The 109001-nt window shown below is 59.9% G+C and carries 96 protein-coding genes, 1 tRNA gene and 1 pseudogene (1 of these 98 running past the window's edge); 51 read left to right on the top strand and 47 right to left on the bottom strand.

The window, feature by feature from the left end; translation table 11 throughout:
• Window positions 1-345: 345 nt before the first annotated feature.
• Complete coding sequence (gene tyrS, locus AC0Z8Z_RS21590; RefSeq protein ID WP_485620446.1) at window positions 346-1545, bottom strand: tyrosine--tRNA ligase; 1200 nt, start codon at window positions 1543-1545, stop codon at window positions 346-348.
• Window positions 1546-1755: 210 nt separating this feature from the next.
• Here tyrS and AC0Z8Z_RS21585 point away from each other — a divergent pair, with 210 nt between their 5' ends.
• Window positions 1756-3189 (top strand): peptidoglycan DD-metalloendopeptidase family protein, encoded by a 1434-nt coding sequence (locus AC0Z8Z_RS21585; protein ID WP_485620445.1) that lies wholly within the window; start codon window positions 1756-1758, stop codon window positions 3187-3189.
• Window positions 3190-3192: 3 nt separating this feature from the next.
• The gene (locus AC0Z8Z_RS21580; protein ID WP_122536595.1) at window positions 3193-4284 is read left to right on the top strand and encodes an anhydro-N-acetylmuramic acid kinase; all 1092 of its coding nucleotides are present in this window, start codon (window positions 3193-3195) and stop codon (window positions 4282-4284) included.
• 63 nt (window positions 4285-4347) lie between these two features.
• Here the strand turns inward: AC0Z8Z_RS21580 and erpA are convergent, their stop codons facing one another.
• The gene (gene erpA / locus AC0Z8Z_RS21575) at window positions 4348-4698 is read right to left on the bottom strand and encodes an iron-sulfur cluster insertion protein ErpA (protein ID WP_485620444.1); all 351 of its coding nucleotides are present in this window, start codon (window positions 4696-4698) and stop codon (window positions 4348-4350) included.
• A 206-nt stretch (window positions 4699-4904) separates the two neighbouring features.
• Window positions 4905-5939: an N-acetyl-gamma-glutamyl-phosphate reductase gene (argC, locus tag AC0Z8Z_RS21570; protein WP_122536593.1), complete on the bottom strand. Its 1035-nt coding sequence runs from the start codon at window positions 5937-5939 to the stop codon at window positions 4905-4907.
• Window positions 5940-6072: 133 nt separating this feature from the next.
• Between argC and hemJ the strand changes: the two genes are divergently transcribed.
• The 5 genes from hemJ to coq7 all read left to right on the top strand — a co-directional run bounded on the left by hemJ (window position 6073) and on the right by coq7 (window position 9497).
• Window positions 6073-6498, top strand: a complete 426-nt coding sequence (gene hemJ, locus AC0Z8Z_RS21565; protein WP_122536592.1) for a protoporphyrinogen oxidase HemJ — start codon at window positions 6073-6075, stop codon at window positions 6496-6498.
• 44 nt (window positions 6499-6542) lie between these two features.
• On the top strand, window positions 6543-7457 hold the full coding sequence (locus AC0Z8Z_RS21560; protein WP_485620443.1) for a DUF805 domain-containing protein: 915 nt from the start codon (window positions 6543-6545) through the stop codon (window positions 7455-7457).
• A 55-nt stretch (window positions 7458-7512) separates the two neighbouring features.
• Window positions 7513-8298: an SDR family NAD(P)-dependent oxidoreductase gene (locus tag AC0Z8Z_RS21555; protein WP_205486503.1), complete on the top strand. Its 786-nt coding sequence runs from the start codon at window positions 7513-7515 to the stop codon at window positions 8296-8298.
• 86 nt (window positions 8299-8384) lie between these two features.
• Window positions 8385-8723 carry a histidine triad nucleotide-binding protein gene (locus AC0Z8Z_RS21550; RefSeq protein WP_065991361.1) on the top strand — a complete coding sequence of 113 codons (339 nt, stop codon included), beginning with the start codon at window positions 8385-8387 and terminating at the stop codon, window positions 8721-8723.
• Window positions 8724-8849: 126 nt separating this feature from the next.
• The gene (gene coq7, locus AC0Z8Z_RS21545; protein WP_122624544.1) at window positions 8850-9497 is read left to right on the top strand and encodes a 2-polyprenyl-3-methyl-6-methoxy-1,4-benzoquinone monooxygenase; all 648 of its coding nucleotides are present in this window, start codon (window positions 8850-8852) and stop codon (window positions 9495-9497) included.
• Window positions 9498-9599: 102 nt separating this feature from the next.
• Here coq7 and speD read toward each other — a convergent pair whose 3' ends face one another.
• Together speD and AC0Z8Z_RS21535 are read right to left on the bottom strand one after the other, a co-directional pair.
• On the bottom strand, window positions 9600-10394 hold the full coding sequence (speD, locus tag AC0Z8Z_RS21540) for an adenosylmethionine decarboxylase (protein WP_037019204.1): 795 nt from the start codon (window positions 10392-10394) through the stop codon (window positions 9600-9602).
• Window positions 10395-10629: 235 nt separating this feature from the next.
• Entirely contained in the window at window positions 10630-11052 is a 423-nt protein-coding gene (locus tag AC0Z8Z_RS21535; RefSeq protein WP_485620442.1) for an OsmC family protein, read from the bottom strand.
• A 206-nt stretch (window positions 11053-11258) separates the two neighbouring features.
• On the opposite strand from AC0Z8Z_RS21535, the gene crp reads away from it, so the two are divergent.
• Window positions 11259-11903, top strand: a complete 645-nt coding sequence (crp, locus tag AC0Z8Z_RS21530) for a cAMP-activated global transcriptional regulator CRP (protein ID WP_172609884.1) — start codon at window positions 11259-11261, stop codon at window positions 11901-11903.
• Between the two features lie 26 nt (window positions 11904-11929).
• On the opposite strand, the gene AC0Z8Z_RS21525 is transcribed toward crp, so the two are convergent.
• The 4 genes from AC0Z8Z_RS21525 to AC0Z8Z_RS21510 are packed head-to-tail and all read right to left on the bottom strand — an operon-like array spanning window position 11930 to window position 15173.
• A complete protein-coding gene (locus AC0Z8Z_RS21525) occupies window positions 11930-12625 on the bottom strand; it encodes a lipoate--protein ligase family protein (RefSeq protein ID WP_485620441.1) in 696 nt (231 codons plus the stop codon).
• Window positions 12626-12674: 49 nt separating this feature from the next.
• Window positions 12675-13511: an indole-3-glycerol phosphate synthase TrpC gene (gene trpC, locus AC0Z8Z_RS21520; RefSeq protein WP_485620440.1), complete on the bottom strand. Its 837-nt coding sequence runs from the start codon at window positions 13509-13511 to the stop codon at window positions 12675-12677.
• On the bottom strand, window positions 13508-14557 hold the full coding sequence (gene trpD / locus AC0Z8Z_RS21515; RefSeq protein ID WP_485620451.1) for an anthranilate phosphoribosyltransferase: 1050 nt from the start codon (window positions 14555-14557) through the stop codon (window positions 13508-13510). The genes trpC and trpD overlap by 4 nt, the downstream gene beginning before the upstream one ends.
• Before the next feature lie 16 nt (window positions 14558-14573).
• A complete protein-coding gene (locus AC0Z8Z_RS21510; protein ID WP_074887043.1) occupies window positions 14574-15173 on the bottom strand; it encodes an aminodeoxychorismate/anthranilate synthase component II in 600 nt (199 codons plus the stop codon).
• Window positions 15174-15644: 471 nt separating this feature from the next.
• Here AC0Z8Z_RS21510 and estP point away from each other — a divergent pair, with 471 nt between their 5' ends.
• A complete protein-coding gene (gene estP / locus AC0Z8Z_RS21505) occupies window positions 15645-17585 on the top strand; it encodes an esterase EstP (protein ID WP_485620439.1) in 1941 nt (646 codons plus the stop codon).
• 84 nt (window positions 17586-17669) lie between these two features.
• On the opposite strand, the gene trpE is transcribed toward estP, so the two are convergent.
• The 4 genes from trpE to AC0Z8Z_RS21485 all read right to left on the bottom strand — a co-directional run bounded on the left by trpE (window position 17670) and on the right by AC0Z8Z_RS21485 (window position 21910).
• Window positions 17670-19151, bottom strand: a complete 1482-nt coding sequence (gene trpE, locus AC0Z8Z_RS21500) for an anthranilate synthase component I (RefSeq protein WP_485620438.1) — start codon at window positions 19149-19151, stop codon at window positions 17670-17672.
• 68 nt (window positions 19152-19219) lie between these two features.
• Window positions 19220-20002 carry a phosphoglycolate phosphatase gene (locus AC0Z8Z_RS21495; protein ID WP_485620450.1) on the bottom strand — a complete coding sequence of 261 codons (783 nt, stop codon included), beginning with the start codon at window positions 20000-20002 and terminating at the stop codon, window positions 19220-19222.
• 47 nt (window positions 20003-20049) lie between these two features.
• Entirely contained in the window at window positions 20050-20721 is a 672-nt protein-coding gene (gene rpe / locus AC0Z8Z_RS21490; protein WP_485620437.1) for a ribulose-phosphate 3-epimerase, read from the bottom strand.
• A gap of 196 nt (window positions 20722-20917) precedes the next feature.
• A complete protein-coding gene (locus AC0Z8Z_RS21485; protein ID WP_485620436.1) occupies window positions 20918-21910 on the bottom strand; it encodes a hypothetical protein in 993 nt (330 codons plus the stop codon).
• Between the two features lie 313 nt (window positions 21911-22223).
• Here AC0Z8Z_RS21485 and AC0Z8Z_RS21480 point away from each other — a divergent pair, with 313 nt between their 5' ends.
• On the top strand, window positions 22224-23723 hold the full coding sequence (locus AC0Z8Z_RS21480; protein WP_122624534.1) for a helix-turn-helix transcriptional regulator: 1500 nt from the start codon (window positions 22224-22226) through the stop codon (window positions 23721-23723).
• A 137-nt stretch (window positions 23724-23860) separates the two neighbouring features.
• Complete coding sequence (locus AC0Z8Z_RS21475) at window positions 23861-24157, top strand: CsbD family protein (RefSeq protein ID WP_485620435.1); 297 nt, start codon at window positions 23861-23863, stop codon at window positions 24155-24157.
• On the opposite strand, the gene AC0Z8Z_RS21470 is transcribed toward AC0Z8Z_RS21475, so the two are convergent.
• From AC0Z8Z_RS21470 to AC0Z8Z_RS21440, 7 genes are all read right to left on the bottom strand, one after another.
• The gene (locus tag AC0Z8Z_RS21470) at window positions 24158-25306 is read right to left on the bottom strand and encodes an iron-containing alcohol dehydrogenase (protein ID WP_485620434.1); all 1149 of its coding nucleotides are present in this window, start codon (window positions 25304-25306) and stop codon (window positions 24158-24160) included.
• A gap of 367 nt (window positions 25307-25673) precedes the next feature.
• On the bottom strand, window positions 25674-26498 hold the full coding sequence (locus tag AC0Z8Z_RS21465) for an ABC transporter permease (protein WP_065991348.1): 825 nt from the start codon (window positions 26496-26498) through the stop codon (window positions 25674-25676).
• A gap of 11 nt (window positions 26499-26509) precedes the next feature.
• Window positions 26510-27757 carry an ABC transporter permease gene (locus AC0Z8Z_RS21460; RefSeq protein ID WP_485620433.1) on the bottom strand — a complete coding sequence of 416 codons (1248 nt, stop codon included), beginning with the start codon at window positions 27755-27757 and terminating at the stop codon, window positions 26510-26512.
• A gap of 111 nt (window positions 27758-27868) precedes the next feature.
• Entirely contained in the window at window positions 27869-28900 is a 1032-nt protein-coding gene (locus AC0Z8Z_RS21455; protein ID WP_485620432.1) for an ABC transporter substrate-binding protein, read from the bottom strand.
• Between the two features lie 90 nt (window positions 28901-28990).
• Entirely contained in the window at window positions 28991-30115 is a 1125-nt protein-coding gene (locus AC0Z8Z_RS21450) for an ABC transporter ATP-binding protein (RefSeq protein ID WP_485620431.1), read from the bottom strand.
• Window positions 30116-30406: 291 nt separating this feature from the next.
• Entirely contained in the window at window positions 30407-31036 is a 630-nt protein-coding gene (locus AC0Z8Z_RS21445; RefSeq protein ID WP_122536572.1) for a response regulator, read from the bottom strand.
• Window positions 31033-33039, bottom strand: coding sequence for a PAS domain-containing sensor histidine kinase (locus tag AC0Z8Z_RS21440; RefSeq protein WP_485620430.1), 2007 nt, complete (start codon window positions 33037-33039; stop codon window positions 31033-31035). Before AC0Z8Z_RS21440 ends, AC0Z8Z_RS21445 begins: the two co-directional genes overlap by 4 nt.
• Window positions 33040-33241: 202 nt before the next feature.
• Between AC0Z8Z_RS21440 and AC0Z8Z_RS21435 the strand changes: the two genes are divergently transcribed.
• Window positions 33242-34225, top strand: coding sequence for an alpha/beta hydrolase family protein (locus AC0Z8Z_RS21435; RefSeq protein WP_485620429.1), 984 nt, complete (start codon window positions 33242-33244; stop codon window positions 34223-34225).
• A 56-nt stretch (window positions 34226-34281) separates the two neighbouring features.
• On the opposite strand, the gene AC0Z8Z_RS21430 is transcribed toward AC0Z8Z_RS21435, so the two are convergent.
• Genes AC0Z8Z_RS21430 through AC0Z8Z_RS21420 form a run of 3 tightly spaced genes read right to left on the bottom strand, consistent with a single transcriptional unit; the run spans window position 34282 to window position 36825 of the window.
• Window positions 34282-35055, bottom strand: a complete 774-nt coding sequence (locus tag AC0Z8Z_RS21430) for a DnaJ domain-containing protein (RefSeq protein ID WP_485620428.1) — start codon at window positions 35053-35055, stop codon at window positions 34282-34284.
• Complete coding sequence (gene murU / locus AC0Z8Z_RS21425) at window positions 35056-35724, bottom strand: N-acetylmuramate alpha-1-phosphate uridylyltransferase MurU (RefSeq protein ID WP_485620427.1); 669 nt, start codon at window positions 35722-35724, stop codon at window positions 35056-35058. It abuts the gene before it with no gap.
• Between the two features lie 57 nt (window positions 35725-35781).
• Window positions 35782-36825: an aminoglycoside phosphotransferase family protein gene (locus AC0Z8Z_RS21420; protein ID WP_485620426.1), complete on the bottom strand. Its 1044-nt coding sequence runs from the start codon at window positions 36823-36825 to the stop codon at window positions 35782-35784.
• Window positions 36826-36954: 129 nt separating this feature from the next.
• Between AC0Z8Z_RS21420 and AC0Z8Z_RS21415 the strand changes: the two genes are divergently transcribed.
• The 11 genes from AC0Z8Z_RS21415 to AC0Z8Z_RS21365 all read left to right on the top strand — a co-directional run bounded on the left by AC0Z8Z_RS21415 (window position 36955) and on the right by AC0Z8Z_RS21365 (window position 51026).
• Window positions 36955-39738 (top strand): LPS-assembly protein LptD, encoded by a 2784-nt coding sequence (locus AC0Z8Z_RS21415; protein WP_485620425.1) that lies wholly within the window; start codon window positions 36955-36957, stop codon window positions 39736-39738.
• On the top strand, window positions 39719-41041 hold the full coding sequence (locus AC0Z8Z_RS21410) for a peptidylprolyl isomerase (RefSeq protein ID WP_163023110.1): 1323 nt from the start codon (window positions 39719-39721) through the stop codon (window positions 41039-41041). The genes AC0Z8Z_RS21415 and AC0Z8Z_RS21410 overlap by 20 nt, the downstream gene beginning before the upstream one ends.
• Window positions 41038-42027, top strand: a complete 990-nt coding sequence (gene pdxA, locus AC0Z8Z_RS21405; RefSeq protein ID WP_485620424.1) for a 4-hydroxythreonine-4-phosphate dehydrogenase PdxA — start codon at window positions 41038-41040, stop codon at window positions 42025-42027. The genes AC0Z8Z_RS21410 and pdxA overlap by 4 nt, the downstream gene beginning before the upstream one ends.
• The gene (rsmA, locus tag AC0Z8Z_RS21400) at window positions 42024-42830 is read left to right on the top strand and encodes a 16S rRNA (adenine(1518)-N(6)/adenine(1519)-N(6))-dimethyltransferase RsmA (RefSeq protein ID WP_122536564.1); all 807 of its coding nucleotides are present in this window, start codon (window positions 42024-42026) and stop codon (window positions 42828-42830) included. Before pdxA ends, rsmA begins: the two co-directional genes overlap by 4 nt.
• Window positions 42831-42947: 117 nt before the next feature.
• Window positions 42948-43328, top strand: a complete 381-nt coding sequence (gene apaG, locus AC0Z8Z_RS21395; protein WP_172609904.1) for a Co2+/Mg2+ efflux protein ApaG — start codon at window positions 42948-42950, stop codon at window positions 43326-43328.
• Complete coding sequence (locus AC0Z8Z_RS21390) at window positions 43328-44209, top strand: symmetrical bis(5'-nucleosyl)-tetraphosphatase (RefSeq protein WP_485620423.1); 882 nt, start codon at window positions 43328-43330, stop codon at window positions 44207-44209. The genes apaG and AC0Z8Z_RS21390 overlap by 1 nt, the downstream gene beginning before the upstream one ends.
• A 54-nt stretch (window positions 44210-44263) precedes the next feature.
• Window positions 44264-44584, top strand: coding sequence for a thiosulfate sulfurtransferase GlpE (gene glpE / locus AC0Z8Z_RS21385; RefSeq protein WP_485620422.1), 321 nt, complete (start codon window positions 44264-44266; stop codon window positions 44582-44584).
• Between the two features lie 287 nt (window positions 44585-44871).
• Window positions 44872-46794, top strand: coding sequence for a PrkA family serine protein kinase (locus tag AC0Z8Z_RS21380; RefSeq protein WP_122536560.1), 1923 nt, complete (start codon window positions 44872-44874; stop codon window positions 46792-46794).
• A gap of 101 nt (window positions 46795-46895) precedes the next feature.
• Window positions 46896-48167, top strand: a complete 1272-nt coding sequence (locus tag AC0Z8Z_RS21375; RefSeq protein WP_074886967.1) for a YeaH/YhbH family protein — start codon at window positions 46896-46898, stop codon at window positions 48165-48167.
• Window positions 48164-49726: a SpoVR family protein gene (locus tag AC0Z8Z_RS21370; protein WP_108121120.1), complete on the top strand. Its 1563-nt coding sequence runs from the start codon at window positions 48164-48166 to the stop codon at window positions 49724-49726. Before AC0Z8Z_RS21375 ends, AC0Z8Z_RS21370 begins: the two co-directional genes overlap by 4 nt.
• 70 nt (window positions 49727-49796) lie before the next feature.
• Complete coding sequence (locus AC0Z8Z_RS21365; RefSeq protein ID WP_485620421.1) at window positions 49797-51026, top strand: multifunctional CCA addition/repair protein; 1230 nt, start codon at window positions 49797-49799, stop codon at window positions 51024-51026.
• Between the two features lie 47 nt (window positions 51027-51073).
• Here the strand turns inward: AC0Z8Z_RS21365 and folK are convergent, their stop codons facing one another.
• Together folK and folB are read right to left on the bottom strand one after the other, a co-directional pair.
• Window positions 51074-51601 carry a 2-amino-4-hydroxy-6-hydroxymethyldihydropteridine diphosphokinase gene (gene folK, locus AC0Z8Z_RS21360; protein ID WP_485620420.1) on the bottom strand — a complete coding sequence of 176 codons (528 nt, stop codon included), beginning with the start codon at window positions 51599-51601 and terminating at the stop codon, window positions 51074-51076.
• Window positions 51592-51945, bottom strand: a complete 354-nt coding sequence (gene folB / locus AC0Z8Z_RS21355; RefSeq protein WP_074886956.1) for a dihydroneopterin aldolase — start codon at window positions 51943-51945, stop codon at window positions 51592-51594. Before folB ends, folK begins: the two co-directional genes overlap by 10 nt.
• A 74-nt stretch (window positions 51946-52019) precedes the next feature.
• On the opposite strand from folB, the gene plsY reads away from it, so the two are divergent.
• A complete protein-coding gene (plsY, locus tag AC0Z8Z_RS21350) occupies window positions 52020-52589 on the top strand; it encodes a glycerol-3-phosphate 1-O-acyltransferase PlsY (RefSeq protein WP_074886952.1) in 570 nt (189 codons plus the stop codon).
• Window positions 52590-52637: 48 nt separating this feature from the next.
• Here plsY and tsaD read toward each other — a convergent pair whose 3' ends face one another.
• Window positions 52638-53663: a tRNA (adenosine(37)-N6)-threonylcarbamoyltransferase complex transferase subunit TsaD gene (gene tsaD, locus AC0Z8Z_RS21345; RefSeq protein ID WP_122536608.1), complete on the bottom strand. Its 1026-nt coding sequence runs from the start codon at window positions 53661-53663 to the stop codon at window positions 52638-52640.
• 196 nt (window positions 53664-53859) lie between these two features.
• Here tsaD and rpsU point away from each other — a divergent pair, with 196 nt between their 5' ends.
• The 5 genes and pseudogenes from rpsU to AC0Z8Z_RS21320 all read left to right on the top strand — a co-directional run bounded on the left by rpsU (window position 53860) and on the right by AC0Z8Z_RS21320 (window position 61692).
• Window positions 53860-54075, top strand: a complete 216-nt coding sequence (rpsU, locus tag AC0Z8Z_RS21340) for a 30S ribosomal protein S21 (protein ID WP_002551877.1) — start codon at window positions 53860-53862, stop codon at window positions 54073-54075.
• 262 nt (window positions 54076-54337) lie between these two features.
• On the top strand, window positions 54338-56305 hold the full coding sequence (gene dnaG, locus AC0Z8Z_RS21335; protein ID WP_122624516.1) for a DNA primase: 1968 nt from the start codon (window positions 54338-54340) through the stop codon (window positions 56303-56305).
• 67 nt (window positions 56306-56372) lie between these two features.
• On the top strand, window positions 56373-58217 hold the full coding sequence (rpoD, locus tag AC0Z8Z_RS21330; RefSeq protein WP_205486444.1) for an RNA polymerase sigma factor RpoD: 1845 nt from the start codon (window positions 56373-56375) through the stop codon (window positions 58215-58217).
• A gap of 440 nt (window positions 58218-58657) precedes the next feature.
• Window positions 58658-61600, top strand: a pseudogene (locus tag AC0Z8Z_RS21325) (sensor domain-containing protein); the annotation flags it as partial.
• A gap of 15 nt (window positions 61601-61615) precedes the next feature.
• A tRNA-Ile gene (locus AC0Z8Z_RS21320) sits at window positions 61616-61692 on the top strand.
• A 166-nt stretch (window positions 61693-61858) separates the two neighbouring features.
• Here AC0Z8Z_RS21320 and AC0Z8Z_RS21315 read toward each other — a convergent pair.
• The 8 genes from AC0Z8Z_RS21315 to AC0Z8Z_RS21280 form a co-directional block, all read right to left on the bottom strand.
• A complete protein-coding gene (locus tag AC0Z8Z_RS21315) occupies window positions 61859-62371 on the bottom strand; it encodes a WYL domain-containing protein (RefSeq protein ID WP_485620419.1) in 513 nt (170 codons plus the stop codon).
• Window positions 62372-62611: 240 nt separating this feature from the next.
• Window positions 62612-63769, bottom strand: a complete 1158-nt coding sequence (locus AC0Z8Z_RS21310; protein WP_485620418.1) for a glutathionylspermidine synthase family protein — start codon at window positions 63767-63769, stop codon at window positions 62612-62614.
• Window positions 63770-63783: 14 nt separating this feature from the next.
• Window positions 63784-64515: a DUF1190 domain-containing protein gene (locus tag AC0Z8Z_RS21305; protein WP_485620417.1), complete on the bottom strand. Its 732-nt coding sequence runs from the start codon at window positions 64513-64515 to the stop codon at window positions 63784-63786.
• A gap of 26 nt (window positions 64516-64541) precedes the next feature.
• Window positions 64542-64967 carry a DUF350 domain-containing protein gene (locus AC0Z8Z_RS21300; protein ID WP_485620416.1) on the bottom strand — a complete coding sequence of 142 codons (426 nt, stop codon included), beginning with the start codon at window positions 64965-64967 and terminating at the stop codon, window positions 64542-64544.
• Between the two features lie 12 nt (window positions 64968-64979).
• On the bottom strand, window positions 64980-65648 hold the full coding sequence (locus AC0Z8Z_RS21295) for a DUF2491 family protein (protein WP_122536532.1): 669 nt from the start codon (window positions 65646-65648) through the stop codon (window positions 64980-64982).
• Between the two features lie 49 nt (window positions 65649-65697).
• A complete protein-coding gene (locus tag AC0Z8Z_RS21290) occupies window positions 65698-66261 on the bottom strand; it encodes a rhomboid family intramembrane serine protease (protein WP_205486345.1) in 564 nt (187 codons plus the stop codon).
• A 73-nt stretch (window positions 66262-66334) separates the two neighbouring features.
• Entirely contained in the window at window positions 66335-67042 is a 708-nt protein-coding gene (locus tag AC0Z8Z_RS21285) for a PspA/IM30 family protein (protein ID WP_122624511.1), read from the bottom strand.
• Between the two features lie 15 nt (window positions 67043-67057).
• On the bottom strand, window positions 67058-67678 hold the full coding sequence (locus AC0Z8Z_RS21280; protein ID WP_485620415.1) for a YjfI family protein: 621 nt from the start codon (window positions 67676-67678) through the stop codon (window positions 67058-67060).
• A gap of 168 nt (window positions 67679-67846) precedes the next feature.
• Between AC0Z8Z_RS21280 and AC0Z8Z_RS21275 the strand changes: the two genes are divergently transcribed.
• The gene (locus AC0Z8Z_RS21275) at window positions 67847-68893 is read left to right on the top strand and encodes an FUSC family protein (RefSeq protein ID WP_485620414.1); all 1047 of its coding nucleotides are present in this window, start codon (window positions 67847-67849) and stop codon (window positions 68891-68893) included.
• Between the two features lie 36 nt (window positions 68894-68929).
• On the opposite strand, the gene ppk2 is transcribed toward AC0Z8Z_RS21275, so the two are convergent.
• Complete coding sequence (gene ppk2, locus AC0Z8Z_RS21270) at window positions 68930-69841, bottom strand: polyphosphate kinase 2 (RefSeq protein ID WP_074886916.1); 912 nt, start codon at window positions 69839-69841, stop codon at window positions 68930-68932.
• A gap of 247 nt (window positions 69842-70088) precedes the next feature.
• Here ppk2 and AC0Z8Z_RS21265 point away from each other — a divergent pair, with 247 nt between their 5' ends.
• The 10 genes from AC0Z8Z_RS21265 (at window position 70089) to AC0Z8Z_RS21220 (ending at window position 81041) form a co-directional block, all read left to right on the top strand.
• A complete protein-coding gene (locus tag AC0Z8Z_RS21265; RefSeq protein WP_172609921.1) occupies window positions 70089-70550 on the top strand; it encodes an Lrp/AsnC family transcriptional regulator in 462 nt (153 codons plus the stop codon).
• A gap of 143 nt (window positions 70551-70693) precedes the next feature.
• On the top strand, window positions 70694-72388 hold the full coding sequence (locus AC0Z8Z_RS21260; protein ID WP_485620413.1) for a flavin monoamine oxidase family protein: 1695 nt from the start codon (window positions 70694-70696) through the stop codon (window positions 72386-72388).
• 11 nt (window positions 72389-72399) lie between these two features.
• The gene (locus tag AC0Z8Z_RS21255) at window positions 72400-73200 is read left to right on the top strand and encodes a carbon-nitrogen hydrolase family protein (protein WP_485620412.1); all 801 of its coding nucleotides are present in this window, start codon (window positions 72400-72402) and stop codon (window positions 73198-73200) included.
• 94 nt (window positions 73201-73294) lie between these two features.
• Window positions 73295-75658 carry a pyrroloquinoline quinone biosynthesis protein PqqF gene (gene pqqF / locus AC0Z8Z_RS21250; protein ID WP_485620411.1) on the top strand — a complete coding sequence of 788 codons (2364 nt, stop codon included), beginning with the start codon at window positions 73295-73297 and terminating at the stop codon, window positions 75656-75658.
• A gap of 188 nt (window positions 75659-75846) precedes the next feature.
• Entirely contained in the window at window positions 75847-75918 is a 72-nt protein-coding gene (gene pqqA, locus AC0Z8Z_RS21245) for a pyrroloquinoline quinone precursor peptide PqqA (protein WP_008365141.1), read from the top strand.
• Window positions 75919-76010: 92 nt separating this feature from the next.
• Window positions 76011-76922, top strand: coding sequence for a pyrroloquinoline quinone biosynthesis protein PqqB (pqqB, locus tag AC0Z8Z_RS21240; RefSeq protein WP_065991311.1), 912 nt, complete (start codon window positions 76011-76013; stop codon window positions 76920-76922).
• A 140-nt stretch (window positions 76923-77062) separates the two neighbouring features.
• Window positions 77063-77818 carry a pyrroloquinoline-quinone synthase PqqC gene (gene pqqC, locus AC0Z8Z_RS21235; protein ID WP_074886902.1) on the top strand — a complete coding sequence of 252 codons (756 nt, stop codon included), beginning with the start codon at window positions 77063-77065 and terminating at the stop codon, window positions 77816-77818.
• Window positions 77815-78090, top strand: a complete 276-nt coding sequence (gene pqqD, locus AC0Z8Z_RS21230) for a pyrroloquinoline quinone biosynthesis peptide chaperone PqqD (protein ID WP_485620410.1) — start codon at window positions 77815-77817, stop codon at window positions 78088-78090. The genes pqqC and pqqD overlap by 4 nt, the downstream gene beginning before the upstream one ends.
• A complete protein-coding gene (gene pqqE / locus AC0Z8Z_RS21225) occupies window positions 78062-79249 on the top strand; it encodes a pyrroloquinoline quinone biosynthesis protein PqqE (RefSeq protein ID WP_485620409.1) in 1188 nt (395 codons plus the stop codon). Before pqqD ends, pqqE begins: the two co-directional genes overlap by 29 nt.
• Window positions 79215-81041: a S9 family peptidase gene (locus AC0Z8Z_RS21220; RefSeq protein ID WP_485620408.1), complete on the top strand. Its 1827-nt coding sequence runs from the start codon at window positions 79215-79217 to the stop codon at window positions 81039-81041. The genes pqqE and AC0Z8Z_RS21220 overlap by 35 nt, the downstream gene beginning before the upstream one ends.
• Before the next feature lie 492 nt (window positions 81042-81533).
• Here the strand turns inward: AC0Z8Z_RS21220 and AC0Z8Z_RS21215 are convergent, their stop codons facing one another.
• The 10 genes from AC0Z8Z_RS21215 to bioB form a co-directional block, all read right to left on the bottom strand.
• Window positions 81534-81695, bottom strand: a complete 162-nt coding sequence (locus tag AC0Z8Z_RS21215) for a YqaE/Pmp3 family membrane protein (RefSeq protein WP_037019089.1) — start codon at window positions 81693-81695, stop codon at window positions 81534-81536.
• Window positions 81696-82073: 378 nt separating this feature from the next.
• Window positions 82074-83852, bottom strand: a complete 1779-nt coding sequence (locus AC0Z8Z_RS21210) for an acyl-CoA dehydrogenase C-terminal domain-containing protein (protein WP_485620407.1) — start codon at window positions 83850-83852, stop codon at window positions 82074-82076.
• 221 nt (window positions 83853-84073) lie between these two features.
• Window positions 84074-85369 carry a GGDEF domain-containing protein gene (locus AC0Z8Z_RS21205; protein WP_485620406.1) on the bottom strand — a complete coding sequence of 432 codons (1296 nt, stop codon included), beginning with the start codon at window positions 85367-85369 and terminating at the stop codon, window positions 84074-84076.
• Between the two features lie 177 nt (window positions 85370-85546).
• A complete protein-coding gene (locus tag AC0Z8Z_RS21200) occupies window positions 85547-87352 on the bottom strand; it encodes a phenylacyl-CoA dehydrogenase (RefSeq protein ID WP_485620405.1) in 1806 nt (601 codons plus the stop codon).
• Between the two features lie 345 nt (window positions 87353-87697).
• The gene (locus AC0Z8Z_RS21195; protein WP_122536514.1) at window positions 87698-87994 is read right to left on the bottom strand and encodes a pyrroloquinoline quinone biosynthesis protein PqqE; all 297 of its coding nucleotides are present in this window, start codon (window positions 87992-87994) and stop codon (window positions 87698-87700) included.
• 124 nt (window positions 87995-88118) lie between these two features.
• A complete protein-coding gene (bioD, locus tag AC0Z8Z_RS21190; protein ID WP_485620404.1) occupies window positions 88119-88799 on the bottom strand; it encodes a dethiobiotin synthase in 681 nt (226 codons plus the stop codon).
• 86 nt (window positions 88800-88885) lie between these two features.
• Window positions 88886-89734: a malonyl-ACP O-methyltransferase BioC gene (gene bioC, locus AC0Z8Z_RS21185; RefSeq protein WP_485620403.1), complete on the bottom strand. Its 849-nt coding sequence runs from the start codon at window positions 89732-89734 to the stop codon at window positions 88886-88888.
• Window positions 89727-90458, bottom strand: coding sequence for an alpha/beta fold hydrolase (locus AC0Z8Z_RS21180; RefSeq protein WP_485620402.1), 732 nt, complete (start codon window positions 90456-90458; stop codon window positions 89727-89729). Before AC0Z8Z_RS21180 ends, bioC begins: the two co-directional genes overlap by 8 nt.
• On the bottom strand, window positions 90451-91641 hold the full coding sequence (gene bioF / locus AC0Z8Z_RS21175) for an 8-amino-7-oxononanoate synthase (RefSeq protein ID WP_485620401.1): 1191 nt from the start codon (window positions 91639-91641) through the stop codon (window positions 90451-90453). The genes AC0Z8Z_RS21180 and bioF overlap by 8 nt, the downstream gene beginning before the upstream one ends.
• Window positions 91642-91829: 188 nt before the next feature.
• Window positions 91830-92885, bottom strand: coding sequence for a biotin synthase BioB (bioB, locus tag AC0Z8Z_RS21170; RefSeq protein WP_172609934.1), 1056 nt, complete (start codon window positions 92883-92885; stop codon window positions 91830-91832).
• Window positions 92886-92995: 110 nt separating this feature from the next.
• On the opposite strand from bioB, the gene AC0Z8Z_RS21165 reads away from it, so the two are divergent.
• From AC0Z8Z_RS21165 to rarD, 5 genes are all read left to right on the top strand, one after another.
• Window positions 92996-93730: a ComFC family protein gene (locus AC0Z8Z_RS21165; protein WP_485620400.1), complete on the top strand. Its 735-nt coding sequence runs from the start codon at window positions 92996-92998 to the stop codon at window positions 93728-93730.
• A 91-nt stretch (window positions 93731-93821) separates the two neighbouring features.
• On the top strand, window positions 93822-94586 hold the full coding sequence (locus AC0Z8Z_RS21160) for a TOBE domain-containing protein (protein ID WP_485620399.1): 765 nt from the start codon (window positions 93822-93824) through the stop codon (window positions 94584-94586).
• Between the two features lie 103 nt (window positions 94587-94689).
• On the top strand, window positions 94690-96603 hold the full coding sequence (locus AC0Z8Z_RS21155) for a PhoX family protein (protein ID WP_485620398.1): 1914 nt from the start codon (window positions 94690-94692) through the stop codon (window positions 96601-96603).
• Window positions 96604-96904: 301 nt separating this feature from the next.
• Window positions 96905-97879, top strand: a complete 975-nt coding sequence (locus AC0Z8Z_RS21150; protein WP_485620397.1) for a serine/threonine protein kinase — start codon at window positions 96905-96907, stop codon at window positions 97877-97879.
• Window positions 97880-97935: 56 nt separating this feature from the next.
• Window positions 97936-98829 (top strand): EamA family transporter RarD, encoded by an 894-nt coding sequence (gene rarD, locus AC0Z8Z_RS21145; RefSeq protein ID WP_485620396.1) that lies wholly within the window; start codon window positions 97936-97938, stop codon window positions 98827-98829.
• A 59-nt stretch (window positions 98830-98888) separates the two neighbouring features.
• On the opposite strand, the gene AC0Z8Z_RS21140 is transcribed toward rarD, so the two are convergent.
• Entirely contained in the window at window positions 98889-99407 is a 519-nt protein-coding gene (locus tag AC0Z8Z_RS21140; RefSeq protein ID WP_485620395.1) for a glycine cleavage system transcriptional repressor, read from the bottom strand.
• Between the two features lie 479 nt (window positions 99408-99886).
• Here AC0Z8Z_RS21140 and AC0Z8Z_RS21135 point away from each other — a divergent pair, with 479 nt between their 5' ends.
• Window positions 99887-102064 carry a malate synthase G gene (locus AC0Z8Z_RS21135; protein ID WP_485620394.1) on the top strand — a complete coding sequence of 726 codons (2178 nt, stop codon included), beginning with the start codon at window positions 99887-99889 and terminating at the stop codon, window positions 102062-102064.
• Between the two features lie 97 nt (window positions 102065-102161).
• Here the strand turns inward: AC0Z8Z_RS21135 and AC0Z8Z_RS21130 are convergent, their stop codons facing one another.
• Window positions 102162-102608, bottom strand: a complete 447-nt coding sequence (locus AC0Z8Z_RS21130) for a response regulator (RefSeq protein WP_163022123.1) — start codon at window positions 102606-102608, stop codon at window positions 102162-102164.
• Window positions 102609-102842: 234 nt separating this feature from the next.
• On the opposite strand from AC0Z8Z_RS21130, the gene AC0Z8Z_RS21125 reads away from it, so the two are divergent.
• The 5 genes from AC0Z8Z_RS21125 to AC0Z8Z_RS21105 all read left to right on the top strand — a co-directional run.
• Complete coding sequence (locus tag AC0Z8Z_RS21125) at window positions 102843-104777, top strand: putative nucleotidyltransferase substrate binding domain-containing protein (RefSeq protein WP_485620393.1); 1935 nt, start codon at window positions 102843-102845, stop codon at window positions 104775-104777.
• Between the two features lie 10 nt (window positions 104778-104787).
• Window positions 104788-105507, top strand: a complete 720-nt coding sequence (locus AC0Z8Z_RS21120) for a 3'-5' exonuclease (protein WP_485620392.1) — start codon at window positions 104788-104790, stop codon at window positions 105505-105507.
• Between the two features lie 171 nt (window positions 105508-105678).
• Entirely contained in the window at window positions 105679-106197 is a 519-nt protein-coding gene (locus AC0Z8Z_RS21115; RefSeq protein ID WP_272632876.1) for an RNA polymerase sigma factor, read from the top strand.
• Window positions 106194-107186, top strand: a complete 993-nt coding sequence (locus tag AC0Z8Z_RS21110) for a FecR domain-containing protein (protein ID WP_485620391.1) — start codon at window positions 106194-106196, stop codon at window positions 107184-107186. Before AC0Z8Z_RS21115 ends, AC0Z8Z_RS21110 begins: the two co-directional genes overlap by 4 nt.
• A 120-nt stretch (window positions 107187-107306) precedes the next feature.
• Window positions 107307-109001 carry the 5' portion of a TonB-dependent siderophore receptor gene (locus AC0Z8Z_RS21105; RefSeq protein ID WP_485620390.1) on the top strand. Its footprint extends 741 nt past the window's final position, so 1695 of the gene's 2436 nt are visible here — the first part of the coding sequence; its start codon is at window positions 107307-107309; the stop codon falls past the right edge of the window.

The raw sequence follows: 109001 nt of genomic DNA, 5'->3' as shown, positions 1-109001 counted from the left end.
GGTGGTTAAGATCTTTCGTCTCAACCGAGGCGCGCATTCTACAGCGTCTCTTGTATCTGTCAAGCGGTTATTTTAAGAAGTTTTCAAAGTTTCCTTATCAACTTCAACCACTTGCGCTTCGTTCGACTTGGCGTCTCACGTCAGCGGGAGGCGAATTCTACAGCGCTACAACCTGCTGTCAACTGCCTTTTTCACCGCTGTCGATTCAAGCATCTGAACCGAAGCACTCTTCGCTGCTTACTTCGTCCAACTCTTTGACTATCAAGGAGTTTTCCGTTTCGTCTGCGCCGGAAGTGGGGCGAATTATAGACAGATCCAGAGGGGCGTCAAGCACTTATTTGAACTTTATTCCAAACGCAGTGTAATCCGCCCGAACGCCTTCTTGCCGGCCTGACATACATGGGTCGCGCCCAGCTTAAATACAAACCCGCGATCCACGACTTCACCATCTATACGCACGCCGCCGGATGCCAGCAGGTCGCGAGCGACCGCAGAGTTCTTAACCAGCCCCGCCTTATTAAGGACTGCAGCAATTGGCATGTCTTCGGCTGCAGCCACGTCGATCTCCGGCAGATCTTCCGGAAGCTTTCCATCCTTCATACGGTTTCCAGCAGAACGATGGGCAGAAGCCGCAGCCTCTTCACCATGGAAGCGCGCGACAATCTCTTCGGCCAGCTTGATCTTGATGTCGCGCGGATTCGCCCCGGCTTCGCAATCCGCCTTAAAGGCAGCGATCTCTTCCATGGATCGGAAGCTCAGCAGCTCAAAGTAACGCCACATCAGCGCATCGGGGATAGAGACGAGCTTGCTGTACATAATGCCAGGCGCTTCCTGGATACCTACATAGTTACCCAGCGACTTGGACATCTTCTTGACGCCATCCAACCCTTCCAACAACGGCATCGTCAGAACACACTGAGCTTCCTGACCATAAGCACGCTGCAGCTCACGCCCCATCAGCAAGTTGAATTTCTGATCGGTGCCGCCCAGCTCGACGTCTGCGCGCAAAGCTACCGAGTCGTAACCCTGCACAAGCGGATAGAGGAATTCGTGGATGGCAATCGACTGGTTCGACTTGTAGCGCTTGTCGAAGTCATCGCGCTCCAGCATGCGCGCTACGGTGTATTGGGAAGAAAGCCGGATGAAGTCCGCAGGACTGAGTTGATCCATCCAGGTGGAATTGAATGCCACCTCGGTCTTGGCCGGATCCAGAATCTTGAAGACCTGTGCTTTATAGGTCTCGGCGTAGTCGAGCACTTGCTCGCGCGTAAGCGGGGGACGGGTAGCACTCTTGCCGCTCGGATCGCCAATCATGCCGGTGAAGTCGCCGATCAGGAAAATCACCTGATGCCCTAGATCTTGGAATTGGCGCAGCTTGTTAATAAGCACCGTGTGTCCAAGGTGCAGGTCGGGCGCGGTTGGATCAAAACCGGCCTTGATGCGAAGTGGCTGCCCACGCTTGAGCTTTGTGATCAGCTCGGCCTCGACCAGGAGTTCATCTGCACCACGCTTGATCAGCGCTAGCTGCTCTTCAACCGACTTCATAACCGCCCCGTAATGCCTTATTTCAAAGGGAAACAACCATACAAGATCAGCGCCCAAATACAAGTTCTGACAATAGGAGCATGACGAATCGCGGAGCGAGCCGATCACAAGCTTGCCTCAGGCGAGATTTGGTTATATTTTATACAGTTATTTCATCTTCATCATGTCATTCATCTTTTCCATTTCATCTTTTCAAAGCCAAAATTACCTATGATCGACACTCCGTCTAAAGCGCCACCGCTTTATCCGAAGAGCCACCTGCTCGCAGCCAGCGGTATCGCCGCGCTGCTTAGCCTGGCTCTCCTTGTATTTCCATCCAGCGACGTCGAAGCCAAACGAACAAACCTTACGCTGGAACTCGACACACCTGCCGATCAGATCGAGCAAGAACAAGACGCTCAAGAACAGACTCAAGCCACAGACGCGCCCGTAGATTCTCCGTTCGCTCAGATCGAAGGTGATGCGGCTGAGCCGGCCGAAACAGCCAAGGCCTCCAACGACACCAAGGCCGCGCCGAAAGACATTGCTACTGCCAAAGGCCCGACGCACCGGGAAGTGGTGGTATCGAAGGGCGATACGCTGTCGACATTGTTCAGCAAAGTCGGTCTGCCCGCGACGGCAGTGCACGACGTGATTGCCAGCGACAAGCAAGCCAAGCAGTTCAGCCAGTTGAAAAATGGCCAGGTGCTGCAGTTCGAACTGTCGCCTGAAGGCAACCTCAAGCAACTGCACAGCAAGCTGAGCGAGACAGAAAGCATCAGCTTGTCTCGTACAGACAAGGGCTACACATTTACCCGTGACGTGAGTAAACCCAACGTCCGCACTGCCTATGTGCATGGCATGATCAACAACTCGCTGTCGCAATCCGCCCAGCGTGCAGGCCTGAGCCACACCATGACCATGGAGATGGCAAACATCTTCGGCTACGACGTCGACTTCACCCAGGATATCCGCAAGGGTGACGAATTCGATGTGATCTACGAGCAGAAGGTCGTCAACGGCAAGACGGTCAGTACGGGCAATATTCTTTCGGCGCGCTTCGTAAACCGCGGCAAGACTTACACCGCTGTGCGTTATACGAACAAGCAGGGCAATACCAATTATTACACCGCAGACGGCAACAGCATGCGTAAGGCATTCATCCGCACGCCAGTCGAATTCGCCCGTATCAGCTCGCTGTTCTCATCCGGTCGCAAACACCCGATCCTGAACAAGATTCGCGCCCACCAAGGCATCGACTACGCTGCACCTCGTGGCACCCCCATCAAGGCGACCGGCGATGGCAAAGTCATTCTTGCCGGGCGGCGCGGCGGCTATGGCAATACCGTGATCATTCAGCACGGTGAAACCTACCGAACGCTGTACGGCCACATGCAAGGTTTTGCCAAGGGCATCCAGTCCGGATCCAGCGTCAAGCAGGGTCAAGTCATTGGCTATATTGGAACCACCGGGCTGTCGACGGGTCCTCATGTTCATTACGAGTTCCAGGTAAACGGCGTTCATGTCGATCCATTGGGGCAGAAGCTGCCGATGGCTGATCCGATTGCCAAGTCCGAAAAACAGCGGTTTATGCAGGAGAGCCAACCTTTGATGGCTCGCATGGACCAGGAAAAGGCCACCATGCTGGCCTCGAGTAAGCGCTGACCCATGACTTTATATGTAGGTGTAATGTCCGGAAGCAGTCTGGATGGACTCGACTTCGCGCTGGTAGAACAGGATGACCGACCACGTCTGCTCGGCACCTACTACATTCCCATGCCCGACGATCTTCGCGCCGAACTGCTAGGGCTCTGCGCCAGCGGCCCGGACGAATTGGCGCGTGCGGGCATCGCCGAGCAAAAATGGGTTCACCTCGCGGCTCAAGGCGTGCTGGCCCTGCTGGACCAACAGAATGTGTCAGCGGGTGAAATCCGCGCTATCGGCAGTCACGGTCAGACGATTCGTCACGAGCCGGCTCGCGGCTTCACCATCCAGATTGGCAACCCTGCCCTCCTGGCCGAGCTGACGGGAATCACCGTGGTCAGCGACTTTCGCAAGCGCGATATCGCGGCAGGTGGCCAAGGCGCGCCGCTGGTTCCGGCATTCCACGAAGCGCTGTTCGACGATAACAAGGACTACCGCGCCGTGCTCAACGTGGGTGGGTTCAGCAACCTCAGCCTGATCGAGATCGACAAACCGGTTTCCGGCTTTGACTCGGGGCCAGGCAATGTGTTGCTCGACGCCTGGATTCAGGCACAGCGCGGCGTGAGCTACGACCGCGATGGCGCATGGGGCGCGAGCGGGACCGTCAATGATGCGTTGCTGAAGTCCATGCTCAGCGATCAGTTTTTTCAAACCAAGGGCCCTAAGAGCACGGGTCGTGAAGTGTTCAATCTCGGCTGGGTTCACCACCATCTGTTTCAGATGCCGACGCTGAGACCCGAAGATGTGCAGGCGACACTGCTCGAGGTCACTGCATTGAGCATTACTGAGTCGCTGCAATCGGCACAGGCGCAGACCAAAGAACTGCTGATCTGCGGTGGCGGCGCTCACAACAAGGCCTTGATGGATCGACTGGCAGCGCTGCTGCCGGCAACAAAGGTCTCGAGCACGGCGGAGTTCGGCGTTGATCCTGATTGGGTCGAAGCGATGGCATTCGCCTGGCTCGCCCACTGCGCACTCGAAAGCGTACCCGCCAACCGTCCGAGCGTGACGGGAGCCAAAGGCTTGCGTGTCCTGGGTGCCATCTACCCGGCTTAAGCGCAACGCCCGAAATGCAAAACGCCGCGCAGATGCGCGGCGTTTTTGTGTGTACCGACTGGATCAGATCGAAAACGAAGAGCCACAGCCACAAGTAGTCGCGGCGTTGGGGTTCTTGATCACGAAGCGAGAGCCTTCCAGACCCTCCTGATAATCCACCTCCGCACCTGCCAGGTACTGGAAGCTCATAGGGTCGACCACAAGGCTGACGCCCTCGCGCTCGACGATCGTGTCATCTTCGGCAACGTCTTCATCAAAGGTGAAGCCGTACTGGAAACCCGAACAACCGCCACCGGTCACGAAGACGCGGAGCTTCAGGCGATCATTGCCCTCTTCGTCGACCAGGGTTTTCACCTTGTGCGCGGCACCGTGGGTGAATTCCATAGCCACAGGGGTAAAGGATTCAACGCTCATGCTCAAAATCTCCCGGCGCTAAGCCGTCATAATGCGTAATGTCGCGCATTATCCGCTTCTCCTAGAAAATTGGTCAACTATTGTGACGGCAGCCACAAGTCGCGAGCGACAAGCTGCAAGGAATAGCTCGCTATCAGCAATCGAGCTGAGACTTGCCGCTTGAAGCTTGAAGCTTGAAGCTTGAAGCTTGAAGCCTGAAGCCGCTATTACGGCAACATCCCCGCGTGGGACAGACCCAGGCGTTCATCCAGGCCAAACATGATGTTCATGTTCTGCACGGCCTGGCCCGAAGCGCCTTTGACCAGGTTGTCGATGACCGACAGCACCACCACCAGATCGCCATCCTGCGGACGATGCACGGCCATACGACATACGTTCGCGCCGCGCACGCTCCGGGTTTCCGGATGGCTGCCGACCGGCATCACGTCGACGAATGGCTCATTGGCATAACGCTTTTCGAACAACGCCTGCAGATCGACCGACCTGTCAACGACGGTCGCGTACAACGTGGCGTGAATACCACGGATCATCGGCGTCAGGTGCGGCACGAACGTTAGCCCGACATCGCCACCTGCAGCACGACGCAGCCCTTGGGTGATTTCGGGAAGATGGCGATGCCCTTTTACGGCATAGGCCTTGAAGCTCTCGCTGGTTTCGGAATACAGCGAGCCCACACTGGCGCCGCGTCCTGCACCACTGACGCCCGACTTACAGTCGGCGATCAAACGCGACGGATCGGCCAGGCCCGCTTCGAGCAGTGGAAGAAAACCCAGCTGAGTTGCGGTCGGATAGCAACCCGGTACCGCAATCAAGCGTGCGCCCTTGATGTGCTCGCGATTAACTTCCGGCAGGCCGTAGACCGCCTCGTCGAGCAGCTCCGGCGCGCCGTGGGGCTGGTTGTACCACTTGGCCCACTCGACCGGATCCTGCAGACGGAAGTCGGCGGAGAGGTCGATGACCTTAGTGCCGGCGGCGAGCAATTCGCCCGCCAGCGCATGTGCGACTCCGTGAGGCGTGGCGAAGAAAACCACGTCGCATGCGCCAAGCACTTTGACATCCGGCACGCTGAATGCCAGACCGTCATAGTGACCGCGCAGGTTCGGATACATGTCAGCGACAGGCAGACCTGCCTCGGAGCGCGAGGTGATCGCAACCACTTCAGCCTCCGGATGTTGCGCCAGAAGACGCAGCAACTCGACGCCGGTGTAACCCGTGCCGCCGACGATACCGACCTTGACCATAACCTGTCCCTCAACGAAACCACTGGAAAGCCGCTGATCATATGGGCCGATCGCCAATGGGACAACCGCGAACGTGACGTACGGGCGCCGATGCCACTACTATTTGGCACCGTGTCCCTGGAAAAAAACCAAAATGCTCTATCTCTGGATCAAAGCGCTGCATATCGTCGCGATGGTGTGCTGGTTCGCCGCCCTGTTCTATCTGCCGCGATTGTTCGTCTATCACGCCATGAGCGAAGACGCCGTAAGCCGCGAGCGTTTCTGCACCATGGAGCGCAAGTTGTACCGGGGCATCATGATGCCCGCGATGATCGCTACCCTGATATTCGGGATCTGGCTGATCGTCCTCGCACCGGGTTTCCTGCAGCAAGGCTGGTTGCACGCCAAGCTCACCCTCGTCGTCCTGCTGATTGGCTATCACCACGTCTGCGGCGCGCAGGTCAAACGCTTCGCCCGTGGAGAACCAGGTCGCAGCCATGTGTTTTATCGCTGGTTCAACGAAGTACCCGTGTTGATCTTGCTGGCGGTGGTCATTCTGGTTGTCGTCAAACCGTTCTGACGCGCATCGCTCACATCATATGAACTCAAGACAAGGAAGCCGGCATGGCGGAGCACTTCAAGATCGTTTTTGAGGGACAGTTGCGAACAGGGGTTGAGCTGGAAACTGCACGTCTGAACCTGGCGCAGCTGTTCAAGACCGACGTGTCCGGCGTTGACCGTCTCTTCACCGGGAAACCCGTGACCATCAAGCGCAGCCTGACGCGGGACGACGCGCAGCGCTATCTCGCGGCACTGAACGATGCAGGCCTCGAAGGCCGTATCGAGCTTGAGGAGCCAGTGTCACTGAGCCTTGATGAAGTGGTGGAAGACGTTCCCCAGCGTCCGGCATTCGAACCTGCAGCATCGCCCTACGCACCGCCGCGCACACCGGTCGCACAAGACTGGCCCGCCGTGGGCGAATTGAAGGTGTTCTCCATACAGGGGCGAATCGGCCGCTTGCGCTATCTGGCGTGGAGTCTGGCGCTGGTGGCCGTTGGCCTGTTGGTCGCCGCCCTGTGCGTCGGCGTTCTAAGCGTTTCGCTGGTGGCGGGCGGACTGCTCGGCACCGTTGCCCTCGTCGCGTTCGTGGTTGTCAGCATCCAGATCGGCGCCCAGCGGTTGCACGATGCCGGTTGGTCAGCCTGGTTGCTGTTGCTGAATCTGGTACCGGTGGTGGGCAGCTTCTTTCCGATCGTGATGATGGCCGTCCCCGGCAGCACGGGCCCGAATAGGTATGGTCCGCCGCCGCCAGGTAACACACCGCGCGTCAAGGTCCTCGCCATCCTGTGGCTTGCGGTGCTTGCGCTGGTGTTTATCGTCGCGATGATGGGTGGCATGGAGACTGTTCAAGAGCAGGTCGAAGCCACCACCAGCGAATACGAGGAAGCGCTGCCGTACGACGATGACACGGAACAACCGGTCGTTCCCGTTGATCCTGTAGATATTGGTGACTCGTCCGACAGCAACGACGACCAATAACTATCTGGCAGCAAGGACGCTGTCTCAATACGAGCTGCAAACACTGGAGAATTGCATGACCCGTTACGCCATGGTCACAGGGGCATCCAGCGGTATTGGCCTGGCGATGGCCGAAGCCCTCGCCCGCCGGGGTCGCAACCTTATTCTGGTGGCCAGGCACCGGGAGATGCTTGAGAGCATCGCAATCGAGTTCACCCAACGCTTTGGTGTCGAAGTGCTGTTCCGCGCCTGCGATCTGGGTGAGCCACTGCGCCTCTCGGGCTTTCTGCTTGAACTTGAAGAAGGCTCGCGAAGTATCGATTTGCTGGTCAACTGCGCGGGTATTGGCAACAGCGGGCCGTTTCTAGCCCAAGAGTGGGCGCAGGAGCAGGACCTGCTCGACCTTAATGTGCTCGCGTTGACGCGCCTCTGTCACACAGTTGGCAACCTGATGGCGGTGCAAGGTGGCGGCCAGATCCTCAACGTTGCGTCGATCATGGGCTTTCAGCCTGGGCCGTGGATGAGCACCTACGCCGCGAGCAAAGCGTATGTACTGCATTTTTCCGAAGGGCTTCGCGAGGAGCTGCACAAAACCGGCGTGAAGATTTCGGTGTTGTGCCCCGGGCCGACGCGAACGGCGTTTTTCCGCACCGCACAGCTGGACGCCGGCAAGTTCACCCACGACAAACACATGACCGCCGAGGAAGTTGCGCTGTACACGGTTCGCGCGCTGGACAAGAACCGTGCGGTGATCATTCCCGGTTGGCGTAACAGGCTGCTGACACGCCTTCCGCGCTTCGCCGGTCGCTGGATGACGCGAAAACTCTGGGGCTCGATTCTCAAATCTCGTACGTCAGTCTGACGCAGCACATCGCAACAAACGTCTGGGCGTGACCCGGGACGCTCAGTACACTGCCTTCATCCCCCTCGAAACGGAGCAAGAAGGCTGTGGATACTTTGTTCACCAAGATCATCAACCGGGAAATTCCGGCGAAGATCATCTATGAAGATGATCAGGTACTGGCTTTTCACGACATCGCCCCACAGGCGCCAGTGCATTTTCTGGTCATTCCGAAGAAGCCGATCGCCACCCTCAACGACGTGACTGAAGATGATAAGGGCCTGCTGGGCCATATCCTGTTCACGGCGCAGCGCCTGGCGAAAGAGCTGGGTTGCGAGGATGGCTTCCGCGTGGTCATGAACACCAACGAAAAAGGCGGGCAGACCGTTTATCACATTCATATGCACGTGCTGGGTCAGCGCCAGATGAACTGGCCGCCGGGCTGAGTCATTCCATTCATGCTTCGTCGCCCCGTCGCAGGCGTGCTCTGCGCCTCGGCGGGCTGATGCCGGACAAGCCCGGTTACATCGTTTGAGGTAGACTGGCCACCGTGGATTTACCCGGAGGCGCCCATGGCTACCGAACGTCACTATTCCCCTATCGACCGCTTTCTGCTTCAGGCCGACGCTGCGATGAAGACGCTGCTGCCCGTCAGCGCGCACGCACACCGTCCCTCGCCTGCCATCGTTCAACCCGACGTCAAGATGAATGAGTCCGACACCCGGCATGTGGCCGGGCTCATGCGCATCAACCACACTGGCGAAGTCTGTGCTCAGGCGTTGTACCAGGGGCAGGCGCTTACTGCGAAACTGCCTCAGGTACGCAAAGCCATGGAGCACGCCGCCGAGGAAGAGATCGACCACCTTGTGTGGTGCGAGCAACGCATTCACCAGTTGGGCAGTCACACCAGTGTGCTCAACCCGCTGTTCTACGGGGCTTCGTTTGGTATTGGCGCGGTGGCTGGCCTGATCAGCGATCGAATCAGCCTGGGCTTTGTTGCCGCGACGGAAGATCAGGTGTGCAAGCATTTGAATGAGCATTTGGAGCAATTGCCGGTCGAGGACGAGAAGTCCCGGGCGATTCTCGAACAGATGCGCGCCGACGAGGAGCATCACGCAGAAAGCGCGATCGAGGCAGGCGGTTTCCGCTTCCCGGCGCCGGTGAAATTCGGCATGAGCCTGATCGCCAAAGTCATGACCAAGACCACCTACAGGATCTGATCGGATCTGCGGCGACCGGCTTCTCTTACGGGGCAAGGTAATCGCTGGAGGCTGGAAACAAGAAAGGCGCCTGAAAAGGCGCCTTTTTTTATCGCTGAAACCTTAGACCGGCATGTTGCGGCCGTAGAAGATTTCGAGCATCTCGTGCTTCACGCGACCAGTGACCTGCTCGCGCTGCTCAGCGGAAAGATTGCTGGTGGCGTCGCCGAACAGGTAGTTGTCCAGTTCGAATTGCTTAAGCAGCATTTTGGTATGAAACAGGTTCTCCTGGTACACGTTGACGTCAGTCATCTGATAGCTGTCGCGCGTGTCGTCGGAAAGGTAATTCTGGATCGAGTTGATCTCGTGGTCGATGAAGTGCTTCTTGCCTTCGACGTCACGGGTGAAACCGCGCACGCGATAATCGACGGTCACGATGTCGGACTCGAACTTGTGGATCAGGTAGTTCAGCGCTTTCAACGGCGAGATCACGCCACAGGTCGACACGTCGATATCCACACGGAAGGTGGCGATGCCGTCAACAGGGTGAATTTCCGGATAGGTGTGAACCGTGATGTGGCTCTTGTCCAGGTGCGCAAGGATGGTTTCCGGCAGCGGACCCGGCGATTCTTCGATCTGGCTGTCAGTCGGCGTAACCGGCTGCTCGGAGATCAGAATGGTCACACTGGCGCCTTGTGGGTCGTAGTCCTGACGCGCAATGTTCAGGATGTTCGCGCCAATGATATCGACGACATCGGTGAGAATCCGCGTCAGGCGTTCGGCGTCGTACACGCTGTTGATGTACTCGACGTAGGCCTGCTGGTCCTGCGGGGTTTCCGCATAGCAGATGTCATAGATGTTGAAGCTCAAGGTCTTGGTCAGGTTATTGAACCCGTGGAGCTTGAGTTTGCTTTTCACCGTTAAAAACTCTCTATATGGGTGCGGCGCTGGCCGCGTGATCAAGCATGCCCGTCAACTGAGCCCGGCTCAGCTGCGTAGGACGGTTAACACCTCTTCGCGTTGGCGATTTTGGTTGTCTGGTCGGAGGCGAGCCGGCTATCCGGCGGTCGCGCCCTGAAAAAGGGGCGCATTATGCAGACGTCAGAAGTCGCATGCCATAGCCTGCACCGCTTTTGTGAAAATTGAGCGTTGCTCAGCCCAGTTCGATGATCTCGTAATCGTGGGTGATTTCGACGCCGGCGTTACCCAGCATGATCGACGCCGAGCAGTATTTCTCGGCCGACAGCTCGATCGCTCGCTTGACCTGCGTTTCTTTCAGGCCGCGCCCTTTAACCACGAAGTGCAGATGGATCTTGGTGAAGACCTTGGGATTTTCGTTGGCGCGCTCGGCTTCCAGAAACGCCTCGCAGCTCTCGATAGGCTGGCGGGCTTTCTTGAGGATGCTGACCACGTCGTAGTTGCTGCAGCCACCCAAACCGATCAGCACCATTTCCATCGGGCGAACACCCAGGTTGCGACCGCCGCTTTCTGGCGGGCCGTCCATCACGACCACGTGGCCGCTGCCGGACTCACCGAGGAACATTGCTTCACCCGCCCATTGAATACGCGCCTTCATCACCGGACTCCAATGCTTGAAAAATGGCGGCCAGCTTAGCACAGGGCTTTACTGTCGCTGAGTAGGCCGGACATGCCCGAAAACGACGGAAATGTAGGAAATATCTGAAAAAATGGCTAATTGCCGGTCTTGAACTGCATCAAATCGGAAATACTGCCGATACCTCTAAGAATGCCTCAGGGCGCAGTTTTTTACGGGATACAGCCATGCTCGCCGTGCCGCCTCCGAACAAGATGAAAATCGCCGACAAACTGCTGCCCCATTCCCAGCGGCGAAAATGCCCGGCGAAGAGCAACATCATTTGCGCAGGCGAGGAATCGGATTCGCTGTACTTGATCATAAAGGGCTCGGTGACGATCCTGATCGAAGATAACGAAGGCCGCGAGATGATAGTGGCCTACCTCAATACCGGGGATTTCTTCGGCGAACTGGGGCTTTTTCAGCAGACGGCCGCCGGTGCACAGCGCAGCGCCTGGGTGCGCGCCAAAACCGAATGCGAAGTGGCCGAGATCAGCTACGCCAAATTCCGCGAGCTCAGTCAGCATGATCCCGAATTGATGTATGCCATCGGTGCGCAGATCGCCGAGCGGCTGCGCAATACCACGCGCAAGGTCGGCGATCTTGCGTTTCTGGACGTTACTGGCCGCGTTGCCCGCAGCCTGCTCGATCTGTGCAAGCAGCCTGACGCGATGACTCACCCCGATGGCATGCAGATCAAGATCACTCGCCAGGAGATTGGCCGTATCGTGGGGTGTTCGCGGGAGATGGTCGGTCGCGTGCTCAAGGCGCTCGAAGAGCAGAACCTGGTTCATGTTCGGGGCAAAACCATGGTTGTGTTCGGTACCCGCTAACGACGTGACCGATGCCCGCAGATGAATCAGATCCCGGCGAGCAGTCGCGTGTAGCGTTCGCTTAAGCGGTGGAGAAAATCCGGCACTTCGAACAGTTCGTGCAAAGCGATATGGCTCTCTGCTTTGCAGCGCTGATCCAGCTCGCGCGTCTCGTTGAAGCGATTGACCGCATTCACCATTGCCACGCGTTCGTCATCCAGCAGCATCGCAGCGTGGGCCAACACCACCGGCCGCTTGCCACCCTGACTCTGCCGCCAGCGCTGCGCCGTACCGACCATCTTGCGAGCGTTGAGGTTGACGTTGAAACGGCCATCGCAGAAGGCGCCTTCGACTTCGCCCAAGGATGCATTGCCACCCGATTCAATCAGCGTATCGAGGATCGGCTGACACAGGCGCATGTAAGCGTTTTCGATGCGGTCGCGATCCAGGTCAGTGTCCGGCTGCACATACACAAGCGCCACATTCACCGTCGAGGGCGATTGCGGCACGGGCTCGCCGCCACTTTCACGCAACAGCACAGGCCAGCCACTGTCGGCGAGCGTTTCGCTGGCTTCAGTGAAGCCGGGAAGACGGCTCAACCGCCGCGGCATGACCAACGCGCGATCCGTAGGCCGCCAGAACAGCAAACCACTGTCGGCGTGCCCATCACACACCGATGCCAGCAGATCCTGCTCAGCCTTGAGGCCGGCTTCAACGCAGGTGTCCAAAAGCTGAAGGGTCATGCTGCCTCCTGACGCAAGTGGCGATGGCTTTCTGGCCTAGAACGATAGATCAGTCCAGCCCGCCGGACTTGATCGCCGTGCCTTTCTCCGGGAAAAACAGCCGCTGCAGTTCCACGCCCGGCTTCTCGGCGCGCATGAACGCCTCGCCAACGAGGAAGGAATAGACGTCGTTGATCTCCATCAGCTCGACATCGGCGCGGTTGAGGATCCCGCTTTCAGTGATGACCAGACGATCACGGGGAATACGTGGCAGCAGATCGAGCGTGGTTTCCAGACTGACATCGAACGTGTGCAAGTTGCGGTTGTTGACGCCCACTAGCGGGGTATCGAGGGTTTTTAGTGCTCGCTCCAGCTCGTCGCCATCGTGGACTTCAACCAGCACGTCGAGGCCGACACCTTTGGCAACCGAGGCCAGCTCGGCCATCTTCACGTCATCCAGTGCCGAGACAATCAGCAGAATGCAATCGGCGCCCAATGCCCGCGCTTCGACGATCTGGTACGGGTCGATCATGAAGTCCTTGCGGATCACCGGCAGCGAACACGCCGCCCGGGCTTGCTTCAGATACTCGTCAGCGCCCTGGAAAAAATCGATGTCGGTCAGCACAGAAAGACAGGTAGCCCCGCCCGCTTCGTAACTCTTGGCGATTTCCGCCGGCTGGAAGTTTTCGCGGATCACGCCTTTGCTCGGCGAAGCCTTCTTGATTTCTGCAATGACGGCCGGCTGCTTGCGCTTGGCCTGAGCAATCATCGCGGCAGCAAATCCACGCGATGCATCGGCTGCTTTCGCCAGAGTTTCCAACTCGGCGAGGCTGACGCTGGCACGGCGCGCAGCGACTTCCTCGACCTTTCGGGCCAGAATCTTTTCCAACACCGTCGGCACACTCATTCTTCATTCTCCTGCTTGAATACCGCGGTAAAGGCACCCAGTTCTTCCAGCTTTTCGCGGGCCAGCCCCGTGTGCAGTGCGTCGTGTGCCAGCGCCACGCCTTCTTTCAATGACGACGCATGATCAGCCGCGTAAAGCGCAGCGCCGGCATTGAGCACGATCATTTCAGCGGCTTTCTGACCGTGCTCGGATTTGCGCCGACCCAGCGCGTCGCGAATCAATTCCAGCGATTGCGCCGGGCTGTCGACCACCAGGCCGAACAGGCTCTGGCTCTTCATGCCCAGGTCTTCCGGCTGTACCCAGTACTCGGTCACTTCGCCGTTCTTCAGTTCTGCGACGAACGTCGGTGCGGCAAGGCTGAATTCGTCCAGTCCATCCTGGGAGTGCACGACCAACACATGTTTGCTGCCCATGCGCAGCAGCACTTCGGCCAATGGCCTGCACAGCGCCTGACTGAACACGCCGACCACCTGATGCTTGACGCCAGCCGGATTGGTCAGTGGACCGAGCATGTTGAACAGTGTGCGCAGGCCCAGTTCCTTGCGTGGTCCGGCGGCGTGTTTCATCGCGCCGTGATGGGTTTGCGCGAACATGAAACCGATGCCGACGCTGTCGATGCAGCGCGCCACTTGCACCGGGGTCAGGTTCAGGTAAACGCCTGCGGCTTCCAGTAAGTCAGCGCTGCCACTCTTGCCGGAGACCGCGCGATTGCCGTGCTTGGCGACTGTGCAACCGGCCGCCGCGATCACGAACGAGGCAGCGGTTGATACGTTGAAGATATTCGCGCCATCTCCGCCGGTGCCGACGATGTCGACCACGCCGTCGAGGGTTTTGAGTTGGACCTGATCCGCCAGCTCGCGCATGACCGACACCGCACCGACAATCTCGTCGATGCTTTCACTCTTCATGCGCATGCCCATCAGAAATGCGCCGATCTGCGCCTGGCTGCACTGGCCGGTCATGATCTCGCGCATGACGTCGCGCATTTCATCGGTGCTCAGGTCCAGTTGATTCACAACCCGGCCCAGCGCCGTTTTGATATCCATTGCCATGTCGAAGTCCTTAACCCTGACGGGTGCCGCCGGTCTGCTTGAGGAAGTTGGCGAACAGCTCGTGGCCCTGCTCGGAAAGAATCGATTCAGGGTGAAACTGTACGCCCTCAACGTTCAGGGTTTTGTGACGCAAGCCCATGATTTCATCAACGGAGCCGTCTTCGCGCTGGGTCCAGGCGGTCAACTCAAGGCATTCAGGGAGCGTCTCGCGCTTGACCACCAGCGAGTGATAGCGGGTCACGGTCAGCGGATGCTTGAGACCTTCGAAAACGCCTTTGTCCTCGTGAATCAGCTCGCTGGTCTTGCCGTGCATGACTTGGCGCGCACGCACCACGTCACCGCCAAACGCCTGACCAATCGACTGATGGCCCAGGCAGACGCCGAGCACGGGCAGCTTGCCCGCGAAGTGTTTGATCACGTCAATGGACACGCCCGCTTCATTGGGCGTGCACGGCCCGGGGGAGACGACAATGCGTTCGGGGTTCAGGGCTTCGATCTCGGCGACGGTCATTTCGTCATTGCGAATCACTTTGACGTCGGCACCCAGCTCGCCCAGGTACTGCACGACGTTGTAGGTGAAGGAGTCGTAGTTATCGATCATCAGCAGCATGGTGCTTAACCTTTTGAATTACTGACTTCTAACGTGGCCTTCTGTTTTCTGACCGCAGTTGCACGCAGAGAGGTCGCAGGACGGGTTCCGGCGAGGCACTGCAAAACCGAGGCATCAGAAGGCATATCAATACAGATCCGGCAGGGCCGGCGGGGGAAATAGTCAGGCGCGCCAACGCCAACGGGCGTGGCCCTTGATAACGCGCATCAAGAAGCTGCTGACAATCGACACAGGAAAGGTCTCGTTCATACGTTGCCGCACAGTAGCGTACCGCCGCAGGGCGCGCAATATCGCAGTGCCCGTATGGCCCGGCCCGGCGGCCGATTGGCAGGAACCGGGCGCCTGCAAGATGCAGATCGCAGCTTGAAGACCAGTACAGAATATTCGCCGTGAATGCCACTGCATCGTGGGCGATTTGTGTCGCGGCTGCTACCTTCTCGTACAGCACTGAAAACAATAAGGGATGCCCCCATGCTCAAAGCCACACTGCGCTGGCCGTTCGCGGCTTGCCTGCTCTCGCTCGCCTGCTCCTCGGCACTGGCCGCCTCTTCCCCCTACTCCACGATGATTGTGTTCGGCGACAGCCTCGCCGACGCCGGGCAGTTTCCCGATGCGGGCGGACCACCGGGCGCCACCTTGCGCTTCACCAACCGCACCGGCCCGACGTACCTGAACGGCAGCGGCGAGACATTCGGTCTGAACTCATCGACGTTGCTGGGCGGAATGCTAGGCGTGGCGCCCGGGGATCTGCAGGCGTCGACCTCCCCCGTTCGCGCGGCGCAAGGGCTGGCGGACGGCAACAACTGGGCCGTGGGCGGCGACCGGACCGATCAGATTCTCGCGGCGATCACCACCCAATCACAGGTTGCCAATACCGACGCGGCGACGGGCGTCACCACAGTGTTCCGGACGCGACCCGGTTATCTGGTTGAAAACAGCTCGCGGGCTGACCCGAACGCGCTCTATTACCTGACCGGGGGCGGCAACGACTTCCTTCAGGGCCGAGTGCTGAGCCCGGGACAGGCCGTCAACGCGGCAAACAACCTGGCCAACGGCGCACAAATCCTGTCCCAGGCCGGCGCGCGTTACATCATGGTCTGGCTGCTGCCGGACATCGGCCGTACACCAGCGGTATTCGGCACGCCATTGCAGGTGCCGTCGACGTTGCTGAGCGGGGTGTTCAACCAGCAGTTGGTCAACCGTCTGGGGCAAATCGATGCCGAGGTCATTCCGCTCAATGTGCCGGGGCTCATACGTGATGTTCTGAGCGATCCGGCGCGCTACGGGTTGGCAGCCGATCAGAACCTGGTCGGCACCTGTTTCAACGGTAACAACTGCACCGCCAACAGCGTTTTCGGGATTGGCGGCCTGACGCCGGATCCGACCAAGCTGCTGTTCAACGACGGCGTGCACCCGACCGTCGCGGGTCAGCGCCTGATCGCCGACTATGGGTATTCGATTCTGTCGGCACCGTGGGAGATCACCCTGCTGCCGGAAATGGCCAACGGCACGTTGCGCGCGCAGCAGGATGAACTGCGCAGTCAGTGGCTGGCGGACTGGGGCAACTGGCAGAACGTCGGTGAATGGCGCGCCATCGTCGCCGGTGGCGGTCAGAAGATGGATTTCGACGCGCAAGGCAATTCAGCAAGCGGAGACGGTCATGGCTACAACCTCACGGTGGGCGGCAGCTATCGTTTCGCTGACGACTGGAGAGCAGGCCTGGTGGCGGGCGCTTATCGGCAAACCCTTGAAGCCGGTGCCAAAGATTCGGACTACAAACTCAACAGCTATATCGCGACCGCATTCGTGCAGTACCAGGCGCAACACTGGTGGGCAGACCTGGCGGCCTCGGGCGGCAAACTCGACTACGACAACCTCAAGCGCAAGTTCGCGCTGGGCATCAGTGAAGGCGCAGAGAAAGGCGACACCAAAGGCGATCTGTGGGCAGTGAGTGGGCGCGTGGGCTTCGATCTGGCCGAGCAGAGCAGTCGCTGGCATTTCTCGCCGTTCATCAGCGCCGACTATTCACACGTCAACGTTGATGGTTACTCGGAGAACAGTGCTCGCGCGACGGCACTTAATTACGACGACCAGACACGCAAGTCGAAGCGGCTGGGCGCGGGGCTGCAAGGCAAATTCGACGTCACACCGCAGACTCAAGTGTTTGGTGAAGTGGCCCATGAACGCGAGTTCGACACCGATCAGCAGGACGTGACCATCGCGCTGAACAGCGTGCCGGGGGTGGACTTCGATCTGAAAGGCTATGACCCACAGCGCAGCTTGAATCGCGCAAGCCTAGGCGTGAGCCAGAAGCTGGCGCCCGACCTCACACTGCGTGCCGGTTATAACTGGCGCAAGAATGATGACGTGACGCAGCAAGGGATAAATCTGGCGGTGAGTCTGGATTTCTGAAGCCCCTATCTGAAGCCCCTAGTGGGGATTTGTGTTCGGCATAAAAAACGGCGCCTTGGCGCCGTTTTCATGTGCAGACTACCTTCAAGCCTCGGGCGTTTGCTGCGCCAGCGCCACCGCGCGGAACATCGCGCGGCGCTTGTTGAGGGTTTCTTCCCACTCCAGCGCCGGGACAGAATCGGCGACAATGCCGCCACCGGCCTGCACGTGCAGCTCGCCGTTCTTGATTACCGCAGTACGAATGGCAATCGCGGTGTCCATGTTGCCGTTCCAGGCGAAGTAACCCACTGCGCCGCCGTACACACCACGCTTGACCGGCTCCAGCTCGTCGATGATTTCCATCGCGCGAATCTTCGGCGCGCCCGACAATGTGCCCGCCGGCAAGATGGCCCGCAGCGCATCCATCGCCGTCAAGCCACTCTTCAGCTGACCGGTGACGTTGGACACGATGTGCATGACGTTCGAATAACGCTCGATGACCATCTTCTCGGTGAGTTTCACCGAACCGACTTCCGAAACCCGCCCGGTGTCGTTGCGCCCCAAATCAATGAGCATCAGGTGCTCGGCGATCTCTTTGTCGTCAGACAGCAAGTCGACTTCCAGCGCGTGATCTTCTTCCTCGGTGGCGCCACGGGGACGCGTCCCGGCAATCGGGCGCACGGTGATCAGATTGTCTTCGACCCGCACCAGCACTTCCGGCGAACTGCCGACGACGTGGAAGTCACCGAAGTTGAAGAAGTACATGTAAGGCGTCGGGTTGAAGCACCGCAGCGCGCGGTACAGGTCGATCGGCGCGGCCTTGAAGTCGATGGACATACGCTGGGACGGCACGACCTGCATGCAGTCGCCCGCGAGGATGTATTCCTTAATGGTGTCGACGGCTTTTTCATAATCCGACTGGGTGAAGCTGGAGCGGAACACCGGGTCCGCCGCCTGTGGACGGGTCAGGTCCAGCCCACGGCGAGGCGTGATCGGCTGACGCAGTTTCTCCATCAGCGCTTCGAGTCGCGCCAGGCCGCCTTCATAGGCCTCAGGCTGGGCCGGATCAACGAGGACGATCGCGTGCATCTTGCCAGCCAGGTTATCGAACACCACGACGGCATCGGACACCATCAGCAGAATATCCGGCACGCCCAGCGGGTCAGGATTTGGGCACTTGCCCAGACGCGGCTCTACATAACGCACGCAGTCGTAACCGAAGTAGCCCACCAGGCCGCCGTTGAAGCGCGGCAGACCGGCGATGGTCGGAACGTTGTACCGGGCCTTGAAAGTCTCGACGAAATCCAGCGGGTCTTCGACTTCGAGGCGCTCGATCTCGGCACCGTCGTGGGTCACGCGGACGGTGTGGTCATGCACGCGCATGACCGTACGGCACGGCAGCCCGATGATCGAATAACGCCCCCACTTCTCCCCGCCTTGTACGGACTCAAGCAGGTAGGAGTTGGGCTCGTCAGCGAGTTTCAGATAGATCGACAGCGGGGTGTCGAAATCGGCCAGGGTTTCGTAGGCAAGGGGAATGCGGTTGTAGCCTTCAGCGGCCAAACGCAGGAATTCTTCGCGGGTCATATCAGCCTCGTGGTGTGAGGGAAAACGGTCAGGGATGCAAACGCGCCGGGGCTCCGGCCAGAATCAAGTCAGGCGCGCCAACGCCAGCGGGCCAGGGCCTTGATGACTTTCATCCAGAGTTTGCGAGTGACCACCACGATGGATTCTCTAAAGGAGGGGGACTTGATGTCGGGCAACGTTATCTCAGCGCCCTGCGCTAAGCAACCGGCAGAACTGCCCGGAATCAGCATGCGCAAATCGTCGATGACCAGTGCCGGTGACTCTTCCGCGATCGGGCGTCCGTGGTTGTAGCCATAACTCAATGCCACACAGGTGACACCCGCCGCTTTCGCCGCCAGCACGTCGTTGCGCGAGTCACCCACGAACAGTGATTGCGATCCCGGTACGCCGGCCATTTTCATGACAAAGAACAGCGCCGCCGGGTCGGGCTTCTGCTGCGGCAGCGTGTCGCCGCCCACGATCCAGCGAAAGAACCGGCCAAGCTTGAGGTCATCCAGCAAGGGCGCCACAAAGCGCTCCGGCTTGTTGGTGATCAGCGCCATCTCGACGCCCATCTTCTGCAGCCATTTCAGGGTTTCCCGCACGCCAGGGTAGACCTTGGTCAGCGCGTGACTGCCGCTGTAGGCCTCCATGAAAATCGCCAGCGCAGCCTCCGTGGACTCTTCATCCACGGCGGTGTGGTCCATGCCGTTCGCCAAGGCGCGGCGTACCAGCACCCGCACGCCGTTGCCAATCCAGTCACGCACCCGTTCGATTCCTGCCGGCGGCCGGCCAAGCTGGATCAGGGTTTTATCCACAGCTGCCGCCAGATCCGGCACCGAGTCGATCAGTGTGCCGTCGAGGTCGAACATGATCAGCTTGGGCAGACGGCCCGGAAACAGCTGCTCGAAGCCGCTGGTCAACGGGCCAACGCCAGTTCTGCGTGCATCTTCGCAATGACTTCGCGGTAATCAGGCGCGTTGAAAATGGCCGAGCCTGCGACGAAGGTGTCGGCACCGGCTGCGGCGATCTCGCGAATGTTGTTGACGTTGACACCGCCGTCTATCTCCAGACGGATGTCGCGACCGGATGCGTCAATAAGCGCGCGGGCCTCGCGCAGCTTGTTGATCGTACCGGGAATAAATTTCTGACCGCCGAAGCCCGGGTTGACGCTCATGAGCAGGATCATGTCGACCTTGTCCATGACGTATTCGAGCAGGTTCAGCGGAGTCGCCGGGTTGAACACCAGACCCGCCTTGCAGCCACCTTCGCGAATCAGCTGCAGGGAACGGTCGATGTGCTGGGTCGCTTCCGGGTGGAAGGTGATGTAGGTGGCCCCGGCTTCGATGAAGTCGCCGATGATGCGATCCACCGGGCTGACCATCAGATGAACATCGACGGGCGCGGTGATGCCGTATTTGCGCAATGCCGCGCAGACCATCGGTCCTATTGTCAGGTTGGGGACGTAGTGGTTGTCCATGACGTCGAAGTGGACGATGTCGGCGCCAGCGGCCAGCACGTTGTCGACTTCCTCTCCCAGACGGGCGAAATCGGCGGACAGAATCGAAGGAGCAATAGCGAAGGGCTGCATGACGCACCTTTTATGAGCGAGATCACGGTGGCGCGCATTGTACTCCAAGAGTGTGAAACGTGCGTTGGGTCGCAAGCGAGTGAGTCAAGAGGCTTGATGCAGGCGGCGTGAACCGCACTAGGCCCAGTGCGACAGAAGTGCGCACCGGGCCCAGGCTTGATTCAGGATTCAGAGTCAACAGGTGACGACTGAAACCTTACACGGTCTCGACCAGCAGACGAGGACGTGAGCTCAGAGCGAAACGGGCCAGACCAAAGCTCAACGCAGCGCCGATGATCAGCATGAAGAACGTGCCCCATGCTGCTTTGGAGACTTGCTTGGCCGCGACATCTGCCGCTTCACGGGCCTGTTGCTCGGCCTGCGCCTTCAGCTCTGCGACTTTCGCGGCCGCTTGCTGATACGCCTGCGCATAGTTGTCGACGATCTGCTGCGCCTCCGCTTTGCTCTTGCCGGTGCGGGCCGCAACGATGTTGACCAGCGCGTCTTTGTCGGCGGCGTTCAAGGCCGGTTCACCGGCTTTCTGAACGCGATCAAACCACTGCTTCAACTGATCGCCCGCCTGGGCTGGATCGGTAGATGCCTGTTCTGCTGTCTGCTTGGCATCGGCGCCAGCCACGTCAGCTTTCTGATCCAGCTTCGAAGGGTCGAGCTCTGGCTTGCCGGACTGCTTCAGGGTGGTGTCCAGCTGTGATTTCAGGCTGTCCCAATCCAGGCTGATGCCGTTCTTATCCAGCTGTTGCTTGATGCTCTGGCCCACACCCGGTGCGGCAGCGGCAACGCCGTCGGCCGCCAGGGAGATGCCCTTGCCGGCGATGGTGCCGGCAGTGCCGACGAGCGAGCCGGCCAGCGACGCGAGGAGCCAGGTGGTCAGCAACGTGCTGACCGTCCAGCTGAGCAAACCATGCAGACCACCACGGTCCGGCGCGGTACGGCCCGACACCCAGGCACCGGCGGCAATGGCCACCAGGGTACTGATGAACAACCAGGCGCCGGCGCCCTTGCCGAAACCGCTGAGTGGGTTGCCCTGGGCCATCGGATCAAGCGCGCCTGCGCCGATCGCCGTGCCAAGCACGCTGAGCACCAGGTAGGTCACCAACGTGATTGCCGCACCGGCAAACACCGATCCCCATGACACACGGAATGGCGAAGCGTTGCCCAGAGCGGCAGATGTTGCGTAGGTCGAAGCCATGAAAATTTCCTCCGGTGCAGGGGGTGCACATCAGGCGTGCAACCGACGTGTCAGTGCAAATGCACCCCCTGCGTTGATATGGGCGGGCCTGCGAGGGCGGACTCACCGCGTCTTGTAAGACGTGAAACCAGTTTGATCAGCGCGTTGAGGGATGTGATGGCGCATTTGCACCGCTTCGTCTGGTGCATTCGCACCGACCCTCGCGGACACGGCTGCACTAAGCTTCAGCACTAAGGCTTTGCCAGCCGGTCGGATAGCGTGGAGCGTCCGGCTGACCGGAGCCCGACCGCATTGAGACGTCAGGAGAGCAAGCATGTCAGAGGCCATCCTCGCCAGAGAAACCAACCGCCGCCAGTTGCAGCAGATCATCTCGGGTCTGTCGGACGGGGTGATGCTGGTGGAGGTCGATCAAACCATCATCTGGGCCAACGAAGCGGCGCTGCTGATGCATGGCGTCGAAGAGATCAGCGACCTGGGCGCCAACGGCGAGGCCTATCGCGAGAAGTTCTCCCTGCGCTATCGCAACAACCATCCTTTGGACGTCGATCAATATCCGATCAGCCGCGTGGCGGCAGGTGAGGTGTTCAGCGACGTGCTCATCGAGGTCAGCAAGATCGGTGAAGGTGAAGAAGACGAGCGCAGCTGGGTGCATCGCGTGCGCAGCATGGTGCTCGAAGACAGCACCGGCACGCCCGAATCGCTGGTGCTGATCCTCGCCGACGCGACGGAGTGGGCCGGTGCCGAGCAGCGCTTCGAAAAGACCTTCAACGCCAACCCCGCCCCTGCGGTGATCTGCCGCCTGAGCGATCTGCGCTTCATCAAGGTCAATCAGGGCTTTCTGGAGATGACCGGGCATTCGAGAGAGAGCGTTATTGGCCGCTCGGTGTACGAAGTGGACGTGCTGGAAAACGCCGAACGCAAGGACCTCGCCATCGAGCGTCTGAATCAAGGCGCGACCATCCCGCAGATGCAGGCAGAGCTGAAGCTGCCGGAGGGCGGTACCAAATTGGTCATCGTCGCCGGGCAGCCGCTGGACATGAATGAAGAAGATTGCATGCTGTTTTCGTTCACCGACCTTGAGCCCAGACGCAAAGCCGAAACCGCCCTGCGCCAGAGCGAGGAACGTTTTGCCAAGGCGTTCAAGCTGACGCCGGTGCCGACACTGGTGTGTACGGCAGATCGGCAACAGATCGTCGAAGCCAACGAGGCGTTTGTCAGCACCCTGGGTTACACCCCGCAGGAGCTGATCGGCCGGACCGTCGCCGAGCTGGGCTTCATCGAAGACGGCGCTGTGATGGACGGGCTGTTCAACGTCCTGGAAACCACCGGCCGCGTCGACGGGCTCGACCTGAAAGTCCGCAAGAAAGGCAGCGAGTCGCTGGACTGCGTACTGGCCGCTGACACCGTGACGATTCAGGACAACGCTTGCTACCTCTTCGTACTGATGGACATTACCGAGCGCAAGCGATCCGAGCTTGAGCTGGTCGAGGCCATCGAAACGGTGATGCAGGACGCTTCGTGGTTCAGCCAGACGCTGATCGAAAAGCTGGCCAATGCCAAGCGGGTCAACAGTCGACAGATGCCCAGCGCTTCATTCACCGACCTGACCGCTCGCGAGCGAGATGTGCTGAGTTTGATCTGTGAGGGGCTGGCGGACAAAGAGATCGCTGCACGGTTGAACCTGGCCCTCAACACCATTCGCAACCACGTCGCGACGGTGTATTCCAAGCTGGACGTGCACAGCCGGGCGGAAGCCATCGTTTGGGCGAGGGAGCGAAATCTGTTCGCCAATCAGGGCAAAGGCAAACGCTGAGTGATGCAAATGCGCCAGTGCGTCTGGTGCATAGTCACCTTCAGGGGGTGCTGTCCGGAACCTACGCTATGGGTGTGGCTGACGCAGTTGGGTCAGCGAGATATGCATCACTGATACTCATTTCCTGGAGCCAAGATATGAAAAGCGAACAAGTGAAAGGCGTACTGGAACAGGCAGCTGGCAAGGCCCAAGACGTCTTCGGCAACCTGACCCGTGACGAGCGCACGCAAATGGAAGGCAAGGCACGTCAGGCGGCGGGTGAATTGCAGGAGCGTTACGGCGATCTGCTGGACGAAGTCGCAACCTTCACCCAGCAACGCCCGCGCACTACGTTAATGGTGCTCGCCGGCCTGACGCTGACCGTGGGCTGGTTGCTGGCCCGTCGTCGCAGTTGGGGTTCGTGGCTTGGCCAGCATGATCACTGGCCAGCCTGATCAATACGCCGCGCGGTAGATTTTCTCGATGTCGGCGGCGGTCAGCTTCCGTGGATTGTTGCGCATCAGGCGCTCGATCTTGCTGGCCTCCTCGGCCATCGCGGGAATGGCGTCTTCGGGCACATTGAAGCTGCGCAGGCCAGATGGAATCTCCACCGCTGAGCACAAGTCGGCCATGGCTTTCACGGCGAGGTCGGCGGCGTCCTTGTCGCTCAGGTGCGCGACGCGGACGCCCATCGCGTCGGCAATGTCGCGCATCCGTTCGACGCAGGCCAGCTTGTTCCACTCCATCACATACGGCAGCAACAGCGCATTGCTGACGCCGTGGGCAATGTTGAAACGCCCTCCCAGCGGATACGCCAGCGCATGCACCGCGCCAACCCCGGCATTGCCGAACGCCATGCCGGCCATGAGGCTGGCGGTGGCCATGTCTTCTCGCGCCTGCAAATTCGAAGGATTGGCGTAGGCCTTGGGCAGCGCCTTGACGATCAGTTTGATGGCGCCCAATGCGACGGCGTCGGTGATCGGCGAGGCATTGACTGAAAGGTAGGACTCGATGGCATGCACCAGTGCATCGACCCCGCTGGCTGCCGTGACACTGCGCGGACAGGTCAGGGTCATCAAGGGGCTGACCAGCGCGACGTCGGGCAACAGGTAATCGCTGACGATGCCTTTTTTCAGCTGTGCCTGCTTGTCTGAAAAAATCGCCACGTTGGTGACTTCTGAACCGGTACCGGCCGTGGTCGGGATGGCAATCAGCGGCGGGCCTTTGCGCTTGACCAGATCAACCCCGAACAACTCGGTCAGCGGCCTTTCGTGATTGGCGAACGCCGCGACGCCCTTGGCGATGTCGATGGCACTGCCGCCACCCACACCGATCAGGCCGTCGTGACCGCCTTCTCGGTAGGCCCGGGTGCAGTCTTCGATGATGGAGATTTCTGGCTCGGGTTTGACCTGATCAAACAAGCCATACCGACGGCCGCCCAATTGCGCCAGTGCGAGGTCGACCGTGCCGGATTTAACCAATATCGCGTCGGTGACGATCAGCGGGTTTTGGACATTGAGCCGCGTCAGCTCGGCCGACAACTGCTCAATCGCGGCAGGACCGGTGATCAGTTTGTTGGCGATTTTGAAGGCAGAAACACTCATCGGGCTCGTCCTTTACGTTTTTGTTGGAGACGTGGCTCTTGTACAAGGCAGGGTCAGCGTGCGTTGAGTGAAACATAGACCGGATCGCGGGATACGTCAGTTTTATGGTGTGGGAAGCGCCCTCGGTGCGCGCTATTAATGTTGCGGCGTTGCACCTGACGCCTTCCCGGCTGAAGCAGGTCCCACTAAAAGCAGGCGGTGTGTCAGCGAGAACCGCTGGATGAACGCAGTGCATGTGTAGGACCGGCTTCAGCCGGGAAGAGGCCTGCGTGGACACCGTCCATTTTGCAGTGTGCCGCAGGCCGCTTTCCCGGCTAAAGCCGGTCCTACCATTCGCGGCCCGGTCAGTTCATGCGGCGGGCTTTGATCACTCCACCGCCGTGCGCAGTTTCTCGCTGCGGCCGCGCAGCCATTCCAGCACCAGCAGCAGGACCACCGAGAAGCCGATGAGCAAGGTGGCGGCGGCGGCAATCGTCGGGCTGAGGTTTTCGCGGATGCCGCTGAACATCTGCCGCGGCAAGGTTGCCTGGCCTGGACCGGCGAGGAACAGCGTGACCACTACTTCATCGAACGAGGTCGCGAAGGCAAACAGCGCTCCGGAGATCACGCCCGGCGCAATCAGCGGCAGGGTCACACGCCGAAAGGCGGTGGTGGGAGACGCACCCAGGCTGGCCGCCGCACGCACCAGGTTGTAATTGAAGCCCTGCAACGTCGCCGACACGGTGATGATCACGAACGGCACACCCAACACGGCGTGCACCAGGATCAGCGAGATATAGCTGTTGCCCAGACCCAGCGGCGCAAAAAACAGGTAGCTCGCTACCCCGACAATCACCACCGGCACCACCATTGGCGAAATCACCAGCGCCATCACCAGCGCCTTGCCGGGGAAGTTGCTGCGGGTCAGACCGATTGCCGCCAACGTCCCGAACCCCATTGCCAGCACCGTGGCCGCTGGCGCGACGATCAAGCTGTTCTTCAGCGCGCGCATCCACTCCGCCGAACCGAAAAAGTCCTGATACCAGTGCAGCGAAAAGCCCTGCAGCGGGTAGACCAGAAAGCTGCCGGAGTTGAACGACAGCGGCACGATCACCAGCACCGGCAGCACCAGAAACAACAGAATCAACCCGCACAGCGTGCGCAGCGTGTAATGCCAGACCCGCTCGATGGGCGAGGAATAAGGGCTCAACATGGTCGTTCTCCTCAGCTCAGACGCAGGCGGCTGGCGCCGACCAGCCAGTTATAAATCAGGTACAACACAACGGTTGCCAGCAGCAGCAACCCGCCCAGCGCCGTTGCCATGCCCCAGTTGATGCTGGTGTTGGTGTAGAACGCCACGAAATAACTGACCATCTGATCGTTCGGGCTGCCCAGCAGCGCCGGGGTGATGTAGTAGCCGATGGCAAGGATGAACACCAACAGACAGCCCGCGCCCACACCGGCGTAGGTCTGTGGGAAGTACACCCGCCAGAAGCTCGCAAACGGGTTGCAACCCAGAGAGATCGCGGCGCGCATGTAGGTCGGCGAGATGCCTTTCATCACGCTGTAGATGGGCAGGATCATGAACGGCAACATGATGTGCACCATCGAGATGTAAACGCCGACCCGGTTGAACACCAGCTCCAGCGGCTTATCGATAATGCCCATGGCCATCAGCGCGCCATTGATCAGGCCGCTTGATTGCAGCAACACGATCCACGCAGCGACGCGCACCAGGATCGACGTCCAGAAGGGCAACAGGACCAGGATCATCAGTAAATTGCTCTGCCGTGCAGGCAGGTTCGCCAACAGGTACGCCAGCGGATAGGCCAGCAACAGACAGATCACGGTGATCACCAGGCCCATCCAGAAGGTGCGGGCGAAGATGTCGAGGTAAATCGCCTGATCGGGCGTCGCCGGCGCCACCTCACCGAGGTCATCGATGCGGTGGTCGACAGCGGCCAGTAAATAATAGGGGGTGAAGCTTGAGGTGTTGCGGCGGATCGCCTGCCAGTACGCGGGGTCGCCCCAGCGTTCATCAATGGCTTCCAGCGCTTCCTTATAAGAAGCCGGCTCTTCCTTGAATGGCATGGCGCGGGCGGTTTTTGCCAACAGACTGCGGTAGCCCGCCAACTCCTGGTTCAAGCGTTTGGACAGATCGCCCAGCGTCTGATTCTTGCGCGCTTCGGCCAAATCCTGGCTCGCAGCTTTGTACACCGCGTCCGGCGGCAGCCCCTTGCCGTCCCATTTCGCCACTTCCACCACAGTGAGCGGCATGCCACCCACCACTTCCGGGTTGCTGACGCTTTTGTAGAGCAGCGCCGCAATCGGCACGAGAAACACCAGCAGCAGGAAGATCACCAATGGCGCGATCAACGCCTGAGCCTTCCAGCGATTGACGCGCTCGGCACGGGCCAGGCGTTGCTTCAGGGTCGGGCTGGCGCCTTCAGTCAGGGGCACGGCGGTGGCCATAGTGAACTCCAGAATCTCTCAACAATGAGTGCGTCCCCTGCCCCGCCTTCAGACAGTTCAGACGACGCACCCGGATCTAACTCACAACGGAACGCTTACAGGGCTGCGATCTTATTTCGCCGCCCACGAGTTGAAGCGCTGTTCCAGCGACTCACCGAAGTCAGCCCAGAATTTCACGTCGATCTGCACCTGGTCCTTGATGTTCTCAGGGGTGGTCGGCATGTTTTTCAGGGTGTCAGCGCTCAGCAACGGGACGGCGCCCGTGTTGGCCGGACCGTAAGCGATGTTTTCGGAGTAGATTTTTTGCTGCTCTGGCTTGAGTGAATAAGCGATGAATTTCTTCGCCTCTTCGGCGTTTTTCGCGCCTTTCGGAATCGCCCACGCGTCGAAGTCATACACGCCGCCGGTCCAGACCACTTTCAGGTTGCTCTCCTTCTGCACGGCAGCGATGCGACCGTTGTAGGCCGAGCTCATCACGACATCGCCCGACTGCAGATATTGCGGCGGCTGTGCGCCCGCTTCCCACCACTGAATGCTCGGCTTGAGCTTGTCCAGCATCTTGAAGGCGCGGTCCTGGCCTTCCTTGGTCCCCAGCACTTTGTAGACGTCTTTCGGCGCAACACCGTCAGCCATCAAGGCGAATTCTAGGGTGTATTTGGCGCCCTTGCGCAGGCCACGCTTGCCCGGGAATTTCTCGGTGTCCCAGAAATCAGCCCAGCCGGTCGGTGCGGATTTCAGCTTGTCGGCGTTGTAGGCCAGCACGGTCGACCAGACGAAAAAGCCCACGCCGCATTCAGAGATTGCGCCTTTGACGTAGTTGTCCTTGTTGCCGAGATCGACCGACGCCAGCGACTCGAACATGTCTTCGTCACAGCCACGGGACAGCTCGGGCGATTCCACTTCCACCAGATCCCACGTCACGCTCTTGGTGTCGACCATGGCTTTGACCTTGGCCATTTCACCGTTGTATTCGCCAGCGATGATTTTGCCGTTGCCGGCTTTTTCCCACGGCGCGTAGAAGGCCTTTTCCTGGGCCGCCTTGTTCGCGCCACCGAAGGAAATGACCGTCAGGTCCGCTGCCATGGTTTGCGCAGCGCACATCATGCCGACCGATAAGGCGGTGAGCTTCAATGTCTTGAGCATCAGTTTTTCTCTCCACGAACAATGTTGGTTAAGCGATGGGGCGATTTGGCTCGCCTCTGGTTTCTTCGGTTGACGCGTAATGCGGGCGTATCAATGCGCATCCAGCAAAGGGTCCAGCGCGCGCGCGTGCTCGACCTGCCATCCAATGGGCACAACATCGCCAACGCTCAGGCCCGGATCCAGCTCGGCGATGGGCTGCTTGACGAAGAAATCGGTTTTGCCAGCGACTTCCAGGCGCACGCGCACGTGGTCGCCCAGGTAGATGAATTCGGCAACACGGCCAGAGAAACGGTTGACGCAACTTTCGCTGCGGCCGTTGAGGTTTACGCGCTCGGGACGAATGGAGAGCGTGACAGGGCTGCCGGTCGCACCGACGTTGATCGCCAGCGCTTCGACTTTTTCGCCGCGCGCCAGGCCCACCACACAACGGTCGCCGCTATGGCTGAGCAACGTGCCGCTGATGCGGTTGTTCTCGCCTATGAAGTTGGCGACGAAGGTATTTTTCGGTTCTTCATAGAGGGTGCGCGGTGGGGCGATCTGCTGGATCTCCCCTTGGTGGAATACCGCGACGCGGTCGGACATGGTCAGCGCTTCGCCCTGATCGTGGGTGACGTAAACGACGGTCACGCCAAGTCGCTGGTGCAGATGCTTGATTTCCATCTGCATGTGCTCGCGCAGTTGCTTGTCGAGCGCACCGAGGGGTTCGTCCATCAGCACCAACTGCGGCTCGAACACCAATGCGCGCGCCAGCGCCACACGCTGTTGCTGACCACCCGACAACTGCGCAGGGTAACGATGGGCGAAGGTCCCGAGCTGCACCATGTCGAGGGCGCGTTTGACCTTTTCGGCGACGTCGGTCTTGCTCATGCCGCGCACCGACAGCGGAAACGCGAGGTTCTCGGCGACGGTCATGTGCGGGAACAGCGCGTAGTTCTGGAACACCATGCCGATGTCGCGCTTGTGCGGCGGCACGTTGTTGATCGAACGGCCCGCCAGCAGGATCTCGCCAGCAGTAGGCGTCTCGAAACCGGCGAGCATCATCAGGCTAGTGGTTTTGCCGGAGCCGGAGGGCCCGAGCAGGGTGAGGAATTCGCCTTTGCAGATATCCAGGTTGAGGTCTTTGACGATCAGGGCTTCGCCGTCGTAGCTCTTTTGCACACCGCGAAAGCTGACCAGAACATCACTTGCCCCAGCGCTTGAATCGACGTTGCTCATTGCCCACACCTTTGTTTGATCCACCGTGGGGATCAAGCCTAGATGAGCCTGAAGGCCGCGCAAATCGGGGCGTGAGAGAGAATGACCTAGGTGGGATGGAAGGTTTCGGGTAGGGATTGCCCTACAGGGATGGCGCGGATAGGTATGTCGCCCGGAAGTTATTTATGGCCTGGTCTGGCGTCTTCGCGAGCAACCTCACTCCTACAAGGGGATCGCAATAACCTGTAGGAGTGAGCTTGCTCGCGATAGCGTTTTACGAAGCATTACAGGAAGTCGTTTTTAGACACGCAATCAAACCAACTTATGCTCCATCGCATACTTCACCAGCTCGGCCAGCGAATTGATTTTCAGCTTTTGCATCAGGCGCGCCTTGTGGGTGCTGATGGTTTTGCTGCTTAAAGCCAGTTGCTGGGCAATGTCGTTGACGTTCGCGCCCTGGGCCAGGCGCTCGAACACTGAAAACTCGCGTTCGGACAACAACGAGTGCAAAGGCCGGCTATCCGTCAGACCGACTTCAAACACCATGCGATCGGCCAGGTCCGGGTCGATATAACGCCCACCCGCGGCCACGCGCCGGATCGCTGTCAGCAGCAACGCAGGATCGCTGTCCTTGGTGGCGTACCCAGCGGCGCCGACCTTCAAGGCCCGCGCGGCCATTTGCGCTTCATCGTGCATCGACAGCACGAGAATCGCAGGCGGATTGTTCAACGCGCGAATTCGCGGGATCGCCTCCAGGCCGTTGACGCCCGGCATGGAAATGTCCAGCAGCACGACCTCGCACGGGATGTGGCGCAAAGCCTCCAGCAACTGCTCGCCATTGCTGGCCTCCCCGACCACTTGCAGATCTTTCGCAAGGCCGATCAGCTGTTTGATGCCCTCGCGGACAATCGTGTGGTCTTCGGCAACCAATACGCGAATCAATGCACGTGCTCCTCAGCGACCGGGTCCAGCGGAATGTGGACGCGCAAGGTTGTGCCTTCACCGGGCAAGGTGTCCAGATGCAATTGCCCACCCATGATCAGCACCCGCTCGCGCATGCCCACCAGCCCGAACGACGCAGGACGTTCGGCGCGCTGATCGAAACCCTTGCCGTCATCGGCGATGCGCATGCACAGGACGCCGTCGCTAAGCGTCAGGCTGAGCTCAACGGTGTGAGCCTCGGCATGGCGCATGACGTTGGTCAACGACTCCTGAAGAATGCGAAACAGCCCGATGGCCGTTGCGTCCTGCAGGCTGGGCAGATTGTCCGGCACCTGCACCAGGCACGGGATCTGCGTGCGCGCTTCGAAGCGCCGGGCCTGCCATTCGATGGCCGAGGCAATGCCCGCGTCGAGAATCGGTGGCCGCAGCGCGGTTGCCACGTCCCGCACCAACTGGAACAACTGCGCAATCAGGCGCTTCATGCTGTTCAATCGATCCCGCAGGCCAGGGTCGAGATCGGCGTAGGCCAGTTCGCACATGGATGTTTCCAGCTTGAGCACGGTCAGCATCTGACCCAGTTCATCGTGGACTTCCCGGGCAATACGCGCCTTTTCTTCTTCGCGCACGGTTTCCAGGTGCGCCGACAGCTCGCGCAACTGCTCGGCGAGCACCTGCAAGCGCGCTTCACTTTCTTGCAGCGCAGCGAGGGACCGACGCCGTTCGGTCACGTCGGTGATGAACACCACCAAGTACTCGGCGTCGCGAAAGCGCAGAAAGCTCAGCGACACATCGGCAGGCAGGATGCTGCCATCGGCGCGCACGCAATTGCTTTCGTAGTTCTGCGGCCCTTCTTCGGTGGAGCGCGCGGTTTTCCACAGATTGAGCCAGCGATCCATGTTCAGCCCCGGCTCGAAATCAATCAGCGGCCGGTCCACCACCCCACCCGGCGCATAACCCAGCATGGTTTCGGCGGCCTGATTGGCGTAGCGCACATGGCTGTCCCAATTGACCCAGAGAATGCCGACGGTGCTCTGATCGATGGAGAACTGCGCCAGCCGTAATGCCTCTTCGCCTGCCAGGCGCCTGGCGATGTCATCCCGCGCGGCGAGTAATTGTTTCTCCAGTTGCTGCTGTTGTTTTCGCTGCCAGTAAACGATCGCGGCGCTGGCCATGAGCAGGACCAACAGCAGTAGCGCGATGTTCTTCCACAGCCCCGGCGACTCAGTGATCTGCGGATATTTAGGCTGCAGCCATTGCGTGTGTAACTGTTCGAGATCCCGGGCCGGAATGGCGCTCAATGCTTGGCTGATGATCTCGGCGAGCTGTGGCGTGTCACGTCGGGAAGCCACACGCAGCAACTGCGGGAAGCCAATGTCGCCAACTACGGCGAGCCCGGCAAACTCGGCTTCGCGGGACAGACGGCTGAGCTGCGCTTCATCGATCACGGCGTATCGCGCCTGCTGACTGAGCAAGAGCTGCAGAGCCTGACGCTCCAGCGGCACGCCTTGCAGATTGAGGTGGGTGTAGTTGCTGCGCAGGTAGTCAGCGGTGGCGCTGGGCATGCGTACGGCGACGCGCGCCTGGCTGTCGAGCTTTTCCAGATCCACCGCACCGGTGCCATCACGTTCGCCGACGATCAGTTGCGGCACGCGCATGTACGGATCGGAATACAGCCACAGGCGCAAGCCGGCGGGCGTCTGGGTCAGGCCGGGTGCGAAGTCGATCTGGCCGTCGACAAGGGCTTTTTCGAGCTCGGCCTGATCGGCATAGCTGCGCCACAGCAGCTCCACCTGAAGGGTCTTTGCCATGAGATTGATGAGGTCGACGTTCGCGCCCGACAACTGCTGAGCACGACGATCAAGCTGAGCGTAAGGCGTTTGAAGGACGAGCCCGACGCGCAATTGCCCACGGTGGGTCAGCCAGTCCCGCTGTTCGCGACTCAAAGGGTCGGCCTGCGTGGGCGAGGCGGCGGCATGGTGCGACATCAGCAACGCGATCAGCATCAGGCCGATCAAGAGCGCGCCGGTATCGCCGATAACCCGAAGGCACCGCGCGTGGATTATCAAACTGTCGTCTCCATTTCCCTGAATCCCGTGCCGATCATGCGCTGTGTCTGGCGCTCGCTGTGGAGCCGATTGCCTGGCCTGACAAACCGCCGTCAACCCATTAGTCTGCTGGAATTGTTTCCGGCCTTTGGAATACTCGATGTCCTACACCCTTCGCGCACTATTTCCTGCGCTGTGCCTGACGCTGATACTACCTTGCTCGCCGCTCGTGGTGGCTGCGGACCCGACGCCGGATAAAGACGCCAAGCCGGCTGAAGCGCCGGTCGAGCGGGCCGCACTGCCGTCGCGCACTGAAGAAGACACCCTGGCGCTGGAGCGTCAGGTGCCGCAAGTCGAGCAACAACAGTTGCAGGCGGGCGACGAGGCCTTTCTGGCCCTGTGGAAACCGGCGAACGTCGACGAGCCCAAAGGTGCGGTGATCATCGTGCCGGGCGCCGATGAATCAGCAGACTGGCCGACGGCGGTGGCACCGTTGCGACGCAAGTTGCCGGACGTCGGTTGGTCCAGCCTCAGTTTGAGCATGCCGGACGCTCACAATGACGGTATTTTCGCCCGCGCGGTGGATGCACCAGCGGCGGCGGGTGACGGCGATAAAGCAAAGGACGTAGCGGCAAAAGCCCCCGACCCTGCGGCCACCGCTGAAGCGGAAGCTGCAGCGGCCGCCGAACAGGCCGCCGCCCAAGCCGAGATCGCCAAGGCAAACGCCGAGAAAATCTTCGCCAGGATCGACAGCGCGGTGGCGTTTGCCCAGCAGAACAAGGCCCGCAGCATCGTCCTCCTTGGCCACGGCAAAGGCGCTTATTGGGCGGCGCGTTACATGAGCGAGAGGCCATCGCCGGCTGTTCAACGCCTGGTAATGGTCACGGCCGTGGACACCGGCAAGGAAACGCCATCGCTGATGGAGTTGCTGCCCACACTGAAAGTCCCGACGGCCGACTTCGTCAACAAGGATCGTCCGGTGCCACGTCAGCAGGCACAAGACCGCCTGGACGCCAGCAAGCGAAGCAAAAACGCGCGGTTCACCCAAGTCGTACTGAGCGCCATTCCCGGCAACCCGGCGATGGAACAGGACCAACTGTTTCGTCGGGTTCGGGGATGGTTGGAAGGGGATGCAGCGAAGTAGCCCTGATCGCCTGCGATGCTGCCTGCGCTCAGGGCAGCATCAACGAAACAAAAGCGTCAGCGAAACCCGCGTCGATCGCGAATCACCGCGTAGGCGTGATGCAGTTCGCGGGTTTTCTCGGTGGCATCACGAACCTGTATCTGGCTGGCGCCACTGCCGGCGATCTTGTCCGGGTGATGCCGACTCAGCAAGCGACGATAGGCCCGCTTGATCTGCGCCGGTTCGGCATCGGCTTTCACGCCCAGCAAACGGAGCGCGTCCTGAAACTCGCCGCCACTGCTGGCGGGCGCGCCCCGCGAACGCTGCTCGTCTTCGGTCGATGACAAGCCTTCGACCTTGTCCGCCGTCCAGCCCAGCCATTTGCCCCACAGCACAATTAGTTCACGCTCGGTGCGCGACGCCCTGCCATCCGCCCACGCCATGCGCCAACAGGCACGCAACAAACCTTCTGCGGCGTGGGGCTGGGTTTTCAGGCGCGTGAGGTGGACACGCAAATTGTCGCGCCCGTCCTTACCCCGATTAAACGCCTGGATTGCCCGTCGTTGCGCCGCCTCGCCGAGGTCCAGTCGGCGCATTTCAACGCGCGCCTGCTGAATGTGCCCGTCGACCACCCGACCATCGCTCTTCGCCAGACGCCCCAGCATGATGAAAATAAGCTCGTCATCCTGCGGCACGCTGCGGCCATTGGCACGCTCGCGCATCTCCGCCCAGCTGCGGAAATGCAGTCGCCGATCTAGCGCCTGCCCAAGAAGTGCGCCGAGCATGGCGCCGGGAATGCTGGCAATCAAATAGCCGACGCCACCGCCGACCACCGTAAATGGCCACAGCATTTAGGATTTCACCGCAAGGATCTGCTCGACTTCGGCCAGACGCTCATGGGTACCGACATCCACCCAGCGGCCGCCGAAACGTTCGCCGGTCACCAGGCCTTTCGCCATGGCGTCGCGCAACAGGGGCGCCAGCTTGAACGCGCCTTCGGTGCAGCCCGCGAAGAGTTGCGGATGCAGCACCGCAATGCCGCTGTAGGTCAGGCGCGGCCGAGCTGCGTCGTCATGCACCTGCCCGTTGATCAGCGCGAAATCCCCGCCAGGGTGATGCGGCGGGTTGTCCACCAGCACCAGATGCGCAAGCCCCTTGAGCGGTTTCATCAATGAGCTGAAATCGAAGTCGACCCAGATATCACCGTTGACGACCAGAAAAGGCTCGTCGCCCAGCAGCGGCAGCGCACGGAAGATCCCGCCACCCGTCTCCAGGGGTTCGCCTTCAGGGGAGTAGCGGATTTTCAGGACCCACTGACGACCGTCGCCCAGATAATCTTCGATCTGCTGGCCCAACCACGCATGGTTGATAACAACGTCTTCAACGCCAGCCGATTTGATCGCGCGAAGGTGATACTCAATCAGTGGAACGCCGCCGGCACGCACCAGCGGTTTGGGCGTGTGCAGGGTCAACGGGCGCAGGCGCTCGCCTTTACCCGCCGCCAGAATCATCGCTTTCATGCGGCCCTCATCAAGACAATCATCAAGTGCAGTCCCTCTTCAATTTCAGTCCATCCATTACCCAGCAGATGCCGGATTTGCCTGTGTCGGTTTTGTATGGCCAAGGCTGGTCAACAGATTGCTCAACTCAACCAGCTCGGGGCGTCGCGCCAACACCGCCTCTATATAAGAGAAGAAGCGTGGTACATCCGCGACGTAGCGTGGTTTGCCGTCACGGTGGCAAATGCGGGCGAAAATACCGATCACCTTCAAATGCCGCTGCACGCCCATCAAATCACTGGCACGACGGAATTCATCGAATTCTTCCTGCACCGGGATGCCCGCCGCAGCGGCTTTATTCCAATACAGCTTGAGCCAGTCTGCTACGCGCTCCTCCGGCCAGCTCAGGAACGCATCCTTGAACAGGCACGTAATGTCGTAGGTGACCGGGCCATATACAGCGTCCTGAAAATCCAGCACGCCAGGGTTCGGTTCGCTGAGCATCAGGTTGCGCGGCATGTAATCACGGTGCACCAGCACCTTCGGCTGGGCCAGCGCGCTTTCGATCAGCAGATCGCTGACGGCCTGCCAACTGGCCTGCTGCGCCTGATCAAACGCCACGCCCAGATGATGCTTCACGTACCACTCGAGAAACAGCTCCAGCTCGCGGCGCAGCAGTGCCACGTCATAACTCGGCAACGGCGCATCCATCGGCAGTTGCTGGTAGGCGAGCAATGCGTCGATTGCGTCACTGAACAGCTGATCGGCATTTTGCTCGTCGATCACATCCAGATAAGTCTGACGACCCAGGTCATTCAACAAAAGGAAGCCCTGATTCAGGTCTTCGGCATAAATTTTCGGAACATTAATGCCCGACCCGCTCAATAAATGAGCGATATCCACGAAGGGTTTGCAGTTTTCCTGTGGGGGCGGAGCATCCATGACAATAAAAGTGCGGCCCTCCCCCTCCCAGCGAAAGTAACGTCGAAAGCTGGCGTCGCTGCTGGCAGCAGTCAACGTGGCCGGGGGTATCGGGCCCCAGTTCTGAGCCTCGAATAAGCGCGGGAGCTGTTCATCGAGCCAAACTTTCAGGTGTTGCAGGCGTACATCTTGATCTGGCATTGCAAGGGTCTCCGACGGCGCTAGCCGTCAAGCGGGTCATGCTTTATTATCCGACATCTTTTTCAGCCCATCGAGAGGCGTGCGGCCCCCCCGCGGGCAGATGGCGCGCAGGAAGCCCGGACTAATAAGATGGCATTGAAATCCCCCGCGTTTCGTAAAAAATTTCCGTTGCTCGTAACCGGCAGTCTGCTGGCGATGCAACCCTTGGCCGTCCCGTACGTGGTTGCCGCCGAACAGTATGACTGCTCGGTGTCTGCAACAGGTGCATGGGATTGCTCCCCGAAAACCAACGCAGCCCAGTTGCCTCCGCGCCCCGTGCACGACGCCAACAGTGTTTCGTCCAACAGCGGCACGGCAGATGGCGCTCAGACGACCACCACCTCCGATGGCGAAGTCGTGCCCAAAACGATGCTGGTCACCGAGGCCAAGGGCCGTGGCCTGAAGTCGCGCAGCGCCGATTACAGCCACCTTGACTGGGTGCCGCGCGAGAAGCTGACCGCAGCCCAACTGGCTGAGACCGGTCCGTATTGCTCGGGCGCCTATATCGAACCGATCCGTCCGGGCATGGACGACAAGACGCCGAAGAGCGACGCACCGACTTTCATCGGCGCCAAGGCTTCGCGTTATCAGCAGGAAGAACAGGTTGCGACCCTGGCAGGTGACGTCGTCCTGCGTCAGGGCAGCATGCAGGTCGAGGCTGACGAAGCCAGCCTGCATCAGGCCGAGAACCGTGGCGAGCTGAACGGCGATGTCCGTCTGCGCGACAACGGCGCCCTGATCGTGGGCGACCACGCTGAAGTCCAGCTGGACACCGGCGAAGCCAAAGTCGACAACGCCGAGTACGTGCTGCACAAAAACAACGTTCGCGGTAACGCCCTGTACGCTCGTCGTGCCGAAAACGCGATCATCCGCTTGAAGGACGGTACGTACACCACGTGCGAACCGAACAGCAACGCGTGGACGGTGAAGGGCAACAACATCACCCTGAACCCGGCCACCGGTTTCGGTACGGCCACCAACGCGACACTGCGCGTTCATGACATCCCGATCCTGTACACGCCTTACATCTATTTCCCGATCGACGACCGTCGCCAGTCCGGCTTCCTGCCACCGACCATCGGTACCAGCAGCGATACCGGCTTCTCGTTGCTCACCCCGTATTACTTCAACCTGGCGCCAAACTATGACGCCACGTTGTACCCGACCTATATGGCCAAGCGCGGTCTGTTGCTGGAAGGCGAGTTCCGTTACCTGACCAAGAGCAGTGAAGGTCAATTCGGTGCGGCTTACCTGAATGACGACGACGATGACCGCAAAAACCAGTCAGACTATAAAGACACCCGCTGGTTGATCAACTGGCAGGATCGCAGTGGTCTGGATTCGCGTTTGACCAGCAAAATCGATTACACCAAGGTCAGTGACCCTTACTACTTCAAAGACCTGAAAAGCGGTCAGGAAGGCGTTAGCACTCAAGACTATCTGCGGCAGCAGGGCGCTTTGTACTATCGTGGCGACAGCTACACTGCGACGTTGAATGCCGAGCAGTATCAGCTGACCACCGTGACTCAGATCACGCCTTACGGTCGCCTGCCTCAGCTCACGCTGAACGGTTCGCTGCCGTTTCAGCCTGCCGGCTTCAAGTTCGATTACGAGACTGAGTTGGTTCGGTTTGATCGCGACTTGAGAACAGGCGGCTATACCAATGAGGACGACATTACTCGACCTCGACTGGATTCCAACGTCAGCGGCCTTGCCCGTGCAAACGGCGATCGTCTGAACCTGGCACCGTCGGTAAGCCTGCCGCTGACGGCGAGCTACGGTTTTGTAACGCCTAAGCTTAAATACGTTTACACCCAGTACGATCTTGATCTGGACGCGCAGGGCAAACGTACGTTGCTGGCCGACGAGACTTATCACAGCAGCGAAAACCGCAGTGTTCCGATCTTCAGCGTTGACAGCGGCCTGTATTTTGATCGCAACACCAACTGGTTCGGTAAAGACTATCGTCAGACGCTCGAGCCTCGCGCGTACTACCTCTACGTTCCAAACAAAGATCAGACCGACATTCCGGTTTTCGATTCGGGTGAAACGACGTTCAACTACAGCTCGCTGTTCCGCGACAACCGATTCGTCGGCTCCGACCGTATCGGAGACGAGAACAAACTGTCGCTTGGCGTGACCAATCGCTGGATCGAAGACAACGGTTTTGAACGTCAGCGCGTGAGCATTGGTCAGGCGGTGTACTTTGCCGATCGCAAGGTGCAACTCCCAGGTATTTCCTTCGAAGACCGCAAAGATGCTCAGTCCGACGTTTCGCCGTATGCACTGGAATACGAATACCGCTTCAACCGCGACTGGCGTGCGACGTCGGACTTCAACTGGGACCCGGACAGCCGCAGCACTCGCTCCGGCAGCGCAATGGTCCACTACCAGCCTGAAGACGAGCCGGGCAAGATCGTTAACGCCGGCTATCGCTATCGTAACGACCAGGTTCGCTATGATCAGACGACCGGGCGCTGGACAGTGGGCGGCGGCGACGCGGTCCTCCCGGACGGCTCAGTCATCAAGGACTACTACAAGATCCAGCAGCATGACTTCTCGGTTATCTGGCCGGTTGTGCCGCAGTGGAGCGCCATCGCGCGCTGGCAGTTCGACTACAACCGCGACCGTACCCTCGAAGCCTTCGGTGGTTTTGAATATGACAACTGCTGCTGGAAGTTGCGTCTGATCAACCGTTACTGGGTCGATTACGACGAAACCACCCAAGAGGTTGCGCAGAACGAAAAAGGCGACCACGGCGTCTTCCTACAAATCGTGTTGAAGGGACTTGGCGGCGTCGTTGGCCAAAAAGTTGAAAGCTTCCTCGACAAAGGCATCCAAGGTTATCGTGAACGTGAAGACCAAGCTTTCTGATTGTCTGCGCCCGCTGATGCTGGGCGCGCTGCTTATCGGTTCTGTTGCGCACGCTGAAGTGCGTACCATCGACAAGGTAGTTGCCATCGTCGACAACGACGTGGTCATGCAAAGCCAGCTCGACCAGCGCACCCGTGAGGTTCAGCAAACCATCGCCAAGCGCGGGCAAGGCGTTCCGCCTGCCAGCGCACTGGAGTCTCAGGTCCTCGATCGTCTGATCCTGGAAAACCTGCAGATCCAGATCGGCGAACGCTCCGGCATTCGCATCAGCGATGAAGAGCTGAACCAGGCAGTTGCCACCATTGCTCAGCGCAACAACATGAGTGTTGACCAGTTCAAGGCTGCACTGACCCACGACGGGCTGTCCTACACCAGCGCACGTGAGCAGATCCGCCGGGAAATGATCATCAGCCGTGTGCGGCAGCGCCGGGTTGCCGAGCGCATTCAGGTCTCGGAGCAGGAAGTGAAGAACTTCCTGGCTTCCGATCTGGGCAAAGCTCAGTTCTCTGAAGAATTCCACCTGGCTAACATTTTGATCCCGACGCCGGACAGTGCAACGTCGGATCAGATTCAAGCCGCTGCAGCCAAAGCCAAGGACCTCTACGGCAAGCTGCAACAGGGTGCGAACTTCGAGCAGATGGCGATCGCGTCGTCGGCCAGTGAAAGTGCGCTGGACGGTGGTGACATGGGCTGGCGTAAAGCCGCTCAGCTGCCGCCTCCGTTCGGCGACATGCTGTCGTCCATGCGTCCGGGCGAGGTCACCCCTCCTGCGCGTACACCGGGCGGTTTCATCATCCTCAAACTGCTGGAAAAACGCGGCGGCGAGACTCAGACCCAGATGCGCGACGAGGTTCACGTTCGTCACATCCTGATCAAGCCAAGCGAAATCCGTAGCCCAGCCGAGACCAAGCTGCTGGCGCAACGTATCTACGACCGCATCCAGAATGGCGAAGATTTCGGCGAACTGGCGAAGAGCTTTTCCGAAGACCCGGGTTCCGCGCTTAACGGCGGTGACATGAACTGGGTTGACCCGCGCTCGCTGGTTCCGGAGTTCCGCGACGTCATGAATGAGACACCTCAGGGTGTCGTCTCCAAGCCGTTCGAGACCCAATTTGGCTGGCACGTTCTGGAAGTCCTCGGCCGTCGTTCGACTGACAGCACCAGTCAGGCGCGTGAACAACAGGCAATGACCGTACTGCGTAACCGCAAATACGACGAAGAACTGCAAACCTGGCTGCGTCAGATCCGTGATGAAGCCTACGTCGAGATCAAGCTCCCCGGAGCTGATCAGGCGGCCAAGTGAAACCCCAGCGTTTCGCCCTGACACCCGGCGAGCCCGCCGGCATTGGTCCTGACCTTTGCCTGTTGCTCGCCGCGCAGTCCCAGCCCCATCCCCTGATTGCCATTACCAGCTGTGACCTGCTCACCGAGCGGGCCGCCCAGCTGGGCGTGGCCGTTAGCCTGATTCCCGTCACACCCGCCGCCTGGCCTGACGTCCCCGCCCCCGCTGACAGTCTGTATGTCTGGGACACGCCGGTTCAGTCGCCGGTCATCGCCGGCCAGCTCGATAAAGCCAACGGCGGTTTCGTGCTCGAGACCCTGACCCGAGCCGGTCGCGGCTGCATGGACGGCCACTTCGCCGGCATGATCACAGCGCCGGTGCACAAGGGCGTGATCAACGACAGCGGCATCTCATTCTCCGGCCATACCGAGTTCCTTGCGGAGCTGACCCATACCGAACAAGTGGTGATGCTGCTGGCGACCGGTGATCTGCGCGTGGCGCTGGTGACCACTCACCTGCCCCTGCGTGACGTCGCCGACGCGATCACTGCTGAGCGGCTGGAGCGTGTGACGCGCATCCTGCACGCGGATCTGGTCAACAAATTCGGCATCGCCCGCCCGCGGATTCTGGTCTGTGGCCTAAACCCGCATGCCGGCGAGAGTGGCCACCTGGGCCGCGAAGAAATCGACATCATTGAACCTACTCTGGCGCGTCTGCGCAGCGAGGGGCTGGACTTATATGGCCCGCTGCCCGCCGACACGCTCTTTACCCCCAAATATCTGGAGCACTGCGACGCGGTGCTGGCGATGTACCACGACCAAGGCCTGCCCGTGCTGAAGTACAAAGGCTTCGGCGCCGCCGTCAACATCACGCTGGGCCTGCCGATCATTCGCACTTCCGTGGATCACGGCACGGCGCTGGATCTGGCGGGCACAGGCAAGATCGACACCGGCAGCCTCAGGGTCGCTCTGGAAACCGCCTATCAGATGGCCGAGACCCATTCATGAACGAGCAATTCCAACACAAGGCGCGCAAGCGTTTTGGCCAGAACTTCCTGCACGATGCCGGCGTGATCGACAAGATCCTGCGCTCCATTCGTGCGAAGGCCGAAGACCGCATGCTGGAAATCGGCCCGGGGCAAGGTGCCCTGACCCAAGGCCTGCTGAGCAGCGGCGCACAGCTGGACGTCGTGGAACTCGACAAAGACCTCGTGCCGATCCTCATGCATCAGTTCGGCAGCAAGCCGAATTTCAGCCTGCATCAGGGTGACGCGCTGAAGTTCGACTTCACCAGCCTGAACGCCGCACCCAATAGCCTGCGTGTCGTCGGCAACCTGCCGTACAACATCTCGACGCCGTTGATTTTCCACCTGCTACAGAACGCCTACCTGATCCGCGACATGCACTTCATGCTGCAGAAAGAAGTGGTCGAGCGTCTGGCGGCAGGCCCTGGCGGCGGTGATTGGGGTCGCCTGTCGATCATGGTTCAGTACCACTGCCGCGTGGAGCACCTGTTCAACGTCGGCCCGGGGGCATTCAATCCGCCGCCGAAAGTGGATTCGGCCATCGTTCGCCTGGTGCCCCATGAAACCCTCCCGCACCCGGCCAAGGATCACCGCGTGCTCGAACGCGTCGTCCGCGAAGCCTTTAACCAGCGCCGCAAGACGCTGCGCAACACGCTGAAAGCCCTGCTGACCAGCGAAGAAATCACCGAAGCCGGTGTGGATGGCAGCCTGCGTCCGGAACAACTGGACCTCGCGGCGTTTGTTCGCCTGGCCGACATGCTCAGCGAAAAGCCTGTCGCCGCTTGACCTTCTGGGGACATGTCCGGTCAAAGCGTCAGTGCTCATTTATCCGTTACATGTCCTAGACTGACTTTCAACCGGACCACTTCCGGCTTCTCCGCTTTCGCTTTTAAGGCCTCTTGCATGTCTGATTCTCGTTACCAGGTCGACGTCAGCGTCGAGACCCGTTTCCTAGCAGAACAATCACAGCCTGAGCACAACCGCTTCGCCTTCGCTTACACCATCACCGTGCACAACAACGGCGAGCTGCCAGCCAAGTTGCTGTCGCGCCATTGGGTCATCACCGACGGCGACGGTCAGGTTGAAGAGGTTCGCGGCGACGGCGTCGTAGGTCAGCAACCGCTGATCCAGCCTGGGCAAAGTCACACCTACACCAGCGGCACCGTGATGACCACCAAGGTGGGCAATATGCAGGGCACTTATCAAATGCTCGCAGAAGACGGCAAGCGCTTTGATGCTGTCATCGCGCCATTCCGTCTGGCCGTACCGGGGGCGCTTCACTGATGGCGGTTTACGCAGTCGGTGACCTGCAGGGCTGCCTTGAGCCGCTGAAGTGCCTGCTCGAACGCGTGGCATTCGAGCCTGGCAAAGACACGCTCTGGCTGGTTGGCGATCTCGTCAACCGAGGCCCGCAGTCATTGGAAACCCTGCGTTATCTCTACGCCATGCGCGACTCCGTCGTCTGCGTGCTGGGCAATCATGACCTGCACTTGCTGGCGGCCGGTCGCAACATCGAGCGCCTGAAGAAAGGCGACACGCTGCGGGAAATCCTCGAAGCGCCAGACGCGGTCGTGCTGCTCGACTGGTTGCGCCAACAGAAGCTGATGCACTACGACGCCGAACGTGACATTGCACTGGTGCATGCCGGAATCCCGCCGCAATGGACGCTGAAAAAGGCGCTGCGCTGCGCTGAAGAAGTGGAAGAGGCATTGCGCGATGACAATCGCTTTGAGCCCTTTCTCGACGGCATGTATGGCAACGAACCTGCCAAGTGGGACAAAGACTTGCAAGGCGTCACTCGGCTGCGGGTCATCACCAATTACTTCACGCGCATGCGTTTTTGCACCAGCGACGGCAAGCTCGATCTCAAAAGCAAGGAAGGACTCGACAGTGCGCCGGCGGGTTACGCGCCGTGGTTCAAGCACAAAGAGCGCAAAACCAAAGGCACGGGTATCATTTTCGGCCACTGGGCCGCACTTGAAGGCCGATGTGATGAGCCTGGCGTGTATGCACTGGATACGGGCTGTGTCTGGGGCGGCGCAATGACCCTGCTCAACGTCGACACCCGCGCGCTGATTCGCTGCGAATGCGACGAGCGCGGCAACGCAAAAGCACCCACCCCCGAGGCATCCCCTGTCAGCGAGCCGACGCCGCTGCAGCAGTAAATTCTCCCTACGTTCTCGACCGTTCGAGGACCCGACGGCCCAGGAGCCCGAGCCATGACTGACTTCAAACGCATCTCACCCGAACAAGTCCACGCCCTGCGCCAACAAGGCGCTGTGCTGGTGGACGTGCGTGACGCGCAGACCTATGCGACCCAGCACATTCCGGACTCCCATCACCTCGACAACCATTCCATCGCCGACTTCATTCGCCAGGCCGATCTGGACAAACCGTTGGTCGTCCTCTGCTATCACGGCAACTCCAGCCAGAGTGCAGCAGCCTATCTTGTAGGTCAGGGCTTCTCCGAGGTCTACAGCATGGATGGCGGTTTCGAGTTGTGGAAAAGCAAATTTCCTGAAGAAACCGCGCAAGGCTGATCGAAAAATATTTTTGCTGACCGCTATCCCGCGTCCTACGCGGGCTCGCGCCCTCATCTGACGAACGGGTATGCCCTGTTCATCCCCATTGCTTCTTTCTGTGCCCGAATCCGAACTACTCTTAGCCTCAGGCCATCCGAATCAGGGGAGAGCCGGTACACCGGCGCGTGGGTCATCGGTCGCTACTTTTATGGTGTTTGGGGGGTAATGGCAGCTGCGTGATCGGCTTCCATCCAGCATCAACTGACGATCCGCCGCCGGCTCCACGTATCGAGCGAGGTGACGTCATGAGTATTTTTAGCCACTTCCAACAACGCTTTGAATCGACACGGCAGGAAGAGCTCTCGCTACAGGAGTATCTCGAGCTCTGCAAAACCGATCGCAGCGCATACGCTTCCGCCGCAGAACGTCTGCTAATGGCCATCGGTGAGCCTGAGCTGTTCGACACGTCGACCAATTCCAGGCTGTCCAGAATCTTCTCCAACAAGGTCATTCGGCGCTATCCGGCGTTCGAAGAATTCCACGGCATGGAAGACTGCATCGAGCAAATCGTCTCGTACTTCCGCCACGCCGCCCAGGGCCTTGAAGAGAAGAAACAGATCCTTTACCTGCTCGGCCCTGTTGGCGGTGGTAAATCGTCCCTGGCTGAAAAACTCAAATCGCTGGTTGAAAAAGTACCGTTCTACGCCATCAAAGGGTCCCCGGTTTTCGAATCGCCTTTGGGCCTTTTCAAACCCACCGAAGACGGGACGATCCTCGAAGAGGACTACGGCATCCCACGCCGGTACCTGAACACCATCATGTCGCCATGGGCGACCAAACGACTGGCCGAGTTCGGTGGCGACATCAGTCAGTTCAAAGTGGTGAAGCTCTACCCTTCCATCCTCAATCAGATCGCCGTCGCCAAAACCGAGCCCGGTGACGAGAACAACCAGGACATCTCGGCGCTGGTGGGTAAGGTCGATATCCGCAAGCTTGAGGAATACCCACAGAACGACGCAGACGCTTACAGCTATTCGGGCGCGCTGTGCCGGGCCAACCAGGGCCTGATGGAATTTGTGGAAATGTTCAAAGCGCCGATCAAGGTGCTTCACCCACTGCTGACCGCCACCCAGGAAGGTAACTACAACAGTACCGAAGGCCTGGGCGCGATCCCGTTCACCGGTATTTTGCTGGCCCACTCCAACGAATCGGAATGGCACAGCTTCCGCAACAACAAGAATAACGAAGCCTTCATCGACCGGATCTACATCGTCAAGGTGCCGTACTGCCTGCGGGTCAATGACGAAATCAAGATTTACGACAAATTACTGTTCAACAGTTCCCTGTCCAAAGCCCACTGCGCGCCGGACACCCTGAAAATGCTCGCGCAGTTCACCGTCCTGTCGCGGCTTAAAGAGCCGGACAACTCCAACATCTATTCGAAGATGAGGGTCTACGACGGCGAGAACCTCAAGGACACTGACCCGAAAGCCAAGTCGATTCAGGAATACCGTGACAGCGCCGGCGTCGACGAAGGCATGAACGGCCTCTCTACACGGTTTGCGTTCAAGATCCTGTCGAAGGTCTTTAACTTCGATCCCCATGAGATCGCCGCCAACCCGGTTCACTTGCTTTACGTACTGGAGCAGCAGATCGAGCAGGAGCAATTTCAGGCCGAAACCCGCGAGCGGTATCTGCGTTTCATCAAGGAATACCTGGCGCCGCGCTACATCGAGTTCATCGGCAAGGAAATCCAGACCGCCTACCTCGAGTCCTACAGCGAATACGGCCAGAACATCTTTGACCGCTACGTGCTGTACGCCGACTTCTGGATTCAGGACCAGGAGTACCGCGATCCGGAAACCGGCGAGATCCTCAACCGGGTGGCGTTGAACGAGGAGCTGGAGAAAATCGAGAAACCGGCTGGCATCAGCAACCCGAAAGACTTCCGCAACGAGATCGTCAACTTCGTGCTGCGTGCCCGCGCCAATAACAACGGCAAGAACCCAACCTGGCTGAGCTACGAGAAGCTGCGGGTGGTGATCGAGAAGAAAATGTTCTCGAACACCGAGGACTTGCTGCCGGTCATCAGTTTCAACGCCAAGGCCAGCAAAGAGGATCAGCAGAAGCACAACGACTTTGTCACACGAATGGTCGAGCGGGGCTACACCGATAAACAGGTAAGGCTTCTTTCCGAATGGTACCTACGGGTCCGGAAATCGCAGTAAGGCAGCTGCAAGCGTCAAGCTACAAGCTGTAGGAAGAAAGCGCGTCAACCGCTTCTACTTGCAGCTTGCGGCTCACAACTTGAAGCTCCCCGGAGGGGCCTATGAGCTATGTGATCGACCGACGTCTCAATGGCAAGAACAAGAGCACGGTAAATAGGCAGCGCTTTCTTCGCCGTTACCGTGACCACATCAAGAAAGCAGTAGAAGAAGCCGTCAGCCGGCGCTCCATTACTGACATGGAGCACGGCGAACAGATCAGTATTCCGGGGCGGGATATCGACGAGCCGGTCCTGCACCATGGTCGCGGCGGCAAGCAGACAGTGGTTCACCCGGGTAACAAGGAGTTCACCACCGGTGAGCACATCGCCCGTCCGCAAGGAGGCGGTGGTGGAAAAGGGCCTGGCAAGGCGGGCAACTCCGGCGAAGGCATGGATGAGTTCGTGTTCCAGATCACCCAGGAAGAATTCCTCGAATTCATGTTCGAGGACTTGGAGCTGCCCAATCTGGTCAAGCGCAACCTGAGCGGCACTGACACCTTCAAGACCGTTCGCGCGGGGATCAGCAACGAAGGCAACCCGTCACGCATCAACATCATCCGCACATTGCGCTCGGCCCATGCGCGGCGTATCGCGCTGTCCGGCAGCAGCAGGGCCAAGCTGCGGCAAGTGCAGGCTGAACTGGAACGCCTCAGGATCGAGGAGCCCGACAACTTCGGCGACATCCAGGAACTGGAAATCGAGGCCGCAAAACTTCAGGCGCGCATCCGTCGCGTCCCGTATCTGGACACCTTCGACCTCAAGTACAACCTGCTGGTCAAACAGCCGAACCCAAGTTCCAAAGCCGTGATGTTCTGTCTGATGGATGTTTCCGGGTCGATGACCCAGGCGACCAAAGACATCGCCAAGCGCTTCTTCATCCTGCTGTATCTGTTTCTCAAGCGTAACTACGACAAGATCGAAGTCGTCTTCATCCGCCACCACACCAGCGCGCGCGAGGTCGACGAAGAGGAGTTTTTCTATTCACGGGAAACCGGCGGCACCATCGTTTCCAGCGCATTGAAGCTGATGCAGGAGATCATGGCCGAGCGCTACCCCACCAACGAATGGAATATCTACGCAGCGCAAGCCTCTGACGGCGACAACTGGAACGATGACTCGCCTATTTGCCGCGATATTCTGATCAAACAGATCATGCCGTTCGTGCAGTACTACACCTACGTCGAAATCACCCCGCGCGAACATCAGGCGCTGTGGTTCGAATACGAGCGCATCGGTGAAGCCTTCGCCGACACGTTCGCCCAGCAGCAGCTGGTCTCTGCCGGTGATATCTATCCGGTGTTCCGTGAACTCTTCCAGCGCAGGTTAGTGACATGACCGCTAGAGAGCAGAAGCGCCAACCCCTTTCCACGGGTTCAGAGTGGACGTTCGAACTGATCCAGGCCTACGACCGGGAAATCAGCCGCATCGCCGAACGTTATGCGCTGGACACTTACCCCAACCAGATTGAGGTGATCACCGCCGAGCAAATGATGGACGCCTACGCGTCTGTCGGCATGCCGCTGGGTTATCACCATTGGTCCTACGGCAAACACTTCCTCAGTACGGAAAAATCCTATTCGCGCGGGCAGATGGGTCTGGCCTACGAGATCGTCATCAACTCCGACCCGTGCATCGCCTACCTGATGGAAGAGAACACTATCTGCATGCAGGCACTGGTTGTGGCCCATGCCTGCTACGGGCATAACAGCTTTTTCAAGGGCAACTACCTGTTCCGCACCTGGACCGACGCCAGTTCGATCATCGATTACCTGGTCTTCGCCAAGCAGTACATCATGCAATGCGAAGAGCGCCACGGGATCGATGCGGTCGAGGATCTGCTCGACTCGTGCCACGCGCTGATGAACTACGGCGTCGATCGCTACAAGCGGCCCTACCCGATTTCGGCAGAAGAAGAACGCCGCCGCATGAAGGATCGGGAGGAGCATCTGCAGAAACAGATCAACGACCTGTGGCGCACGATTCCGAAAAGCGCCAGCAAGAACGACAAAGAGGATTTCTCACGCTTCCCCGCCGAGCCTCAGGAAAACATCCTTTACTTCATCGAAAAACACGCACCGTTGCTGGAGCCTTGGCAGCGTGAAGTCGTGCGCATCGTGCGCAAGATCGCCCAGTATTTTTACCCGCAGCGTCAGACCCAGGTGATGAACGAGGGCTGGGCCACGTTCTGGCATTACACGCTTATGAACGATCTGTACGACGAGGGGCTGGTGACTGACGGCTTCATGCTGGAATTTCTGACCTCTCACACCAGCGTTGTCTACCAGCCGGGTTTCGACAGTCCCTACTACAGTGGTATCAATCCCTACACCCTGGGCTTTGCCATGTATCAGGACATCCGGCGGATGTGCGAGCACCCGACCGAAGAGGACCGCCAGTGGTTTCCTGATCTGGCCGGCACCGACTGGCTGACGGCGGTGAAATTTGCGATGAGCAGCTTCAAGGACGAGAGCTTCATCCTGCAGTACCTGTCGCCCAAGGTGATCCGAGACCTGAAGCTGTTCAGCATCCTCGACGATGATCAGAAGGATGATCTCCTCGTGCCCGCCATCCACGATGAAACCGGCTACAAGGTGATTCGTGAAACCCTCGCCGCGCAATACAACCTCGGCAACCGCGAGCCCAACGTGCAGATCTACAGCATTGACCGGCGCGGCGATCGCTCCCTGACCCTGCGTCATCAGCAGCACGACCGCAAACCCCTCGGTGACTCCACGGACGAAGTGCTGAAGCACCTGCATCGGCTGTGGGGTTTTGATATCCATCTGGAAACGCTGCAAGGCGACCAGGTGATGAAAGTCCACCATGTGCCGCCGAGAAGCGAACACGCTGACAGTGACTATCCCCGGCTGGACCTGGCGGTCGTCCACTTATAGACCCTAAGCGTTTCCAGCCTCCGCGATTGCGACTTAAGGTTTATCCTGTCGCGCTCACGGAGGCTTTTTTATGCAGATTTATAAAGTTGGCGGCGCAGTACGCGATCGCCTGCTTGGCAAACCGGTCACTGACATCGACTGGGTAGTAGTGGGTGCGTCGACCGAAGAGATGCTGGTCAAGGGCTACCGCCCGGTGGGAACGGATTTCCCCGTCTTCCTGCATCCGCTGACCGGTGAGGAATACGCGCTGGCCCGCACCGAGCGCAAGACCGGCAAAGGCTACGGCGGCTTTGTTTTTCACGCCCATCCGGACGTCACGCTGGAGCAAGATCTGATCCGCCGCGACCTGACCATCAATGCTATTGCCGAAGACAAAAACGGCCAACTGACCGATCCCTACCACGGCCAGCAGGACCTGGAAGCCCGAGTATTGCGTCACGTTTCCCCCGCGTTCGCCGAAGATCCTCTGCGTGTCTTGCGCGTGGCGCGTTTCGCCGCGCGCTATGCCCCCGACGGTTTTACCATCGCTCCGGAAACCCTCGAACTGATGCGTCAGCTGAGTAGCTCGGGTGAACTGGAAGCGCTGACACCGGAACGCAGCTGGAAGGAAATCTCCCGGGCACTGATGGAAAAAGAGCCGCAGGTGTTCATCGAGGTCCTGCGTGAATGCGGCGCCCTGAAGGTGCTGATGCCGGAAGTCGACGCGCTGTTTGGCGTGCCTCAGCCGGAAGCCCATCACCCCGAAATCGACACAGGCGTGCATGTCCTCAGCGTGTTGCATCAATCTGCCCTGCATCGCCAGCCACTCAGCGTGCGCTGGGCCTGCCTGCTGCACGACCTGGGCAAAGGGCTCACGCCGCAGGAGGAATGGCCGCGCCACATCGCCCACGAGCATAAAGGGCTCAAAGCGATCAAGGCGGTCAACCAGCGCTTCAAAGTGCCAAGGGACTGTCAGGAACTGGCGCTGCTGGTGGGCGAATATCACACCCACGGCCATCGCGCGCTGGAGCTGAAGCCGTCGACATTGCTGGATCTGCTGCAGAGCTTTGACGTGTATCGCCGACCGCAACGCTTCGAGGAATTCATCGCCGCCTGCGAAATGGACGCCCGAGGCCGCAAGGGGTTTGAGGAGCGCACGTATCCGCAAGCCGAATATCTGCGCGGTGCTGCCGAAGCGGCGCGGCAAGTGGCGGTTCAGCCACTATTGGAGAAAGGTTTTCAGGGCCAGCAATTAGGCGAAGCGCTCAAGCGAGAGCGGCTGGATACGCTGAAGGTGTACAAGGCGTCGTATCAGCTTTAAGCCGCTGAGTTGGCCGCGGCGCCGTCGAGCTGAATGTCGGACGCCTGTTAGACCGCAGGAAGCAGGATGGCCGGGGTGAGCTGCTCGCCGCGCCATTCGAAGGCGACCGGCCAGAGCTTCTGATCGATGTTCGCTTCAGCCCACAGCTGGGCAAACGACACACCGACCTCAGGGTGCAGACGCTGCGGCGCGATCAGGGACAACGGCCACAGCACGAACGCATTTTTGAGGATTTCGGCGCGGGGCAGAATCAGGCCGTCGAAGTTGCCGACCTGTTCGCCATACAGCAGGACGTCGATATCCAGCGGCAAACCCTTGCGATCAGGAGCATAACGACCGTTATCGGCTTCGATGAATTTCAGGCGGCGGTCCAGTTCGGTCAGCGGCAGATCTGTCAGTGCCGAAACCACCAGGTTGAAAAACGGCCCGCTCTTGATCCCCACCGGGTGACTTTCGAACACCGGCGAGAGGGTCATGTCGGTGAGGAATTCGGCAAGTGCGTCGAGGCCGGCGCACAGATGGCGCTCCCGCTCGATATTGCTGCCCAGTCCCAGAAAAATCCGTATCAGCGACATCCGCGCTCGATCTCCACCCCAACGCCCTTCGCCGCTGGCACGGCTCCCGGCTTGGTCAATTTGAGGTGCAGCCAGGGAATATTGAACTCGCTCATCAGTACTTCGGCGAGTCGCTCGGCGAAGGTTTCAACCAGCTGGAATTGAGAGGCTTCGGCGAACGCCTGAATCCGTGCGGACACACTGGCATAATCGAGCGCTTTGCTCAGGTCGTCGCCTGCAGCTGCAGGCCGATTGTCCCAGGCAAAACTCAGGTCCAGGCGCAGGCACTGGCGAATGCCACGTTCCCAGTCGTAGGCGCCGATGACGGTATCGACCTCCAGACCTTCAATGAAAACTCTGTCCAAGCCTGTCTCTCCGTTGCACGACAAGGGCGCGATGCGCCGTTAGAATCAAGGCAACCTCGCCCGGAATGGTTAGCATGTTTTGGTTACTGGCGGTCCTCGCCTACCTGCTCGGCTCACTGTCCTTCGCCATCCTGATCAGCCGCATAACCGGTCGCCCGGACCCGCGCGCCAGTGGCTCGGGCAACGCCGGCGCGACTAATATGCTGCGCCTGGCCGGCAAGAAACTCGCGGTACTGACGCTGATCGGCGACGTCTGCAAAGGCATGATCCCGGTGCTGATCGCCAGAGGATTGGACCTCGACCCACGACTGCAAGCCTGGATCGGACTGTGCGCAGTGCTGGGGCATCTGTTCCCGCTGTACTTCCGTTTTCGTGGCGGCAAGGGCGTGGCCACGGCCGCCGGCATGTTGCTGGCCTTGTACCCGCCAGCTGCCCTGCTCGCCATCGGCGCCTGGCTGCTGACGTTCTACCTCACTCGCACCAGCTCGTTGGCCTCGTTGATCGCCACGCCGCTGACGCTGCCGCTGCTCGCATGGCAGGAACCCCACGCGTTACTGCCGATGAGCGTGTTAACGCTGCTCATCGTCTGGCGCCATCGCGGCAATCTACGCGACCTGTTTGCCGGGCGCGAACGGCATTTCTGAAGCTACGCCCTGCCACAACCCCCACCAGGCGCTCGAACCGATTGCCCATCAAAGACCGGGTAACTGCTCCATCGGCCAGCGCGCCTGCACGGTAATGCTCAAACTTTCCCTCTGCCCCGCCTGCAAACGCTGGCAGCCGGCAAAAGCGATCATCGCGCCGTTGTCGGTGCAGAACTCAGGCCGGGCGTAATAAACATTTCCGCCCAGGCCATCGAGCATCTGCTCCAAGGACAGACGCAACGCCTTGTTCGCGCTCACGCCGCCGGCGATGACCAGACGCTTGAGCCCGGTCTGCTTCAGCGCCCGTTTGCACTTGATGGTCAAAGTGTCCACCACCGCCTGCTGGAAGGCCAGCGAGATGTCGCAACGGGTTTGCTCGCTGTCGTCCCCGGTGCTTTGGCACTGCTGCCAGGTGTTCAAGGAGAACGTCTTCAAGCCGCTGAAGCTGAAATCCAGCCCGGGGCGATCTGTCATCGGACGCGGAAAGATAAAGCGCCCGGCCACACCGGATTGCGCCAGACGGGAAATCTCCGGACCGCCGGGGTAATTCAGGCCCATCATCTTCGCGGTTTTGTCGAACGCTTCGCCGGCGGCGTCGTCCAGAGTCTCGCCAAGCAACTCGTAGAGACCAATGCCATCGACGCGAACAAGCTGCGTATGGCCGCCGGAAACCAACAAAGCGACGAACGGAAACTCTGGGGGATTTTCTTCCAGCATGGGGGCCAGCAAATGCCCTTCCATGTGGTGAACACCCAGCGCCGGGATGTCCCACGCAAAGGCCAGCGCCTGTGCGCAGGAGGCACCCACCAGCAGGGCCCCGACCAGCCCTGGGCCAGCGGTATAAGCGATGGCATCGATCTCGGTCACGGCACAGTCGGCCTCGGCCAACACCTGACGAATCAAGGGCAGCATGCGTTTCACGTGGTCACGGGAGGCAAGCTCCGGGACCACCCCGCCGTAGACGCGGTGCAGGTCGATCTGGCTGAATAATGCGTCGGCAAGCAGCCCGCGTTCGCTGTCGTACAGCGCGACACCTGTCTCATCGCAGGAAGTTTCCATTCCCAGTACTAGCATGGGGTACGCCTTGTTGGGGCTGAATTCGAAGGCGCGCATAATAGTCGCCGCTCATGCCTGCGACCAGTGCTTTTCGATCAGAGGCTTTGCATTCCGCGAAGCAAGGGGTTAACATCCGCAACCCTTAAAAACCGACGTACTTAGTGCAAGCGTTGCAGTAAGCGTTGACCCCGGTAATGAATGAAGGTAGCTCTGGATGCCAGCCGTCAAAGTTAAAGAGAACGAACCCTTCGACGTAGCTCTGCGTCGTTTCAAGCGCTCCTGCGAAAAAGCCGGTGTTCTGGCTGAAGTTCGTAGCCGCGAATTTTACGAGAAGCCGACTTCTGAGCGTAAGCGTAAAGCAGCAGCTGCTGTTAAGCGTCACGCCAAGAAAGTACAGCGCGAACAGCGCCGCGCCGTTCGTCTGTATTAATACAGACGTCTGACGCAAGCTTCTGCCTTGCCCGGCCTTCAAAGCCGGGCTGTCGGCAGTTGCAGTTCTAGCCTCACGTAACACCGATAAAGCAACACAAGACAGAGGCTGTTGACGCCGCAGATGCGACCGAGACAAACCCCGTCGATTTCTTCCAGCCTGATTCAGGCCGCGTTGACCCGTCTACACTGACCAAGCAACCGTCGTTACGGTTTGGATTCGCCACGATCTTTCTGGCGGGGCGCCTGATGATGAGAACGCCATGGCCGGACTGATTCCCCAAGGTTTTATTGACGACCTCCTGAACCGCACCGACATCGTCGATGTTGTCAGCTCACGCGTTCAATTAAAAAAGACCGGCAAGAACTTCAGCGCCTGTTGTCCTTTCCATAAAGAGAAGACACCGTCGTTCAGCGTCAGCCCGGACAAACAGTTCTATTACTGCTTCGGCTGTGGCGCGGGTGGCAATGCCCTCGGCTTCATCATGGACCACGACAACCTGGATTTTCCCCAGGCCGTCGAGGACCTGGCCAAAGCGGCCGGGATGGAAGTCCCTCGCGAACAAGGCGTCAAAGGGCAAAAGCCCCGACAGCCTACCGATTCGCCGCTCTACCCTCTATTAACAGCCGCCGCCGATTTTTACCGGGCCGCGCTGAAGAGCCATCCAACGCGAAAATCTGCGGTGGAATACCTGAAAGGCCGTGGCCTGTCAGGTGAGATTGCCCGCGATTTCGGACTGGGCTTCGCCCCTCCTGGCTGGGACAACCTCTACAAGCACCTTAGCAGCGACACTCTTCAGCAGAAGGCGATGATCGATGCCGGCTTGCTGATCGAAAACGCCGAAACCGGCAAACGCTACGACCGCTTCCGCGACCGGGTGATGTTCCCCATTCGCGACAGTCGCGGCCGTGTGATCGCATTTGGCGGGCGGGTATTGGGCGACGACAAGCCCAAATACCTGAACTCTCCTGAAACCCCGGTGTTTCATAAGGGTCAGGAGTTGTACGGTTTATTCGAAGCTCGCAAATTTAACCGTAACCTGGACGAGATTATCGTCGTCGAAGGCTACATGGATGTCATTGCACTGGCCCAACAGGGCTTGCGCAATGCTGTCGCGACGCTGGGTACGGCGACCAGCGAAGAGCATTTGAAACGGCTATTTCGTGTGGTGCCGAACGTGTTGTTCTGCTTCGATGGTGACCAGGCTGGCCGAAACGCTGCCTGGCGCGCACTGGAAGCGACGATTCCCGGTTTGCAGGACGGCCGGCGCGCGAGGTTTCTGTTCCTGCCCGAAGGGGAGGATCCCGACACCTTGGTGCGCGCCGAAGGCACTGACGCGTTCAAGGCGAGAATCAACCAGCACGCACAACCGCTGGCTGACTATTTTTTCGAGCAACTGACCAAGGAGGCCGATCCGCGCTCCCTGGAAGGCAAGGCGCACATGGTGACACTGGCCGCGCCGCTGATCGAAAAAGTGCCGGGCGCCAATTTGCGCGAGCTGATGCGCCGACGACTGAAAGAGATCACCGGGCTGGACACCGCCGCGGTCAACCAGTTGATGCAGTCCGCTCCGGTTGAAGCTCAGCCCAGCTACGATCCGGGCTTCGATTACGAGGCCGTGCCGGATTACGGCGATTATCAGCAGCACGATTACCAGGCGCAGCAGGAATGGACACCGAACGCGCCGGGCGGTCAGCAGAAGAAATGGGACAAGAAGCCGTGGGAAAAAGGCAAGAAATGGGACAAGAACGGCAAGCGTCCTGATTTTGAGCCTCGCGGGCCACGCACACCGGCGACGGTTGAGCCGCCGGCGCTGACAGCACTCAGAACCTTGCTGCATCACCCTGAACTGTCAGCGCAGGTTGCCAACGCCAGTACGTTCGCCGATGAAGAAAACGTGTATTCGCAGCTTCTGGTGGCACTGATTGACGCCACACAGAAAAACCCGAAGCTGCGCACCATGCAATTGATTGCCCGCTGGCATGGCACCGATCAAGGACGATTGTTGCGTCAACTGGCGGAAAAGGAATGGCTGATCTCGGCCGATAACCTTGAACAACAGTTTTTCGACACTATAACTAGCTTGTCTGCCCGCCAACGCGAGCGACATCTGGAGCAATTGATCAGGAAGGAACGGCAGTCAGGTCTGAGCGCGGAAGAAAAAGTTCAGCTGCTCAACCTGTTAAATCGCAAAGTTCCTGCACAAACCCCGACCTCAACTGGCGTGTGAGGTCATAGCTCGGGTATAATCCCCGGCTTGTTTTTTGCCCGCCAAGACCTTCAGTGGATAGGGTGTTATGTCCGGAAAAGCGCAACAGCAGTCTCGTATCAAAGAGTTGATCACCCTGGGTCGTGAGCAGAAGTATCTGACTTACGCAGAGGTCAACGACCACCTGCCTGAGGATATTTCAGATCCAGAGCAGGTGGAAGACATCATCCGCATGATCAACGACATGGGGATCCCCGTACACGAGAGTGCTCCGGATGCGGACGCCCTTATGTTGGCCGACGCCGACACCGACGAGGCAGCCGCTGAAGAAGCCGCTGCTGCGTTGGCTGCGGTCGAGACCGACATCGGTCGCACGACTGACCCAGTGCGCATGTATATGCGTGAAATGGGTACCGTCGAGCTTCTGACACGTGAAGGCGAAATCGAAATCGCCAAGCGTATCGAAGAAGGCATCCGTGAAGTGATGGGCGCCATCGCGCACTTCCCTGGCACGGTTGAGCACATTCTCTCCGAGTACACCCGCGTCACCACCGAAGGCGGTCGTCTGTCCGACGTCCTGAGCGGTTATATCGACCCGGACGACGGCATAGCGCCGCCAGCCGAAGTCCCGCCGCCAGTCGATCCGAAGGCCGAGAAGGTCGAAGGTGCTGACGACGAAGAGGAAGACGCTTCCGACGATGAAGAGGACGAGGTCGAAAGCGGCCCGGACCCAGTCATCGCCGCCCAGCGCTTCGGTGCCGTTTCAGACCAGATGGCCATTGCCCTCAAGGCGCTGAAAAAGCACGGTCGTGGCAGCAAGCAGGCCAACGCTGAACTGCTGGCTCTGGCCGAGCTGTTCATGCCGATCAAGCTGGTTCCAAAACAGTTTGAAGGCCTGGTTGAGCGTGTTCGCGGTGCCCTGGAGCGTCTGCGTGCACAAGAGCGTGCCATCATGCAGCTGTGTGTTCGTGACGCACGCATGCCGCGCGCCGACTTCCTGCGCCAATTCCCGGGCAATGAAGTTGACCAGAGCTGGACCGATGGGCTGGCCAAAGGCAAAAGCAAATACGCTGAAGCCATTGGTCGTCTTCAGGCCGACATTCAGCGTTGCCAGCAAAAGCTGACCGCGCTAGAAGAAGAAACCGGCTTGACCATCCTGGAAATCAAGGACATCAACCGTCGGATGTCGATCGGTGAGGCCAAGGCCCGCCGCGCGAAGAAAGAAATGGTTGAAGCCAACCTGCGTCTGGTGATCTCGATCGCCAAGAAGTACACCAACCGTGGCCTGCAATTCCTCGATCTGATCCAGGAAGGCAACATCGGTTTGATGAAGGCGGTGGACAAGTTCGAATACCGTCGTGGTTACAAGTTCTCGACGTACGCCACCTGGTGGATTCGTCAGGCGATCACTCGCTCGATCGCTGACCAGGCACGCACCATCCGTATTCCGGTGCACATGATCGAGACGATCAACAAGCTCAACCGTATTTCCCGTCAGATGTTGCAGGAAATGGGTCGCGAACCGACGCCGGAAGAGCTGGGCGAACGCATGGAAATGCCTGAGGACAAGATCCGCAAGGTGTTGAAGATCGCTAAAGAGCCGATCTCCATGGAAACCCCGATCGGTGACGACGAAGACTCGCACTTGGGTGACTTCATCGAAGACTCGACCATGCAGTCGCCAATCGATGTCGCCACGGTAGAGAGCTTGAAAGAAGCGACGCGCGAAGTGCTGTCGGGCCTCACCGCCCGTGAAGCCAAGGTACTGCGTATGCGTTTCGGTATCGACATGAACACCGACCACACCCTTGAGGAAGTCGGTAAGCAGTTCGATGTTACCCGTGAACGTATCCGTCAGATAGAAGCCAAGGCGTTGCGCAAACTGCGTCACCCGACGCGAAGCGAACACCTGCGTTCGTTCCTCGACGAGTAAGCGACACGTCGTACCAAAACCCCCGGCATTGCTGGGGGTTTTGCGTTTTAAGGAATAAATTTCCGGCAGAGTGCCACTGTTGTCCAGCGCGGCTACACTCGATTGATTCTCATCCATGAATCACCGAGGCTGCCATGATCTGGATGCCGGCCATTGCTCTCTTGTGCTTGCTCGCCCCCGCTGCAATCAGCGCCCAGACGGTGCTCGGCGATGGCCAAAACAGGCAAGCGATCCATCAAGAGTGGCTGCCCGGCGAGGATGCTGAACCTGGGAGTGCACCCGGCGTAAGCCTGCATTCGCCCACTGACTTGATCAGCAACCGATTCGCAGGTATCGATCAACGTCGCCAACCTGAGGAATTAAGCGAACTGGACGATCCTCCACCCCTATCGCAGGCGGTCACTCACTCCAGCGAACGCAGCGAGCTCTGGCATGAGTTTTTGCTGATCGGACTGCCCGGGCTGCTGGTTCTGATAACGGTGCTGGCCATTGTGGTGCGGATCAACCGTCGCCTCAGCTCGGAAATCTCTCGCCGAATTGCCCTTGAGCATGAGCTGCGCAGCAGCGAATACCACTATCGCGGGATGATCGAAAGCCTTTCGGCCATCGCGTGGGAAGCCAATACCCACGACTACTCCTACAACTACGTCTCACCCCACGCTCAGGATTTGTTGGGTTACCCGCTGCACCAGTGGCGGAGGCCCGGATTCTGGCGGAGCATCGTTCATCCGGAGGACGTCGACTACGCACAGACCTACTGCGACCGCGAGGTGGCGGAAGGTAATGATCACAGCGTTGATTATCGAGTCCTGAGTGCCGACGGCAGGGTGGTCTGGATCCGCGACATTGTGAGCATGATCGGCTATGGGCAAGAACCCGTGATGCGCGGGCTGATGATCGACATCAGCGAAGCCAAGCAAACCGAGGAAGCGCTGCGCCTGTCGGAAGGGAAGTTCGCCTCGGTGTTCGCTCAATGCCCTGACATGCTGGTCATCGCACGTCTTTCCGACGGCTGCTTTCTGGAGGCCAATCCGGCATTTGCAGAGCAAATTGGCGTCAGCCCGGCCGACGTCGTAGGGCGCGTTCCTTCCGAGCTGAATATCTGGGGTATTCCCGACATCGGCCACAGTCTGCTGCAACGCCTTCAGAAGGGCAGCATCCGCAATCTGGAAATGCCGTTTCGGCGCAGTGATGGCCGCCTGTTCACCGGGCTTCTGTCAGCCGAGCCCTTTGATCTGGACTCCACTGCCGCAGTGGTTCTGGTGGTGAGGGACATCACGCCGCTCAAGGAGGCTCAGCAACAGCTACAGATGTCCGAAGAGAAATTTGCCAAGGCGTTCCACTCCTCCCCCGACGGCCTGCTGATTACACGGCAAAACGACGGCCTGCTGGTTGAGGTGAACGACGGTTTCAGCCGCATCACTGGTTATCACAGCTCGCTGTCGCTGGACCGTACCACCCTTGACCTGGGCATCTGGGTAGACCTGAACGAGCGACAGCAACTGCTCGAGCAGTTGAGGCGCGACGGCTTTGTGAAGGACTTTACCAGCCACATCCGTCGCAGGGATGGTCAGATCCGCCTGTGCGAGATTTCCGCGCGGCCACTGCCGATTGCCGGTGAGGACTGCATGCTCACCATCGCGCGCGATATCACCGACCGGCATCAGATGCAGGAAAAGCTGCAACTGGCCGCGACGGTATTCGAAAGCACAGCGGAAGGCGTATTGATCACCGACACCCGGCAGCGGATCAACGCAGTCAACCGGGCCTTCAGCGAGATCACCGGCTACAGCGAACAGGAAGCGCTCGGCGACACGCCGCGATTGCTGGCGTCCGGACTCCACGACAGCGCGTTCTACGCCGCCATGTGGTACCAACTGACGGCAGAGGGTCATTGGCAGGGCGAGATCAGCAACCGGCGCAAGAACGGCGAGATCTACCCGAGCTGGCTGACCATCAGTGCCGTGCGCAATCGAGACAAATTCATCACCCACTTCGTTGCGGTGTTCGCTGACATCTCAAGCCTGAAGCAGGCTCAGGCCCGGCTGGATTATCAGGCGCACCACGACCCGTTGACCGGCCTGCCGAACCGGACGCTGTTTGAAAGCCGACTGCACGCCGCGCTGACCCACTCAAGAGCGGCCTACAGCCTCGGCGCGGTGTTGTTTCTGGACCTGGATCGCTTCAAGCACATCAATGACAGCCTCGGCCACCCCGTTGGAGACCTGCTATTAAAAAGCATTGCGGTGCGCCTGAAGGAGAACCTGCGCGACATCGACACCGTCGCGCGGCTCGGTGGCGATGAATTCATCATCCTGTTGCCGGGCCTGCAAAATCCGACCGACGCCGAAGTCGTCGCCACCAAGCTGCTCAACAGTTTTTCGGCGCCGTTTCAGGCGGGCGATCACGAGTTCTTCATGAGCACCAGCATCGGCAGCGCGCTGTTTCCCACAGACGGCGCGGACGTCGCCACGCTGATCAAGAATGCCGACGCGGCGATGTATCGGTCGAAGGCCAAGGGGCGCAACCGGGTCGAGCATTACACCCGAGATCTGACCGCTCAGGCCAGCGAGCGGATTGCTCTGGAACAGGAGCTGCGGCGCGCTATCGAGCGTAACGAGTTCACCCTTTCCTACCAACCCAAAATCAGTTTGCTGACATACCGGTTAGTCGGCGCCGAAGCGCTGATACGCTGGTTCCACCCCACTTTCGGCGACGTCCCACCCGAGCGGTTCATCCCGCTCGCAGAAGAAAACGGCATGATCCTGCAGATCGGCGAGTGGGTGCTCGATACGGCCTGCCAGCAATTGCACGAGTGGAACCAGCGCTACGATGTGTTTGGCCCGCTGTCGGTAAACCTTGCCGGCGCTCAATTGCGTCAGCCCAATCTGGTCAACAAGATCGAACGACTGCTGCTCCAGCACCAGTTACAACCTGGCTGTCTACAACTGGAAATCACTGAAAACTTCATCATGTCACAGACCGAAGAGGCGCTTTCCGTCCTGCATCGCCTGAAAACACTCGGCGTACAGCTGGCGATCGACGACTTCGGCACCGGCTACTCATCGCTCAGTTACCTCAAGCGCTTGCCGCTGGACATCCTCAAGATCGACCAATCGTTCGTGCGCGGCTTGCCTGATGACCCCCACGATGCGGCGATTGTCCGCGCCATCATCGCGCTGGGACGCAGCATGCAACTGACAGTCATCGCAGAAGGCGTCGAGACGCTTGAGCAACAGCAATTCCTGGCAGACGAAGGCTGCGAACAAATTCAGGGCTACCTCGTCAGCCTGCCCCTGCGCGCGGAGCAATTCTGTGCGACATTTCTTCGTACAACCGTTTCAGACGTTTCGGATGGCACAGCGCGTAAACCGTCGTTATAATCCGCGGCCTACTGAGGGCCTATAGCTCAGTTGGTTAGAGCAGGGGACTCATAATCCCTTGGTCCACGGTTCGAGTCCGTGTGGGCCCACCAAATAAAAAGCCGCGCATTGCGCGGCTTTTGTGTTTTCGAAAGTCTGAAATCGCAGAACCTCATTCTTCGCGCGAAACTTCCTCCGAATTCTCGGCCCGTTACGGCCTTCCGGCCGGCAGTCATCTTCATACCAACCGTCGCCTAGCTGCTTAATCGAAATGCCGAGCTAGTGCGAACTTAATTCAAAAAGCTGCGGGAAAGTGGCCATTTCCCCCGTGGCCGAATCAACCACCAGTCCCTTGATACGGTCAACACGAAAGGTTCGTGGCTCGCCCCGAACGTGGCAGTAACCGTTGAAGTAAATGCGCCTCGAGTCTCCCTTGGAAACCACCTTCCGCACCGTAACTTCACGATCCGATTCGCCTGTCTCGAAGCTGCGGTAAGCAAATCTGATACGCCGCTGCCCTTGCCAGAGCACCAGCCCTCCTTCCACGAAGCCATCATCCGACTTCGAAGATCTTTGGCGCGAGGGCCGGGAAGCGCGGATGTCCGACTTGGTTTCTCGGACTGCTCGATGGTAGGCAATCGTCTCGATGCACCATCCAGATAAGGCAAATGTCGCAAGCACAAGCGCTGCAACCAAAGCTCCTCCGGACCAATCGAAATACCACAAAATCAGCAGATCAATAACTGCTACGCCACCCATGAGGGTCTTGAGTGATTCAGGTTTTTTGCTCATGAACGTTCCTTGTAAAGGTGCCCACTAGGGCTGATTTCCCCGCACTCCATTGCAGGACTATTGTGATGATTGGTAGAGCCAAGTTGCTAAGGCGCTACCTCTGCTCGTTTTAGTTGCCTAGACCTGCGCCCAAATCGCTAGCTGAGGCTCCTGTCTGGACGACTTTTCCCCAGTATCGTAAGAGGTACAGTACCGGCTTTTTCGTACTAAGGCGGCACACCGACCGTAAACCCAATCCCCTCAATCAATCACCACATGCGGCAAAAACCGGCTGCTGTCCTTGGTGATCAAACTGTCGTCTTCACGAATCCCGATCCCCGAAGCCATATCCCCCACCACCCACGATCCGATCAGCGTGTAGCTGTCGCCAAAACGAGGCAACGGCGCGAATTCCTGAAGGATGTAGGGCGCATCGTTGTAAGGGCCGTCTTCGAAAATGACTTGATCAGTCGGCGTGCGAATTTCGATGTTGGCGCCTTCGCGGGAAAAGTACGGTTTGCGCACCCAACCCTTTGGTACTGCGGATTGTGGGTGTTTATCGACAAAGGACGGCAGCAGATTGGGATGCCCTTCATTGAATTCCCAAAGCAACGGCAGGATGCCTTTGTTGGAGATGATCGCCTTCCAGGCAGGCTCGATGAACTGCGTGTCGCACTGCGGGATGGCCTGGCCGTGGGGCTCATGGAAGACATGCTCCCAGGCGTGCAGCTTGAAGATACGTTCGATCCAGCGGCCTTCGAGATCGACGAATCGGCCGTTGGCATTCAGGCCGATGTCTTCGATGTCGATGTGGCGGGTTTCGATGCCGGCGTGCTCGGCCATTTTGCGCAGGAATTCGGTCGTACCCCTGTCTTCTATCGAGCCTGACATGCACGAGAAGTAGAAAGCCCCGCCCTCCCTGATTGCCGCAAAAGCCCGGACTAGGTCTTCCGCCATCGAGTTGAACTGTGAAGCGTGGGCCGGCAATACGCCGCGCTGGATCTGCTCTTCAAGCCAGATGAGCTGAAACGCGCCCGCCTCATAGGCTGACGTAGGCGTGTCCATGTTGGCTTCCAGCAGCTTGGCCGGGTTCACGCCGTCATAGCTGAAGTCAAACCGGCCATACAGATGCGGATGGCCTTCCTTCCATGAGGTGCGGACCAAGTCGAAGAACGTATCCGGAATGGCCAGCCGGGTCAGCAGCTCTTCGCTCTCGACGACCTTTTCCACGACGTCCAGGCACATGGCATGAAGTTCCTGGGTCGGCGCTTCGATGTCACGTGTGATCTGCGCTTCGGTGAACTGGTAATAGGCCCGCTCATCCCAGTAGCGCTCACCGTCGATGGTGTGAAAGTTAAACCCTTCACGCTCGGCTGTCTGGCGCCAGTCAGGACGCTCCTGAATGCTGATCCTTTTCATGGGTAACGTCCCTTTTAGCCGCCGAAGCTTGAGCCGCTGCTTTTGCCACCCCACCCGCTGCGAGCGGTGGCCTGGCTGCCGAAACCGCCACGGGATACGGAAGACGAGACCGATGAATTGCGGCCCAGGGTGCTTTTGCTGTAAGTCCCGGTCGAGCTGGTTCGCGCCTGAGTGGAGTTGCCGAAGGTCTTGCCCCGCTCGATCTGGCGCGACAATGTGGACGTCTGGTAACCCCCACGGGAGTCCCGCTCCTGGTAAATCGGCTGGGAGTAGTAACGACCGCCGCCGCCAGTGAATCCGTTGACCATGTTGCTGACGAGCATGCCCATCAGGAATCCGTTTACCCCGGAACCAAAGCCACCGCCACCGCCGCCGCCGCCCGACTGCTCGGCCTGCGCCTTCGCTGCGTCGACCTGTGACTTGGGAAGCTCACCGGAAACTTCCAGCTGGAAGCCGCCGAGCTTGGGCGTGAATTTGCCATCGGCATTCTGCTGGCAGTAATCAGGGACGAAATCTGCTTCGCAGGCTGTCTTGTCGTCGTAGGTCGGGGCTACGCGGCGGTGCTCCGCCAGCGCACTCATGTAGGCGTCCGAGCAGACATCGACCGGGACTTTTTGATCCACACAGGCTTGTACCGACGGATAGGTCTGCTGCGCGGAAACTTCCACAGTGTCGGACTTGCTGCACGCGCTGATCGCCAGCGGCAGGGTGCTGGCCAGGACCAGCTTGAGGGAACTACGTCTCATCGATAACTCCTTTCGATAACAGGCGATCAGGTCGACGGCGTCATGCAGGCCGAGTTGAGAAAACCGACACTGATCGAGACGCTGGCGGCATAGATCGCCGCAGCAAGCTCGCCTCGGGTAATGCGTGCGGAAAGATCCTTGAGGACCATGCTGGTCGCGGTAAACGCCAGCAACTGTACGACAGCCGCAATGATTGCCCAAATCACCACATCCAGTACGCTGATGCTGTAGGTGATGACGTTGCTGGCAGGCAGGGCGAAACCGATGAGTGCACCGCCCAGGGCGACAGCCGCAGCTACATTGCCCTCACGAATCTGGGCGAACTCCTTGTGCGGCGTCAGACGCGTGTAGGCCATCTGAAACAATGCGAACAACCCGCCGGCCACAATGATGTAGACCACAAAACTCAGCAACGACTGGAAGCTGACGGACATACGAAGCGCTTCAAGCATTTTTACTTCCTTTTAAATGACGGTGAAATCAGTGGACTGCAGGGTCACGCCGACCGACGTGGTGAAGGAAACAACGCCCTCCTCGTCCTCTTCAACGGACAGCAATAGAAACTCGCGTCGGTCCACCAGGCCCGTGTCCCGCGCGTACAACATGCTCAGGTGTTTGATGCGGTAGGCGCCGTCAGGGCTGACGACCTGCTCGTCCATGGGCGTGAGCTCGGTCTGGCCTTCTTCCGTGCCCCACTGACGCCCGTACTCCCAGCCGTCATGTTCGAACACCGGCAGACCGACGCTGGACTCAGGCCCCACAAGGCGCTTGAGCTCCGCCTCGCTGTTGATCGTGACGACGCTGCTGTAGCCGAACAGGATGATGTCCTGGACGTCTTCAGCGGCAGGCCCGTTCATCATGACTTGCAGCCAGTAATCTTCGTCCTCGAAGTAGAAGCGCACCAGACGAACCGATTGCCCCAGATCGACCTGCCCCACTGACCAGACCACTTCTTCGTCAGGAACCACCAGCTCCGAATGGCCGTCGAGCATCAGCTTGAGCGAGTCATCGAGGTCGAGCATACGACCGGTAGCCAGCCCGAGCGGATTAGCCAGGGCCGCATTGGCGAGGGGGTTGGAGCCGGCCGGTGGAATGGGCGACTCCAGCCCTAGCGCGCGTTTGATCCAGCTCATGTGTCATCTCCTTGAATTCGCGCCGAGGCGATGTAAAAAGTTGTGCCACTCACTGCGCCGGACCTCGCTCGACAAGCCGCCGTGAGTGCATTAGCCAGGCCGTCACAATACCGGCAAGCGCGCCACACAGGTGTGACTCAATCGATACACCCGGCACCGGAATGAAGCCAAAAATCAATCCGCTGTAGCCCAGCAGGGTCACCAGTGCAATCGCGAAGCTCGCCAGACTGCGCTGGTACCACGCCCGGGCCAGCAGATACGCCCACAAGCCGAAGATCAGACCGCTGGCGCCCACATGGATGACCGGACGACCGACCACCCAGACCATCAGCCCGCCGAGCACAACGATGAGCAGCACCACGCGCACGTATCGCTGAAGCCCCTCGGTTGCGACTAGCCAGCTCAGCACCACAAAAGGCAGAAGATTGCTCAGCAGGTGACGGACCGATCCATGCAAAAACGGGGAGAACACGATGCCCTGCAGGCCGGATAAGGTCCTGGGCACCAGGCCGTGAGACAGCAGGCTGTTGGCGGTCAGGGAGTTAACCATCTGCACAACGATCATCACAGCGGCAAGGCAGAGTATCGTCCGTAGTCCGTTTCCGATATTCATCTGCACACCGGTGAGCCGAAAAAAGAAGCCGAAAAAAAGGCAGACGGAAACCCGGCTGCCTTCTCTTACGGTGTTACTGGCCCGAGTTACCGCTCTGGCTTTGTGCTTTCAAGCGGGCGAGAACGTCAGCTGCGCCGCCGGTTTTCGAGCCAATCCCGGCATCCTGAAGACGACGCTCCAGATCGCCTCCGTTGGCAGCCTCGGTCAGCTCATCGGCCGCTTCAAGCCTGGCGTCCTGTTCATCCTGACGCTGCTTGATACGAGCCAGCGAACCCACTGCGGTTTCGAGTCGGCCATTGGCGCCGCCCGTTGCAGCAGCCGCGTTGATCTGCGCCTTTTGCACGCTGTCACGGGCCTTGGCCATATCGGTCTGCTGACGCAGGCCTTTGATCTGGCTTTCGGCCTTGATGACCTGTGCGGTCAATTTCGCCACATGGACGCCGAACTGATCGGCCGCGAGTTTTTCTTGATCGCGCAGAGCCGTCAGCTCGGCCACTTTCTCGGCGCACTCGAGGGCGAGGGCTTCTTCGCCTTTATTCATCGCGGCGAGCGCTTTCTGCTCCCAGTTGGCGATGTTCTTGTCGTGCTCTTCGACGCGCTGCAGCGAGAGCTTGTGCTTGGCCTTGATCTGGATCAGCTGGTTGCGCGCCGCGAGCATGGAGGCATCGGCGTCACGGATTTCCTGATCGAGGATTCGCAGTGCCTGAGCATCGACGATGGCTTCACCCACCTCGGAAGCCCCACCACGCAACGCTGTGACCATTTTTTTCCAAAGGCTCATTGATGTGTCTCCCGATTACTGTGAATCAACTTTAAGAAAATCTTCGTAGGCGTCGGCCGCATGAATCACGTTTTCTGCCAGCGTGAGCACCTCGTGGACGATGACCGTCAGCGAAGAGGCGGCGCTCAGTGCGCCAAACATGTTGTAGAAGGTTTCGCCGTTTGGCAGGGTCTCAATGCCGATCGACGACAGCGGGAACAGCTCCCGGCTGCGCAACACGGCGTCGTTGAAAGCGTCCGGGTCTTTGACCTCGGAGGCGTACACCAGCACGGAATCAACCAGGATCTGGTCGCCCGCAATGGCAATGATGATGGGCAAGCCGCCGAACTGGTTCATCACCAAGCTCAGACTCGGCTCGGCGCCTTGAATGAGGGTCAGCTCGATATCTTTGTCTTTCACCACGTCCAGCTCGGCGAACGCCGAGTGAAGTGTTTTGATCGTCCAATTGGTATTCTCAGTCATGAATCCCTCCAGTTTGATCCGGTTACCCAAGTAGGGCTGGCGTAGTACCTTTTCGATATCTCTCAATACCTCCGCGTTTTCCGGAAGTACGTACAGCTCTCGTTTCACGTACCCGGCAGCCGTCAGCCGAGCGCGCATTTCGCGCATGTAGTCGGTTGAAGTTTTCCGAGCCATTGAAGTCTTTCCTGAACATCACATGTGATAGCAACGCACCCTACGCGCAAGCATTGATATACGCAACATCTCACATGTGATGATTTTGTGAATGAAACCACGACGGTGGTGACGCGCCGCATTTACCGGGCTTCGGATATATTCATCTTCCCCATGGTCTGTAACCCCATGAACTCAGCCTCCCTCCCCTCCTGGCTTCGCCGCGTACTGCGTCCACTGCTGGACCCATACCGCCGCTATCGCCATGCCCGCTACATTCACGCCGGCCGAATCGTAGTCGGACTGCTGGTGTCGATACTGCTGACGACCGGTTTTCATCTGCCCCATGGGGAATGGGCGTCGGTGACGATGCTGATCGTGATTGGCGGGTTGCAGCACCACGGCAATATCGGCAAAAAGTCGGTGGAGCGCGCTTACGGGACTTTGATAGGCGCGGCACTGGGCCTGGCAGTCGTGGCGCAGGAAAGCTACTTGGGCATGCCATTGCTGACGTACGTGGTCATGTCGCTGATCTGCGGTTTCTTTGCGTATCACGCCATTGGCAAGGGCGGTTACACGGCGCTGCTGTCGGCCATCACCCTGTTTATCGTGGCGGGCCACGGTGATAACCCGATCACGGACGGGTTGTGGCGGACGGTGGACATCCTGATCGGCATCGCCCTCGCCCTGGCGTTTTCCTTCGCGCTGCCGTTGTATGCCGTGTATTCGTGGCGCTATAACCTGGCCAGTGGCCTGCGGGACTGTGCGCTGGCTTACGACCGCATCGCCAGCGGGCAGTCGATCACCGCAGACGAGCACGTGAAGTTGACCGCGCGAATGGGCGCGACGCTGTTGCAGCTGCGCTCGCTGATGCCGTCGGTGTCCAAGGAAGTAAAGATATCGATCGTTGAACTGGACGCCATTCAGCGCCACTACCGCATGTGCCTGAGCATCCTCGAGATTCTTTCGAACCTGCGTCCGGCAGATACTGGCAGTACAGGGGTGACGGCGGAGCAACGGCGAATCCGTCGCATGCTGATCGGTATGGCCCGCGCGCTGCAGACCGGTGCAACTGAACGTTTGCAGCGGCCAACCGAGAGTTTGACCGTCGGGCCCGACGTTCCAACCGCCTCGACCGAGGTGCTCGGTTATCAGCTGATGACCCGCCAGTTCACCCAGAACCTCGAAAGCCTGCAACACCGACTGGCGAAAACAGCGCCGGCGTGGAAGATCTGAACCCTGCCAGCGCTGTGATCACATATCGGCGGAGGATCAATAAACCGGCGGAACAACCATCTCGCGCGGTACCGGTGCCCGTAGGTAATTGGCGTTGTACTCGCGTTCCGGCAGCACCACTTGCGGTGTTTCGGTATCGCCGCGCGGGATCTGCTCCAGCAGGTGATGAATGCAGTTCAGGCGCGCCCGCTTCTTGTCGTCGGCCTCGACGATCCACCACGGCGCGACATCGGTGTGGGAACGGGTGAGCATTTCTTCTTTCGCATTGGTGTAGTCCTCCCAGCGACGGCGGGACTCAAGGTCCATCGGCGACAGCTTCCACTGTTTCAGCGGGTCATGGATGCGCATCAGAAAGCGCCGGTATTGCTCGTCGTCGGTGATGGAGAACCAGTACTTGATCAGGATGATGCCCGAGCGCACCAGCATTTTTTCGAACTCGGGGACGGTGCGGAAAAACTCTTCGTACTCCTCGTCATTGCAGAAGCCCATGACCCGCTCTACCCCGGCCCGGTTGTACCAGCTGCGGTCGAACAGCACCATTTCGCCGGCGGCGGGCAGGTGCGCGACATAGCGCTGGAAGTACCACTGCGTGCGCTCGCGTTCACTCGGCGCGGTCAGTGCAGCCACGCGGCACACCCGCGGATTGAGTCGTTGAGTGATGCGCTTGATCGCACCGCCCTTGCCTGCCGCATCCCGGCCTTCAAACAGCACGACAACCTTGAGCTTCTGGCTGACCACCCAGTCCTGCAGTTTAACCAGCTCGCCTTGCAGGCGTAGCAGCTCGCGGAAGTACAGGCGGCGATCAATCCCCTTGGGCACCTCCTCACCCAAGTCAGCCAACAAGCCATCCAGGCGCGCGTCGTCGTACTCCATTTCCAGTTCTTCGTCGAAGCTATCGAGGATATCGGCCTGGATGTAACGGGCGGTTTCGGAGAAATCCAGAGTCATGACGAGGCTCCCGGCGTGGATTCAAAGGGGTGGGGAGAGAATTTAGGCACGCCAGGGGTGACAGAAGAATGACAAAAGCCTTACAGCGCGGAAAAGTCCTACATGACCAACGCAGGTTTTCTGGCGCCCATCCCTGCTGGATGAGCGACGCAGAATGCCTGAGCTTTCGCGTCGCCTTGCCTTCGAATATCACCCCAACCCCCACGGAATCTCCTAACATGCCCCGCTTGCCGAAGGAGATACACCCTTGCCTGACACCCGCCCCCCAGCAATCGATGACATCGACCGCAAACTGATCGCCGCGCTGCAAATCAATGCCCGGGAACCGGTCGCCAATCTAGCTCGGCAATTGGGCATTGCGCGCACCACCGTGACCTCGCGACTGGCGCGCCTGGAAAAAGCCAAGGTCATCACCGGCTATGGCGTGCGACTGGGTCAGCGGCTGGTGGACGGCGGGCTGCAGGCCTATGTCGGGATCACCGTGCAGCCTCGCTCAGGCAAGGAAGTGCTGCGACGGCTGAGTGCGCTGGCGCAGGTGCAACAGTTGTGTGCCGTGAGCGGCGAATTCGATTACGTGGCGTGGCTGCGCACGGATTCGCCGGAGCAGCTGGATCAGATGCTTGATTTGATCGGCAGTGTCGATGGCGTCGAGAAGACCACTACGTCGATCATCCTGAGCAGCAAAATCGACCGCGGGCAGCCGTCCTGAACTGACCGCTCCTGACAATATGACGAAGCGCTTCGTCACTTTGCCGGCATTCTCGACACATCGACAACACTCTGCGTCTTAATAACGTCCCAACTGTTATCTAGACTTGTCCACTTTCGCGCCGCAGTCGAACAAGGTCAGTCATGAAGAACAATCGCCACCCCGCCAACGGAAAAAAACCGATCACGATTTTCGGCCCGGACTTCCCGTTCGCCTTCGATGACTGGATCGAACACCCGGCGGGCCTCGGCAGCATTCCGACGGAAAACCTCGGTAAAGAAGTGGCGATCGTCGGCGCGGGTATCGCGGGGCTGGTGGCGGCTTATGAGCTCATGAAGCTGGGGCTCAAACCCGTCGTTTACGAAGCCTCGAAAATGGGCGGCCGTTTGCGCTCACAACAGTTCGAAGGCGCTGAAGGCATCATCGCCGAACTGGGCGGCATGCGCTTCCCGGTCTCCTCCACCGCCTTTTATCACTACGTCGACAAGCTCGGCCTTGAATCCAAGCCCTTCCCCAACCCGCTGACGGCTGCCTCCGGCAGCACAGTGATTGACCTGGAAGGCAGCACCCACTACGCACAAAAACTGTCGGACTTGCCTGCACTGTTTCAGGAAGTCGCCGACGCCTGGGCCGACGCGCTGGAAGCCGGCTCGCAGTTTGCCGACATTCAGCAAGCCATCCGCGACCGCGATGTGCCTCGGCTCAAAGCGTTGTGGAACAAGCTGGTGCCGTTGTGGGACGACCGCACGTTCTATGACTTTGTCGCCACGTCCAAGGCCTTCGCCAAACTGTCGTTCTATCACCGCGAAGTCTTTGGTCAGGTCGGTTTTGGCACCGGTGGCTGGGACTCGGACTTCCCGAACTCGATGCTGGAGATCTTCCGCGTGGTCATGACCAACTGCGACGATCACCAGCACCTGATCGTCGGCGGCGTCGCGCAAGTCCCTATCGGCATCTGGCGCCACGCCCCTGAACGTTGCGCGCATTGGCCCGAGGGCACCAGCCTGTCGACGCTGCACCGAGGCGCCCCGCGCACGGGCGTCAAAGGCATCAGCCGCGCCGCCAACGGCCAGTTCGCGGTCACAGACAATCTGGGGGATGTTCGCCATTACGATGCGGTTCTGGCGACGTGCCAGAGCTGGTTGCTGACCACGCAGATCGAGTGCGAAGAGTCGCTGTTCTCGCAGAAGATGTGGATGGCACTGGACCGCACGCGCTACATGCAGTCGTCGAAAACCTTCGTCATGGTCGACCGGCCGTTCTGGAAGGACAAAGACCCGGAAACCGGCCGCGACCTGATGAGCATGACCCTGACCGATCGCCTGACCCGTGGCACTTATCTGTTCGATAACGGCACCTATTCCAACGGCGTCGAGAAGCCGGGGGTGATTTGCCTGTCGTACTCGTGGATGAGCGACGCGCTGAAAATGCTCCCTCACCCCGTGGAAAAGCGCGTCAGCCTGGCGCTGGGCGCGCTGAAAAAGATCTACCCGAAGGTCGATATCGCCGCACGCGTCATCGGAGACCCGATCACCGTGTCGTGGGAATCCGACCCACACTTCCTCGGTGCTTTCAAAGGCGCGCTGCCGGGCCACTACCGCTACAACCAGCGGATGTACGCGCATTTCATGCAGAAGGACATGCCTGACGAGCAACGGGGCATTTTCATCGCCGGTGACGACGTGTCCTGGACGCCGGCCTGGGTTGAGGGCGCTGTGCAGACGTCGCTGAACGCGGTGTGGGGCATCATGACCCACTTTGGCGGCAAGACTCACGCCGAGAACCCGGGCCCGGGTGACGTGTTCCACGAGATCGGCCCGATCGTTTTGCCGGAATAAGGAAGCCTCCAATGCGCGTCGCCCTCTACCAATGCCCGCCGTTGCCCCTCGATGTCAGCGCCAATCTTCGGCGCCTGGAAGCTCAGGCGGTCGAGGCATCGGCGCAGGGGGCGAAGCTGCTGGTCCTTCCGGAGATGTTTCTCAGCGGGTACAACATTGGTGCCCAGGCCGCGCGGGAGTTGGCGCAAGCGAGCGACGGCCCGGCTGCGTTGAGGATTGCCGAGATCGCTCAAGCAACGGGTATCGCGATTCTGTACGGCTACCCGGAGTTGAGTGGCGACGGTCAGGTATACAACGCGGTGCAGTTGATCGACGCGCAAGGTGTTCGGCTCTGCAATTACCGTAAGACCCATCTGTACGGCGAGCTGGACAACGCGATGTTTAGCGCAGGCGATGAGCACTTTCCGGTGGTGGCTTTTGGGGACTGGAAGCTCGGATTTCTGATCTGCTACGACGTCGAGTTTCCCGAGAACACGCGCCGTCTGGCCTTGGCCGGCGCAGACCTGATTCTGGTACCGACCGCAAACATGGCGCCCTACGACTTCGTCGCGGAAGTCACCGTGCGGGCCCGTGCCTTCGAAAACCAGTGCTACCTGGTCTACGCCAATTATTGCGGCAGTGAGGGCGATATCCATTACTGCGGCTTGAGCAGTGTCTGCGCGCCGGACGGTCGACAAATCGGTCTTGCCGGTCAGGATGAGACCTTGGTGATGGCAGATCTGGACCGTGACGCGATGAGTGAATCCCAAACGATCAATACCTATTTCAAGGATCGCCGGCCAGGGTTTTATTCGGGACTGGGGAAGCCGTAAGGTCATCATTCGACGTCGCCACTGCGCACGTCCCACACCTGCACGCCCTTTATCCGCTAGCATGGCCGCTCAGTCATCCAACATCACAAGCGCCATGCCCAACCCCATCAGCCAACGATCCCTGACCCTGTCCAACGGCTTGAATGTGGTGCTGGTTTCGGCCCCACGTTTGAAGCGTTGCGCTGCGGCGTTGCGGGTCGCGGCAGGCAGTCATGATGTTTCGCCCCGCTGGCCGGGGCTTGCGCATTTCCTTGAGCATCTGTTCTTTCTCGGCACCGAGCGCTTTGCGGCTGACGAAAAGCTGATGGCGTTCGTGCAGCGCCACGGCGGGCAAGTGAACGCCAGCACACGCGAGCGCACCACCGACTTTTTCTTCGAACTGCCGCGCGCCATGTTCGCCGACGGTCTTGAGCGGCTGTGCGAAATGCTCGCCCATCCGCGCATGACGATTCCCGATCAGCTGCAAGAACGGGAGGTGCTGCACGCGGAATTCATCGCCTGGTCGCGGGACGATGCCTCTCGTGACCTGCTGAAGCGCCTGCAGCCCTTGTCGGCCTTGCATCCGATTCGATGGTTTCATGCCGGCAATCGCTTCAGTCTTCCGGTTCCCCGTCAGGCATTCCAGCATGCGCTGCAGGATTTCTACCGACGGTTCTATCAGGCCGGGCAGATGACGTTGAGCCTCGCGGGGCCTCAGTCGCTGGATGAACTGGAACAATTGGCCACGCAGTCTGGCGGGTGTTTCGCTCAAGGTATTCGGGTTGAGCAACAGCATCCGCCTGCGCTGCTCACTGATGCACCGAAGCCAATCGGCGAGGCTGATCAGCGTCGGATGCATCTGACGTTTGCGTGCGAAGGCTTACCGGTCGGACAGGAGCATGCTGCTGCCTTTCTCTGTACCTGGATGAGCGATGCGCAAGCGGGTGGGCTGGTGGCGGAGTTGCGCGAACAGGGATTGATTGAGTCTCTGAAGGCTGAGGTCATGTATGAATTTGCCGGTCAGGCATTAGTCGACGTCGCGTTCGTGTCGGCTGCAACGCCTCCCGACGCGTCATCGCACGTACCAGCACTGGTTTTCAGCTGGCTCGCCTTCTTCAAATTTCATTACCGTCAGTCGATCGAAGAATACGCACGGCTGGAACAGCGGCGTCTGGCCGTCAGCGGTGCGCTGTCGCTGGCGCGGTATTACAGCGCTGAACCTGATGCGGCGGGTCTGTCGACAGAGGCGGTTGATGCGCTGCTCAGCCAGCTCACACCCGCAGCGCTGTTACGCACGCAAGTCGAGCCCTTGGCGTGTGGCTCATCCAGCGTTGAGTGGCGGCTGCCTGAGCCCAATCCATTTCTGAAACCCGCAACGGCATCTACCATGCCGACCTTGCCCTTGGCCAAGCTGACATTCAGCAATGCGCTGCCAGCAAACGGCGAGGCCGCGCTGTACCTACGATGGACGCTCGTTACTGCGCAGCCCAAGCTTGCGCGAATGTTGGAAGAAAGCCTGAGATCACTGGCGGCCCAAGCCAGTCAAGCGGGAGTCACGCTGGCATTCAGTGCCTACGGCAGGTTCTGGCAGCTGAAAGTCTCAGGCCTGGCGGAACCGTTGCCCGCCGTACTGGAAGAGGCGCTGAGTCTGCTCGTCCAGCCGGATGCGCAAACCCTGGCGCGCTACGGTGCGCCAACTGATGAACCGGCCGCTATCCCGATCCGTCAGCTGTTGAAGACGCTTCCTGATCATTATTTGAACAATTCAGTCACCCCACACACCCACGACCTGCAGCGCGTGTGGGCTGAGGCCAGTTGGACAGGGTTTGTCACGGGTTTTACACCCTCAGCGGGCAATGTGTTGAGCCACGCTGCCCGGCTCATCCACGGTCTGCCTGATGGTTCGGCACTCGCAACACCTCGAGACACAGGAAACCGGTGGGTAATCGAACCGTCCGAGTCTTCCGAAACTGCGGTGCTGATGTTCTATCCAGCGCCATCCGATTCTCTCCATGACGAAGCCACATGGCGACTCTTCGCACAGCTGATGCAGGCCCCGTTCTACCAGCGTCTGCGTGTCGAGCTGCAACTGGGCTACGCCGTCTTCAGCGGTTTCCGACAGATCGCCGGGCATGGAGGTCTCCTGTTTGGCGTGCAATCCCCTAGCGCGAGCGCGGAACAGCTCGTAGCGCACATCGAGACCTTCATCGAGGGTCTGCCGGCATTGATCAACGCCGCAGACCTACCCGCGCAGGTAAAAATCCTGCAGGACCAACTCGAAACGGCTGACATGGAGCACCTGCAAGCAGCCGAACTCCTCTGGCAAGCGCACCTGGCAGGCCACAGCACTGATTACTGCACCCGCCTGCAACATTCCCTTGCACATCTTCGGCAGGACGCTTTGCTCGAAGCCGCCCATCGGCTGGCACAGCCGGACGGCGCCCGCCTGTGCCTGTCAAACCGTGCCAGTCCGCTCTAGCCCGCGCAGGTCATGGTCCGCAAACAGCCGATCATTGCCCGTTGTGCAAGGATCTTTATCGGATATTTCATCATTGGGCCGCCGATAATTTTAGTAACATAGCCCCCTAAGCATTTGAACGTCTCCGCTCGCCGGAGCACTAACGAATGTAGTCACCCACCGCTGCACTAACCCAGAAGGAGTCAATTATGTGGACTAAACCTGCTTACACTGATCTGCGTATCGGCTTTGAAGTCACCATGTACTTCGCAAGCCGTTGATTGTTGCGCGGTGAGAAGCCTCGGTTCGCCGGGGCTTTTTTATTAACGCGATTCTGATTTCAGGGCCGATCGGCCGTCGCTACGGGGTTCACATGCACATCCAGATTCTCGGTTCCGCCGCCGGCGGTGGTTTCCCTCAGTGGAACTGCAACTGCGCCAATTGCGCAGGCTTTCGCGACGGCAGCTTGCGGGCGCACGCGCGCACCCAGTCGTCCATCGCGCTGTCGGACGACGGTGTGAACTGGATCTTGTGCAATGCCTCTCCCGACATCCGCGCCCAGCTCCAGGGTTTCGCCCCGATGCAGCCCAATCGTGGCCTGCGCGACACCGGGATCAGCGCGATCATTCTGATGGACAGCCAGATCGACCACACCACCGGGCTGCTGAGCCTGCGTGAAGGCTGCCCGCATCAAGTCTGGTGCACAGACATGGTCCACGAGGACCTGAGCACCGGTTTCCCGCTGTTCAACATGCTCAAACACTGGAATGGCGGCCTGGCCTGGAATCGCATTGAGCTGGAAGGCAGCTTTGTCATTCCAGCCTGTCCGAACCTGCGCTTTACGCCATTTCCACTGCGCAGCGCGGCACCGCCCTACTCGCCTCACCGATTCGACCCGCACCCGGGCGACAACATCGGCTTGATGGTCGAGGACCTGAGCACCGGCGGCAAATTGTTCTACGCCCCAGGTCTGGGCAAAGTCGACGATGCCCTCATGGAGAAAATGAGCGGCGCCGACTGTCTGTTGGTCGACGGCACAATGTGGGACGACGATGAAATGCAGCGTCGTGGCGTCGGCACCCGCACCGGGACGGAGATGGGTCATCTGGCGCAAAACGGCCCCGGCGGCATGCTCGAAGTGCTGGAAAAGCTGCCGCAACAGCGCAAGGTGCTTATCCATATCAACAACACCAACCCTATCCTCGACGAAGACTCGCCCGAGCGCGCTGAACTGGCGCGGCGGAACGTCGAAGTGGCATTCGACGGGATGAGCATCGAGCTTTAAGAACGCTGAATAACCGACTGTGGGGTGAGTTTGCTCCTGAAGGTGTCAGATCAGCCAGCCGATGAGGCACAGGTAGATCGCCTTCGTGAGCAAGCCCACTCCCACGAGATCTGCGGAAATTCTTGACGAGAACTGCCGACATGAGCGATGCAACGCCGCTGTCCCCCGCTGAATTTGAACAGGCCCTGCGCGCCAAGGGCGCGTATTACCACATCTATCACCCCTTTCATGTGGCGATGTACGAAGGGCGCGCGACCCGCGAGCAGATTCAGGGCTGGGTCGCCAACCGGTTCTACTATCAGGTGAATATCCCGCTGAAGGACGCTGCGATCCTGGCCAACTGCCCGGACCGGGAGATCCGCCGCGAGTGGATACAGCGCTTGCTGGATCATGACGGAGCGCCCGGTGAAGACGGTGGCATCGAAGCCTGGCTGCGTCTGGGTCAGGCCGTGGGACTGGATCCTGACCAGCTTCGCTCGCAGGAACTGGTCCTGCCCGGCGTACGATTTGCGGTCGATGCCTACGTCAACTTCGCCCGTCGCGCCAATTGGCAGGAAGCGGCGAGCAGTTCGCTGACCGAGCTGTTTGCGCCGCAGATCCATCAGTCGCGTCTGGACAGCTGGCCGCAGCACTATCCGTGGATCGATCCGACCGGCTACGAATACTTCCGCACCCGCCTGGGCCAGGCCCGCCGCGACGTCGAGCATGGTCTGGCGATCACGCTGCAGCACTACACCACGCGGGAAGGCCAAGAGCGCATGCTGGAAATTCTGCAGTTCAAACTCGACATTTTGTGGAGCATGCTCGATGCCATGAGCATGGCCTACGAGCTGAACCGCCCGCCCTACCACAGCGTGACCGACCAACGCGTCTGGCACAAAGGAATTGCCCTATGAGCTTCAATCGCGAACAGGTGCCCAACTGGCGCCGCGGTTATCGTTTCCAGTTCGAGCCCGCGCAAAACGGTCACGTGCTGCTTTATCCTGAAGGCATGATCAAGCTCAACGAAAGCGCGAGCGGGATTGGCGGTTTGATCGATGGTCAGCGCAGCGTCGGCGCGATCATTGCGCTGCTCGACGAAAAATTCCCCGGCGTTCCCGAGCTCGGCACTGACGTCGAGCAATTCATGGAGGTCGCCCGTGCAGAGCTCTGGATCGAATTTGCCTGACTTAGTGAACACGCGGTCCGACGTCTACATTCCGCCCACGCCCCCGGTCGGGCTGCCGCTGTGGCTGCTCGCCGAGCTGACCTATCGCTGCCCGCTGCAATGCCCGTATTGCTCAAACCCGCTGGACTTTGCCAAGCAGGGGCAGGAGTTGACCACCGAGCAGTGGTTCAAGGTCATGGCCGAAGCCCGGCAAATGGGCGCGGCGCAGATCGGCTTCTCAGGGGGCGAGCCCCTGGTGCGCCAGGACTTGGCGGAGCTGATTGCCGAAGCGCGGCGGCTGGGCTTCTACACCAACCTGATCACTTCCGGCATCGGCCTGACCGAGCAGAAGATCATCGACTTCAAGGAAGCCGGGCTGGACCACATCCAGATCAGTTTCCAGGCCAGCGACGAGCAAGTGAACAACATGCTCGCCGGCTCGAAAAAAGCCTTCGCGCAGAAGCTGGAAATGGCCCGCGCTGTGAAAAAGCATGGCTACCCGATGGTCCTCAACTTCGTGACCCATCGGCACAACATCGACAAGATCGACAAGATCATCGAGCTGTGTGTGGCGCTGGAAGCGGACTTCGTGGAGCTGGCGACCTGTCAGTTCTACGGCTGGGCACACCTGAATCGTGTGGGCTTGCTGCCGACCAAAGACCAACTCGTGCGCGCCGAACGCATTACTAACGAATACCGGGTCAAGCTCGCCGCTGAAAATCACCCGGTGAAGTTGATCTTCGTCACCCCGGATTATTACGAAGAGCGTCCGAAAGCCTGCATGAATGGCTGGGGCAATCTGTTCCTCACCGTGACGCCGGATGGTACTGCGCTGCCGTGCCATGGCGCGCGGCAGATGCCGATCCAGTTTCCCAACGTGCGCGATCACACCATGCAGCACATCTGGTACGAGTCGTTCGGTTTCAATCGCTTTCGCGGTTACGAGTGGATGCCAGAGCCTTGCCGCTCCTGCGACGAGAAGGAAAAAGACTTCGGTGGCTGCCGCTGTCAGGCGTTCATGCTCACCGGCGATGCAAGCAATACGGACCCGGTGTGCAGCAAGTCGCCGCAGCATCACTTGATCACCCAAGCCCGTGATGAAGCCGAGTATGCTAGCCAGACCATCGAGCAACTGGCCTTCCGCAATGAACGAAACTCACGCCTCATCGCCAAGTCCTGACCTTCTTTCTGCCGCCCAGGCTGTGGCGGCAGGCACCGATTTCGCCGAACTCAGCGTCAGCCCTGCGGGGCTTTTCTGGAGTGAATTCCGCCCGCAGGATGCCGCCACACGCATCTGGCGCTGGCACGACGGCGCGACCGTTTGCCTGACACCCGAGGGTTTCAGCGTGCGCAGCCGGGTGTATGAATACGGCGGCGGGTCGTTCTGCCTGACTGACGATGCTGCGGTATTCGTCAACGAAGCGGACCAGCAGATTTACCTCCAGCCCTTCGACTCCCAAACACCTCAACCCCTGACCCAGGGCGACAAGCTCTTCGGAGATGTCCGCTACGCGAGTGGGCAGATTCTGGCGGTTGAGGAGGATAAGGACACTCACCGGCTGGTCGCGATCGACGTCGCTGACGGCCGCCGGCAGGTACTGGCCGAAGGCGCCGATTTTTATGCATCGCCCACCGTCAGTCCGGATGGCAATCGCCTGGTGTGGATAGAGTGGTGGCGGCCCCATCAGCCGTGGACGTCTACGCGACTCATGAGCGTCGAACGCCAGGCCGATCTCGCGTGGGGACGGCCGCACTGCCTCGCGGGCGGGCTGGGGCTGGAATCGCTGCAGCAACCCCGCTTTGATGAGGCTGGCCGCCTGTATTGCCTGACCGACCGCGCCGGCTTCTGGCAGCCGTGGGTTGAGACGCTGGATGGTTTTGAAGCGCTGCCTGCCGCCGCTGCCGATCACGCTTCGGCGCCGTGGCAACTGGGCGCGTCGACCTGGGCGCCGCTGAGTGATGGCGCTTACCTCGCCGCTTGGTTCGAGGACGGCAAAGGTCTGCTCGGCCTGCGTTCGGCGCAGGGTTCAGTTGAAGATTTCAGCGGGGATTACAGCCGTTTCAGAAGCCTCGCGGTGGACGCGGATTACCTCTATTGCATCGCGGCGTCGCCCGTCAGCCCTTCTGCGGTGATTGCCATCAGCCGTGCTGACAAGCGCGTTCAGGTGCTGGCCGGCGGCGTGAGCCCCCTCCCCGTCGAGCGAATCAGCCAGCCGCAAACCCTGCGTTATCCGAGCGGCTCGAGCGAAGCGCACGGGTATTTCTATCCGGCCATGAATGGCGACGATAAGCCGCCGCTGGTGGTGTTCATCCACGGCGGCCCGACCTCCGCCTGCTATCCCGCACTGGACCCGCGCATTCAGTTCTGGACCCAACGGGGCTTCGCTGTCGCTGACCTCAACTATCGCGGAAGCACCGGTTACGGCCGAGCGTATCGTCAGGCGCTGTTTCTGGAATGGGGCGTTGTCGACGTCGAAGACGCGTGTGCGGTGGTCGAGTACCTGGGCAATCAGGGTTTGATCGATCCGGAAAACGCATTCATCCGCGGCGGCAGTGCAGGTGGCTATACGACGCTGTGCGCATTGGCCTTCAAGGATGTGTTCCGCGCGGGCGCGAGCCTGTATGGGGTGAGCGATCCGCTGGCACTGGCGGAAGCCACGCACAAGTTCGAAGCGGATTACCTGGACTGGCTGATCGGCGACCCCGATGTCGACATGGCGCGCTACCGGGAGCGCACGCCGCTGCTGCATGCCGACCAGATCAAGGTTCCTGTGATTTTCTTCCAAGGCGAACTCGACGCCGTGGTCGTCCCAGCCCAGACCCGCGACATGCTCAAGGCGTTACTGGAAAACGGCATCCCGGCCGAAGGACACTTCTACCCCGACGAACGCCACGGCTTCCGCAAAGCGGCCAACCTAGCCCATGCACTGGAGACCGAGTGGGCGTTTTACCGGAAAGTGATTGATGGGTGATTTGAGGTTGTTCAGTTCGCGCGGATTTCGGTAGGACCGGCTTCAGCCGGGAATTGGCCAGATGGGCTGTCAAGGGGACAGATTAATTTACGGTGAAGCGTTGTAAATAAATCAGTCCCCTTTAAAAAGTCCTGGCCCCTTCGCGAGCAAGCTCGCTCCCACGGGGTATTGCGATACACGCTACATTTCTGTGGGGCATAGCCAGTTTCACAGGCGTACGCAGTCGCCTGGTAGGACCGGCTTCAGCCGGGAAGAGGTCGGTGGATGCAACGATCAATTTGCGGTGTGGCGATTGAAGCCTTCCCGGCTAAAGCCGGTCCTACAAGTCGCAGGAGGGCATTGAGCCCTACCAGAAAGTCTGTGCCGCCCCAGAAAAGAGCGGCGAGTAATCCCAGAACGACGTCCATCCCTGACCTTCCTGATCATAAAGTCCGACGTCGGACTTTATGTCAGCTGACCTGAGACAGGAAGCGCGGTGTTCAGCGGATCGGGTTACTTGCGACTGACAATAATGTAGATCGCATGGATGATCCCCGGGATGTAGCCCAGCAGGGTCAGCAGGATATTCAGCCAGAAAGCGCCGGCGAAGCCGACTTGCAGGAACACGCCCAGGGGTGGCAGCAGGATGGCGATGATGATGCGAATGATGTCCATGGGTGGAGCTCCTGATTAAGTGGCCCAATAGAAGAGGGCCGCACAGCTAATCGACCTTGAGCCACTACAGGGGTTCCGCAGCGCACTTCCTCAAGCCATTACCTTCCCGCAGGCGCCCCAAGCGAAGCGGCCGATGGCATCGCACTTTTTCAAAACGCAGAAAAAAGAAAACCCCGCCTAAGCGAGGTTTTCCAGACTGTTTCCCATGACTTCCATTTCTTCCCGCCGTCCTGGCAGGCAATCCCTTACGTGTCCCTGTTATCTGTTTGCGCATCCTGCGCGACGTCCATGTGTGTAGATTAAACTTGGATCCACTAAAGCGATAGAGCCGATTGCCATCACGTCATGTAAGCAAATGCTTACATGGTTTCCGTAGTGTCAGAACTGTGACGCCTTCAACAGATACAGCGACTCGCTGCCTGCCGTGACCGACGCCGAAAGTGACTGAATTCGCGGCAGCAGCCGCGCAAAATAAAACCGTGCAGTGCCCAGCTTGCCGGCGTAGAAATCTTCCTGAGCTTCTTTGCCCCACGCGGCTTTGGCCATCATCGCCCACATGTAGGCGTAGGCCGTGTATCCGAACGCATGCAGATACTCAACGGACGCGGCACCGATTTCATTCGGGTTGCTGCGCGCCCGGTCCAACACCCAGCCGGTCAATTCGTCCAGTGTGGTCAGTGCTGCGGCCAACGGCTTGGTGAACTCGGCCTGCGAACTTTCAGATGACGCGATAAATTGACGGACCTCGTCGGAAAACAGCTTGTAATACGCTCCGCCGCTGGCGACGATCTTCCGCCCCATCAGGTCCAGTGCCTGAATGCCGTTGGTGCCTTCGTAGATCTGGGTGATGCGCACATCACGCACCAGTTGCTCCTGACCCCACTCGCGAATGTAGCCGTGACCGCCGAACACCTGCTGACCGTGCACAGTGGTGTCCAGGCCCATGTCGGTGAGGAAGGCTTTGGCGACCGGGGTCAGCAGCGCGACCAACGCATCGGCGCGCTGACGCACATCGGCGTCTTCGCTGTACTTGGCGGTGTCCAGTTGCATGGCTACGTACGTGGAGAACGCGCGACCGCCTTCGTTCAGCGCCTTCATCGTCAACAGCATGCGGCGCACATCGGGGTGAACGATGATCGGGTCGGCCATGGTTTCTTTGGACTGCGCGCCTGTCGGGGCCCGGCTTTGCAGACGGTCGCGGGCGTACTCGATCGCGTTCTGATAAGAACGCTCGCCGGACGCCAGGCCTTGAATGCCGACCCCCAGTCGCTCGTAGTTCATCATGGTGAACATCGCCGCGAGGCCTTTATTCGGCTCGCCGATCAGATAGCCCTCGGCCTGATCGAAGTTCATCACACAGGTGGCCGACGCCTGAATGCCCATCTTGTGCTCGATGGACCCGCAGGACACCGTGTTGCGCTCACCCAGGCTGCCGTCGTCGTTGACCATGATCTTCGGCACGAGGAACAGCGAAATGCCCTTCGGCCCTGCCGGTGCGTCCGGCAGCTTGGCCAAGACCAGATGGATGATGTTCTCGGTGAGGTCGTGCTCGCCGCCGGTGATGAAGATTTTAGTCCCGCTGATTTTGTAGGACCCGCCGGTCTGCGGCTCCGCTTTCGTGCGGATGATCCCGAGGTCGGTGCCGGCGTGAGCTTCGGTCAGACACATTGAACCGGCCCATACCCCGGCGTACATGTTCGGCAGGTACTTGGTTTTCAATGCTTCGCTGGCGTGGGTGGCGATCGAGACGCACGCGCCGGACGTCAACATCGGGTACAGCCCGAACGCGAGGCTCGCGGAGTTGACCATCTCTTCGACTTGGGCAGACACCGCTTTGGGCATGCCCATGCCGCCAAATTCCGGATTGCCGCCGACGCCGACCCAGCCCCCTTCAGCGTACGTTTTGTACGCCTGAACGAAGCCTGCCGGTGTGGTGACGACGGTATCGTCCCAGTGACAGCCTTCTTCATCGGCCGCGCGACTCAGGGGTGCAACGGATCTGCCAGTGACTTTGCCCGCCTCTTCGAGAATCGCCTCGACGGTCTCGGCGTCCACGGTTTCAGACAGTTCGGGCAGCGTGGCCCAAAGTCGGGAGACTTCGAACACTTCATTGAGGACGAAGCGCATATCGCGCAAGGGCGCTTTGTAGTCAGCCATGGCAAACCTCGTTTCAGCGGCAAAGAACTCGGGGAGGAGCGGCGCCGCAGGGATATTGCGGCGCCGGTGCGTCAGTGGGACGAGTGTACCTGAACACCATTTGCGACACATAGGGTCAACACGTGACTATTATCTGTTTTCCGGTCATGACCAAATCACAGTCAGGCCCATGCCCGCTTGCGACCGCGAGTGGGTTTGTCTAGTGATTAAAAAACGTTGATTTAGCCAGCGGCTGCCATGCGAACAGCGCCGCGCTTGCTCGTCTGTGCATGACTGATGACGCAGTTACGGCCGGCACCTTTGGCGGCATACAGCGCCTGATCGGCAGACTTGAGGACTTCTTCCGGATTGCGATGCTCGGGAAGACGCTCAGCCACACCAATGCTGACCGTCACCGATACCGCTGAAGCCTGGGAACCTGCCCGACGCTGGCGCCCTTGCAGGTCGTCATTCGGCCGATTGTCCTGATTGCGCAGCTGAATCTGATAGCTGGCGATGGTTTCCCGGATGACTTCGAGATGCGGCATGCACTCTTCCAGGGTTTTGCCGGCAAACACGATGGCGAATTCTTCACCGCCATAGCGATAGGCGCGCCCGCCACCGTTGGTGATCTTCGACAATTTGCTCGCCACTAGACGCAGCACCTGGTCGCCGACGTCGTGGCCGTGGGTGTCGTTGAATTTCTTGAAATGATCGACATCGCTCATCGCCAGCACATAATTGCGGCCCAGTCGCTGCATCCGCTCATTGAGCGCGCGTCGGCCGGGCAGCCCGGTCAGCTCGTCGCGGAACGCCATTTGGTAGGCCTCGTGCGCGACCGCCGCCGCAATCATCAGCATCACCTGGCTGCACATGATGTTCAGGGTGAACGGCAGGATGAAGGTTTTCGGCAACGCCCAGAACATGCCGAGCAACCCCACCAGTTGTGCGGCATGCAGCGGGCGCGGCTTATAGAGGTATTGCGTGATCAACACGGCGAACGCGATGAAAAACGTCACGTAAGACAACTGGATCAGGCTCATCCAGTCTCCGTGCAGCGCCGGCCAGCGGATTTCGGCGAGCCAGGCCAGCAGCCCGGCGGGAAAGCTCTGTTCGAGTCCCAGCGCGACGCTGCCGACGGCGACCAGTACCGCCAGCCGAGCGACAAGGTCTTGGAACAGATGGGTCCGCTCTTCCCACGCGGCAAACAGGCCAAACATAACCGGAAGCAATAGGCAGCACAGATGAAACACCACGGCAGCGTCCTCTCGGACCTTGCCGTTATCGCGGTAGTAATCGGTCTGCGTGTCGAGGAGGAAATAGGCGATGTATACCGTGATCATCAGGAACAGTTCACGCTGCCGCTTGTAAACGCCGCAATACGCACCACCCAGCAACAGCACCAGAGTGGGCAGCACGTTGAAGAGTGAGGTGAAGAAGACGTTGAGGTCTTTCACGTACGCGGCCGCCAGTCCGGCAATCAGCAAGGCCAGAGAGGGTAAAAAATGACTGAGCCGTGCGGCAGAAGGGCGCAGCAAAAGGACTATCTCCTCACCGAAAGATGCGAGCGCTGATTAAATGGCATTGTGCCTGTATCGGCCGCGTCATGCATAGGATGAGGAAGAATGTGCATGGCCTTGGGGCAAAGACCGGCAGACAAAAAAAAGCCGCTTGTCCCTGAGGACAAGCGGCTTGAGTGAAACGCTTCCGGTGACTTAGTAAGCCAGGCCGAAGTGTTCTTCGTTCATGTCCATCAGGTTGCTGGCGCCCGACAGCATGGTTGCCACGTGGGTGCGGGTCCGCGGCAGGATGCGTTGGAAGTAGAAGCGCGCCGTCTGCAGCTTGGCGGTGTAGAAGGCTTCTTCGCTGGTGCCGGCCGCCAGTTTCTCGGCTGCCACACGAGCCATGTCAGCCCAGAAGTACGCCAGGCAGGCGTAACCGGAATACATCAGGTAATCCACCGAAGCGGCACCAACTTCTTCACGGTCTTTCATGGCGGCCATGCCGACCTTCATGGTCAGTTCGCCCCATTCTTTGTTCAACGCAGCGAGCGGTGTCACGAATTCGCTGATCGCTTCATTGCCTTCCTGCGACTGGCAGAACTTGTGGACGATCTTGGTGAAGCCCTTGAGCGCCTCGCCCTGAGTCATCAGCACTTTACGACCCAGCAGGTCGAGCGCCTGAATACCGGTGGTGCCTTCGTAAAGCATGGCAATACGGGCGTCGCGAACGTTCTGCTCCATGCCCCACTCGGCAATAAAGCCGTGGCCACCGTAGACCTGGACGCCGTGGTTGGCGGCTTCGAAACCGACTTCGGTCATGAACGCCTTGGCGATCGGGGTCATGAACGCCAGCAGGCCATCGGCTTGCTTCTTGACTTCGGCGTCGTCGCTGTACTTGGCGATGTCGACCTGCTTGGCGGTGAAGTACACCATCGCGCGAGTCCCCTCGGCGAAGGCCTTCATGGTCAGCAGCATGCGACGTACGTCGGGGTGAACGATGATCGGGTCAGCGGCTTTCTCCGGCGCCTTCGGGCCAGTCAGCGAGCGCATCTGCAGACGCTCACGGGCGTATTTCAGGCCGCCCTGGAAACCGATCTCGGCGTGAGCCAGACCTTGCAGCGCCGTGCCCAGACGCGCGGTGTTCATGAAGGTGAACATGCAGTTCAGGCCTTTGTTCGGCGGGCCGATCAGGTAACCGGTGGCGCCGTCGAAGTTCATCACGCAGGTGGCGTTGCCGTGAATGCCCATCTTGTGTTCCAGCGAACCACAGGTCACAGCATTGCGCTCGCCGACGCTGCCGTCAGCGGCCGGCACGAATTTCGGCACGATGAACAGGGAAATGCCTTTGGTGCCGGCAGGCGCATCGGGCAGGCGGGCCAGCACGATGTGGACGATGTTATCGGCCATGTCGTGTTCGCCAGCGGAAATGAAGATCTTGGTGCCGGACACTTTGTACGAACCGTCAGCCTGAGGCTCGGCCTTGGTGCGCAGCATGCCCAGGTCGGTACCGCAGTGAGGTTCGGTCAGGCACATGGTGCCGGTCCACTCGCCCGAGACCAGCTTGGTCAGGTAGGCGTCCTGCTGCTCAGGGGTGCCGTGCTCGGAGATGGTGTTCATCGCGCCATGGGACAGGCCTGGGTACATGCCCCACGACCAGTTGGCTTCACCGACCATTTCACTGACCGCCAGACCCAGCGACTCGGGCAGACCTTGACCGCCATGGGCGACATCGTGAGCCAGGCTCGGCCAGCCACCTTCAACGAACTGCTTGTAGGCTTCCTTGAAACCGGTCGGCGTTTTTACGCCGGACTCGCTCCAGGTGCAGCCTTCGATGTCACCCACACGGTTCAGCGGGGCCAGAACCTGCTCACAAAACTTGGCGCCTTCCTCGAGAATGGCGTCAACCATGTCAGGCGTGGCGTCCTGGCATGCTGGCAGACTCTGATAGTGCGCTTCGTAGCCGAGCAGCTCGTCACGGACGAAGCGAATATCACGCAAGGGGGCCTTGTAGTCAGGCATAGCGATAAACCTCTGCTGGTGAATCCTGGAATTGGATGACCGTGTGGTCACTGTGGGGCATTGCCCCGGCGCCGACGCTTGGGTTCACGCGGCGATCAAACAGGTGTTTGAAACATACGTTTACGCCTATACCTTGTCAAGCGACGCCCAGCGCCTTTCATCACCTGATGCGGGCAACTCGCAGGCGTGCGTAGACGACGCCACGCGGTTAAAACCGGAGCGTTGAGTCTAGAAAACGTCGAGGTAAAAAAGGCTAAAGCGCCCGCAGGATAGGCACGTGAATGAGGCGTTATTCAGGAGGGTGGCACGCAGCGACGTGCGCCGCAGCGCACGATAGAAGGCAAATCAGGCGAAGGTATCGATCAGCGTGCCAAGCATTTCGTCGCTGGCTTTTTCGACTCTCACGCCAGCCTGTACTTGAATCCGGCCTTGGGTCAACTCGACAACATTGGTGGCCATGTCGGAGCGTTGCGGACGGTCCACAGAGCGCAGGCGCTCTAGCTGGAAATCCGAAGACTGACTGCGCCCGGACACCTCGGTGGCGGGACTGGCCAACTGGGTTGCAGCCTGATCGACACGGCCCTGCCCGACCTGCATTGCGCTGAGGCCTGGGTACAGTGTGTTATTCAGTGAGATTTGCATAAGCACGATCCTCTGTTCGTAGCGAACACAGCGATTAAAGCAGCAAAGCGACTGGATTACTCTGCGAAGCGACTAGTGGCATTAAGCCTTGTGACGCGCCTCACACTCAGCGACTCATTACTCGCTAGTCCAACAGCTCCAGATGCAGGTGCTCGGCGATCATCTCCGCGGTTGCCTTCTTCATGAACGGCACGCGACCGAGGCACGGCGCTGGCAAACGCTCCGCGAGCGTGGCGAGGTTTTCCTCAAGCCGTGACGTTTTGGGATCGATGATATTCGCCACCCAGCCCGCCAGTTGCAGACCGTCGTTGGCGATCGCTTCAGCGGACAGCAATGCATGACTGATGCAGCCCAGCCGCACGCCTACCACGAGAATCACCGGCAGCTTCAGCGCGATGGCCAGGTCAGACAGATTGGCCTGATCGGCCAGTGGAACGCGCCAGCCGCCAGCCCCTTCGATCAGCGTGAAGTCGGCCTGCTTGTCGAGGATATGCTGCATCGGGCCGAGCAAGGACTGCACGGTCAGGGCGACACCCGCCTCCCGTGCGGCCAGATGGGGCGCGATGGCTGGCTCGAAGGCCACCGGATTGACTTCGTTGTAGGTCAGTTGGATCGAACATTCGGCACGCAGGGCGACGGCGTCCGAGTTGCGCAGACCTTTGGATTTGACGTCGCACCCTGAAGCCACGGGCTTGCCTGCCGCCGTACTCAACCCCGACTGCCGCGCCGCGTACAGAAGCCCTGTGGCGATGGTGGTCTTGCCAACGTCGGTGTCGGTTCCCGTGATGAAATACGCAGCGCTCATCGTGGCGACCATCCGTTCAGATATTTCAAACTATTGCCTGCTTACTATAGCGCCCGTTTGACGGACGCTGACTAATAGATCATTTTTTAATCAATTTCAGGCTTCGCCAAGACGGCGTACACCACCTGATACGTGGCGGGCAGGCCTTTTTCCTGACGAAACCTTTCGTACGCCTCCATCAAAGCCTGAATTCGCGCGCGGCCGGTCAGGCCTCCCGGGCGACCCGGATTGATGTTGTGCGCACCCAATGCCTTGAGCTCGTGGGTCAGGCTGCGCACGTCAGGATAGTGCAGCACGTGGGGCAGGACTTCGAGGCTGCGCACGCTCAGACCACTGTCCGCGCAGAAGCGTTGATAGTCCTCGCGCTCGCGGAAGCGGTTGACGTGGACCATGCCGTCCACCGCCTGCCAGCTGTCGCGCAGTTCAACCAGCGTCCCGACGCAGAGGCTGGCAAAAGCGAACACGCCGCCCGGTTTCAGCACACGACGCGCTTCGCTCAGCACCGCGGAAAAATCCGGGCACCATTGCACCGCCAGGCTGGAGAACATCAGATCGACGCTCGCGTCGCGCAGCGGAAGATGCTCCGCGTCGCCTGACACGTAATGAGTGGCGCCCCCTAAAGGGCGTGCATAACGCAGCATGCCTTCGGCGATGTCGAGCGCAACGCCTTCGCTCTCAGGAAACGTCTGCGCCAGTGCGCGGCTGAAGCAACCGGTGCCGCTGCCCAGGTCCAACCAGCGGGAGGGTGCCAAGGCTGGCAGTCGCGTCATCAGCTCGGTGCCGACGGCGCGCTGCAAGTCGGCCACGCTGTCGTAACTCGCCGCGGCCTTCGAGAAGGACGCCGCCACCTGACGCTTGTCAGGCAGGGTGTGTTGCCCGGCTGCCTGTTGCTGTTTCACGGCCTTCAGCACCGCGCAGTGGGAAAGATCAGTCATCACCGGACTCGTGTAAAAACGCATGAACTGCAGCGGCGACGCCGTGCGGGTTTTCCAGAATAAAAGCGTGACTGGCCTGCTCGATTACGCCGACTTCGATGTCAGGCTGGAGGCAAAGCAAGTCCGCCGATGCTTCAGCGGGCACCAACGCGTCTAGACCGCCGAACAGATGCAATTGAGGACCGCGAAACCCTTGCAGCGCTTTGCGCGTGTCCATTTGCTCGAGCAGCTTCAGGCCTTCGATCAAACCGGCACTGGTGCCGTGGGGCGCGCAGGCTTTCAGTTGTCTCGACAGCGGCCGTGGCTCTTCGGCGCCTTGCACGCATAACAGGGTGAAGCGCTTGAGCGTTGCGTCCAGGTCGGCTTTGCAACCGGCAATGAACGCGTCGAAATCCGTTTGTGGCATCGCATTGGGCCACTCGCTGCGGGCCACGAAGCAGACGTTGCTGGCAAACGTCGCCAGCCCACAGCAGCGCTCGCCCCTGCGCGCAGCGAGTTCGGCGGCGAGCATGCCACCCAGGGACCAGCCGCCCAGCCAAACGTTATCGGGCAACGTTGAATCCAGCTCATCGAGCCATTCGTCGAGGCTGTCAATGTCCATGTCCGGCAAGGGTTCGATGACGACCCGCAAATGCTCGTCGAGTCCGCGCAGCGCCGCCGCCAGCGGTTCCAGAGGAGAAACGCCAAGGCCCCAACCGGGCAACAGGATCAACTGATCACGCATGGTTCAGCTCCGAAGATTCGTCTACGCCCAGCAGCGGAAAACACTGCTCCAGTGCATTCAACAATAGCTGCACCTGCGCCTCGCTGTGGGCGGCGGACAGTGTCACGCGTAAACGCGCGCCGCCCGCAGGCACCGTCGGCGGCCGAATGGCGGTGACCATCACGCCGCGCTCTCGCAGCAACTGCGACAGCCGCAACGCGCGCCCGCTGTCGCCAATCAGGATTGGCTGGATGGGCGTGAAACTGTCCATCAGCGCCAGGCCGAGGGCTTGAGCGCCAGCGCGAAACTGCTTGATGAGTGCAGCCAGGTGCTCACGCCGCCAGTGTTCGGTGCGCAGCAGTTCGAGGCTTTTCAGCGTTGCGCACGCCAGCGCTGGCGGCTGACTGGTGGTGTAGATATAGGGGCGGGCGAACTGGATCAGGGTTTCGATCAACTCTTCGCTGCCCGCGACGAATGCGCCCGCCGTGCCGAAGGATTTGCCCAGCGTGCCGATCAGCACCGGAACGTCATCGATGCCCAAGCCGAAGTGTTCGACTATGCCTGCACCGCTTGCACCCAGTGGGCCGAAACCATGAGCATCGTCGACCATCAACCACGCGTTTTTGGCTTTGGCCGCCTTGGCCAGCGCGGGTAGGTCAGCGACGTCGCCGTCCATGCTGAATACGCCGTCGGTAACCACCAGCGTGTCGCCAACGGCTTTGTCCAAGCGGGTGGCAAGGCTGTCGCAATCGTTGTGCAGGTAGCGGGAAAAACGCGCACCGCTGAGCAGGCCGGCGTCGAGCAACGAAGCATGATTGAGGCGATCTTCCAACACGGTGTCGCCCTGCCCGACCAACGCGGTGACGGTGCCGAGGTTGGCCATGTAGCCGTTGGAAAACAGCAGCGCGCGGGGCCGCCCGGTGAACTCGGCGAGTGCTTCTTCGAGGGCGTGATGGGGCGTGCTGTGACCAATCACCAAATGCGAAGCGCCACCGCCAACGCCCCAACGCTCGGCGCCGGCTTGCCAGGCCGCGATGACTTCGGGGTGATTGGCCAGCCCCATGTAATCGTTGTTGCAGAACGCCAGCAGCGGCTTGCCGTCGACGATGACTTCAGGGCCCTGCGGGCTTTGCAGCAAGGGCCGCTGACGGTAAAGGTGCTCGGCACGACGGGCAGCGAGACGTGCGTTCAGATCAAAGGACATGCAGGCCTCGTAGGTAGACGCGGGGTAATGAGCACACGGTTATCGTCAGGCTGGAGGTGAACCCGTGGGAGCGAGCTTGCTCGCGAAGAGTCAGGAACATCCGCTAAATTTTCAGCGGCTGGAATGCCGCCTTCGTGAGCAAGCTCACTCCCACAATGATGCACTTTGGCCGGAGGATCGAAGGCGCATCAAACAGCCGCGTCGTAAAACAGCTCGCTGCTTTTCTGCTCGATCAGCGCTTGTTCGATGGCGGCCTGATGCACCTCGTCCGAGTGCTCTTCCCGGGCTTCTGGCTGAATGCCCAGACGCGAGAACAGCTGCATGTCCTTGTCGGACTGCGGGTTGGCGGTGGTCAGCAGTTTGTCGCCGTAGAAGATCGAGTTGGCGCCGGCGAAGAACGCCAGGGCCTGCATCTGGTCATTCATGGCTTCGCGGCCGGCGGACAGACGCACGTGGGATTGCGGCATCAGGATGCGCGCGACGGCCAGCATGCGGATAAAATCGAACGGATCGATATCCTCGGCGTTTTCCAGCGGCGTGCCGGCCACTTTCACCAGCATGTTGATCGGCACGGATTCCGGGTGCTCTGGCAGGTTGGCCAGCTGGATCAGCAGATTGGCGCGGTCGTCCAGGGATTCGCCCATGCCGAGAATGCCGCCAGAGCAGATCTTCATACCCGAATCACGTACGTACGCCAGGGTCTGCAGGCGATCGCTGTAGGTGCGGGTGGTGATGATGCTGGTGTAGAAATCCGGCGAGGTGTCGAGGTTGTGGTTGTAGTAATCAAGGCCTGCGGCGGCCAGCGCCTGGGTCTGGTCCTGATCCAGCTTGCCGAGGGTCATGCAGGTTTCCAGGCCCATGGCCTTGACGCCTTTGACCATCTCCAGCACGTAGGGCATGTCTTTGGCCGACGGGTGTTTCCACGCCGCACCCATGCAGAAACGGGTCGAACCAATGGCCTTGGCGCGTGCGGCTTCTTCCAGCACTTGCTGGACCTGCATCAGCTTTTCTTTTTCCAGACCTGTGTTGTAGTGGCCCGATTGCGGGCAGTACTTGCAGTCTTCCGGGCAGGCGCCGGTTTTGATCGACAGCAGGGTCGAGACCTGCACGCGGTTGGCGTCGAAGTGAGCGCGGTGCACGGTTTGCGCCTGAAACAGCAGGTCATTGAATGGCTGTGTGAACAGCGCCTTGACCTCGGCTAGATTCCAGTCGTGACGCAGGTTGGCATTGATGCTGGCGCTCATGGGCGGCTCCTTGATGTTTTCTGGACGATGACCCGGGCGGCTTTGCCCAGCGGTAAAACCGGAAAGCCCACAGGCGCAACACGGATGTTCGGCATATTTAAGGAAGCGACATGCGCTGTCAACCGCATAACGAGCGTGAGGTTTACATCTGGTTAAAAAACGCACAGACATGTTTGCTGTGCGATGAAGCGACTGATTCCACCACTACGATCTGCGTGCCCTGTGAACGCGAACTGCCTTGGCTGATTGACCAGTGCGACCGATGCGCATTGCCCATGCCGATGTCCGGTCTGACCTGTGGCGCCTGCAATCGCCAGCCTCCGGCCTTCAATGAAGTTGTCGCTCCGTGGCTTTACGACTTCCCGATCGACGCGCTGGTCACACGCTTCAAGCATCAGAGCAAATGGCCGCTCGGCCGACTACTGGCGGAGCTGTTGGGCGAAACCCTGCACCACCGCTTCAATGAAGGCCTGCAGCGACCGGACGTTCTTATCCCGGTGCCACTGGCCAAAAAGCGATTGCGTCAGAGGGGCTTCAATCAAGCGGCGATGCTGGCGAACTGGCTCGGTGCGCGATTGGGCTTACCCGTCGATGAGCGCGTGATTGGCCGTGTAAAGGAAACACCCTCGCAGCAGGGCCTGGATGCGAAAGCCAGAAAGCGCAACCTGGCGTCCGCCTTTGCGCTGAAGGACGCGACGCCGATTGGCGGCAAGCACCTCGCGCTGATTGATGACGTCCTCACCACCGGCTCAACAGCCAACGCACTGGCAGAACTGTTGCTCAAGGCCGGCGCAAAATCGGTGGACGTGTATTGCCTGGCAAGGACGCCGAAGCCAGGGGACTAAGGGCCGGGAGGTTAAGAAATCCTCGGCATTTGGGCGTGAGCCGTTTTGCCTTACACTCCGGCGTCTTCACTCTCAGCGCATCCGACCCCCTATGTCACTACCGCCGTCCCTCACCCAGCACATGGTTCGTCGCCCCCATCGCATTGCGCTGTTGCAGCACATTGCCGAGCAGGGTTCGATCACCCGTGCAGCAAAGAGCGCAGGGCTGAGCTACAAGGCGACATGGGACGCCATTGATGAGCTGAACAACCTGGCGCAGCAACCGCTGGTCGAGCGCAGCGTCGGCGGTCGAGGGGGCGGCGGCGCGAAATTGTCGGCCGAAGGCGAGCGGGTGCTGCGGCTTTATCAGCGCTTGCAGGCGTTGCAGACCCAACTGCTGGAAACCTCGGAGGAGTCCAATGACCTCGCCTTGCTCAGCCGCTTGATGCTGCGCACCAGCGCGCGCAATCAGCTGCATGGTCAGGTCAGCGGCGTTCGTTCTCAGGGCCGCAACGACATGATCACGTTGCAGCTCGCGGGCGGCTTGTCGATCGAGGCGCTGATCACCCACGACAGCACCCTGCGACTGGGGCTTGAGATCGGCACGGATGTGTTCGCCCTGATCAAGGCCGGCTGGCTGGCGTTGCTGGCGCCCGAGCAGCTTGAAACAACCGGACACAATTGCCTCACCGGGAAAATCGAGGAAATTTTCAATGCTGAGGATGGCCCGAGCGAAGTCAGAATCGTTCTTCCCAGCCATCAAATCCTTTGCGCCGTGGTCGACGCGGACCGGCTGCACGCCTTGCAGCTAAAGGTCGGCGGTGAGGTTAAGGTTCAATTTGCGCCCTCGAATATTCTGCTCGGCACGCCGCTTTAAGCGCCGCTTGCACGCTAGCCCGACCCCCGACTCGTCATCTGACCGACACAATAACGTCATCCGAACTGCATAGGGTTTTGCCCTAAACCGCAGGGAGCCCGTGATGACGCTATTAAAAGATAACCAATCTACCGACCTCGAAAACATGGTTGGCCTGACCCGACGCGGATTCATCAGCGCGGGCGCCCTGTGCGGCGCAGCGATGTTTCTCGGGGGCAACCTGCTCAGCCGCAGCGTGATGGCCGCCAGTGTCAGCGCCGCCAACAGCACGCTGCTCGGCTTCGACAGCATCCCCTCTTCCACCGCTGACAGCATCAGTCTGCCGCCCGGCTATCGCTCCTCGGTCCTGATCAGTTGGGGCCAGCCGCTGCACACCAACGGCCCGGCATTTGACCCCAGCGGAAAAGGCACTGCAAAGATGCAGGAGCTGCAATTCGGCGACAACAATGACGGCATGAGCTTGTTTACCTTCCCCGGTGACAAGCCGGAGACCGCCGGCCGCGCACTGATGGCGATCAACAACGAATACACCAATTACCGCTACCTCTTCGATCACGGCAAAGACCCGCAATCCGCCGAAGACGTGCACAAGGCTCAGGCGAGCGAAGGTGTGTCGGTGATTGAGGTCAAGCGCGACGGTCAGCAGTGGGCGTTCGTACAAGGCTCCAAATACAACCGGCGCATTCACGGCAATACGCCGATCCACCTGAGCGGCCCGGCTGCCGGCCATGAATGGCTGAAGACCGCCGCGGACAAGACCGGCAAGAACGTCCTCGGGACCTTCCAGAACTGCGCCAACGGCAAGACGCCGTGGGGCACCTATCTGACCTGCGAAGAGAACTTCACCGACTGCTTCGGCAGCAGCGATCCGGCACAGACCTTCGACGCCGCGACCAAACGCTATGGTGTGACGGCCGCCAGCAAGGAAGTGAACTGGCACCTGCACGACCCGCGCTTCGACGTCGCGAAAAACCCCAACGAACCCAATCGCCATGGCTGGGTGGTTGAGATCGATCCGTTTGATCCGAAATCAACGCCGGTCAAACGCACCGCCCTGGGCCGCTTCAAACACGAAAACGCTGCGCTGACGGAGACAAAGGACGGCCGCATCGTGGTGTACATGGGCGACGACGAACGCGGCGAGTTCATCTACAAATTCATCAGCCGGGACAAGGTCGATCACAAAAACCCCAAGGCCAACCGCGACATCCTCGACCACGGCACGCTGTACGTGGCGCAGTTCGACGCTGGCGACAGCAATCCCGATCATCCGAAAGGCCAGGGGAAATGGATTGAGCTGAGCCACGGCAAGAACGGCATCGACGCGGCCAGTGGTTTCGCCAATCAGGCTGAAGTGCTGATTCATGCGCGCCTCGCGGCGAGCCAGGTGAAAGCGACGCGCATGGACCGGCCCGAGTGGATCGTCGTCAGCCCCAACGACGGCCAGGTCTATTGCACACTGACCAACAACATCAAGCGCGGCGATGAAGGCCAGCCGGTCGGCGGTCCGAACCCCCGGGCGAAAAACCAGTACGGGCAGATTCTGCGCTGGCAGGAAACCGGGTCAGATGCCGCCGCCATGGACTTTGCGTGGGACTTGTTTGTGGTCGCCGGCAACCCGGGCGTGCATGCCGGTACGCCCCTGGGTGGATCAAACAACATCAATCCGCAGAACATGTTCAACAGCCCGGACGGCCTGGGCTTCGACGTGGCCGGGCGGCTGTGGATTCTGACGGATGGCGACTCCACCAATGCCGGCGACTTCGCAGGCATGGGCAATAACCAGATGCTGTGCGCCGACCCTGCAAGTGGAGATATCCGCCGGTTCATGGTCGGGCCAGTAGGCTGTGAAGTAACCGGCATCAGCTTCGCGCCCGACCAGAAAGCGCTGTTCGTCGGCATTCAGCACCCCGGCGAAAACGGCGGTTCGACCTTCCCCGAGCACGTGCTGAATGGCAAGCCGAGGTCATCGGTGATGGTGATCACGCGTGAGGATGGCGGCGTGATCGGCGCATAAGTAGCGCTGCAATGCGTTCGAACTCATGCGCTGGGTGACGGGCGATGCATAACCTGTGGGAGTGAGCTTGCTCACGAAGGGGCCAGTACATCCGCCGAATTCTCTGCGGACCGAACACCGCATTCGCGAGCAAGGTGGAGCGCCACCCCGGTCGCCCCCACAAGAATCCCGGTCGTCTGCTGATGCAGCTTTCCAAGCCGCACCGCACTTACGGAAGTAAGCGTGCCACTGTGTCAGGTGTAACACGCCTGAGTTACCATGACTGGCCCGACGCGGCAGCCTGCTGCGCGCAGGAGTTAGCATGGCCCACCCGTTTGCAACACTTACACCTGACCTGGTGCTGGACGCCGTCGAGAGCATCGGCTTTGTCACCGACGCCCGTATTCTCGCGCTCAACAGCTATGAGAACCGCGTCTATCAGGTCGGCATCGATGAACAGCAGCCGCTGATTGCCAAGTTCTACCGGCCCGATCGCTGGACCAACGAAGCCATTCTCGAAGAGCACAGCTTCACCGCAGAACTCGCTGACGTCGAAATCCCCGTCGTCGCGCCCCTCGTCCACAACGGCGAGACCTTGTTCGAGCACGCCGGTTTTCGTTTCACCCTCTTCCCCCGTCGTGGCGGTCGCGCGCCAGAACCCGGCAATCTTGAACAGCTCTACCGTCTCGGCCAGTTGCTGGGGCGCATTCACGCCGTCGGCGCCACGCGCCCGTTCCAGCACCGCGAAGCCCTCGGCGTGCAGAACTTCGGCCATAACTCGCTCAACTACCTGCTGGACAACGACGTGATTCCGCGCAGCCTGCTGCCGGCCTATGAATCCGTTGCCAAAGACCTGCTCAAGCGCGTCGAAGACGTCTACGCCGCCACGCCCCATCAGAACATCCGCATGCACGGCGATTGCCACCCCGGCAACATGATGACCCGCGACGACATCTTCCACATCGTCGATCTCGACGACTGCCGCATGGGCCCGGCGGTGCAGGACGTCTGGATGATGCTCGCGGGTGATCGTCAGGACTGCCTGAGTCAGCTGTCGGAATTAATGGACGGCTACAACGAGTTTCACGATTTCGATCCCCGTGAACTGGCGCTCATCGAACCGCTGCGCGCACTGCGCCTGTTGCATTACAGCGCCTGGCTGGCGCGTCGTTGGGACGATCCTGCGTTCCCCCACAGCTTTTCCTGGTTCGGCACCGAACGCTATTGGGGTGACCAGGTGCTGGCGCTGCGCGAGCAGTTGTCCGCGCTGAACGAGGAGCCGCTGAAGCTGTTCTGAAAACGCTGAATACGCTGCAGGACACCACAACAAAAAAACTTGCCGAAGGACCACCCATGCAAGCTGCCAACCCGCGACGCGGGTACATTCTGGGCCTGAGCGCCTACATCATCTGGGGGCTGTTTCCGATTTACTTCAAGGTGCTGGCGAGCGTTCCTTCGCTGGAAATCATCGTCAATCGGGCGATCTGGTCGGCCATCTTCGGTTCGCTTCTGCTGCTGGTCTGGAAGCATCCCGGCTGGTGGCAAGAGCTGCGGGATAACCCTAAACGCCTCGCCATTCTCGCCTGCAGCGGCACGCTGATCGCCGCTAACTGGCTGATTTACGTCTGGGCCGTGAACAACAACCACATGGTCGAAGCCAGCCTGGGCTACTTCATCAACCCGCTGATCAACGTGATGCTCGGCATGGTGCTGCTGCGTGAAAGACTGCGGCCGTTGCAATGGGTCGCGGTGATGCTGGCGTTGATCGGTGTGCTTCAGCAGGTCTGGCAAGTGGGCAGTCTGCCGTGGGTGTCGCTCGCGCTGGCGTTCACCTTTGGCTTCTACGGCCTGATTCGCAAAAAAGCGCCCGTGGCTGCGTTGCCCGGGCTGGTGGTGGAGACCTGGATTCTGGTGCCACTGGCCGTGGGCTGGTTGATTTTCAACCCGCTGGCCCACAGCGCACAGCCGGCGTTCTGGACCACATCCGAGGCACTCTGGCTGGCGGCGGCCGGTCCGGTGACCCTCGTGCCGCTGGTGTGTTTCAACGCCGCAGCAAGGCATTTGCCCTACGCGACGCTGGGCTTTTTGCAGTACATCGCGCCGACGCTCGTGCTGGCCCTGGCGGTTGTGCTGTACGACGAACACATGCCCTCGGCCACCTTGGTAACCTTCGCCTTCATCTGGTCCGGGTTGATCATCTACAGCGTCGACGCCTGGCGCTCCCTGCGCAGACGCGCCCAAGCCTGATGGAATAGAGTAATCGCTGTAGGCCTTCTAAAGAGCAGGGCCTACAGCGGCGACATTGTTTACTCGTCCGCCGGCAAATGCAGTTCCACCATCAGGTCATCCGCCAGGGTTTCCAGCCGCTGTTGCAGCACATCCAGTGAAAGATCCATCGGCAATCCCAACTCGGCATGGGCGCGAAACAGCGTTTCGCTGCTCATGGGGGCGGGCTCGACGCTGGTCACCAGATGCTCCAGGTTGACGCCTTGCTCGGTCAGCACGCGAGTGACGTCGCGCACGATCCCGGATCGATCATTGCCCACCAGCTCCATGGTGATGGGCCTGCACTCCGGCAAGGATTCCGGAAGGACTTCGGCGAACAGGACGCGGATGCCTTTTGCCGAAAGCCCTTCCAGCGCGCTGCGCAGGGGCGGATGCGCGTCGACCGGCGCGCTGACCCGCAGGATCCCGGCGAACTGCCCGGCCATGTGTGACATACGGCTTTCCAGCCAATTGCCACCGTGATCGGCAATGCATGCCGCGAGCTGCTCGACCACGCCTGGCTTGTCCGGCGCTGACACTGTGACGATAAGATGATCCACAAACGACTCCTTTGATGCAGCGACTGAGGCCTGTTTAATACCACGCCTCCTGGGTTGCAGGGTGTTTGCGGGGAGTATAGGCACGTCTAACCGGCGCGCAGTGGCGTCACTGCTTCAGGAATTTTTGTGTACGATCCTGATAATTATCTGGAACAATCTGCACATTCTTTGAGAACATCCGGCACCGCTGCGTGACCGAATGCCCAAGTTCGGTCGCTCGGTGCACTTTCAGTCTGATTTTCATGCCGCAACTCATCATGTAGTATCGCTTCGCGTTCACTACATAGATGTCGAATCCAGGCCTGATCCGATGTTCCTGCAAGGCCAAAACCTGTTTCCGCGCTTTACTTCAGGTGCCCGCCGCCCCGCCCAGCCGCCCGTACCGGCATGTTCTGGAAGGGCTCGCAGTGACGTCGATGGCTTTAACAAGAAAGCGCTCATGATTGAAGCGCAGATAGCTGAGCAGAGTGAGGCAAGCAATGACTGAACACGTTCAAGTCGGTGGCCTGCGGGTCGCCAACGTCCTGCTGGATTTCGTGAACAACGAAGCCATTCCTGGAACCGGCCTCGACGCCGCTGCATTCTGGGCCGGTGCCGATGCGCTCATCCATGAGCTCGCGCCCAAGAACAAAGCCCTGCTCGCCAAGCGAGATGAATTCCAGGCGCGTATCGACGCCTGGCATCAGTCCAATGCCGGCAACGCCCACGACGCGGCCGCCTACAAGGCGTTCCTGCTGGAAATCGGCTATCTGCTGCCGGAACCGCCGGACTTCCAGATCACCACACAACACGTCGATGAAGAAATCGCTCGCATGGCCGGCCCGCAATTGGTGGTGCCGGTGATGAACGCACGCTTTGCGCTCAATGCTTCGAATGCCCGCTGGGGCTCGCTGTATGACGCGCTTTACGGCACCGACGCCATCAGCGAAGCGGGCGGCGCGGAAAAGGGCCAGGGCTACAACCGGGTACGCGGCGACAAAGTCATTGCCTTCGCCCGCAGGTTTCTGGACGAAGCCGCCCCGCTGTCGGCGGGGTCCCATGTTGACTCGACCGGCTACAAACTGGTCGACGGCATGTTGATTGTCAGCCTCAAGGGCGGCAGCAATACCGGCCTGCGCGATGATGCTCAACTGATCGGCTTCCAGGGCGACGCGTCGACGCCGACTGCGCTGCTGTTCAAGCACAACGGCCTGCACTTTGAACTCCAGATCGACGCGACGAGCCCGGTCGGCCAGACCGATCCGGCCGGCGTCAAAGACGTGCTGATGGAAGCGGCGCTGACCACTATCATGGATTGCGAAGATTCCATCGCCGCCGTCGACGCCGACGACAAGGTGGTCGTGTACCGCAACTGGCTCGGGCTGATGAAGGGTGATCTGTCCGAAGAAGTCTCCAAAGGCGGTACGAGCTTCACCCGTACGATGAACGCCGACCGCGTCTACACCTCACCCACCGGTGAACCCGTCACGCTGCATGGCCGTTCTCTGTTGTTCGTGCGCAACGTCGGTCACCTGATGACCATCGATGCAATCCTCGACAATCAGGGCAACGAAGTCCCGGAAGGTATTCTTGACGGCCTGCTGACCAGCCTCGCGGCCATCCACAACCTCAAGGGCAATACCTCCCGCGCCAACAGCCGCACGGGCTCGGTGTACATCGTCAAACCGAAGATGCACGGCCCGGAAGAAGTGGCATTCACCAACGAGTTGTTCGGGCGCATTGAGGCTGTGCTGAACCTGCCGCGCAACACGCTGAAAGTCGGAATCATGGACGAAGAGCGTCGCACCACGATCAACCTCAGGGCCTGCATTCAGGCGGCAAGCGAGCGTGTGGTGTTCATCAACACGGGCTTCCTGGACCGCACCGGCGACGAGATTCACACGTCCATGGAAGCGGGGCCTGTCGTGCGCAAGGCGCAGATGAAGGCTGAGAAGTGGATCGGCGCGTATGAAAATTCAAACGTCGATATCGGCTTGAAATGCGGCCTGCAAGGGCGCGCGCAAATCGGCAAAGGCATGTGGGCGATGCCTGACTTGATGGCCGCGATGCTCGAACAGAAAGTCGCCCACCCACTGGCTGGTGCGAATACCGCCTGGGTTCCGTCGCCTACCGCCGCGGCGCTGCATGCACTTCATTACCACAAGGTCGATGTGTTCGCGCGTCAGGCTGAGCTCGCCCAGCGCGCGCCGGCCTCGGTCGACGACATTCTGACCATCCCGCTGGCACCGAACACCGACTGGACGGCTGAGGAGATTCAGAACGAGCTGGACAACAACTCACAGGGCATCCTCGGTTATGTGGTGCGCTGGATCGATCAGGGCGTAGGCTGCTCGAAGGTGCCGGACATCAACGACATCGGCCTGATGGAGGACCGTGCCACGCTGCGGATCTCCAGCCAGCACATCGCCAACTGGCTGCGCCATGGTGTGGTCAGCGAGCAGCAGGTGATGGAAAGTCTCAAGCGCATGGCGCCGGTGGTGGACCGTCAGAACGCAGGCGATGCGCTGTATCGCCCGCTGGCGCCGGACTTCGACAGCAATATCGCGTTTCAGGCAGCGGTCGAGCTGGTGATCGAAGGCACGCGGCAGCCCAATGGCTACACCGAGCCGGTCCTGCACCGTCGCCGTCGGGAGTTCAAGGCGAAACACGGCGCGTAATCAGCGCCCAAACAAAAAGGCGGTGTCCAGTTAAGTGGACACCGCCTTTTTTATTGCACAACTTTTTATGGCAAAACGCAGCTCGAAGGCGGCGTTATCAGGCCATTTCCAGTTCTCGCTTCACCAGGCGCAACAGCTGCTTGGTGTTGATCGGCTTGAGCAGAAAATCCACCACGCTCAGGTGCATGGCGTCGATGGCGTCGCGCACATTGGCGTCGCCGGACACGATAATGATCGGCAACTCCGCACGGTCCGATTCACGCACGCGACGGATCAGGTCCAGCCCGTCGCATGGCGCCATGCGCAGATCGGTGATCAAGAGCGCAATGGACGGCCGGGTCTGCAGCAAATGCATGGCGCTGGTGCCGCCGGCGGCGGTGATGCAGCTGATGTCATTGAGACTGAGAATTTCGGCCAGAACTTCCCGAGCATCCTTGTCGTCATCGACGATCAACACCCGTTGTGGCGATTGGGATGCAGGCGCGAGCATTACCTCATTGAGGGCTTCGCGCTCTTCATCACTCAAAATACTGTGATCGAACATACCCGTCTCATCTTCCTGTCGACTTCAATTCTGACAGCGCAAACGATTGATACGCTGCACATCCTGTCGGCTTCATGCCGGGCCCTTAAAGCCTCGTGCTCACTGCATCGCTGCGGTATTACACCTTGGTTCGATGCGATTCAACGCCTTTGCAGTCACCTAAGACTTACGTCCAATGGGCACTGCCCGATAAGCGGTCGACCATGGGGTCAATAAAAACAAGCGGTATCGGTCATGAGCAAAGCGGACGCTTTTACCCAGGCAGGCAAAACAGCCGTTCTGCAGAACATCCACGGCACGATGCAGTTTCTGCAAAAATTCCCGCCGTTCAACCAGATGGAAAACGCCCATCTGGCCTACCTTGTCGAGCAGTGTCACCTGCGTTTCTACGCTACAGACGAGAGCATCATCAAGCCTAGCGATGGGCCAGTAGAACATTTTTACATCGTCAAACAAGGCCGCGTGGTGGGCGAGCGCCCTCACTCGGCAAAAGGCGGCACCGAGACCACGTTCGAAATCACCACGGGCGAGTGCTTTCCCCTCGCCGCGCTGCTCGGCGAACGCGCCACGCGGACCGAACATCTGGCGGCCCAAGACACCTTCTGCCTGCAGCTGAACAAGCAAGCCTTCATCAAGTTGTTCGCGCTCTCCAATGAATTCCGCGACTTCGCTCTGCGCGGCGTCAGCAGTCTGCTCGATCAGGTGAATCAGCAAGTAAAGCAGAAGGCGGTGGAAACACTCGGCACCCAATATTCGCTGAACACGCGGCTGGGTGAACTGGCGATGCGTCATCCGGTGACGTGCTCCCCCGAGACGCCGCTGCGCGAGGCCGTGCGGCAGATGGACGAGCAACAGGTCGGCAGCATTGTGATCGTGGATGAGGCCAAGGCGCCGCTGGGCATCTTCACGCTGCGCGATTTGCGTCAGGTCGTTGCGGACGTCAACGCCGACTTCGGCCAACCCATTGAGCGCAGCATGATTGAGGCGCCGTTTTATCTGAGCCCGGACGCCAGCGCGTTTGACGCAGCCATTGCCATGACTCAGCGGCATATCGCTCACGTGTGCCTGGTCAAGGATCAGCGCCTGTGCGGCGTGGTGTCCGAGCGCGACCTGTTCTCGCTGCAGCGTGTGGATCTGGTGCATCTTGCGCGCACCATCCGCAGCGCGCCGCGCATCGATTCGCTGGCCAACCTGCGCGGCGACATCGTCCAACTGGTGGACCGAATGCTTGCCCACGGCGCCTCGTCCACGCAGATCACCCAGATCATCACCCTGCTCAACGACCACATGGTCTGCCGCGTCATCGAGCTTACGCTTGAAGAAAAAGGCGATCCCGGCATTGCTTTCAGCTGGCTGTGTTTCGGCAGCGAGGGCCGGCGCGAGCAAACGCTGTACACCGATCAGGACAACGGCATTCTGTTCGAGGCCGGGGATGCCGCCGAGGCCGCCGAAATACGCGGCCGGCTGCTGCCCATCGCCGAGCGGATCAATCAAAGCCTGGCGGTGTGCGGATTTGCCCTGTGCAAGGGCGGGATCATGGCGAGCAATCCGCAGCTGTGCCTGTCGCGTATCGAATGGGCGCGGCGATTCGGCTCCTTCATTCGCGAAGCCACGCCGGAGAACCTGCTGTCGTCTTCCATCTATTTCGATCTGCGCGTGGTCTGGGGCGATGAAAGCGGCGGCGATCAATTGCGTCAGAGCATTCTTGCCCAGGTGGCAGACAACGCGTTGTTCCAGCGCATGATGGCCGACAACGCCCTGCGTCAACGCCCGCCGGTGGGCCGTTTCAAGGATTTCGTGGTCGCCCGCAAAGGCAGCGAAAAAGACACGCTGGATCTGAAAACCCAAGGCCTGACGCCATTTGTCGACGGCGCGCGGTTGCTGGCGCTGGCCAACGGCGTCGAGGCCAGCAATACGCTGGAAAGGCTGCGCCAACTGGTCGCCAAAGAGGTTATCGACCCGCTGGACGGTGCGGCGTATGAAGAGGCCTACCACTTCATCCAGCAAACCCGCATGCAGCAACATCAGCAGCAAAACCGGCAAAATCTGCCGTACTCCAACCGCATCGACCCGGATGTGCTCAATCATCTGGACCGACGCATTCTGCGTGAGTCGTTCCGCCAGGCGCAGCGGCTGCAGACCAGCCTCACCGTGCGCTACCAACTGTAAGCGACTGATCATGAATTTGTTCCGCTGGCTCAAGCCAAACAGACGCGCCGTCGCCCCTGAACTCACGCCTGAACAGCTACGACGCCTGCGCGCCCTGCCCGGCCCGACCGCATTGGATCGGAAGACATTGCGTCAGCAACGCTGGGTCGTGGTCGATCTTGAAACCAGCGGGCTGAATCTGCAGCGGGACGAAGTTCTGTCGATCGGCGCGGTGGTCATCGAAGACGGCGCGATCGATCTGGGGCAGCAGTTCGAGCGCACGCTGATGCGCACCGATCACAAACTCAGCCCCAGCGTGTTGCTTCACGGCCTAGGGCCCACGGCAATTGCCGCAGGCAGCGAGCCAGTCGAAGCACTGCTGGATTTCATGGCGTTCGTGGGTGACAGCCCGCTGCTGGCGTTTCACGCGGCGTTCGACGAACACATGCTGGGGCGTGCATTAAAAGAAAGCCTGAGCTATCGCCTGCTGCACCCCTTCATCGATGTCGCTCACATCGCGCCCTTCATTTGCCCGAACGCGAATTTGCGTCAGGCAGGCCTGGACGACTGGACGCGATTCTTCGGGCTTCACGCCGAAGAGCGTCATCACGCCAGCGCCGATGCCCTGGTGACCGCCGAGCTCGCGATGATCCTGTTCAGCCACGCCAGGCGACAAGGGATAGAAACCCCCGCACAGCTTGAGCAAGGTGTGGCGAAATGGCGACGGCAGCAGCAGTCGCACTCGTTTTAGCATCCATCCTCTGCGCCAGCCTCCGCATCCCGTCTCGCCTTACAAACCGAATGGTCGATTCGTACATCAACCGTTCGGCTTGTTCCTACAAGGACCAATTGCCAGTATTGGGCGGCTCTGACACAATCGCGAACAATTCTCGTTAGCCACTTTGTTCTCCTCGGTGCGTTCGTGTCGTCACTTCAAAGTCCCCAGCAGCAGCTCGTCGGAACGCTCTATCGCGACCACCGCGGCTGGCTGCTGGGTTGGCTCCGACGCAACGTGGCCTGCCCCCATCGCGCCGAAGACCTGAGCCAGGACACGTTCATTCGCCTGCTGGGCCGCGAGCAATTGCTTGAACCCCGCGAGCCCCGGGCCTTTCTGGTCTCGATCGCGAAAGGCTTGTTGTTCGACCACTTCCGCCGAGCCGCCCTGGAGCAGGCGTATCTGGACGAGCTGATGCTGATTCCCGAGGGCGAACAACCTTCGCTGGAAGAGCAGCAACTGATTCTCGATGACCTCAAAGCCATTGATCGCCTGCTGGGCAAGCTCTCCAGCAAAGCGCGCGCCGCCTTTTTGTACAACCGCCTGGACGGGATGCCCCACGCGGAGATCGCCACAAAGCTCGGCGTTTCCGTACCCCGCGTGCGTCAGTATCTGGCGCAGGGTTTGCGCCAGTGCTACATCGCGCTGTATGGCGAGCCAACATGAGCCGTATTTCCACCCGACCTGTTTCATCCCCCGTGCTGGACGCCGCCATTGCCTGGCAGCTGTGCCTGGATTGCGGTCGAGGCAGTGAGGTCGAGCGCGAAGAGTTCGCCAAGTGGTACGCCGCCAGCGACGAGCATGCCCGCGCCTGGATGCAGCTGGGCATGGTCGATCAACGTTTCGCCGGCACCACCGGCCCGGCACGTTCGGCGCTTCTGCGGTCCCGTGATGGCATCGGTGTGCGGTTGCGCAAGCTGGGCCGCGGGGTTGCAGGCTTCGCGCTGGCGCTGGGCTTGACGGTGTTTTTGGGGGATCGCCTGCTGCCGGTGGATTACTGGCTCGCGGATCTGCGCACCGCCACCGGCGAGCAACGCACCATTCGCCTGTCGGATAACACCCTTATCCGGCTCAACACCCACACCGCGCTGGACGTGCGGTTCGATGACACACAGCGACGGATCGTGCTTCAGGAAGGCGAAATCTTCGTGGAGACCGGGAGCCACAGCGACGCGCGTCCGTTCATCGTCGAAACCCCGGAAGGGCAGATGCGCGCCCTGGGCACGCAGTTTCTCGTCAAACGGCAGGCTGATGGCACGCTGTTGAGCGTGCTGCAATCAGCCGTTGCCGCTCATCCGCAGGCTTCCACCCACGAACTGGTGCTGAACGAAGGCCAGCAGATGTTGATTCATCGCAACAGCCTCGGTCCCATGCTGGCCCTCGCACCCGGTACCGGCGCCTGGATGCGCGGCATGCTGGTGGTCGATAACGCCCGCCTGGGAGACGTGGTCGCGGAGCTTGCCCGTTATCGCCAGGGCCATCTCGGCGTAGCGAAAGACGTTGCGGACCTTCGCATCACCGGCAGCTTTCCGCTGACCAACACGGATCTGGCGCTCAAGGCATTGACGCCCACGCTACCCGTGCAGATCGAAGCGCGTACGCCGTGGTGGGTGACGGTGGTCCGCAGCGAGAAAAAGCCGACGACTGCGCTGTAAATACTGCCCTTTAAATAAAGGCCCGCGAGCGAGTGCGACTTATTTTCTCCCGGCCCTATCACTTTTCAGATCTCGTTCGGCACATAGGCATTGAGAACCATTTCCTTCGAGGTGCCGTTCATGTCCCGCACGCTTCAAACCCTTCTGCGACCGAGTCTGCTGGCTATCGCCGTCGCCATTGCCGCACCGATGCTCAGTGCGCCGCTGATGGCCGCCTCCCAGGCGTCCAGCGTGCGCGCCTACAATCTGCCGGCCGCGCCGTTGTCGACGACGCTGACGCAGATTGCCAGTCAGGCGGGCCTGGCGCTGTCGCTGGATCCGGCACTGGCCGCGGGCCGCACGTCGGCGCCGGTTCAGGGTCAATTCGACGCATCAGGTGCGATGGGGCAGGCGCTCCGTGGCACCGGCTTGCAATTGAACCTGACCACGGCGGGCACTTACACCCTCGTGGCTGCGCCTGAAGGTGCGATGGCATTGCCGGCCACCAGCATTCAAGGCAGTCAGGAAAGTTTCGAAAACGCGTGGGGGCCGGCGCAGGGCTATGCCGCGAGTCGCACCGCAGCGGGCACCAAAACCGACACCGCGCTGGTCGAAGCGCCGCGCTCGATCTCGGTCGCGACCCGGCAGCAGATGCAGGATCGCGCAGTACAGAACATCGACGACGCCGTTCGCTACATGCCGGGCGTGGTCGCCAGCAGTTACGGCAGCGACAGCCGGGCCGAATGGCTGAAGGTCCGCGGTTTCGAACCCACCCAATTCCTCGACGGCTTGCCGCTGCCCAAAGGCGCCTACGTGATGCCGAAGATGGAAACCTGGGACCTGGAGCGCATCGCCCTCCTGCGTGGGCCGGCGTCTTCGGTTTACGGTCAGACCCCGCCGGGCGGCATGCTCGACATGGTCAGTCGTCGCCCTGAAGCCGAAGCCAGCCATGAAGTGCAGGTTCAGGTCGGCACTTACAATCGCAAGCAGATCAGCTTCGACAGCACCGGCAAGATCGACGACGCCGACAATTTCGAGTACCGCGTCAGCGGCGTCGTGCGCGACAGCGGCACCTCGGTGGATCACATCGATGACAAGCGTTACAACATCGCGCCGAGCCTGACCTGGAACATCGACCCGGACACCAAGCTGACCTTCCTCAGCCAGTTCAATCGCGACGATACCGGCATCACCAGCCAGTTTTTGCCGATCCAGGGCACCAAATACCCGTCGGCCGTAGGCCGCGTGAAGTACCACGAAAACCTCGGCGATCCGGACTGGGAGTTTTACGACAAAACCTATTACGCGCTGGGCTATGCCTTCGAGCATCGTCTGAACGACGTCTGGCAGTTCAAGCAGAACGTCCGCTACACCAAGAGCGACCTGTCCTTTCAGGGGATCACGGCCGGTGGCTTCTTCGGTTCGGTCAGCGATGATGGCACCGTCCAACGCGGCGCCAACGTCGTGAACGAGGACATCTCCCAGTTCGCGCTGGACAACAACCTGCAAGCCGACTTCGACACGGGCGCTCTCAAACACACTGTGCTGCTGGGGCTCGACTATCAACGCCTGAACCACAACTACAAATGGCAGTACGGCGCCGCGCCGACCAGCAACATCGCCAACCCGATTTACGGGCAGGACTTCAGCAACGTCGACTACACCGCGTATCAGGACTACAACCAGAAAACCCAGGACGTCGGTGTCTACATTCAGGACCAACTGGCCCTGGATAACTGGCGTCTGACCCTAGGCGGGCGCCAGGATCTGCTCAAGACCGAATCGAAGTTCTACAACAGTGATCAGTCCGATGACCGCACCGACAGCGCGTTCACC

This window comes from Pseudomonas sp. 1L-C-7-B-C1 (assembly GCF_057291635.1).
The sequence above is the reverse complement of the archived record's forward strand: the minus strand, read 5'-3'. Positions and strand labels throughout refer to the sequence as shown.

Coding starts and splice junctions, on each gene's coding strand:
- AC0Z8Z_RS21375 (WP_074886967.1), top strand. CDS start 46,896: ATGAGCTATGTGATCGACCGACGTCTCAATGGCAAGAACAAGAGCACG.
- bioD (WP_485620404.1), bottom strand. CDS start 88,799: ATGAGCGCTGCGTATTTCATCACGGGAACCGACACCGACGTTGGCAAG.
- AC0Z8Z_RS21535 (WP_485620442.1), bottom strand. CDS start 11,052: ATGAAGGCGCGTATTCAATGGGCGGGTGAAGCAATGTTCCTCGGTGAG.
- AC0Z8Z_RS21495 (WP_485620450.1), bottom strand. CDS start 20,002: ATGTTCGACCTCGACGGCACACTGATCGACTCGGTGCCGGATCTGGCG.
- AC0Z8Z_RS21215 (WP_037019089.1), bottom strand. CDS start 81,695: ATGGACATCATTCGCATCATCATCGCCATCCTGCTGCCACCCCTGGGC.
- AC0Z8Z_RS21200 (WP_485620405.1), bottom strand. CDS start 87,352: ATGCCTGACTACAAGGCCCCCTTGCGTGATATTCGCTTCGTCCGTGAC.
- argC (WP_122536593.1), bottom strand. CDS start 5,939: ATGGTCAAGGTCGGTATCGTCGGCGGCACGGGTTACACCGGCGTCGAG.
- AC0Z8Z_RS21220 (WP_485620408.1), top strand. CDS start 79,215: ATGAACGAAACTCACGCCTCATCGCCAAGTCCTGACCTTCTTTCTGCC.
- AC0Z8Z_RS21130 (WP_163022123.1), bottom strand. CDS start 102,608: ATGTTCGATCACAGTATTTTGAGTGATGAAGAGCGCGAAGCCCTCAAT.
- AC0Z8Z_RS21370 (WP_108121120.1), top strand. CDS start 48,164: ATGACCGCTAGAGAGCAGAAGCGCCAACCCCTTTCCACGGGTTCAGAG.
- AC0Z8Z_RS21465 (WP_065991348.1), bottom strand. CDS start 26,498: ATGTTGAGCCCTTATTCCTCGCCCATCGAGCGGGTCTGGCATTACACG.
- AC0Z8Z_RS21455 (WP_485620432.1), bottom strand. CDS start 28,900: ATGCTCAAGACATTGAAGCTCACCGCCTTATCGGTCGGCATGATGTGC.
- bioF (WP_485620401.1), bottom strand. CDS start 91,641: ATGTCCTTTGATCTGAACGCACGTCTCGCTGCCCGTCGTGCCGAGCAC.
- AC0Z8Z_RS21485 (WP_485620436.1), bottom strand. CDS start 21,910: ATGGCTTCGACCTACGCAACATCTGCCGCTCTGGGCAACGCTTCGCCA.
- trpC (WP_485620440.1), bottom strand. CDS start 13,511: ATGAGTGTGCCGACGGTGTTGGAAAAGATTCTGGCCCGAAAGGTCGAG.
- AC0Z8Z_RS21450 (WP_485620431.1), bottom strand. CDS start 30,115: ATGAGCAACGTCGATTCAAGCGCTGGGGCAAGTGATGTTCTGGTCAGC.
- AC0Z8Z_RS21430 (WP_485620428.1), bottom strand. CDS start 35,055: ATGCTGTGGCCATTTACGGTGGTCGGCGGTGGCGTCGGCTATTTGATT.
- AC0Z8Z_RS21480 (WP_122624534.1), top strand. CDS start 22,224: ATGTCAGAGGCCATCCTCGCCAGAGAAACCAACCGCCGCCAGTTGCAG.
- folK (WP_485620420.1), bottom strand. CDS start 51,601: ATGTCGCTGATACGGATTTTTCTGGGACTGGGCAGCAATATCGAGCGG.
- AC0Z8Z_RS21155 (WP_485620398.1), top strand. CDS start 94,690: ATGACGCTATTAAAAGATAACCAATCTACCGACCTCGAAAACATGGTT.
- tsaD (WP_122536608.1), bottom strand. CDS start 53,663: ATGCTAGTACTGGGAATGGAAACTTCCTGCGATGAGACAGGTGTCGCG.
- AC0Z8Z_RS21305 (WP_485620417.1), bottom strand. CDS start 64,515: ATGAGACGTAGTTCCCTCAAGCTGGTCCTGGCCAGCACCCTGCCGCTG.
- AC0Z8Z_RS21255 (WP_485620412.1), top strand. CDS start 72,400: ATGCGCGTCGCCCTCTACCAATGCCCGCCGTTGCCCCTCGATGTCAGC.
- trpE (WP_485620438.1), bottom strand. CDS start 19,151: ATGACCCGCGAAGAATTCCTGCGTTTGGCCGCTGAAGGCTACAACCGC.
- AC0Z8Z_RS21525 (WP_485620441.1), bottom strand. CDS start 12,625: ATGACCCTTCAGCTTTTGGACACCTGCGTTGAAGCCGGCCTCAAGGCT.
- AC0Z8Z_RS21510 (WP_074887043.1), bottom strand. CDS start 15,173: ATGCTGCTGATGATCGATAACTACGACTCCTTCACCTACAACGTCGTG.
- AC0Z8Z_RS21285 (WP_122624511.1), bottom strand. CDS start 67,042: ATGAGCCTTTGGAAAAAAATGGTCACAGCGTTGCGTGGTGGGGCTTCC.
- bioB (WP_172609934.1), bottom strand. CDS start 92,885: ATGAGCGCCAGCATCAATGCCAACCTGCGTCACGACTGGAATCTAGCC.
- rpsU (WP_002551877.1), top strand. CDS start 53,860: ATGCCAGCCGTCAAAGTTAAAGAGAACGAACCCTTCGACGTAGCTCTG.
- AC0Z8Z_RS21150 (WP_485620397.1), top strand. CDS start 96,905: ATGGCCCACCCGTTTGCAACACTTACACCTGACCTGGTGCTGGACGCC.
- AC0Z8Z_RS21135 (WP_485620394.1), top strand. CDS start 99,887: ATGACTGAACACGTTCAAGTCGGTGGCCTGCGGGTCGCCAACGTCCTG.
- AC0Z8Z_RS21440 (WP_485620430.1), bottom strand. CDS start 33,039: ATGCTGATCGCGTTGCTGATGTCGCACCATGCCGCCGCCTCGCCCACG.
- AC0Z8Z_RS21125 (WP_485620393.1), top strand. CDS start 102,843: ATGAGCAAAGCGGACGCTTTTACCCAGGCAGGCAAAACAGCCGTTCTG.
- AC0Z8Z_RS21555 (WP_205486503.1), top strand. CDS start 7,513: ATGACCCGTTACGCCATGGTCACAGGGGCATCCAGCGGTATTGGCCTG.
- pqqD (WP_485620410.1), top strand. CDS start 77,815: ATGAGCTTCAATCGCGAACAGGTGCCCAACTGGCGCCGCGGTTATCGT.
- pqqB (WP_065991311.1), top strand. CDS start 76,011: ATGCACATCCAGATTCTCGGTTCCGCCGCCGGCGGTGGTTTCCCTCAG.
- AC0Z8Z_RS21435 (WP_485620429.1), top strand. CDS start 33,242: ATGTCCTACACCCTTCGCGCACTATTTCCTGCGCTGTGCCTGACGCTG.
- AC0Z8Z_RS21275 (WP_485620414.1), top strand. CDS start 67,847: ATGAACTCAGCCTCCCTCCCCTCCTGGCTTCGCCGCGTACTGCGTCCA.
- trpD (WP_485620451.1), bottom strand. CDS start 14,557: ATGGATATCAAAACGGCGCTGGGCCGGGTTGTGAATCAACTGGACCTG.
- AC0Z8Z_RS21470 (WP_485620434.1), bottom strand. CDS start 25,306: ATGAGTGTTTCTGCCTTCAAAATCGCCAACAAACTGATCACCGGTCCT.
- pqqF (WP_485620411.1), top strand. CDS start 73,295: ATGCCCAACCCCATCAGCCAACGATCCCTGACCCTGTCCAACGGCTTG.
- AC0Z8Z_RS21260 (WP_485620413.1), top strand. CDS start 70,694: ATGAAGAACAATCGCCACCCCGCCAACGGAAAAAAACCGATCACGATT.
- AC0Z8Z_RS21290 (WP_205486345.1), bottom strand. CDS start 66,261: ATGAATATCGGAAACGGACTACGGACGATACTCTGCCTTGCCGCTGTG.
- AC0Z8Z_RS21210 (WP_485620407.1), bottom strand. CDS start 83,852: ATGGCTGACTACAAAGCGCCCTTGCGCGATATGCGCTTCGTCCTCAAT.
- AC0Z8Z_RS21415 (WP_485620425.1), top strand. CDS start 36,955: ATGGCATTGAAATCCCCCGCGTTTCGTAAAAAATTTCCGTTGCTCGTA.
- murU (WP_485620427.1), bottom strand. CDS start 35,724: ATGAAAGCGATGATTCTGGCGGCGGGTAAAGGCGAGCGCCTGCGCCCG.
- AC0Z8Z_RS21380 (WP_122536560.1), top strand. CDS start 44,872: ATGAGTATTTTTAGCCACTTCCAACAACGCTTTGAATCGACACGGCAG.
- crp (WP_172609884.1), top strand. CDS start 11,259: ATGCTCGCCGTGCCGCCTCCGAACAAGATGAAAATCGCCGACAAACTG.
- AC0Z8Z_RS21420 (WP_485620426.1), bottom strand. CDS start 36,825: ATGCCAGATCAAGATGTACGCCTGCAACACCTGAAAGTTTGGCTCGAT.
- AC0Z8Z_RS21110 (WP_485620391.1), top strand. CDS start 106,194: ATGAGCCGTATTTCCACCCGACCTGTTTCATCCCCCGTGCTGGACGCC.
- erpA (WP_485620444.1), bottom strand. CDS start 4,698: ATGAGCGTTGAATCCTTTACCCCTGTGGCTATGGAATTCACCCACGGT.
- AC0Z8Z_RS21280 (WP_485620415.1), bottom strand. CDS start 67,678: ATGGCTCGGAAAACTTCAACCGACTACATGCGCGAAATGCGCGCTCGG.
- coq7 (WP_122624544.1), top strand. CDS start 8,850: ATGGCTACCGAACGTCACTATTCCCCTATCGACCGCTTTCTGCTTCAG.
- rpe (WP_485620437.1), bottom strand. CDS start 20,721: ATGCAGCCCTTCGCTATTGCTCCTTCGATTCTGTCCGCCGATTTCGCC.
- bioC (WP_485620403.1), bottom strand. CDS start 89,734: ATGACTGATCTTTCCCACTGCGCGGTGCTGAAGGCCGTGAAACAGCAA.
- hemJ (WP_122536592.1), top strand. CDS start 6,073: ATGCTCTATCTCTGGATCAAAGCGCTGCATATCGTCGCGATGGTGTGC.
- rpoD (WP_205486444.1), top strand. CDS start 56,373: ATGTCCGGAAAAGCGCAACAGCAGTCTCGTATCAAAGAGTTGATCACC.
- estP (WP_485620439.1), top strand. CDS start 15,645: ATGCTCAAAGCCACACTGCGCTGGCCGTTCGCGGCTTGCCTGCTCTCG.
- AC0Z8Z_RS21310 (WP_485620418.1), bottom strand. CDS start 63,769: ATGAAAAGGATCAGCATTCAGGAGCGTCCTGACTGGCGCCAGACAGCC.
- AC0Z8Z_RS21560 (WP_485620443.1), top strand. CDS start 6,543: ATGGCGGAGCACTTCAAGATCGTTTTTGAGGGACAGTTGCGAACAGGG.
- AC0Z8Z_RS21180 (WP_485620402.1), bottom strand. CDS start 90,458: ATGCGTGATCAGTTGATCCTGTTGCCCGGTTGGGGCCTTGGCGTTTCT.
- AC0Z8Z_RS21295 (WP_122536532.1), bottom strand. CDS start 65,648: ATGAGCTGGATCAAACGCGCGCTAGGGCTGGAGTCGCCCATTCCACCG.
- glpE (WP_485620422.1), top strand. CDS start 44,264: ATGACTGACTTCAAACGCATCTCACCCGAACAAGTCCACGCCCTGCGC.
- AC0Z8Z_RS21315 (WP_485620419.1), bottom strand. CDS start 62,371: ATGAGCAAAAAACCTGAATCACTCAAGACCCTCATGGGTGGCGTAGCA.
- AC0Z8Z_RS21580 (WP_122536595.1), top strand. CDS start 3,193: ATGACTTTATATGTAGGTGTAATGTCCGGAAGCAGTCTGGATGGACTC.
- AC0Z8Z_RS21365 (WP_485620421.1), top strand. CDS start 49,797: ATGCAGATTTATAAAGTTGGCGGCGCAGTACGCGATCGCCTGCTTGGC.
- AC0Z8Z_RS21165 (WP_485620400.1), top strand. CDS start 92,996: ATGCGCTGTCAACCGCATAACGAGCGTGAGGTTTACATCTGGTTAAAA.
- AC0Z8Z_RS21120 (WP_485620392.1), top strand. CDS start 104,788: ATGAATTTGTTCCGCTGGCTCAAGCCAAACAGACGCGCCGTCGCCCCT.
- AC0Z8Z_RS21475 (WP_485620435.1), top strand. CDS start 23,861: ATGAAAAGCGAACAAGTGAAAGGCGTACTGGAACAGGCAGCTGGCAAG.
- rarD (WP_485620396.1), top strand. CDS start 97,936: ATGCAAGCTGCCAACCCGCGACGCGGGTACATTCTGGGCCTGAGCGCC.
- ppk2 (WP_074886916.1), bottom strand. CDS start 69,841: ATGACTCTGGATTTCTCCGAAACCGCCCGTTACATCCAGGCCGATATC.
- apaG (WP_172609904.1), top strand. CDS start 42,948: ATGTCTGATTCTCGTTACCAGGTCGACGTCAGCGTCGAGACCCGTTTC.
- AC0Z8Z_RS21460 (WP_485620433.1), bottom strand. CDS start 27,757: ATGGCCACCGCCGTGCCCCTGACTGAAGGCGCCAGCCCGACCCTGAAG.
- plsY (WP_074886952.1), top strand. CDS start 52,020: ATGTTTTGGTTACTGGCGGTCCTCGCCTACCTGCTCGGCTCACTGTCC.
- pqqC (WP_074886902.1), top strand. CDS start 77,063: ATGAGCGATGCAACGCCGCTGTCCCCCGCTGAATTTGAACAGGCCCTG.
- tyrS (WP_485620446.1), bottom strand. CDS start 1,545: ATGAAGTCGGTTGAAGAGCAGCTAGCGCTGATCAAGCGTGGTGCAGAT.
- AC0Z8Z_RS21195 (WP_122536514.1), bottom strand. CDS start 87,994: ATGCAAATCTCACTGAATAACACACTGTACCCAGGCCTCAGCGCAATG.
- AC0Z8Z_RS21390 (WP_485620423.1), top strand. CDS start 43,328: ATGGCGGTTTACGCAGTCGGTGACCTGCAGGGCTGCCTTGAGCCGCTG.
- AC0Z8Z_RS21160 (WP_485620399.1), top strand. CDS start 93,822: ATGTCACTACCGCCGTCCCTCACCCAGCACATGGTTCGTCGCCCCCAT.
- AC0Z8Z_RS21585 (WP_485620445.1), top strand. CDS start 1,756: ATGATCGACACTCCGTCTAAAGCGCCACCGCTTTATCCGAAGAGCCAC.
- AC0Z8Z_RS21300 (WP_485620416.1), bottom strand. CDS start 64,967: ATGCTTGAAGCGCTTCGTATGTCCGTCAGCTTCCAGTCGTTGCTGAGT.
- dnaG (WP_122624516.1), top strand. CDS start 54,338: ATGGCCGGACTGATTCCCCAAGGTTTTATTGACGACCTCCTGAACCGC.
- rsmA (WP_122536564.1), top strand. CDS start 42,024: ATGAACGAGCAATTCCAACACAAGGCGCGCAAGCGTTTTGGCCAGAAC.